Genomic DNA, 102,066 nt, shown 5'->3' with positions numbered 1-102,066 from the left:
GCTAAAATGGCATTTTTCACACCGCAAAATCCATAATTTTAGACAAAACCGCAGATTTCCGCCATTTCTTGTTTGTCTAAAATTGCCCATTTCACTGGGTCAAAAACTTGCATTTTAGACAAGATCCAAAAATCTTCGATTATTCTTGTCCAGAATAGGGTTTTTCATGCCCCTGAAAATCCGTATTTTCGACAAAGCCTGATTTCCCGATCGGAAAATGGCGGCAAAATCGGGATTTCCGGGTCAGTGGCAGAAACGGATCGGGAGTGACACAGCTCGATGCTCCAAACCCCGCTCAAACCACCCTGCGTAGATCAGGCGCAATACCGTAAAGTTGGCCGCCCCCAACTTTACTGCTGCCTCGGGCGCGTCATTTCACTCCGCTGCCGAGGCCCCTGACGGGGATGCGGCGATTGGATATCGCCTTTTCGCCCCTGTAAGGGGCTCTGTGCGGCCTCCACGGCCTTGGGTGGTATGGAAGCACCCAACCTGCAAGTTTTAATTCTCAGCAATTCGCTGATCGCACTTCCAGCAGCGCGCATGGCGCACCTGATCGCCTGCGCATCAGCCCCTCTCGGACAGTGCGAGAAAGGGGGGCGGATGGCGCGCTCGTTGCGGCAACCTGCGCATTTCGTTCCTAGGTAGACGCCGATCAACACCAAGACCGAAGTTGCCCCATTAGGCAGTCAGTCGCTCACTCAAGCCGACGAAGCCTAGTCTCATTTTGGGACGACTACTAATCTGCCTCATTCCGGGACGGACACAAACTTGAGATCAAAGGCATGCCTCTAATCGGATGCGTCGATCCTAAACCAGCTTTGACATGGTATAAAGGAGACCAGAATGAGTTCTGTCGCAGACGAGGAAAGATACAAGTCGACCCGCAGTGCATTCGCGATGCACTGTGTCACAAGCGTTGGCTATAGTTGCACTCAGGTAGTATGCTCTTCCGCGCCGAAAGGTAGTCAAGAAAAGGGCGCCCACTCGCCTTCCGAAATTAACGCCATCGTTCAGCGTGGCTTCGGGGTTCGCCGGCGGCATGGCCGGCATGCCAGACATAGTATCATGAACCGGAGATTGGTAGGCCGTGAGGCGACCGGATCGCTGGTCGTGCCTCCGGCTTGGAAATCGAGCTCGACATTCTCCTGCGTTTCGACTGCACGCTGGCAGCTGCGTCGAAACATCATCGTCTCGCGCCCATCTTCACCCAGCTTGCCGACCGCCCGTTTGGTGCCCTGCGCGCGTTATGGCGTGCACACCCGGCGCAGGGTTAAGTCGACCAGTGCTGCCGACAGCGCGCCACCAGCAGTGTTGTATGACCAGTATTACACGCAGGATAATGTGGCGGCTGCGCTCTTCGACGAGGTGGTGAAACGATACGATCCCCGCCTATACCAAATGCTCGAGCCCAGCGCGGGCACAGGGGCTTTCTTCCGGCTGATGCCGCCCGGCAGTCTTGGAGTCGATATCGACCCCAAGGGCCCTGGCATCGTCGAGGCGGATTTCCTCGAACGTCGCGTGGAAAGTGGACGGCCTGTCGCAACGATCGGCAATCCACCATTCGGAACCACCTCCAGCATGGCGGTCAATTTCTTCGCGCACGCGGCTACCATGTCTGACGTTATCGCGTTCGTACTGCCTCGAACATTCCGCAAGCGGTCGCTGCAAAATCGGCTGAACGAGAACTTCCACCTCGTTCACGAGCAGATCGTGCCGGCAGACGCGTTTCTTTTCATGGGCAAGCCCTACAACGTGCCAGCCGTGTTCCAGATCTGGGAGCGGCGCGATGTCGCTCGTGCACCTCACGTCATCGAAACAAGTCATCCTGACTTTGCGTTCACCACGCGGGACGAAGCGGACTTTGCCATCCAGCGGGTCGGTGCCAGAGCGGGGCGTATCCATCACGACTTCGAGCGGAGCGCAAACGCGCATTACTTCGTTCGGGTCGCGGACAGATCCACCAGGGCTATCGACCGCATCCAGCGGATCATGCGAAAGCTCGACTTCGCGGCCGCAGCTCAAAATGTGGCTGGTAACCCGAGCCTGGCAAAATCGGAGATCGTAGCGTTGTACACAGCGTTCGTAACAAGGCAACTTTACCGGAAGACACGGTGGCGCATCTTGCTCCGGTAGAGTGACTGCTAAATGCGTGAAAAGCACGAGTGAATGCGGCTATGATAGCTTGAGCTCAACCATAGTGGCTGGGTATGGGACATTCCTGCTGTTCGTTGCGGCGGTCGCAAACGACCGCTGTTGTCGACTGCTGACATCCATTCGGTCATCAATTGCGCCCCCCGGCGGCGGCGTTCGAATCGGCCCTCACTTCGTGGGCTTCCAGCGACGCCGAAATCCTGCTCAACATCCTGCGATCGCGCGACTGGATAGGCGACGTCAATTTCGGCGGGGTTGTCGGCGACCCGGTCATTCCGGCCTTCAACCTCATGAGCGTCGTCGCCGGCGGTCTGTTCGCGGTTCCTTCGGTCGCCGATCCCTTCTCCGGGACAAGCCTGTTCGATCCGGTGGTCTGACGCCGCTCCGACGGGTCCGACGCATCTGCCGCGATCGAGCCCGTTATCGGCCGGCTTTGCAATGTGGTCCTTCCACGCGCGATCCGCACCGGCAACGATCACGATTATCAAAGGGCCGAAGTGTTTCTCGTCGGCTCGCCAAATTGCAGTAGTGCCGTGGTTGAAGTCGCCGCTGGAGGTTTCGGTGCTGGACCCGATCTCGAATTTGCCGCAGTGTGCCAAGTATTGGAGCAATTCAGGCACGGGGGGGTGGTGTCTTGGCCACGACTAGACGTTCGTCCGCTTCGCGCGTCGGAATGGGGCAGCTCATCCGCTATGGCGCGCCCGCCGCTGCGCTCGTCCTGATCGTCGTACTTTTCGTTTTCTACAAGGTTAGTTCGCACGACAGCTGCTCCTCAGAGCTGCTAGTGGCGGGCGAGAAGCTCGACTTCCAGGCAGCATTCGACAAGTTGAAATTGGACGGCGCCGCCTCGCCCGCCGCTCAGCAGAAAATCACTGAACAGCTCCAGTTCTATATCGAGAGTTCGGCGCGCCTGTGCCGGCAACTCAAGGCCGGTGAAATCACCAGCGCCGAATACCTCAAGCGCAACGACGTCGCGAGCGCCTGGTACATGAACATTCTCCAGCTCGCCGCTAGCGGCAAGCTGCGCACGGTGACCGCCGATGCATCGACCGCGCTGACCGCCGCGCCTACCGTCGCGTCGAATGCCGCGCCCGAAGCGCTCGCCACAGTGACCCTGACGACCAGCAACGGCGCGATCCTGCCCGATGGCGCGACCGTTCATACGGGCGACCGCATCGCCCTCTCGATTTCCCTGCCCAAGCCGAGTTATGTCTATGTGCTCGACTTCGGCACTAGCGGCAGCCTCGGCCGGGCGTTTCCCGCGTCGGGCGCTTCGGACAATCCCGCCTCCGGCACCATCCGCATCCCGTCCGATCCCGCCAAATTCCTTAAGGTCGGCGGTCCGCCCGGCGTCGAACGCATCATGGTTTTCGTGTCCGACAAGCCGGATCCGCAGCTCGAAAGCGTGTCCGCCCTCACCAGCGGCGCCAAGCCCGAAGCCGCGCGCGCCGCACAGCAGGTTGCGGTCGTTCGCGACCTGTTTGCCGAGCCGCAACCACCCCGCCCGCCGGCCGCCAAACCGATCCCCGTCGAACTTCGCAGCCGTTTCGGGAAAGCGGCCGTCACCATTGCGCTGCGCAATGCTAGCTGACGTCCTGTCGCTCCTCCTCGCGGCAGCGCCGGCGGCGGCGACGCCAGACCGGGCCGCGCCGGCCCCCGTGGATACGGAGTTGTCCGATTCGGGACCGAACGACATCCCCCATTGCGGCGAACCGGCCTCGAGCCTGACGGCAATGCAGGAGCGCATCGGGAACCGGCCCACCGAACCCGAGCTCAATCTGTTCGGCCGCGAATTGCAGCCCGAAGACGGCGCGCGGTGCAACGGGGTACAATACTTCGCGCTCGTGCAGGTCTACGCCCAATATGCCCTGTTCGGCCGCACGGCCGATGCCGCCCGAATCGGCGAGGTCATCCTACGCTTTCGCGAAAAGGCATTCGCCGACGACCCGAGCCCGGCGAATAGCCTCGAGGTCGCGCGCGCCAAGCTGCAGCTCGCTCAAACGCGGATGAAGCTCGGCGAGATAGAGGCCTATCGCGACGTCCTGACCGACACACTCGCCAAATCGCAAGTCAATCCGAACGACATGCAGTACCGGGTCAATCTCGCTAACCTTGCCCAAGTGGCGATGACCATGGGCGAATACGCAAGCGCGCGCGATCTGGCGATGCGCGGCCTCTCCCTCGCCGCATCCGACCTTGGACCCGGGGGTTACGCACCCGACGAAACACCTGCGCAAGTTCAGACGAGTGAGCGTTGCACCGCCACCTTTGTCGAGCAAGGCGCGGTGATTCAGCGCATCGTCGCCAAGCCCGCGGGAACGCCCGCCGGACCGACCGACGAGGCCGATCTGTCTGCGGCGCAGGCCAAACTTTCACCTTGTTACGCCGAGCAGATCGCCGAGACGAGCCGCGGGCTCATCCGTTCGAACCACAGTCAGAACCTGCGCACGCTGGCTGACAGCCTTCTTGCGCTGGGCGACGACGCTGCGGCCGAAAGGGTGCTGCGCCAGCTCGTCACGGCGCCAAGGGATTACGGAGAAAACTCGGGACAGGCCGAGCTCGATCTCGCCAAGCTTCTGAACCGAAAAGGCGCGGCGGACTGGAGGACCTACGCCGAAGCCGCACGTCGCAAGGCCAAGCGCGACGCCGGAATCCGCGATCCGATGGCGTCCTGGACAGGCCAAACGCTCCCCTTCGAGCAAGTCGTCGGCGATCGCAACAAGGCGGGGCTGACGAGCTACGTCCTTCAACGTGCCGGCGAGACCGAGTTGCTGCTCGGCCGCCCTGCGGTCGCTTTGACCTTTTTCGACGGGGCCGAGCCGGCGACCTCCAGTGCCCTGCTCAGGGACGGGCTCGTGTCGCCGCGCACGCGCCTGCTCAAGGGTCTGGCACTTCTCGCCGATGGCAGACCCGCACAAGCCGTGCCCTTTCTCGAAGACGCCAGCCGCGACTTTGACGCGTTCACGCCGACCTCGCGCGACGCGCGCAGCATGGCCATGAACCGCAACGAAGGCGCGCTCGACGCTCATCTCGCGCTGCTCGAAGCGGCTTTAGTGGCAGGCGACGCTGAGGCTGCCGATCGCGCGCTGTTGCGCGCCGGACGATCCCAGCTAAGCCGGTCGCTGGCCGGCGGCGCGCTGCGCGGCAGCGGCGACACCGCAGCCGTGGACGCGCTCGAGGCTGCGCGCCTGGCGACGCAGGAGGACCATGCCCTGGTAAGCGCGGTGGCGCGGGGCGCTCCGGAACGCGAACTGCAGAGACTGGCGCAGTCGGCCGCAACCCTCCACCGGATGGCAGCCGCGAAAACGGACCAGGCCGCAAGATCGCAGCCGAAGCTGCAACTGTTCGGCCTTGCGCCGATCACCACCACAGCCGCGATCCGCGCCCAGCTGCCGGCAAATGCCGCCATCCTCATCTACGCTGTCGGCAGCCAGCGGGGCTATGCCGCGCTGCTGACGCGCGACCATCTGCAGATCGAACGCCTCGCGCCCGGCCGTAATGCCCTGGCAGCTGCGGTCGGCCGTCTGCGCGCCAGCACGGAGTTTCGCGTGACTGCGCGGGGGGCTGTCACCCGGCCTTTCGCACAGAGCGACGCGGAAGCGCTCTACCGAGCGTTGGTCACACCGTTCGCTGCGCGGCTCGGCACGCTGAACCGGCTCTACATCAGCCGCACCGCACCGCTCGACGGCCTGCCGTTCGCCGCGCTTCGCGATCCGGTCAGCCGCAAGTGGCTGATCGACCAGGCCGCGCTGTCGTTGGTCCTCGATCCGTCGGCATTGACCCATGCGCCAGCCACGCCGCGCGGCGCCCGTCCTTCAGTGCTTGCCATCGGTGACCCGCGAGTGACCGTGCGCGGTCTGTTTCGTGACCTCACGATCGATGGGACGAAACCCTTCACACCAGCCCCGGTAAGGCCGGCCGCCGCCGCCGCAGGCCAGAGCCTGCCAGGCGCTGTGGCGGAGCTCACCGCCATCATCACCGCGGCGGGCGGCCGGTCGCTCGTCCTCGCCGGGCCGCAGGCCACCGAGGCCAGGTTTCGCGCGGAGGCGATCAAGTCTTACGATATCATTGCCATCGCCTCGCATGCGGTCACCGAAAGCGTGACCTACAAATCTCCGCGTCCAGCCATCGTGTTCACCCCAGATGCGGCCCGGGTCGCCGCGAACGACGGTCTGCTGCATCCCGACGAGATCGAGGGTCTCGCGATCAAGGCCGACACGATCATCCTTTCGGCCTGCGAAACCGCCAGCGGCAACGGGCAGCCCGGCGCAGAGGCGCTTTCCGGACTGGCGCAGGCCTTCCTCTACGCAGGCTCGCGCACCGTCTTTGCCACCCAATGGAAAGTCGAAAGCCTTTCAGCCGCGACGCTTATGGCGCTGACTGCGTCGACTATGACGTCGCTGCCTGACGCCAGCGAACGTCTGCGCCGTTCGATGCGGACCCTGCGCGGGCGCCAGGGATATACCCATCCCGCTTACTGGGCGCCCTTCGTGGTGGTCGAGCGCGCCTTGTCGTAAGAGACACCGTGCGAGGGCCTGTCCGCCGGGGCCGCAGTCGAAAGTTCGAACGGATCGATGGTAAGGATCGAAAAAATTGGCGGAATTCGAAGCCGACCGAAAGCCTCGCGTAACGATGCCGCGACCCGCACGGAGGCGCCGTAGATCTCAGGCACCTTCCACACCTGGACGCTGCTCGGAGGGATCAGGCTCGCTACTGTGCTCGGGGTCGGCACAAAGCTCTCGGTCATGAGGGAGAGCAAACCCACGCCTCCGAGCGTTCAATCAATGTCGCCCCGCGAGAGCGTGCACCGATGACCGCTTTCGGTACCTTTTAATTTAATGCCGAATGGCTACAGTTGAGGTGCATAGGAAACCGGCTGGTTTGCGCGACCCGAATGGCGGATTTCAGCAACAGCCGCCGTTCACATCAACGACGCTGAATGTCTTGAGCTGGTCGCGTGCTGCCGGTAGCGGAACGCCGCTTCGTGGGACTTTGCTGCCATTCGCGCGCGACGTGTTCAGCGGCAGGTGCTTCGCTAATACCCGACACCCAGCGGTCGCCGGACTGGCCACGCACAGCGAGGGCAACTGGGCCGGTTACGGTCAGGCGACTTTCGGATTGCCGATAGGTAAAGCGGGCATCAGCGCCACGTAAGTGGGACAAATCCGGCCTCTACCGTGCCCGATGAAAAATCACTGTGGCGAGGCCAATGTCTGCGCATTGCGCCAGGCTGCGAAGATATGAGGCGGTATCAAGGGATCACACTGCGATCGGCACTTGCGGCTGGAGCAGGATCTGGTTGCGGACTTGCGCATAGATCTGGGCCGCGCCGGGCATTTCGATCGTGACGGCGAGGCCGAAGGGCACCGGCTCGTCGATTGGTAATCCCTGATCCTTTTCCCGCTGAATTTGGAGCGGAATGGTGGGGCCACCGGCAAGATCGCCGATCTTCGCAGCGCACCAGCGGCGATGGACGATGGTGCCGCCCTCGGACTGGCTGTTCGATGGTTGCCCCGTAGTGGTGGCGACGCCGACACTGTCCAGCGCGTCCTGTCCCAACGCGGCGATTTTGAGCTTGACCGCACGATAAGCAAGATGCCCGGGCCGGACCGGCGCCATCCAAGCCAGCGTGACGCGCACTTCGCGATGATCCGCCTGCGCGCCTAGCAATGCAGGAACCGGCACGTCGAAGGCAACCGCGGCTTCGGGACCGAGGCTACCCGTCGCCCACAAAGTCGCGCGATCATCGGCACAGGCGACAGCATCGTCGGGGGCCATGAAACCATAGCCGAGATGGCGGCAGACCTCGCGGCGCCAATGCTCATGATGCATCGTGCCGTGGGGATCGACGATGGGCCGGATGAACTGTTCGGCATCACGCCAAGAGGCGCAATGCACAAGCATGGCCTTGATAAGCGCGGCGCGCTCGGCGAACGGCATCGGTCCGATCAGTTGCGGATAGGCGCGTTCCAGCCCGTCGAAGATGCGATGCGCGGTGTGGGTGGCGAGAGCATTCGCGCCGCTGGTGCCGATCGTGAAATGGGTGCCGGTGGCCGCGTCACTGTCAGGGGCGGCGACCTTCAGCCCCCAGAAGCGGCTGGGATTGGGATGGCTGTGCAGGGCTAGGGGCGCCGCCAGCGGATCGAAGCGCGCGGGCTGGCGACCGCCCGCGACCAATATGTCGGGTTTGGTGCTGCGACGATGGCCCAATCCCAGCCGCGAGGAAAGATTGGGCATCTCCTGACCGGAATAGGGCATGAAAGGACTGACTCCGGCGAACGGCACGGCGACGGCATCGCGATGCCAGGCCCCGATGGTCAGCGCGTTGAGGCTGTCGGCCGGGGCGAGCAGTCGCCGATCGGCTTTTAGGCCGTCGAGCCCGCGCAAGACCGCCTGATTGCGATCAAGCGGGGGCGCGGCGTGGAAGGCTGCTTCATTGGCATAGCCCGCCACCGCGATCGGTTCGCAGATATTGCCGGCGCTGACCAGGAAGAGGATGCCGTAGCCGTAGGACAGATGGTCGAGCGCGCGGCCCCAGGTAGAAATTTTGCCCGCGAACGGGCGGGTCCGGTCGCCCAGCGAGAGATTGACGATGAAGACCTGCGATCCGCCGCCCGCCCGCATCCGCATCACTGCCTCGACGACCACGTCGATCACGAGCCGGTCGTCGTCGAACAGTTCGTCGCCGAAGGCAGGCGCATACATGACGGGGCGGAAATAGATGCGTCGGCTGATCGGTGATGGCGGATCGTTGAGGTCACCATGCACCACAAGCGACGCCATGGCGGTGCCATGGATGCGCGCGCCGACCGCTCTGGCTTCGAGATCGGCGGGATCGTCAACCACGAGCCGTCCGGCAAGCAGCGGATGCGCCTGGAGCGGCACCGCATCGAAGACGGCGGCGATCGGCTCCGCCTCACCCGGTGCGGGCGGCACGGCGGTCAGGGCGTCGTTATCGCCGGTGTCGATTGGTGCGCCGACGCTTTGCGGCACGATCGCCGCGACAGGATCGGCACCGGCGAGCGAATGGGGATCGAGCGCCGCGATGCGCCGGATTTCGCGGGCGGGAATGTCAGCGAGCACAGCGTGATACGCGAAGGCGGGATGTGCGGCGCGGTGGATCACGGCACCGCCTGCCACCGCTATCGCTGCGGTGATCGTCCGTTCGATCGCGGCGCGGGCCGCCGCGGCTTGACGGAAGACCAGTTCTATTTCGACGCGGATGGGAAAATCGTCGGGCGCGCCGTCCACCACCGCCTCGAAATAGGCGCGGTTCTGAGGCGACACGCGGTCACCCGGACCCCAGGGACGGATCGCCTTGAGGTGGAAGAACAGGTCGCGCCACGGGCCGTAGCCATGAGGAACTGTGCCGGTCCTTTCCCATCCTTCCCAAAGCGACACGATCTCGCGCAGCGCGGCGAGTTGCGGCACGAGCATGTAGAATTCGGGATCCTTGTCGAACTCGTCGGCGGCAAGCTCTTCCTCGCCGGCAAATTCCAGGCCCGTTATGCGGGCGACCGCGCCCGCGAAATTCTGGATGGAGCCGGTGACTTCCAGCACCAGCAGGCGCTCGGGTGCGAGCGCATTGGGATCGGCATGGAGCGCGAGCGCAGGATTGTCGGCGTCGAGGACGTTGCGCAGGTTGCGAAACACCGGGCCATGGACGGCGATTTGGTCGGTCCGGCTGAAGGAGCGTTTCTGGCCGCCGCCCCCACCAGCGCGTCGACGGGGGGCGACTTTGGGATCGTTAAGACGAAGGAACGGTTTGTTCGGATCGTGCGGCATCTAATTCGTCTATCCTCACCCGTGTCGCCCAGAACTCTATCTGTTCCCGAAGGATATCGCGAATGCTGCGCGCGCCAAGTGAAAGAATATGCTGTCGCCGGATTGTCTGGCAGAACTCCAGTGCTTCAGCAAAGCTGATCGAACCGAGTTTCGTCGCCACGGTTTCAGGGCGTATCCTCGGATTGTCGGGCCAAAGGGCGAATTGCCGGTCGAGGAAGGTCGCCAGCGCATCGCGCGACGGCTGCGGCAGCGACAGGCGGAGCTGGAAACGGCGCCAGACGGCACGGTCGAGCAATTCGGCGTGATTAGTCGCCGCGACCGTCACGACATAGCTGGGCAACTGATCGATCTGCATGAGGAGGAAGGAGACGACGCGCTTGATCTCCCCCGTTTCATGGATATCGCCGCGCTCCTTGCCGATCGAATCAAATTCATCGAAGAACAGCACACAGGGCACGGTACGGGCATAGTCGAACAGTCGCGCGAGCCGCGTGTTGGTTTCACCAAGATAGGAGCCGACCAGCGCGTCATAGCGCACGGTGAAGAATTGAACGGCGAGTGCTTCCGCGATCGCCTCGGCGATCGATGTCTTGCCGTTGCCGGGGGGGCCGGACAGGAGCACTCGATGGCGAGGCTGCATGCCGTGGGCGCGCAGCAGGTCGGCACGGTGCTGCTCCTCGACCAATTGCCCGACCTGATGCGTCACCGGCAGCGGGAGGATCAGGTCTTCGAGCCGCTGGCGCGGCTCAGTTTCAAGGATGGTGTCCCGCCCGGCATGGCTGCTCGGGACCGTACGTACCGGCGACGTGACCGCCACCGTATTCAAGGCGCGCTGAAGCCGGTCGGCCAAGACATTGTGATTCTTGTTCCGTTCGTCGGCGACCACGGCCTCGACCGATGATCGCAACGCGGCCTGATCGCCGGCTGCCCCCGCCCGCACGATCGACAGGAGAAGATCGCTTCTCGCCAACGCCTTTTTCCGTCCTTTTCGCTTGTGCCGAGCGTGACGATATCACGATGCGGTAGGAACGTCACGGGATGTGGCTGTGCCCTCCCCATTTTTTACCTTGAGGGGTTTCCGGTGCGGGCGCCACGTTTCTTCCGGCCGCGCCGATCGGACAAGACCGCCGTCCCCCGCCAAGAGTGGTCGGACAGCTAACCACTCACAGTCAGACATCGCAGGTAATCTGAAGTGCTGGATAGGCGCCGGTCCGCTCGTGGACGTCCCATCTGCAGCTTATGTCAGGAGCAGACGTTCGCGGTGGATGATCTGAACGACCGACCGTGGTCGGCTGCAGCCGGAAGCGAATTCCGCTTCACCAATCATCGCAACCGCTGATGTTATCGAACCAGGTTCTACGACTGAATTGTGTTTTGCATTTGTCTGAAACACAATCACGAACAGACATGCTTGTTGGCGGGGGTGAGAATGTCGATTGCTACGAAGAGTTGCGTTTTCCTCGGGCTCACATTTGCCATCAGCTGGCTGGCACTGGTCCCCCGGTTGTGGGGCTATTCGATCACTCTGGCGCCACTGCTGTTCTTGTTAGGCCCTGTGTTATCGGCCGTCATCTGCGCGATGATCTTCGAACCGGGACGCCGTCTCGAAGCTCTGGGGCTGCAGTTTCGTCCCAACGTTTGGTGGTTGGTGGCTTTGCTTACGCCGCTAGCATTGGGCGTGATTGCCGCTGCGGCTAACCTCGCGATCGCCGGGCAAGACTTGCTAGTGGCCGATAACTGGCGGGCAGCCCTGGCCGCGCTCGGCGACATCCCGCAAGCTCGATATATCCCGGGTGCTTGGGCATTGCTGCCGTTCTGCATCTTGCTAGCCCTGTTTTCCGAAGAGCCGGCCTGGCGTGGATACCTTTACCACCTCTGGCGCGATCTTGGACTCTGGCGTTCCAGTGTCGCCGTGGGGATCGTCTGGAGCGTGTGGCATTGGCCCATGCTGCTGCTCGGGGTCACCGGCACGCACGTCGGCGTGCCCGAGCTCGCGGAGTTCACTGTCGCCACCCTCGTCCTGGCCGCTTACGCAACACTTCTTCGCGATCGCTCGGGTTCGGCCATTGCGGTCGCTATCGCCCACGGTGGTTGGAATTCGGTGTCCCACCTGGGTGCCAGCCTCAACATAGTAGCATCCATAGCCATCCTCGGCCTGCTGCCGATGGCCATCAAGCAACGCCAAGTTGCGGTCGACAAGGCAGACATCTGCGGCTGACCACAGGAAGCAATGCGCCCCATTTTTGGCTGACGGTCGAGCTGTTCGCCGTTATCGTTAGCGCGATGACGGATGATCTTTCGTTCAAATGCCAATGCGGTGGCGTGACGGGGCTTCTCCGGGACGTCGCCACGTTGACCGGAGACCATCTGGTTTGCCACTGTTCGGATTGCCTTGCCTTCCTGCGCTTCTGTAACCGTGCGCAAGCGCCTGCGGTCATCGACGGTGTGCAACTGTTCCTGACCCGGGTTTCACGCATGGTGATCACCACGGGGAAATCAGAGCTCGCCTGCGTTCATCTGACCCAAAAACCCATGCTGCGCTGGTACGCGCAATGCTGCCCGACGCCGCTATTTCACACAGTTCATTCCGGCTGGTACCCCTTCGTCACAACCCACGTCGCCACCTTGGACCCTGAGCGTCGGGGCGAAGCAATCGGCAAGCCGCGCGGGCACACCTTCGTCGACGATGTTGCGACGGTGCAAAGGAGCTTTCGGACCGTGTCCAGAAACAGCATAATGGCGCGCTTCATCGTCGGGATGTGGAAGGACCTGTTATCCGGTGACTTTCGACGCGCCGAGTTGTTCGAGCCGCGATCACTCAGGCCGATCGTCAGTCCCAAGCGCCTATCGCCATCTGAACGCGCCGAAATTGAAGCATGAATGGCAGACGCCTGGAAATCCTAACGCCAGACTTGTCCGTCCGTCCTCATGAAGATGGCTGCAACGTCGGCCTTACGGCAGCTTTGTTGTCGATTCCGGAACGGCAGCTTCTGGCCGAATCTGCCTTTGATGGCCCCGTCGGCAAACGGCCGGCTGTGGTCGGATGCTGCCGCCAGCCCATGGGACAAAACCGTCATTCCCGTCGCATGGCCAAATGTCGGCTTCTGGAAAGACCTGTCGTTTGCGCGGTCGGTTACTGCGAGGCGCTGATCCTCTGCTCGCCAGACCGGCGGGGCCAGATGCAGCGCCCTAGACCGAAGCACTGTCGCGAGAAGCCAGCGGGGCACTGTTCGAAACCTCTCTCCCGGACGTTGAGTCGGTCCAATAATAGGGGCAAGGACAATTTGGGTCATCCTGCGTTTATCGAGCCTTGCGCCGCACACGATTTTGCCCGCATTTGACGATGATGAAGCGAACTAAAGCTGAACAGTCGGGAAGAAGCGGGAAGACAAGGTTGCCAGACAAAAAGACCTCACTTACGGGCGCTGCCGCAGCGCAGGCAGGCTATGACTACCAGGTCGACGTGTCGATCCTGGCGGCATTGCGACTTCTTCTGATCACGAAGGCGGCCAGTCGGCTCATCCTCGAACCCGCGAATGAGGAAGACCTCGAAGCGGACCTCGCACCGAACGTGCCGGGGCGTGTCGAGCCGAGCGCGGTCGTGGCGGGTGGCTATAAGCTCGTCATCCAGGTCAAGCGGCGAAGCGGGGAACCTTGGTCGATCGAAGATTTTCGTGCGCTGCTCCAGCATGGCAAGGCGCGACGGCCCGCGCTTCACCATCTCGACGATCCGGAGACGCGCTATCTTCTTGTCACCAGCGCAGATGCGAAAGGCGTCGCCCGCGACCTTCTGGTCAATGACTTTGAAGAGCCTTCCGACAAGAGCGCCTTTCCATCGACCCTCAAGTCGACACTGAAGAGCAGACCCGAAGGCAGGGTCGCGATCTGGGGCAGTCTGACCGAAAAGCAACTCGCGGCCGATCTGCGCGATCTAATGTCTGACTTGCTGCACGTCCCCAAGGCAAGACAAAACGACTTGCTGCTCGATCTCCGCGGAGAAGCGAAGCGGCGCATACGCGCCTCGACCCCCGGCATCTGGACCCGTCAGGACTTGCTGGGCACGGTAAGAAAGCATGGTGGTTTTCTTGCGAGTTCCGCCAGCCTTGAACTCTTCGTGCCGCCGTCGAACTTCGATCAGATGATCAAGCTGCTCGAACAGCGCAGCGCGATCGTCATCCGGGGCCCATCGGGTACGGGCAAGACGCAGGCAGCCCTCAAGCTGTGCGAGCTTGCCCGAGACCGTGACGGAACACTGGAGATCGTGACGGTAGGGCCCGACGACAACCCGGCCAGCACACGCAAGTTGGTCGATACCGGACCCACCTTATACTATATCGAAGACCCCTGGGGTCAGTATAGCCTGCGCGGCGGGTCCGAAGCCTGGACCACGCAGCTGCCGCGCCTTCTGGAAAAGGCAAGGCCGGATCACCTGTATGTGATCACTTCACGCGACGACATGATGCGAACCGCCGATGTGGGAGCCGGGCTTGATCATTGGTCCATCGAGCTCGACGGCGATCAATACAGCGACGGTCCGCTTATCGCGATCCACGACAATCGCATGGACCAGTTGCCGGCCCACCTCCAGGCGAAGGCTTTCGCCTTTCGCACAGATGCGCTGCAGGCGTTCGAGACCCCACTCGAGATCGATCTCTATTTCAAGGAGTTGCAAAAAGGCCCAGCGGAAGGCGAAGCGGACCACGCTTTCTTTCGGCGGCTTCGGGAGGCGGCGCACCGGGAAGCGGTGCAGAATGAAGTTGGAAAATATCTGTCGAAGATCGACAGCGCGGGGTTGTCCGCCATTGTCTGGGCACTGCTGGCGGCCCGATCGCAATTCGACCGAGCACACCTGACAGCGCTTCAACGCACGCTCCGCAGGATCGCGCCAGCGCTCGGCGACGAACTCAACAAGGTGGTCGATCGTCTGGTGGCAACCCGTCATCTACGCCAACCTGCGCGAACCGTGGCATTCGCCCATCCAAGCGTCAAAGAGGGCTTTGAGGCTTTCCTGCAGGCGACTTGGCCGCGCAGCGAGGCGGCGCTCGAAGTGCTCATCGCGGCGCTCACAAAGCTTGGCGGCAGCTACAGCGAGTGGGGGCTGGAAACCGCGGCGAGAGCGTTTCAGGTGACTAGGGCGTTCAGCAAGCAGATCGAAGGACTCGACCCGCCTTTCTACATCGATCCGGACGCGCAGGCAGCGATCGATGCATGGCTGGACGACGGCCTAATTGACGAGAAGTCCGATTTCTCACCTCTGCTCGAATTGTCGATCGATGTGGGATCCAGCAGATCGGTGCCGAGCGAAGTGGCGCGCTGGCTTCTCTTGGGCGTGCAGCGGGGGGCGTCGGTCTTCCTCAAGAATTGGAAGCCACCGACCTATTCCGACGCTTGGTACGACCGTATCGCGGCGGATCCGCTGGCAGCCCAGGTTGCGGCGCGCTTCGTGCGTGACGCTCTGCCATGGGAGCAAGGCTGTTTTGGTCGCGGCTTTCCCCAGAAGTTGGATCGCATTGCACCCGGACTCGCTCATGCCTATTGCGAGGCCGCCCAGAAAATGGTTGGCAGTGGATTCGAATCCAACGCCGACACCGTGGCAGTCGGGGCCGTCCGCGACCTCGCGGCCTTTGCGCCAATTGTAGAAGCTGCTCTCGATGATCTCACAAGCATCCGACGCTATTTCGTGCAGGAAGGCGCCGAGGAATGGCGCGCGATTCAGGATGGTGAGCGCGATCATGCTGTCGAGGAAGGCCACCAGTCCAATCATGAGGGTGACGGTTACACCTCGGGCGTCTTCGTCGACGCTTATATCGCCCAACTGCGCCGTGAGGGCCTTTGGAGGAACATCGCCGCCCACTGCCGCGTTGACGAGCTGCTCCATGCCTGGGCGCGCGATATTGCGACATCTACCGAGCGCGCCGAGATCCTCGAACTTCGCGAGCTGATGAGGCTCAGTCAGGGCAAACTGTCCGAGCATCAGACATGGTGGGCCGCGCGAGAGAACTGGTACCCTGAACTTGCAGCCGATTTGCGTGCACGCCTGATGGCCGACACAGCTGAAAGTCAGCTGCGCTCGGAACTGGTCAGAACCGCCGTCCTGTGCGCGCCCGACATGCTAATCGAAGCGATCAACGCGCTCAGCCAAATGCCAGCAGCGCAGCTGCGACTGGTCGTCGACGTGTGGGAAGCTCGAGGCGGGCTTGGCGCGAAGGGGCGGTCCGCCAAGCTCAAGCAGATTTCCGATAGGATCTCGCCGGGCCTTGGTGAGATCGCTGACGCGCTCGGGTTCAGGAAGCGCCCCGCGAAGGGCGTAGGCGGCACCGCGCTCGCCCATATTCTCAGCACGGTCGGGAGCCTGTCCGCCCCCGCGCTGAAATCGCTCGTCCCGGTCATCGTTGCGAGCGGCGGCGATGCCGCAGAGGCTGTAACGCGGTGGCTGATTGTCGCCGACGACAATGATGATGCGCGCGCCGCGGCTGAGGCAGCCGTAGTGATTGGAAATGAGCATCTTATGGACCTCGCTTTGCATCACGAGCGCGCCGATGCCCGCCGCGTCGCGCTCATAGCGCTCGCAAAGGAACACGCCACGCCATTGCCAGACGCGCTCCTCAGACTTGCAAACGATCCTGGCAGCCGAGTCCGCCGTGCTTTGGTCGCGATCCTCAAGACCCGGCCACATCCCGATCACCTCGTCGCGTTGCGCTCGCTCATTCACGACACCTGGTCGGACAACGACGCCTATCATCATGAGCCCGAATCGCATCCGATTGCCCGCGAAGCGATAGAGGCGCTTGCTAATTATGATGATCTCCCGGTCGATCTGGGACGGGAGCTTCTGGATGTTGCGGACCGCTCACCCGATCGGCTCGTAAGCCAAGACGCCCTCATCGTGGCTGCCCATGCGTTCGGTTCGGATATTCGCGCGAAGATATGGGAAATGGTGTTGATGCCGGTATCCCGCTGGATCCGGCTCGACGCGCTCGATGCGTTGGTGGACGCCGAATTTGTCGAGCCGGAGATCGTGGCGCAGGTGACGGCGCCCTTACTGCTCAAGCTACCGGCTGTCCTCGCCGTGCCGGCCGCTGTCCTGCTCTGCAATCATGCCGCGCCGGGGCAGGCGGTGAGCGTCTTCGAGCGCGTGGCCAGCTCGAACAACCGCCGCGCCCTGCTCCTGGTCGGTGCTGCAACGCTTGCGCCGAACCACCCTCTGGAAGCCGATCAGATCCTCGATCTGCTGGAACCCGGTCATCCAGCGCGAGGGTTGCTGTCGGCCCCAGCTCCCCTACCAACGTCCGTGCTGGACGATCTCGGCAAGATTCGCCTCCGCCGGGCAGTGCGCGAACGGCTGGGCGATCGATTGATCGATCCGCCGTTACCTGAGACAGGCAGCAGTTAGTGATGTCGTCGTCTGGCGGACGCCATCGTTCGCGTCACCGGGGCTAAAAGTGAACAACATCGCCCCCGCGTCAACAGGAATTGGACAAACGGCAACTTTCGTTAGAGCCAGACGTTCGCCGCGGTAGGGTCAACGGGTGCCTTCAGCGCTCCTTCTCTGGAGAACTCCCACGTCATGTCCTTCGTCCCCTTCACCACGACCGAGCGGGACTCAATCGAAGAAGTCCTAGCGCACCAGCGCGCCTTCAAGAACGGGTCGGGGGCCGTGAACAGCGAACTTCACATCGCGCTGGATGGTGTGGGGCAGACTGAGGTCTCGCGACAGATCCAGCCCCCCGCAGGCGGTGAGATGGATGCTCCAATGGTGGCAGCAGCCAACTCGATCGCAGGTTGCCGCATCATCCACAATCACCCGAGCGAAGGCTCGCTGAGCGCTTCGGACTGGAACGTCCTCGCCCATCACTCCGGAATGGAGATGGTCGCGGTGAACACTCAGGGCACCACGTTCCGTGGGAAAGTGATCGAACCTGACGCATTCCCTAACTGGTTCACCAAGATTTCCGAAGTCGAGGAGGTGGTCGGCACGCGATGGGAAGCTCAGGTCACCGAGTGGTACAACCAAGGCTGCTTCGACTTGGGAGACTTTGCCAACGGTTGCGGGTGGCGCGTCACGCTGGCGATTGCCGAGCGGCTGCGGGCAAAAGGCCACGTAGCTTTCGAGGCCACGCTGGCCGGGGCGGACGCACAGGATGCCCTCGACCCCAGGACCAAGGCCATAGATCAGTTCTTGGCAGTCGAATGCGCCCAGCAACTGCCCTGATCGGCTGTTCAAGCTGAGCAACCGCTCCAGCCGGGCGCGGAACGAGATCTGGCCTTGCGCGAGGTGGTGAACACGGAATCTCCCGTGTATCGCCGGGCAGCGACGCTAAGTATCGCTCGGTCTCGATACAACTTGGCACCGACCCGCGTGCGGAGCAAACGCAGCCTTAAGGTCGAACGAGACGATACCGCCGAGCTTTCTATTGTGGGGCCCATCTGCGGGAGGTCGCTTAAGGACCGCAATGGGGGGGCATTGTCCACCCGCCGCTACGCGCGGCACGAACGGCAGCTTGCGGCGTGAGCAGACATACCGAACTAAGGATTGGAACGGCTTATTATGGTCGCAAGCTTCCGCTGCGGGTCAACGTTCCTTGTCGGCGCAAATGTTTGCAAGCCCAATCTACCCCGTGCCGGTTCGTGCTCGCCACGTCGGACCACCTGTCGCTGTCCGTCGGGAAAACCGCCCGGCGGATTGGCGAGCCCGCATAGGCCGACCCAACCGCAGCGGCCCCGGTGGCTCGACCGGCGGCCCGCGCGCAGCACGCCCACCTATGTCTTCGTGTTCAGAAAAGCCGCGGGAAGCGGGGTGAATTAGTGACCGAGTGGGATGAGAGGAAAAGAGAATTCCTCGCTCTGCTCGGTTGCAATGAACACATAGAGGACAACAAGACATGACAATACCTGAGACCGGCAGCGCCATGCTGCCGCCCTTTCTGCCTGCGCGCGAGACATGCATCGACAGCTGGGACATCCGCCTCCTTCGCAAGGTTGCACCACTTGCAGAAACGCCGCTGGCAGGCCCGGCCCGTGAGAGGCATCTGAGCTACATCGGCGTGGTCGATTGCGAGGCCACATCGACAGATCCGCAGACGGCCGAAGTCATCGATCTTGCGGTTTGCGTACTGGAGATCGATGGCGACGGCGTGATCACCGGCGTTGCTGAACTCAAGCAAAGCTACCGCGATCCCGGCATGCCGATCCCGCCGGACGTAGCGCGGCTGACCGGCATCAGCGATGCCGATGTGGCGGGCGCGCTGTTCGAAGCGGACGATTGGACCGACCTGTTTAATCGCTGCGATCTACTGGTAGCACACAACGCCGCCTACGATGCGGTGGTGCTGGAGCGGCTGCTTCCCGGCATTCGTGGTCGGCGCTGGGGCTGCTCGATGGCTGAGATCGACTGGGCAGACCTGGGTTTCGACGGCCGGTCGCTCGGCTATCTCCTGACGCAGATCGGGTTCTTCAATCGGGGCCACCGCGCCATGGCTGATGTCGCATCGCTGGTGCACTTGTTGTCATGGCAAGCGCCTGATGGACGCTGCTTGCTGGCGCACCTGCAGGACCGGGCCGATCGGTTCACGACCCGGGTTGAAGCCCGGGGCGCGCCCTTTTCCAGCAAGGACCTGCTTAAAACACGCGGATACCGGTGGAGCGCAAACCGGCGGGTGTGGTGGACCGAGATCGAGGACGAGGCGCTGGAAGCAGAAAAGCGCTGGCTGTCAGAGGAAGTGCGCTGCACGCCGTCCCTCGAAGTGCTCACCGCCCGCAATCGCCACCGCTGAGCGCGCATCGGCACAACCTCACATCAACACATCGCCAGCACGCCACCAGAGGGCCGGAGCCGCAAGGGTTCCGGCCCTCTGGCGTATCTGGCTCATGGACAAGGAATACATTGATGGACGGAAAGACCTTCCTGACAACCTTCGCCACCCTCGAGAACGACGATGGTTACCCGATAGAATTTGCCGCCTTTGCCATCACCGGCGATGGCGATCACGACTACCGCTTCAGCCTCAGCATGGGCGGGCTGCGGAAGTTTTCCGGCTACGATCTGCCCTGGCGCTATCTGGATCATGTCGCGGAAGGCGGCGACATCCTGTGCGTAATGCCGCTGCAAGGGCAGAGCCCGCTGGCGGCCACGATCGACATCGGCGCCTTGGCCAGCGCGTTCCGGATGCTGGGCCTGCCGATCGAAGGCTACGGCAGGATGCACGTGTTGCGCACCAGCGACTGGCAGATCGTTCAGACCGCCCTGGATTGCGGCCTGCCCTATCGCGGGCACAACCGGAAGCTCGATATCGAGAGCCAGATCGCGCTCTTGCCGTTGCGGGCCCAGGCGATCTGGCTGACCTGGCTTTCCGAAACACGCGATGTCCTCCCTGTCGATAAGCGCGCCGTTCTGGCCGCGTGGCAGGCGTGGTGGGCGCTCGAACGGTTGAGGAGCGGCACGACGACCATCTGAGCAGGGGCCGTCCTCCCCACCATGCAGGGCCGGTGCCCCAGAGGCAATCAGCCATCCACTACGACACACAACGATCATCAATCCCGCAAGCAGCCGCCCATCGAGGCGGCCGTTTGCGTTTCAGCAACAGGAAACAAAACCATGAAGACGTTCAATACCCCGGCCAACGCAGGCAACGCAGCCCCGGCCACCCAGCACTTCACCTTCTTCGACATCGAGACCCATTGGGACGAGGCGCTTCACGCCAACTATTGCTTCATCCAGCACGCCGCGAGCTGGCCACCGCGGATCGGTGCCCGGCGTGTTCATGCCGCCGCCGCCTTCGATCTGGCGCTGGCCGCGGACGGCGCGATCACCTGCGAGCGGATCGCCAGCTGGACCTTGCCGCGTGACGGTGACGAGCGGGGCGTGGTCGAAGGTCTGTTCACCCATATGCGCGCGCGGCCGGCGGGCACCTGTATGGTCGGCTACGGCTCCATCGCCATGGACGTACCAGTCCTGAAACTGGCGGCGATGGAATACGGCCTTGTCCTGCCGGATCAGCTCATCGCCTCGGCGGGCGACTGGAAGGAGGCATGGCGGCCCCATCTCGATCTGGGGCTTGCAATCAAGGGGCAGGGCAAGACCTGGCACCATCTGACAGAAATCCTCGTCCGGCTTGGTATCCAGGCGGACCTGCTGCGCGACAAGGCCAGGGTTGGCTATCCGCAGGACCTTGCTGGCTGGGCTGAACTGCGCAGTCATGTTGAACTCGACACCGTGCTTACGGCGGCAGCGACGATGGCGTGGGCGCGCTCGCAGGGTCATGCCGGGATCGATCCGGCTACGGCCAGCCACGCCTTGCTGCAGTGGTGGTCGCGCCACGGCGCCCTGAGTCCGCGCTTCGTCGAGCGGGTCGGCCTTGCCTCCAGCGCGCTGTGGCGGCGGATTGGCAGTAAGGCGCCAGAGCTGGCGGACGCGGCATGATACCGGGCGGAAGCACAGCCTGCTTCGGCGGCATCAAACTGCTCGTCTCCAACCCCATCGAATCACAGCCCATCACAAGGAGAACGCGCATGACCTGATCCGCTCGGGCCACCGGCCCAACTGCGGGAACATCTCCCCGCTATCCAACCCCAACACCAACCCCACGGCCATCGACGCAATCACGCGTCGGCGGCCTTTTTTGCATAGAAGGAAGTACACCATGGCAAAGAAGCCAACCGATCCCCTGGCCCGCCTGATTGCGGCACAGGGCAGAGGCCGCAAAAATGCGGCAGCACTGGAAAGCCGTAACGCGCTGGCAGCAAGGCAGGAGCCGGCGCCGATTGCAGGCACCAGCATCGTGCCCGAGGCCCGTTACAGCGAGCGATCCCTCACGCTCCACAATGACGGCCCGTGGAAAACCGAATCCACCAAGGTTGCCTGGACCGATCCGGCAACCGGCTATCCCTGCATCATTCTGCGCCAGCGCAATGGCGAGCTCGGTGGTTACGTCGGCGTCGATCCAGACCATGCCCTGGCCGGATGGTCAGCCGATGCACTGCCCGGGAGCATCAACGACGGACTGCACCAGCCCGTCAGTTACGGCGCGGCCTGCCAGGAAGCCGTCCCGGAGCGGGTCAGCATCTGCCATGTGCCCGCCCAGCCAACTGGACCATCGCAGGCCCAGCATCGGGACAAGACGCAGGGAGGTTCCGGGCAGGGCGATGGCGAGGACCTCGCCTGGTGGTTCGGCATGACAATGGATGGACCGCAGGATTTGATTCCGCGGCGAGCCAGCAGCAAAATCAAAAGAGACCGAGGGCAGATCTACCGCGACGAGGCCTTTGTCTGTCAGCAAGTCACAGCCCTTGCAGCCAGGCTCAAGGCCATCGACGATTCAGCAAAGGTAAGCGCCGCCAAGACCACCAGCCCGGAGCCCAGCGGCCTGCCTGCGCCCAGGCGGGAGGACCGTCCATGAGCAGGCACCGTAACGAACTGCCCTACCACAAGCGGCGCAACCCGAGGCTGCCCTGGGGCTACTGGATGGTCATCGATGCCTACGGCGATCCGGATTTGCCGCTGGTCGACGAGGACGGCACCCGCTGGGATTCGCTGCGCTCTGCGCTTTGGTGTGGCCGTCTCGGCATGGGGGGCGGCGTCTTTCGCTATGCGGAGGAGCAGCAGGAATTTCTGCTCGCTGTGCTTGTGGCAATCGACCGCACGGTCGACAGCGACAGCGAAGCGGCCAAGGATCTGTTTGGTGGCGACTGGCACAAGGCTGCACACTACGGGATGTGGCTGGAAGGGCATGGCCTGATCGAGGAAGGGCATCGGCTCAGCAACGCCGCGCTCACGCCAGAAGGCCGGGCGATCATGGCGATGCTGATGGCGACGCGCGATCCAGCGCTCATGGCCAAGCCGATCGGGCTTGCCAGTCTTGCGACGTATGCCGCGATGCGTCCCGAGCCTGATCGAGAAGCGATGGAAGCAGCGATCGCCAAGGCCGAGGCGTCATTGCCTCCAATGCCCATCGCCTTTGCGCGGCACTCGGTGGCTGGCACGCCGGCCGTCGTGCTCATCGGACCTGCTCGCTCACGCATTGCCGTCAGCGAGACGATCTGGGCGCTGCACTTCGATCACGAGCACGAGCGGGACCTGTTCTACCGCTGGCTGCTAATCCGCGCGGACCGGTGGGAGCGCTGGGCCAGGATGGTCGAGCGGCAAGGGGCAGCGTCGCTGACGCGGCACTTCCTGATGCTCACGATCGCAGAGGAGGCGGAGAGGGCAGGAAACTGAGGCCGCAGTTGCAAACAGGGGCGGCGAACACAGAATGCTGCCCCTGTAATGTTGCAATTGCCCCAACGCACCTTCTATCCCGCACACCACTGCGGTGGCTGATTGATGATGTGTCAGCTTGCGCATGCCGTGAGTTTTTAAATCACGTCACAAATAACGCTTCCTCAACCCAGCTGCGTTATCGCTCACCTATGACAATGCCAATCCTGCCATGGTCACCGTATCTTGGCCAAACCGATGTTCCGTCTTTGCGGCGCATCACGCTGACCACGGCGTTCGCTCGGTTGATCCAGGTTACACCCGGCTTTCAACCGCATGAACTGATTGAAATCTTTGAAGCCCCAGAAGACCAGGGCGAAAACGATCTTGCCCGCGAAATGGTTAGGTTGACCGGCACACAACTTGCCCGAGAATTCTTGCGCGGTGGCATTGCTACATTTGCACGGCCATTGGGCGGAGGTGAGATCATCGAAATCCCTGCCGCCCATTGGGAAATTGATGACGCGTTGCCCCGTTTCGCAACCGGCGCTTACGCTACAAATGATTGGGCGAACGCAGGCGCTGTACCTACGCACAGGATTTTTGTTGATGAACACCAGTATGATCGTTGGTTGGTGGCAACGCCCCCCGACGGTCACTTGAGCAAACGCGAGTGCGAGGTTGCCTTCGACCCATATCTGCGAACTGCCAGAGCGATCGTAGCGCGTGCGGCCAATCAAGACGTAACGGCCAGTGTCAGTATAGAGCCTGCCCAACCAGCGGCGCCCGCTGGTACTGGCCCGGAATTGCTGTTGATCGCCGAGGTCAGCAGTCTTGTCGCTTTACGCCCGTCGACAATTTACAAAAAACTGCAAGAAGGCGATTTTCCCCAACAGATCAAACTTGGATCGCGCGCAGTCTGGAGCAAACCCGAGGTTCTGGCCTGGGTCCGGGGGAAAGCGGCCTTGCGCGCAAGCTAACGACGCTTCCGACGTGGGCTGTCCAGAATCTCAGCGACGGGCAAAGCGCCTTCCATGATTATAGCCGCCCATAGCTCGGCCAATTCACGGCGCCTTGGCATGAACTTGGCGCGGTTGTAGCGCCACTCGCTCGGGCTCACCCCTGCTGGCGTATGCGCAAGCATCAGATCGATGATCATGCGGTCGCCCAAGAGGCGCACGTCTTGGCCAAGTTCACGCCCTGCCAATTCGTTCATGATCGTTGAAAAACTTGAGCGCCAACCGTGCGGCACATGGCGCCCCTGATATCCTTCGCGGTTGTATAAATACCCAATTGCGTTTTCGCTGAGGGGCACGAGCCCCGAGATGGAGCCGGGAAATACTAACGGCGAGCGGCCCGTCAGCCAGCGGACGGCGCGAAGTGTTTCAACAGCGGTTGGCGCCAAAGGCACACGATGCTCGAAGCTTTGATCTTCCCGCAGCTTCAGCTCTTGTTTCATTTTGTCAGCGGGCACCACCCACATGGCTTCGGGCGACGGGCTGTCCTTCGCACCCCAGTCGATGCCTTCAATTTCATCCCACCGCATGTTGCGAACCATACCTGGGCGCTGGGCAGTCAATGCAAGAAACCGTGCGGCAAGCCTTGTAACCGGCGATGCGCCTGCACGATCAATGTCTGCCATCATCGCCTTGATTGCAGGCACTTCGACGAGAGCCGGATAGCGTTTGGCCGGTGGCAAAGGCTTGAGCGCTGCCCCCACTGCGGGACACGGATTATCAGCTTTGATGCCGAGGCCCCTTGCATACATGAAGACAGAATTGACGCGCTGCTTCAGCCTGCGTGCTGTCTCGATCGCGCCTCTGTTTTCCACCTTGCGCAGAACAGCCAACAATACGGGTTCGTCGATTTCCGTTAATGGCATTTGACCGAGGTGTGGGAAGATATCGCGTTCGAGGCTGGTGATGACATCATCGGCATGAACCCGTTTCCAGCGTGGGCGCTCTTTTTCGTACCATTCACGCGCCAGTTCCTCAAACGCCTTGCCAGCCACAGCACCGACCAACCGAGCGCGCTTGGCCGCGTGAGTCGGATTGCGTCCTTCGCGCAGGATTTTGCGCGCATCGTCACGCTGTTCACGCGCAGCAGCCAGCGACACATCAGGATAGCTGCCAATGGTCAGCAGCTGCTCCTTGCCCTCAAACCGGTACTTGAATCGCCATGTCTTGTGGCCGGTGGTGGCAACATGTAGATAAAGCCCGCGCTGATCTGTGACCTTGTAGGCCTTGTCCCCAGGTGCTGCTGCTTTCACGGCCTTGTCTGTCAGCATCTATCATACCCCCAAATGCCAAAATCCATACCCCCGATATACCCCGATCTGCTCATAGCTAGGGGTGGAAGTGCGTGGAGATGAGTGGACATCAAAACCCCGGAAACGCAAGGTTTTGAGGCCCGAATGGGCGGGGATAGATCTGTGGAAATGAAGTGATGGCGGAGACGGAGGGATTCGAACCCTCGGTACCGGTAATCCCAGTACGACGGTTTAGCAAACCGTTGGTTTCAGCCACTCACCCACGTCTCCGGATCGCAGCGGCGAGGGCGCGCTATAGCGAGGGAGTTGGGGGGCGGCAAGGGGCTTCCTGCGGGTCTTTGCAGTCGGGCACCAAGGCTCCTTGCGGATTCGCCTCGGCGTGAAATGGACTCGGCTCATCGCCGGTTCATTGTGCCGGGCGGAGAGATGAGGGCCTGATAAGGTGACGAGAGTTCTGGTCGAAGGACCGGGGCAATAAAACTGGTAACGGGCCGCAGGATAGGAATTGGGTGATGAAGCTGAGCCGGAACATCGCGATCGGGCTTGCCGCATTGGGCATGATGCTGGGAGCAGTCGCGCAGGCGCAGGTCCAGCAGATCGATCCCAACTCCGCGATCGACGGAGACCTGCCGGCGAAATCCGGCGCACAGGCGCTCCCGCCCGCTCCCGCACAGCCCACTCCGCCGCCGAGCATGCCGGCAGCGTCTGCGCCGGTGGCAGGTGCCGGTGATCCGGGATTTTCATCCCCTGCGGCCACCAGCGATCCAGCCGGGCCGGGCATGGCTTCGATTCCGCCAGCGGCTGGCCCTGCGCAAGGTGCCGCCGCCGATGGCACGACCTACCGCGAGGACGACCTGATCGGCGCGGCTGAAGGCGTGTTCGGGAGGGGCGCCAAGGGACTGGCGTTGCTGATCCAGGATATTCTTCACAAGCAGGGCCGGCCCAATGCTTATATTACCGGGCGCGAGGCGGGCGGCGCGGTCGTGGTCGGGTTGCGCTACGGCTCCGGCGTGCTCCACCACAAGGTTGAAGGCGAGCGCCCGGTTTACTGGACCGGCCCATCGGTGGGCTTCGATCTTGGTGCCAATGCGGCAAACACGTTCGTGCTCGTCTACAACCTGCATGACAGCGAAGAGCTGTTCCGCCGTTATGGCGCGGGCGAGGGGCAGGCTTACTTCGTCGGCGGTTTCAACGTGAGCTATCTGCGCCGCGGCGACGTGGTGCTGATTCCGGTGCGCTTCGGCGCGGGCCTGCGGCTCGGCGTCAACGGCGGCTACATGAAGTTCCGCAAGACGCAGAACTGGGTGCCGTTCTAAGCATACGCCAGGTATGGCCGCACCCTCTTGTGCGCAGGGCAGTTTGGGGGCAAAGGCGCGGCCATGCTCGAGACCCTGAACGCCCAGCCCGCCGACGCGCTGCTTGCGCTGATCAAGCTCCACAATGCCGATCCGCGGCCGACCAAGATCGACCTCGGCGTTGGCGTCTATCGCACGGGTGACGGCGATACGCCGGTGTTCGGCGCGATCAAGGCAGCGGAGCAGATCCTGCTCGATACGCAGAATTCCAAGGCCTATCTCGGGCCCGAGGGTGACATGGGCTTTGTCCATGCGCTGATCCCCTATGTGTTCGGCAGCGATTTCGACCGTAGCCGTGTTGAGGGCATGCAGGCGCCCGGCGGCACCGGTGCGGTGCGCCTCGCCGTCGAGGTGGCCGCGCGCGCGGGTGCCAAGCGCATCCTGATGGGTACGCCCTCGTGGCCCAACCACGCACAGATCGTCTCGGCCGTGGGCCTTGAACTCAAGACCTTCAAGCACATGACCGCAGAGGGCACGGCCGACCTTGAGGCGCTGCGCGCGGCACTGGCCGACGCTGCGCCCGGCGATGTCGTGCTGCTGCACGGCTGCTGCCACAACCCGACGGGTGTCGACTACACCAACGCCCAGTGGGACGAGATCGCGCAGATGGTGGCTGCCTCGGGCGTGCTGCCGCTGATCGATCTGGCGTACCAGGGACTGGGCGATGGCATGGAAGCCGATGCCTATGGCCTTCGCAAGGTGCTCGCCGCAGTGCCGGAAGCGCTTGTCGCCTACAGCTGCGACAAGAACTTCGGGCTCTATCGCGACCGGGTCGGTGCGTTTTACGCGGTGACCAGTGATGCGGATGCGCTGGCCAAGGCCATGGCGAACGGCGCAACGATTGCCCGCGCGAGCTGGTCGATGCCGCCCGATCATGGCGCTGCAGCGGTTCGCCTCATCCTTGGAGATTCGGCACTGACGGCGCAGTGGATCAACGAGCTGACCGCGATGCGCGCGCGCATGGCCGAAGTGCGCGAGCGTCTGGCTGCCGCGCAGCAGATTGGGCCGATCAACATGGCACCGCTGGGTTCGCAGAAGGGCCTGTTCTCGATGCTGCCGCTTTCGGGCGAGCAAATCATGGCATTGCGTGAACGCCACGGCGTCTACATGGCAGGCTCGGGCCGCGTGAACATCGCAGGGCTGACCACCGGCAATATCGAAGCCTTTGTGGCTGCGCTTAAGGACGTCGCCGGGTAACTGGTTCGACTGCCGGTCTGCTGTAGATCGATCCCAAGCGCTGCGTAGGTGTGGAACGCAGCGCTGCGCTCACCATCGGTGAACCTCAGCCCGCCTGAGGCGAGCAGCGGAAACGGCTCCGTAAATGCAATGACCGCGCCAAGGCCAAAGCTGGTCTGGGCGCAGCCGCTCAGTCATGTGCTATCGGCGGGGGAATGGGCGCCGGGGCGCTGCGGCAGAACCAGGATGAGCAGCGCGATGGCGCCGGCCAGCGCCAGGGTTGCCAGCGTACGGCTGACTTCGAGGCCGCCCGAACCGAATGGCTTGTCGAGAAAATCGCCCACGGTCGCGCCGAGTGGACGGGTCAGGATGAAAGCCGCCCAGAACAGCGCGACGCGATTGGCGCGGGTGAGGAAAGCCAGCAGCGCGATCACCGCCAGCGCACTTCCGAACAGCAACGCGCCGCCGCCATAACCAGCCCCGGCATCGGCGACCCAGTCACCCAGCGCGGTGCCGAGTGTTTGCGAAAAGGTGATGGTAATCCAGTAGAACAGCTCTGCAGCAGGTGTGGTGACACTATCCGCCGCCACGGTGCCAAGACTGCGCTGCCAGGTGAACAGCGAGGCCAGCACGAGAGCAAGCAGCAGCAGCGAACCGCCGGGATAGCCGATGCCGAGCGAACGCGTGGCAAAGTCTGCCAGTGTGGTTCCTGCGGTGGTCGAGGCAATGATCGTCGCCCAATAGAGCCAGGGCGCGAAGCGGCGCGCGCGGATCTGCAACCAGACCAGCAACGTGAGCGCCGCGCCGAAAATCAGCGTGCCGACGAGATAGCCATTGATACCGTTCGCCCCGGCCTCGGGCGTGGTCTCGCCCAGCCAGCTCATCGAGACGGCATCCCCGCCGGTTTCGCCCAGCGTGGTGGCGAGGATCTTGATCAGCCAGAAGCCGAGCGTGATCGCGGGGACCTTGGCCTCGCCGCTGATAGCTCTGCGCATCGGTCAGCCCGCTGCAGCGAGGCTCTGCATCCGCTTGAGATAGCGGGCTAGCACGTCGATCTCGAGGTTCACCTCGCGGCCTGGTGCCAAGGCGCCGAGCGTCGTCACTTCGGCGGTGTGCGGGATGATGTTGAGCATGAAGTGGCAGCTGCCGTCCGGCTGGTCGGCAAGGTCGTTGACGGTGAGCGAGACGCCGTCGACCGTGATCGAACCCTTGGCGGCGATATAAGGAGCAAGCTCCTGGGGTGCGGAGACGACGACATGCCACGAGCCGCCGGTGCGGTCGACCGAGACGACATGGCCCACGGCATCGACATGGCCCGTCACGATGTGGCCGCCGAGTTCGTCACCCAACTTCAGCGCGGGTTCGAGATTGAGCGCGGCATGTTCGTGCCACTGGGCGGGCGCGGTGCGGCGGATCGTTTCGCCGGAGACATCGACGGCGAACCAGCTGTCGCCCGCCGTGCCGCCACGATCGACCACGGTGAGGCATACGCCCGAACATGCTATCGAAGCGCCGATGGCGATCTTGGCCGGGTCCATCGCGCAGGCGATCGTCACGCGGGTGTCGCCCTTGCTGGCAATGGCGCGGATGCGGCCTACTTCGGTGACAATGCCTGTAAACATGGGAACGCGGTCTCCTTCAGCGAATGCGGTCGTAGACGTCGAGCGTGTCGCTGCCAAGCTGCCGCCGGTCGGTCAGGCGCCAGCGGCCGTGGGCATTGCCCAAGGAGGTAAGCCCGATATCGCCGAGGCCGTGCCGCCCCGCACCAATCAGGATGGGCGCGCGGTAGAGCAGTAGGCGGTCGACCCGGTCGGCGCCGAGGAAGGCTGCTGCCGCACCGGCACCGCCTTCGATCAGGAGATATTGTGCGTCGCCGAAGTCGCCTGACGCGGGATCGGCGATGGTCTGCCAACCGTCCGGCGCACTGCCGCGCGTCAGCACCCAGCGCGCGGGGCTGCGGTCTTCCAATCCGGGCAGACGAACATCGAGCCTTGGCGAATCGGCGCGAAGCGTTTCGCCGCCGACGAGGATCGCGTCAGAGCGGGCACGTATCGCATGGCCGTGGGCACGCGCTTCCGGGCCTGTGATCCACTGGCTGGTGCCATCGGCCATGGCAATGCAGCCATCAAGCGAGGTGGCCAGCTTTAGCGTGGTGTGCGGGCGGCCAAACCGGGCGCGGACAAGGTAACCTTCAAGCGAGTGCAGCGCCGCGGGGGAGGGGAGCAACTCTGCGGCAACCCCTGCCTCCCGCAGCATGGCAATTCCGGCCCCGGCAGTGCGCGGATCGGGATCTTCGCAGCCGATCACGACGCGGGCGAGACCGGCCTCGCGCAAGCTGTGGGCACAGGCTGGGCCGCGCTGGCTCTCATGCGCGCAGGGTTCGAGCGTGACGTAGGCCGTGGCGCCAAATGCCGCCTCGCCGGCCTGCGCCAGCGCCTCTGCTTCAGCGTGCGGGCGGCCTCCGGCTCGGGTCCAGCCGCGGCCGATGACGCGGCCTTGCTTGACGATCAGCGCACCGACGGCGGGGTTCGGACGGCTGAGCGGGCGGCCCCGCCCGGCTAGCGCAGCAGCGGCATCCAGCCAGTCAACATCGCTGAAGGCCACCGCGCTCAGGGTGCCTTGGGGGAGGGCGTCGCCGCCGGCTTGATCAACGAACGATCCAGAATCGCCTGATTGCGCGCCGCTGCAGCGCGCGCTTCGGCTTCGCGTTCGGCCTTGGCCTGCCGGTCCATCGCTTCGGTATCGAGCCCGGTGGCCGCGCCGACTGCCTTGTACATCTTGCGCACGTCTTCGGCGCGGGCCTCTTCCTCGGCAGCCTCGGCGCGCGCCTTCTTCGTCGCTGCGATATTGCCGGCAATGATCTCGGCGTCGCTGCGATCCGCGCGCCAGCTTTCGAAGTAGATCACTTCAGGCGGGCGGGGCAGACCGCGTCCACCCTGCTGCCACATCACGGAAAAGATCCCTCCCGTCACGAGGATCGCCAGCGCCAGCGAGCGGAAGCGGAACTCACTCGGCGCGCCGAGGATATTCCATAGGTCCTTGGCGGCACGCACCGGGGAGACGTTGCGGAAAAACTCTTTCATGTCGGCCTAGATAGAGCGTGCGCGCCGCGCGCGCCAGTGGTGGTGCGGTAATTGGGACTAAGGGGTGCTTACCCGAACGGATGGTAGAGCAGCCGCCCTTCCGCTTTCAGCCAGCGATTGGCATGCTCGATAGGCTCTTCGAAGAGCTCTGCGAGGTGGGCGTGAAAGGCCGGGCTGTGATCGAAGTGCGTCATGTGCGCCACTTCGTGCGCGACGACCGAACGGCGAACGAAATCGGGCGCCATCACCAGCCGCCAGTTGATGCGGATTACACCGCGGCTGCTGCAGCTGCCCCAGCGCCGCCGCGCGCGGGAAAGGGCCAGCTTGGGTACAGGCTGCCCCGCGCGGGCGCAGTAATGGGTGAGGTCAGCGGCTGCCAGCCGCAGGGCTTCGGCTTCGAGCCAGCGGCGCAGGCGGCCTTCCATGCCGTCGGCAGGCCCCCCCAGTATCAGCTGCCCATCCGCAACCTTCGGGCGGCGCGGTGCGCCTTGCTGCCATTCGACCCGCAGCGGTTCTCCCCTGAAGGTCAGACTGAAGCCCGGCTCAATCCGCGCGGGCGGCGGGATGCGCTCCAGTTGTGCGGCAAGCCAATCGCGGCGCTGTTCGGCAAAGTGCAGCGCATCGGCGGCACGGCCCCACTCGGGCATCGAGATGCGCGCTTCGCTTCCATCAGGCGCCAGACGCAAGGTTATGCGGCGCGCGGTGCGCAGGCGGCGTATCACGACAGGAAGGTCTCTGCCCGCTACCGTCAGCGTGCGCGGCTGTGGCGCCGGGCGTGAAACACGGCCGCGCTGCAACAGGCGCGGCAGCGAGATCATGCGCCGTCAGCTCCGAAACCGATGTCACCCGGTACGATATGCTCCTCGAGCGGCCCGGCCAGCACTTCGCTCACCGCCTTGCCGATCACCGAATGGCCCGCGCGGCGCACTGCCTCGCGGTCTCCGCATTCGAGATAGTGCCACGCGGGGAGCGGCTTGCCATCGGCGCGCAGGCGGTAGGCGCAGGTCGCGGGCAACCAGGGCACTTCGCGAACCAGCCGGGGCGTGAGGCGAAGGCAATCGGGCACCATCGCCTTGCGGTGGCGATAGTCAGAGCACCGCCCTGTCGAAAGATCGAGCAGTCGGCAGGCGACGTTGGTGTGGTGGACCTCGCCGGTGTCCTCGTCTTCCAGCTTGTGCAGGCAGCATTTGCCGCAGCCGTCACAAAGCGCTTCCCACTCGTCGCGAGTCAGCGCCTCGACAGGCTTGTCCCAGAAGCGTCCGGCAGAAGGCAGGGCAGTTGGCATCAGTGGATCAATGCACCCATTTCGCGAATTCGTCAGCCACCGCGTTCGCATCCTTGTCAACCGGGAGCAGCGCGATTGGCTGGCCCTGCGGCCCCATCAGATAGGCCGCGCGGCTGTGGTCCATGAGATAGGCGTTGGGGGCGGTGCCTTCGCCTTTCTTGTAGTAGACCGCATAGGACTTGGCGACAGCAGCGATCTGCGCGTCGGTCCCGGTCAGGCCGATCAGTTCCTTGCCGAAATGCGCGGCGAACTGACCGACGACTTCAGGCTTGTCACGCGCCGGGTCGATGGTGATGAACAGCGGAACTACCTTGGCCGCCTGCTCCGGGTGCGCCTTGGCGAACTTGTGGTAGCCCTGCATCAGCATCTGCACATCGAGCGGGCAGACGTCCGGGCAGAACGAATAGCCGAAATAGAGCGCGGTGTAGCGGCCCTTGAAATCGGCCGCATGCACGGTCTTGCCGGTCTTGTCGACGAGCGTGAAATCACCGCCGATGGCGGCACCTTCAAGTGGTGGCGGTTCGCTGGAAGCGCCGCTGCAGGCAGCAAGGAGGAGCAGTGCACCGGCAGCAAGCGCGGCGCACACACGTGTACGAATGGGTCTGATGGGGTCCATGGCGCGGCGGTTCATGCTCTGCTAACCAGCGGCTTGCAAGGGGCGACTCTGTCACAGGACGGGCAGAATGCGCGCTTTATCGAGAAGGACGGTGCCAAGGTGATGAGGGACAGAACAGTGATCGCACGGCTTGGGGCGGGACGGTGGCTTCGCGCCGGATTTGCCGCCGTCGCGCTGCTCGGTGTGCTGGGCGGATCGCTCCCGGCGCACGCGCAATTCTCGGAAAGCTACAAGTTCCTTGAAGCCGTGCGCAAGAAGGACGGCCAGAAGGTGACCGACGCGCTCAACGAGCCCGGCACGCAGATCGTCAACACGCGCGATGTCAGTACCGGCGAAAGCGGCCTGCATATCGTGACCGCGCGCCGTGATCTCACATGGATGCAGTTCCTCGTCTCGCACGGTGCCAACGTGAACGCGCGCGACGCCCGGGGAACGACGCCGCTCGTCCTTGCCTGCAACCTCGGCTTCATCGAGGGTGTGGACTATCTTATCACGTCGGGTGCCAAGGTCGACGAACCCAACAACACTGGCGAAACCCCGCTGATCACCGCCGTGCACCGCCGCGATCTCGCGATGGTGCGTGCGCTGCTGAAGGCCGGTGCCAATCCGGATCGTCCGGACAATTCGGGCCGCTCGGCGCGCGATTATGCGCTGCTTGATGGCAAGGACAGCCCGGTTGCGAACGAACTCGCCAATTCGGCCAAGGGCGGCGCCGGGGGTCAGAAGAAGACCTACGGCCCCTCGTTCTGATCGGACCCGAAGATGATCGATTCTGAAACCGCCGACCTCTCGCTCGAGGATCTGCGCTGCCTGCTCGCCCCGCATATCGCCGAAGCCGCGGCGTTTGAGGGCTGGAGCGAAGCCGCGGTGAACGAGGCTGCCGAGATCACCGGGATCGATCCAGCTGCCGCGCGTTTCGCGTTTCAGGCAGAGGGTGGCCAATCGGCGGCGATGGCGATGATCGCTGCGTGGGCAGGCAGCATCGACCGCGCGATGGCCGAGGCCTTTCCGGCCGAGCGTATTGCCGCCATGAAAGTGCGCGAGCGGATCACCGCGCTCGTCACCTTCCGGCTCGATCAGATCGCCGGCCGCGAGGAAGCGCTGCGCGGTGCCCTGATCGAGATGGCGAAGCCGTGGAACGTGCCTGCCGCAACAAAGCTCGGCTGGCACAGCGCCGATGCAATGTGGCGCCTCGCAGGCGATACCGCGACCGATTACAACCACTACACCAAGCGCGCGATCCTCGGTTCGATCTATGCCGCGACCCTTGCCGTGATGGCCGACGACAAGAGCGAGGACCGCGAGGAAACCCGCGCTTTCCTCGCCCGCCGGATCGACGGCATCATGCGCTTCGAGAAAGCCAAGGCGCGCTTTACCAAGCCGGCTGAAGAGACCTTCAGCGTGACGCGGCTGCTGGGCCGGTTGCGCTATCCGGCGCGGTAAGCTTCAACAGTTATTGCGAATGACTTGCAATGACTGCAGCGCTGTGGCAGCGCTTTCGGGGTGACCCTCGACGAACTCCCCCTTGGCACACCCGCGCGGATCGTTTCCGCCGATTGGAATGTGCTCGTGCCCGAAGAAGCGCAGCGCCTGCGAGCGCTTGGCATCGAGGAGGGCGCCGAAGTGCGACTCGCCTATCGCGGCGTGTTCCTTGCCCGCGATCCGATTGCCATCGAGATCGGGCGGATGACCGTGGCAGTGCGCCGCGTCCACGCCCGCGCGATGCAGGTCGAGCCGGTGGCGGCGACCACAGCATGAGCCGCCAGACCATGATCGCTGCGCTGGTCGGCAACCCCAATGCGGGCAAAAGCGCGCTGTTCAACGCGCTCACCGGTGCGCGGCAGAAAATCGCCAACTATCCCGGCGTTACTGTCGAGCGCAAATCGGGCCGGATGCTGCTGCCCAGCGGTGAGCCTGTCGAACTGGTCGATCTGCCCGGTTCCTACAGCCTCAACCCGTCGAGCCCGGACGAGGCAGTGACGCGCGACGTGATCCTCGGCCGCATGGCAGGTCAGGCACAGCCCGACGTACTGGTGATCGTGCTCGATGCGTCGAACCTCGAGCAGCACCTCGTCTTCGCGCAGGAAATCATCGAACTCGGCCGGCCAGTGGTCGTTGCGCTCAACATGGTCGATCTGGCCGAGCGCGACGGGCTGGTGATCGATCCTGCCGCGCTGTCCTCGGCGCTCGGTGTGCCGGTGTTCCCGACCGTGGCCGTGCGCCGGCGCGGCATTGCCGAGCTGACGGCAGCGGTGGCCGCTTTGCGCGACGCGCAGGCGGATGACGCTCCCGCGCATCGCCCGCATGTCACCGCGCCCGAGCGGCGCATGCTGGCCCGGCAGATGGCGCGCGGGGCGATCCTTTCGGAAACCGCGCAGCACCGCATTCACGCGCAGCTCGACCGGGTGTTCCTCCACCCCTGGTTCGGTCCGCCCGTGTTGCTGGCACTGCTGTTCGTGGTGTTCCAGGCCGTGTTCAGCTGGGCCAAGCCCTTGCAGGACGCGCTCGACGCCGGGGCCAGCAGTCTGGGCGACGTGGTGCGCGGCGCGCTGCCTGCCTCGCTGCTGCGTGATTTTCTTACTGACGGCGTGATTGCGGGCGTCGGCTCGGTGGTGGTGTTTCTGCCGCAGATCCTGATCCTGTTCTTCTTCATCCTGACGATGGAAGCGACCGGCTACATGGCCCGCGCCGCCTTCCTGATGGACCGCGCCATGGCAGGCGTCGGCCTTTCCGGCCGCAGTTTCATTCCGCTGCTCTCCAGCTTTGCCTGCGCCGTGCCGGGCATCATGGCGACACGCAGCATCACCGATCCCAAGGACCGGCTGACGACCATCCTGATCGCGCCGCTGATGACCTGCTCGGCGCGCCTTCCGGTTTACACCGTTATCATCGCCGCCTTTGTGCCCAACACGCAGGTGCTACCCGGCGTCGGTCAGCAAGGCCTCGTGCTGTTCGGGCTCTACGTGCTCGGCGTACTCGGCGCGATGGGTGCGGCGTTGCTGCTGCGGCGAACTGTCACCAAGGGCGAGGCTTCGGGCTTCATCATGGAAATGCCCAAGTATCAGCTGCCAACCGTGAAGGATCTTGCGCTCGGTCTGTGGCAGCGTGCCTATGTGTTCCTGCGCCGTGCGGGCACGATGATCCTTGGCGTCACGGTGGTGCTGTGGCTGCTGCTCAACCTGCCGCGCGCTGAAAACCCACAGGATCAGGTCAACGCCTCGATCGCTGGCCATATCGCCAATGGCCTCGCGGTGGTGATCGAACCCATCGGGTTCAACCGCGATATCGCGCTGGCGCTGATCCCTGCCATGGCAGCGCGCGAAGTGGCGGTGAGCGCGCTCGCCACGACCTATGCCGTGGGCCAGAGCGACGATGCCGCGCAGGGGCAGGCACTGGGGGAACAACTCAAGGCTCACTGGAGCCTTGCCACCGCGCTGGCCTTCCTCGCGTGGTTCGTCTTCGCACCGCAATGCATGTCGACCATCGCGGTCACCCGGCGTGAGACCAACGGGTGGACGTGGCCTGCCTTCATGCTCGCCTACCTCTTCGGCCTTGCCTACGTAGCGGCGGGCGTCACGTACTGGACGGCGGTCGCCTTCGGGCTGGGTTAGGTGTGGGAAAGGGCGCGCGCAGACTCGCCCTGATCCGATGCGCGGGCTAGTCGTTGGCCTCACACGGTACAGGATCGCGAATCAATGGCAGGCAGCGTCAACAAGGTCATTCTGATCGGCAATCTCGGGCAGGATCCCGAGGTGAAGAGCTTCCAGAACGGCGGGCGCATCGCCAACCTGCGCATCGCCACCAGCGAACAGTGGAAGGACAAGGCCACCGGCGAACGCAAAGAGCGTACCGAGTGGCACTCCGTCGTACTCCAGTCGGACGGTCTGGTCGGGGTGGCTGAGCGCTATCTGAAGAAGGGCAGCAAGGTCTACATCGAAGGCCAGCTGCGCACCCGCAAGTGGCAGGATCAATCGGGCAATGATCGCTACACGACCGAGATTTCGGTCGGTGTCGGCGGTTCGCTCACCATGCTTGATGGTCCGCAGGGCGGATCGGGCGGCGGCATGGGCGGTGGCGGCGGCCAGCGTTCGGGCGGCTGGAACGAAGGTGGCTCCAGCGGCGGTGGCCGTTCGGGTGGCAGCTCGTCCGGTGGTGGCTGGAATCAGGGTGGCGGTGGCTCGTCGGGCGGCTCAGGCGGCGGCTTCGGCGACGATCTCGACGACGATATCCCGTTCTGAGCCTAGGTCAGGGCGGATAACTCCAAACCCGCTCACCCTGAGCTTGTCGAAAGGTGTTCGCGCGCCCGCTGCGTATGATGCTTCGACAAGCTCAGCATGTGCGGGGCGAGGTGATCAATCATGTCCCGCGCGTATCGCCGTAGAGGTGGATATGCAGGCGGTCGGTAAAGCGCCAGCCATGCGTCAACGCGGCGCCTGCCAGCCACTTTGACCGCTCGCGCAGCGTCTCGCTGGACGTTCCCTCCGGCATCACGAACAGCCGCTCCGAAGGGATGCGGTACATCGCCTGCAGTTCGGCAACCTCGTTCACGTCGTCCATATCCGCGACCACGAACTTGAACCACGCCTTCGGGCTGGCCGCCCAATCGCGCAGCAGTTCCGGAACGAGCGCAAGGTGCTCGGCATTGCCGGAATGCGAGAGCTTGGGACTGACGTTGAACTGATCGACCAGCTGCATGATCGCATGGGGCGGCGGCACGCTGCCGTTGGTCTCGATCTCGACCTCGAGCGCGGGGACAGCTTCCCTCAGCATCGGGATCAGCTTGGCGAGCGAAGGTGCTTGGAGCAGCGGCTCACCGCCGGTGATGACGAGCCGCGTTGGCCGCAGCGCAAGGATGCGCATGGCCGCTTCGCGCACATCGAGCGTGATCTGGTTCTCGCTGCGCTCGAAGGTCAGGTCATCGCGGTGCGGGCGAATGTCGCCAGTAAAGCGCCACGTATACGCGGTGTCGCACCAGCGGCACGCAAGGTTACAGCGCGAGAGCCGCACGAACACGCAAGGCCGCCCCGCCGAGGGGCCTTCGCCCTGCAGCGAGGGGAAGATCTCCGGCTCGCCGGGTGTGGTCGTGGCGAGCGTGAGGCTCATCCCAGCCGCGCCAATGCTGCCGCAAGGCGCGTGGCCTCGGCGCGGTGGTGGGCGTGGTCGGCGCGGGCCTTCTCGACCGCCTCGGGCTTGGCTTTCTCGGCGAACGCCGGGTTCGAAAGGCGGCCTTCGAGCGACTTGGCTTCCTTCTCGGAGGCGGCAAGCGCCTTTTCGAGACGGGCCTTCTCGGCGGCGATGTCGATCACGCCCTCGAGCGGCACGATGAGGTTCGCATCCCCCGCGCCGATCTGCATCGCTGCGCCTGCCGGGGCCGGGGCGAAATGGATCGCGCTGAGGCGGGCGAGGCGCTCGATCGCGGCAGTGTTGCCCTCGATCACCGCGCGGGTGGCGGCGCTCGGTTCGGGCAGATAGGCCTCAAGCCGCGCGCCGGGTGCGATGCCCAGTTCGTTCTTCGCGCCGCGCAGGCCCGAGACGAGCGCGATCAGCCATTCGACTTCGGCCTTCGCCGCAGGATCGACCTCGGCGGCGGGTGCCGGCCATTCCGCCACGATCAGCTCCGCCTTGCGCTCGCCGAGCGCGTGCCACAGCTCTTCGGTCACGAAGGGCATGAACGGGTGGAGCATCACGAGGATCTGATCGAGCACCCAACCCGCAACGGCGCGGGTCTCGTCGTCGAACGAACCCTTGATGAGTTCGATGTACCAGTCGCAGAACTGGTCCCAAACGAAGTGGTAGACCGTGTTGGCGGCGGCATCGAAGCGCAGGTCGGCCATTGCCTGATCGAGCGCGGCGACGGTTTCCACGACTTCGCCGATGATCCAGCGGTTGACAGCGCTGGCTGCCGCAGGCGCACTGGCCGAAGTGCTTCCGGAAATCCCGTTCGCCATGCAGAAACGCGCGGCGTTCCACAGCTTGGTCGCGAAGTTGCGATAGCCCTCGACGCGGCGCTCATCCATCTTCACGTCGCGGCCCTGGCTTTCCATGGCGCACATGAAGAAGCGCAGCGCATCCGCGCCGTACTTGTCGATCAGGCCCAGCGGATCGACCACGTTGCCCTTGGACTTCGACATCTTCTGCCCATCGGCCGCGCGCACCAGCCCATGCAGATAGAGCCGCTTCCACGGCACTTCCTTCATGAAGTGGATGCCCTGCATCGCCATGCGCGCATCCCAGAAGAACAGGATGTCGAACCCGGAAATCAGCAGGTCGTTGGGGTAGTGCTTCTTGACCAGTGGCGCATCCGCCTCCGGCCAGCCGAGCGTAGCAAACGGCCACAGCGCGGAGGAGAACCAGGTGTCGAGGACGTCCTCGTCGCGGGACAGCGTGACGCCCGCACCGGCCTTGGCCTGCGCTTCTTCCTCGGTTTCCGCGACGTAGCACTGGCCGTCCGAGCCATACCACGCCGGAATCCGGTGGCCCCACCACAGCTGACGGCTCACGCACCACGGCTGGATGTTCTCCATCCAGTTGAAGAAGGTCTTCTCCCACGTCTTCGGCACGATCTCGATCGCGCCAGAGCGCACGGCTTCCATCGGCGCGACGGCGAGCTTTTCGGCATCGACGTACCACTGGTCGGTCAGCCAGGGTTCGATCACCACGCCGCCGCGATCACCGAACGGGGTCTGGATCGTGCGCGGTTCGGCGTCGAGTTCGCTTTCTTCGCCGTCCTTGGACTTGACCACATGCGGGATCAGCATCCCCGCCGCCTTCATGTCTGCAACGATGGCGGCGCGCGCGTCGAAGCGGTCCATTCCGACGTACTTCTCGGGCACCAGCCCGTCCGCCGTCTGCACCACGCGGGCTTCGGCATCGAACATGTTGAGCATCTCGCCCGCCTTGATCCCGGCGCGCCTGCCCACTTCGAAGTCGTTGAAATCATGCCCCGGCGTGATCTTCACCGCGCCCGAACCGAGCTCCGGATCAGCATGCTCGTCCGCCACGATGCGCAGGCGGCGGCCTGTAAGCGGCTGCACCACTTCGCGGCCGATCACGGCCTTATAGCGTTCGTCGTCCGCGTTCACGGCCACCAGCATGTCCGCCAGCATCGTCTCGGGCCGGGTGGTGGCGACTTCGATGTAGTCGAGCCCGTCTGCGCGCACCGCGCCATCGGCCAGCGGATAACGGAAGCGCCAGAACGAACCCTTCACCTCGCGCGTCTCGACCTCAAGGTCCGAGATCGCGGTCTTGAGCTTGGGGTCCCAGTTCACCAGCCGCTTGTCGCGGTAGATCAGGTCCTGATTGTAGAGATCGACGAAGACCTTCACGACCGCCTTGGTGAAGTGCGGGTCCATCGTGAACTGCTCGCGGCTCCAGTCCATCGAGCAGCCGAGGCGGCGGAGCTGGCCGGTGATGCTGCCACCGCTTTCAGCCTTCCACTCCCACACCTTCTCCACGAACTGCTCGCGCGTGTAGTTGGTGCGCTTGTCCTGCCGCGCTTCCATCTGCCGCTCGACCACCATCTGCGTGGCGATGCCGGCGTGGTCCATACCCACCACCCACAGCGCATCCTTGCCGCGCAGGCGTTCGTAGCGGACCACCACGTCTTGCAGCGTGTTATCCAGCGCGTGGCCGATGTGGAGCGAACCGGTCACGTTCGGCGGCGGGTTAACGATGGTGAAGGGCGCGGCATCGGGGCGCTCGGGCCGGAACAGGCCGTTCGCTTCCCAGTGGGCATACCACTTTGCCTCGAGCCCGGCAGGCTCAAACGTCTTGGCGAGGGCGGCGGCCCCCTCCTGCTCTGCAATCGTCGCTTCGGTCATGATGCCATGGGCCTTGCCATCCCGCGCCTATCGCCGCAAGTGCGCGAACGGATCCGAGCGCGCTTGCGGCCACTGTCGATTTCCAGCATGTAACGGCTACCATGCGGGCAGCAGCCGATTTTATCACCGAAACGGATGCCGATGGGCGCGCTGCGCTTGTGCTCACCGGCCCGTTGACCGTTTCGGCGCTCGGCTCGATCGATCGCCGGTTGCGCGCGCTCGATGGGCCATTTGCGGCCATCGACCTCGCCCGCGCCAGTCGCATCGATACAGTGGGCGCATGGACCGCCTGGAGCCTTTCGCAGCGCTTCGCCGCGCCGATCACCGGCGCCTCGCCCGAGGCGGAGCGGCTGATCGGCGCGATCCGTGCCGTCGACGACAACACTGCCCCGGTCGAGCCGCTGCGCCTACCGGTCTACCTGCGCGTGCCCGAACATGTTGGCTTGGTGGTCTCCGGGCTGGGGCAGGGGATGCTGTTCGTGCTCGGCTTCCTCGGCCAGATCGTGCTGGCGAGCGGGGTGCTGCTCCGCCATCCGGGGCGCTTCCGGCTGCGCGCGCTGGTGCATCAGATGGAGTTGATGGGCGTCAACGCGCTCGCCATCATCGGGCTGATGAGCTTCCTCGTCGGCATCGTCATCGCGCAGCAGGGCGCGGTGCAATTGAGGCAGTTCGGTGCCGAGATCTACACCGTGAACCTCGTCGGTCGGCTCAGCTTGCGCGAGCTTGGCATCCTGATGACGGCGATCATGGTCGCGGGGCGTTCTGGTTCGGCGTTTGCCGCGCAGCTCGGCACGATGAAGCTGACTGAGGAAATCGACGCGATGCGCACCATCGGCGTCTCCCCGATCGAGGCGCTGGTGATCCCGCGGCTGCTGGCGACGATGCTGATGATGCCGCTGCTGGGCATCTATTCCGCTGCCATCGGCATCATCGGCGGTGCCGCGCTTTCGGCGCTCACGCTCGGGATTCCCTTCTTCACCTTCCTCGCGCGCATTCAGGAAGTCGTGCCGCTGCACGATGTTTGGGTGGGCCTTATCAAGGGGCCGGTGTTCGGCCTGATCGTCGCCACATCGGGCTGCTATCAGGGCTTGCAGGTGCGCAGCAACGCGGAGGAAGTTGGCACGCGCACGACTGCGGCGGTGGTCATGGCCATCTTCATGGTGATCGTGCTCGATGCGTTCTTCGCGGTGTTCTTCTCGGAGATCGGCTGGGGATGAGCCGCCAATGACCGAAAGCGACGGACTGCTGACCGCCTGCGCCGTGCCGCCCCCGCCGGGGAGCGAGGCGGACTTGTTCCCGATTCGCGTGCGCGGGCTGAAAAACGCATTTGGCCCGCATGTCGTGCATGAGAACCTCGATCTTGATGTTCGGCGGGGTGAGATCCTCGGCGTTGTCGGTGGTTCGGGCACTGGCAAATCAGTGTTGATGCGCGCGATCATCGGGCTCCAGATTCCCGAAGAGGGGACGATTGAGGTGCTCGGCAGCCCGATCACCGATGCGCGCGACGATGACGATATCGACATCCGCTGCCGCTGGGGCATCCTGTTTCAGGGCGGCGCCCTGTTCTCCACGCTGACGGTGGCGGAGAACGTCGAGGTCCCCTTGCGCGAATTCTATCCCGAGATCACCGACGAACTGCGCCACGAGATTGCGCGCTACAAGGTGCTGCTCTCGGGCCTGCCGGCCGAGGCGACCAGCAAGTACCCCAGCGAGCTTTCGGGCGGCATGAGGAAGCGCGCCGGCCTTGCCCGCGCACTGGCGCTCGATCCAGAACTGCTGTTTCTTGATGAACCGACTGCGGGCCTCGATCCCATCGGCGCCGCGGGTTTCGACCAGCTTATCCGCAGCCTGCAGCAGACGCTCGGCCTCACCGTGTTCCTCATCACCCACGATCTCGATACGCTCTATGAAATCTGCGATCGGGTGGCGGTGCTGGCCGATAAGAGGGTGATCGCGGTTGGCACGATCCCCGAATTGATCGCCACCGATCATCCGTGGATCAAATCATACTTCAACGGCCCGCGTGGCCGCGCCGCCATGGCGGCGGCCGAGCGAAACGGTGCCCTTGGCACTTCCGGTGATCAGGCATAGGGATAGCCGATGGAAACGCGCGCCAATCATGTCTGGGTGGGGATCGTTACCCTCCTGCTTCTGGCGGGGCTCGCGGCGCTGCTGATCTGGATCGCGCGGCTCAGCCAGCACGAGCAGAAAGACTACGATATCTTCTTCAAGCAGTCGGTTGATGGCGTCGCCAAGGGATCGGAAGTTTCCTATTCGGGCGTGCCGGTGGGGCAGGTGAAGGACATCACGCTTTGGGAAAAGGACCCGAGCTTCGTCCGCGTTCGCATCAAGGTCGATAGAAACGTCAAGCTGCTGCAGGGCACGACCGCCAGCCTGCAGGGCAGCTTCACCGGCGTGTCGACGATCCAGCTGACCGGCGCGATCAAGGATGCACCCGAGATCAATGAGCCTGGGCCAGCCGGTGCGCCGGTGATCCCGACCAAGCGCAGCGGTCTGGGCGAAATCCTCTCGACCACACCGCTCCTGCTCGAACGCTTGGCGACACTCACCGAGCGACTGACGATGGTCCTCTCCGATCAGAACCAGAAATCGTTTGCCAATATCCTCGCGCATACCGACCAACTGACCGGCAACCTCGCCAATGCTTCGCCCGAGGTGAAGAAGTCGCTGGCCGAACTTCAGCTGACGCTCCAGCAGGCGACCACCACGCTCGCCACGGTCGACAAGCTGGCGGCATCGACCGACGCTTCGATCAACGATCCGTCGAATGGCCTCGCCAAGCAGCTGCGCGCTACGCTGAAATCGGCGCAGGCAGCGGCGGATTCGCTGCAGGCGACGATGAATGAGGCAAAGCCTGCCACCAAGCAGTTCAACGAGCGCACGCTGCCGGCGTTCGAGGCCACACTGCGCGAGATCGAGGCGACCTCACGCTCGATCCGCGCGATGACCGACCAGATCGGCGACCGCGGCATCAGCAGCGTCGTGGGAAGCCCCAAACTGCCGGACTACAAGCCATGAGCGCCCGCATGACCCGTACCTTCACTCTATCGCTTGTGATGCTGGCAGCCCTTGGCGGCTGCGTGCGGATCGGCACAAAGCCGCCCGGCACCTACCTCACCCTGACGCCGGACGCGGCGCCGACCGCTGGCGCGGCCAGCAGCGGCACGCTGGGCGAGGCGACTGTTGTGCTGGAACCGGCGGCAGCGGCGTCGATTTCGGTTCTGCGCGTGCCAGTGCAGATCGATGCGTCGAATGTCGCCTATATTCGAGGCGCCCAGTGGGTCGAACGGCCCAGCCGCGCTTTCCAGCACCTCCTCGCCGATACCCTGCGTGCGCGGGGGAAGGGGCTGGTGGTCGAAACCGACCGCGCCACCACTGGCACCCGCATCGGCGGCCAGCTTCTCGCGATGGGCTTCGATGCGCCAACCCGTTCTGCCGTCGTGCGCTTCGACGCGATGAAGTGGCAGCCCGATGGCCGGATCGAGACGCGCCGCTTCGAAAGCACCGTGCGCGGGATCGATCCCGAGCCGGGCGAAATCGGGCCGGCGCTCAATCAGGCGGCCAACAAGGTGGCAGGCGAAATCGCCGACTGGGTAGCGCCTCAATAATTCCACTGCACCTGGGCGCGGACGAGATCGCCCTTGGCCCGGCCGGTGCGGCGTTCATCGGCTTCGTTGCGGTTCACTTTGGCATAGCTGACGGTGACCTCGAGTTCCTTGAGCGGCAGCCATTCGACGCCGAATTCGGTCTCGTCGGTTTCCAGACGAGGTGCGTTGATCGCTGCCTTCCAGCCACCACGATAGTGCTGCCAGCGCACGAACGGGATGACCTGACCCACGGGCGTATGCGCGGCGCGGAACGTACCCATGACATAGCCGCCAGTGGCGCGCTTGCTGGTGATCGTGCTCGTGGCCGGATCCCACTGCGGGCCCTTGCCCCAGGTCCACTCGGCCTGGATGCCGAAGGGCTTGGGATAGATCATGGCATGCACCGCCACGTGATCGTCGCGGTAGGCATCCGTTGAAACACCGCCGCTACGAACTTCGGGGCGGAACTGGTTGCGCATGGCCGCGCCTCCGAATTCGGCGACCTGCCCTTCGAACATCCCGCCAAGTCCATCGAGCCTGACCGGGATCGACACCATCGCGACTGTCATCAGCCCGCCCGTCCGCTCGGTGCGATTGGTGCCTTGGCCGTTGAACACCCCGGCGCCGAACGCACCGTAGTTGCCGAACAGCTTCTGCCCATCTGCGGTCAGTGCGTCCCAGATCTTCTGCATCTTCACCGGGGTGTAGTAGGCCACGATGCCAAGGTCGCGCTCACCGGGAACCGGCGCGTTGATGGCGTCCGTGCGGTCGAGCGGAATGCGATTGCTTGAAGACTGCATGTTCTCCCAGCCGAACGGCACCTTCGACTGTCCGAACCGCAGTTTCACGGTCTTGGCCTTGTCAAGGAAGACATCCGCATAGGCATCGCGCATCTGGAAGAAGTTCTCGCGCCTTTCGGTGCCCGACTGGTTGCTCACCGCGCTGGCCAGATCGCCCTGTAGATAGATCGAGACACGGTCTGACAGATCGCCCTGGACGACAAGACGTGCGCGGCGGATGGAGAAGTTGCCGTTCTCGTTGATCCCGGCATCCTGCACGGAGCGCAGGCGGGACATGCCGCTCGGCGCTGACTTGGGGCCGGAAACGATCTCGTTATAGCGCAGCTGGGTGTAACCGCGCAGCATGAGCTTCTCGTACCAGGCCTTCTTTTTCTTGTCCCCGCTATGGGCGATTGCAGGGGCGGGGGCAGGCGCAGCGGCGAGTTGAGCCGGTGCAGCCGCCGGCGGCGTGGCGGTCGCGGCAGCCAGCGCAGGGGCGATCTGTGCAGGCTGCGTCTTGTTGGCGGCCTGCAGCGCCTCGACCATGGCGGTCAGCCGATCGACCTGTGCTTGCAGCGCGGCGATCTTTGCGTCCTGGTTGGCTGAATCGGTTTGGGCATGAGCGGAACCCGTCGCGCCGATCAGGCTGGTGGCGAGCAATGCTGCGCGAAACGCCCTGATATTCATGCCGTATGCTGCCTTCCGATCCCTGTTTGACCGGATGGCGGCTAGGTATGTGGCATGACACTTTTATGACATTTTTGCTGCGAACATGACTGCATTTTGACCGATCCTTTGGATCAAGCCATTGTTTTTCAATAATCTATTTGCGCTAAACCCGACAGGCCGCAACAATTTGTCACAATTCAGTCATGCTTGTCAGCCGCGCGCCAGCACCGCAAACCTTGCGGCAGCCGCGAACGCTGCATGGCGGCGGGCGCGGCGGTCCAGCGCTTCGGCGTCCTTGCCCCAGAGTTCGGCCTGCCAGTCCTCTTCCAGATTGGCCGCGTCCCACAGCGCATCGATTTCAGCGCCGGGTTCCACGGCCATCAGCCCCAGCACCAGCGAAGCTGCGAGCGAGGCGGTGTTCTTCACCGCCGCCAGCGTAAACCCGTCACGCGCGGCAAGATCCCCGCGCAGGCGGGCCAGCGTCTCGTCCGGCTGCGGGCGGTGCATGATGCCGGCGACGCGCACAAAGCGAACGTTCCAGTGTGCTTCGGCCGCGCTCAGGAGCGGATCCCACACCGCGCGCTGGCGGATGCCGAGCGCTTCGTCGGGCTCGGCGCGATAGCACAGCGTATCGGTCTCGGCGTAGGGGATGAGTTCGTCGACCACTGCGGCCTTGCCGGGCGTCACGACATCGATCGCGTAGTCCGCCAGATCGCGGAACATGAAGCGGGCGGGATCGATTTCCTCGCCCTGTCCGGACCATTCGGCCGCCAATGCTTCAGCCAGCGGCGCTGTCGGCACGATCTGCGGCGCACCGCCGACGGTGCGCAGACCCCGGCCATCGAGCATGACGCGGAAGCCGCCGCCTTCCACCGCAACGGTCACAGCCTTGTAGAATCGCTTCATGGGCGGCTCTTCCACCGCCTTGCAAGCAGCAGCGGCGCCGCGAAGAAATCGGCCAGCCCCGCCGCGATCAGCACATAGCCCGCCGCTTCCGGTAGCTTGGGCAGCCATGCCGCCTTGCCCGATACGATCAGCACGCCGCCGAGAGCCAGCAGCGCGCCGGACAGGCGCACCATCTGCATGACGGCAAAGCGCGCGGCGGCAGGATCGCGGTCAGGCGCGGTGGTCATTCCATGCCCTTCAGCAGCAGGCGCAGTTCGGCGATCGAACCGGCGACTGCTTCGGCCCCGGCTTCGACGAGTTCGCGCGGATGGTGATAGCCCCAGTCGACCCCGATGGCGCGAACACCGGCATTGATTGCCATCGCCATGTCGAATGCCGTATCGCCAATCATGGCGGTCTCGCTGGCCGCTGCGCCGCTTTCGGCAAGGCAGGCCTCGATCATGCTCGGATGGGGCTTGGAGGGGTGGCGGTCTGCCGTCTGCAAGGTGATGAAATGTCCGGTCAGCCCATGCGTTTCGAGGCAATGGACCAGACCGCGGTCGCTCTTGCCCGTGGCGACGCCTAGCAGCCAGCCCGCGCCCGCCAGTTCCTCGATCAGTCCGGCGATGCCTTCGTAGAGCGGCTCTGCAACCTGACCCGCCATGCGGCGTTCGCGGAAGGCATCCCGGTAAAGCTGGGCGAGCATCGCATGATCGTCGGCCGAGCCTTCCGGGCGCAGCCGGCGCATCGCCTCCGGCAGCGAAAGTCCGACGACCCGGCGCGTGGAATTGCGGTCTGGCGGAATAAACCCGGCCGCTTCGAAGGCCGCGTCCATCGCCGCGCAGATATCGGCCTGGCTGTCGACCAGCGTGCCGTCGCAATCGAAGATGGCGAGGCGCAGCGTCATTTCGCGAACTGCTCCATCAGCGTAGCAAGCGCGAGCTTGCCTTCGCCCTTCAGCCCCTCGATCACGCGATTGCGCTCCTCGGCGGGCTTGTTCTGGGAAAGCTTGATCGTGGGCCGCCACGCCTCGACCGTGAGTTCGAAGCCGACGATCATGTCCATCATCCGGTCGCGCTTGATGCGGGCCATCTTGTCCATGGTCCACGGCGCACCTTCGGCCACGCGCGCTTCGTGGTGGTTTGAAACATCCTCGAGCAGGCCGTGCAGCCCGTCGCGGTCCATGCGGCGGACGGGGCCTTCCATTTCCAGCGCGAGGTAGTTCCACGTCGGCACCTGATCGGGATCGGAATACCAGCGCGCCGAGATATAGCCGTCCGGCCCGTTGACCACCGCCAGCGCCTGCGCGCCATCGAGATGGCGGGTAAGTGCATTGCCGAGCGCAAGGTGGAAGCGCAGCGTTCCCGCATCCGTCAGCAGCAGCGGCACATGCGCCACCCGCGGGCCGTCCGGCGTCGTCAGGAAGACCATACCAATGCCGGTTTCCTCGATCAGCGCCGCATAAAGCGCGCGGTCATCGCTGCGGAAGGCGGGATTGGGATGCATCAGGCCTTGGGCCCCCGCTTGGGCTGCGCACCCTTGCGCGGAGCGGGCTTGGCACCCGCCGGCTTCGCAACTGTCGGCTTGCTGCCAACGCCCTTCTTCACGCCCCCGCGCGGCTTCGGCGTAGAGCGGCCACTCGGCGGCGCATCAGCGCGCTTGCGGCGTTCGCCCCGGCGTTCCTTGCGGTATTCCTTGGCGTGGGCCTTGGCCGCGCGCTTTTCGATCACCTTTTCGGACACCAGCTTGACCGGATCCAGCGGCAGGTCGCCATCGGCTTCCTCGAAGCCCAATTGCGCCATGGTCGCCGCGAAGTGATCGGGCAGCGGCGCCGTCACGTCCAGGAGGTCGCCCTCGGGATGCTCGATCCGCAGGCGCCGTGCGTGGAGGTGCATCTTGCGGCTGATCGAACCCGTAAGGAACGCGGCTTGCCCGCCATACTTGCCGTCGCCGACGATGGGATGCCCGATCGCCGCCATGTGCACGCGAAGCTGGTGGGTGCGCCCCGTGAGCGGCTGCAATTCGACCCAGCACGCGGAATTCCCCGCCCGTCCGATCACGCGGTAACGGGTGCGGGCAGACTGGCCGTGCTCGCTTTCGTCGACCATCATCTTCTCGCCGCCCGTGCCCGGCTGCTTGGCGAGCGGCAGTTCGATCAGGCCGTCCTTCACGTCCGGCACGCCGGTAATCAGCGCCCAGTAGATCTTGCGCGCGCTGCGCCCGGAAAAGCGCTTCGAGAAGAAGGCCGCGCTGCCGGGAGTGCGGGCGATCAGAAGCACGCCCGAGGTATCCTTGTCGAGCCGGTGGACGAGGCGCGGGCGGGGGCCCTTCTCATCGGCATAAGCATCGAGCAGGCCATCGACGTGCTCGTACGTGCCGCTGCCGCCCTGCGTGGCAAGACCGGGCGGCTTGTTGAGCACAATCGCGGCGCGGTCTTGCGTGAGAACCATGCTTTCGGCGAGCGCGATCTGCTCTTCGGTCAGCGGCTTCTTGGGACGCGTGCTCTTGATCCCCGGAGGCGCACTGCCACCCGGCGGCACCCGCAGAACCTGGCCCTTTTCGAGCCGCGTATCGACATCGGCGCGCTTGCCATCGACACGCAGCTGCCCGGTGCGCGCCCAGCGCGAAACCGTGGCGAAGCCAACCGTGGGCAGGTTGCGCTTGAACCAGCGGTCCAGCCGTACGCCGTCATCGTCCTTTGTGACGGTGAACTGGCGGACGTCATCCGCATTGCCATCCGCGACGCTCATGCCGCCACCCGCATCAGCCAGAGGCCTGCAAACAGCGCGGTAAAGCCCGCCACCAGCGATAGCGCGACATAGGTCGCCGCGAGGCCGAGCTGGCCACGCTCAACGAACAGCGCGAACTCGAGCGCGAAGGAGGAAAACGTGGTGTAGCCGCCCAGCACGCCCACGCCGAGCAGCAGGCGCCATTGCTCACCGCCCGTCCCATGCCGGGCGAGCCAGCCAACGAGGATGCCCATCGCGGCGCTGCCGAGTACGTTGACGGTGAGCGTGGCCCAAGGGAAAGCGCTCGCGGCAACGGGGCCGATGGTGCTCAGAAACAGTCGGCCGGTCTGGTAGCGCAGCCATGCGCCGAGCGCGCCGCCGGCAGCGACGGCAAGGCCGGGTGGGACACTGGAAAGCAGAGGTGAAGGTGATGTCATTCGCCAAGCCCCTAACGCAGGCAGGCACCAAATGCACGAGATTGCTTGCCTTGGTGGGCCTCTTTTGGTAGCGGGCGCCCGGTCAGAGCCGATCCGATCGGATTCGGCGCGCTTTCTATTTCAGAAATTCAAGGTGACTCCCGCGTGTGCGGGCTCTCGCCATCAGCATTGAGGTGTAGCGGTTTATGCAGATTCTCGTTCGCGACAACAATGTCGATCAGGCCCTTCGCGCGCTCAAGAAGAAGCTGCAGCGTGAGGGCGTGTACCGCGAGATGAAGCTGCGCCGTCACTTTGAGAAGCCGTCGGAAAAGCGCGCCCGTGAAAAGGCTGCTGCTGTCCGTCGCGCCCGCAAGATGGAGCGCAAGCGGCTTGAGCGCGACGGCGGCAAGTAAGCTGCCGCAAGGGCTGGTTGATCCCGGCCCTTAGCCTCTTGCGATAAGGGTCCGGCTGGGCCAAGAGGGCGCCGTATTCGCGGCGCCCTTTCGCTTGTCCGGCTTATCGCCGTCTTGTGCCGGGGCCTCAGATTGGAGCCACTCCGCGGGCTCTGCAAAAGGGGAAGACATGTCGGAAATCACCCGCGTTCCGCTCCAGCCGATCGGCAAGGGATCGCTCACCCGTATCTGGATCGGCGTGATTCTCGCGCTGCTGATTGGTGCGACCGCCGCTTGGTCCACGCGCTATCAGGGCCTTGTCGTCGAGACGCTTACGGCCGGTAGCGGCCCTTCGCCGACGCTGGGCGATGTCGTGCTGGTGAACTATGTCGGCCACCTCGCTGGCGGCAAGGAATTCGACAAGGGTTCGCAGGTCGCGATGCCGGTCGAAGGCGTGATTCCCGGCTTCAGCAAGGGCCTGCAGAAGATGCAGCGCAAGGGCAAGTACAGGCTGATTATCCCGGCGGCGATGGCCTATGGCGCGCAGGACCAGAAGAATCCGTCGACGGGTGAAGTGGTGATCCCGGCGAACAGCGATCTTACGTTCGATGTCGAACTGCTCGATTTCAAGAGCGCGGCCGAGATCGAACAGCGCCGCCAGATGCTCCAGCAGATGCAGCAGCAGATGGGCGGCGCACCGAAGGGCGGCGCAGCGCCTGAAAGCATGCCGCAGCCCTGATGACCCGTTAATGGCCGGCGGCAATCCCGCCGGCCCTAGCTTCAAGCGAAAGAACGCCATGTCCGTAGACACCGCCACGGTGGCCAGGATCGCCTCGCTGGCCCGCATCAAGGTGACCGAAGAAGAGATCGCGGCGATGGTGCCCGAACTCAACGGCATCCTCGCGTGGGTCGAGCAGCTCGGCGAAGTGAATGTGGAAGGCATCGCGCCGATGACGGCGGTGATCCCCAACAAGCAGCGCCTGCGCGAAGACATCGTCAATGCCGATCCGCTGACCGGCGGTGATGTGCAGGACAAGGTGCTTTCCAATGCGCCCGCCGGTGAACACGGTTTCTTCGGCGTGCCCAAGGTGATTGAATAATGCCTGCGGCCAACCTTGCGCCAGCGTGCTTCGACAAGCTCAGCACGAGCGGATTTTGTGTTTCAGCCCAGTTCCCGCTCATGCTGAGCTTGTCGAAGCATGGTCGCGCGGCCTTCGGGAAAAAATGGCATGACTGACCTTACCGACCTTGGCGTCGCCGCGATCCGTGAAGGCGTGGCGAAGGGCGAATTTACTGCCGTTGAAGTGGCAGGCGCGTTCAACGCCGCCGTTGCCGCCGCGCAGCCTGCGCTCAATGCCTTCATCACGCTGACGCCCGAGAAGGCGCTCGAAGCCGCCGCTGCCGTCGATGCGGACCGCGCTGGCGGCAAGGCGCTCGGCAAGATGGCCGGCGTGCCGATCGGCATGAAGGACCTTTTCGCGACGACGGGCACCACAACCACCGCCGCCTCGAACATCCTCGGCAACTTCGTGCCGCCCTACGAATCGACCGTCTCGCAGAAGCTGTGGGATGCGGGCGCGGGCATGCTCGGCAAGCTCAACCTCGATCAGTTCGCGATGGGCTCCTCGAACGAGACGAGCGCGTTCGGCAACGTGATCTCACCGTGGCGCCGTGAAGGCAGTGACGCGCAGCTGGCTCCGGGCGGCTCCTCGGGCGGTTCGTCCGCAGCGGTTTCCGCGCGCATCGCGCCTGCTGCTACCGGCACCGACACCGGCGGCTCGATCCGCCAGCCCGCCGCCTTCACCGGCATCTCGGGCATCAAGCCGACCTATGGCCGCTGCTCGCGCTGGGGCATTGTCGCCTTCGCTTCCAGCCTCGATCAGGCCGGCCCGATGGCGCGCGACGTGCGCGACTGCGCGATCATGCTGGAGGCCATGGCCGGCTTCGATCCCAAGGATTCGACCAGCCTCGATATGCCCGTGCCGGAGTGGGAAGCGAACCTCAACGCCGACCTGCGCGGCAAGAAGGTTGGTATCCCGCGCGAATACCGCATGGACGGGATGGACGCCGACGTCGCCCGCGTGTGGGACGAAGGCATCGCCTGGCTCAAGGACGCGGGTGCCGAGATCGTCGACATCAATCTCGCGCACACCAAGTACGCGCTGCCTGCGTACTACATCATCGCTCCCGCCGAAGCCTCGTCGAACCTCGCGCGCTATGACGGCGTGCGCTACGGCCTGCGCGACCTGCCGCAGGGCGCCGGCCTGCAGGACATGTATGCCGCCACCCGCGCCGCTGGTTTCGGCGCCGAAGTGAAGCGCCGCATCATGATCGGCACCTACGTGCTCTCGGCAGGCTTCTACGACGCCTATTACACACAGGCGCAGAAGGTCCGCACGCTGATAAGCCGCGATTTCATGGACGCGTTCCAGACCGTTGACGTCATCCTCGCGCCCACCGCGCCGACCGCCGCTTTCGGCCTTGGCGAGATGGTGAGCGATCCGCTGGCGATGTACCTCAACGACGTGTTCGCCGTGCCCGCCTCGCTGGCCGGCCTCCCCGCCATGTCCGTGCCTGCGGGTCTCGACCGGCAGGGCCTGCCGCTGGGGCTCCAGCTGATCGGCCGCCCGTTCGATGAGCAGGGCGTACTCGATGCGGGTCTGGCAATCGAAAGCCGCGCCGGGTTCACCGCGCGTCCGGCCAAGTGGTGGTAAGCATGAGCGACTATCGTATTCAGGGCGCAACCGGCGAATGGGAGGTCGTGATCGGCCTTGAAGTCCACGCGCAGATCAGCACGCAGGCGAAGCTCTTCTCGGGCGCGGCGACCGCGTTCGGCGCGGAGCCCAACACGCAGGTCAGCCTCGTCGATGCGGCGATGCCCGGCATGCTGCCCGTGCCCAACATGGAATGTATCCGTCAGGCGGTGCGCACCGGCCTTGCGATCAATGCGCAGATCAACAAGTGGTCGCGCTTCGATCGGAAGAACTACTTCTACGCGGACTTGCCGCAGGGCTACCAGATCAGCCAGCTCTACCACCCCATCGTGGGCGAGGGCGCGATCGAGGTGCAGCTCGACGACAAGAACCCCGAGAGCACTAAGACCATCGGGATCGAGCGCATCCACGTCGAGCAGGACGCGGGCAAGCTGATGCACGATCAGCACCCGACAATGTCTTACGTCGACCTGAACCGCTCGGGCGTGGCGCTCATGGAAATCGTCAGCCGTCCGGACATGCGCTCGCCCGCCGAAGCCGGGGCATACCTGTCGAAGCTGCGCACGATTCTGCGCTATGTCGGCAGCTGCGATGGCAACATGGATCAGGGCTCGATGCGCGCGGACGTCAACGTCTCTGTGCGCAAGCCCGGAGAGCCGTTCGGCACGCGGACCGAGACAAAGAACGTGAACTCGGTGCGCTTCGTGATGGCCGTGGTGGAGCAGGAAGCGAAGCGGCAGGTCGCTGTCCTCGAAGATGGCGGCAAGATCGTGCAGGAAACCCGGCTCTACGATCCGGACCGCAACGAGACCCGCTCGATGCGCAGCAAGGAAGACGCGCACGACTACCGCTACTTCCCCGATCCGGACTTGCTGCCGGTGGAACTGGACGACGCGTTCCTCGAGGAATGCCGCGCCAGCCTGCCCGAACTGCCCGACGCGAAGCGCCACCGCTACGAGAGCGTGCTGGGCCTCTCAGCCTATAACGCGGGCGTGCTGACCGCCGAAGTCGAAACCTCGCGCTGGTTCGAGGCGCTGCTCGCTGAAAGCGCGGCGAAGCAGGGCAAGCCGGAAAGCGAAGTCGCCAAGCAGGCGGCGAACTGGCTGACCTCGGAATTGTTCGGCGCACTCAACAAGCTGGGCAAGGGCCTCGCCGAGAGCCCCGTCAGCCCCGAAGCGGGCGGCGAATTGCTGGCGCTCGTCGGCAAGGGCACGATTTCGGGCAGCGCGGCCAAGCAGGTGCTCGAAAAGATGCTGGAGACGGGCGACGCCCCCGGCGTGATCGTCGAGCGCGAGGGCCTGACGCAGACCTCCGACACCGGCGCGATCGAAGCTGCGGTTGATGCCGTGCTCGCTGCGAATGCCGACAAGGTCGAGCAGTACAAGGGCGGCAAGGAAGCCCTGTTCGGCTTCTTCGTCGGCCAGACGATGAAGGCCATGCAGGGCAAGGGCAACCCTGGGCTCGTCAACGAAGTGCTGAAGGCGAAGCTGGGGTAACCTGCATCGCCGAACCGCATGAGTGCCGGTTCGGGTTTATTCCTGCTTGCCAATCAGGCCTGATCCTCTACCAAATCGGTTGGGGGGAGGGCCGCGATGTTGGCTAATCTGGTTCGCGTGATTGTAGGCGGCGTGTTTGCTGCTGCGATGTTTCTGTCTGCGGGTACGGCTCATGCAGGGTCGCTGCTGAAAGAAGGGTTCTCGTTTCCCGAAGCCCAATCGACGCGGATTGTCGTGTTCCGACCCGATGTGCAGGTGGGTACGCTTCGCAGCACCGGGCAGGATGAGCCCAACGTCGAATGGACCGAAGCTGCGCGCACCAATATCGCCAACGAGATGAAATCGCAGGCCTCCGCGCTCGGCCTCAAGCTTGAGTTCCTGAACGATTTTCAGGGCACCGATGCCGAACTCTTCGATTCTTACCGGGCGCTCTTCGTTGCGGTGTCCAGTTCGGTCAGGCTTCACGGCCTGTTCGGTGATCGCCTTCCCACCAAGCTGGAACCGAGAACACCGGAGAATCCGTCGAAGCGCTGGCGGATGGATTGGACACTGGGTCCGGGCATGAGCCGGTTCGCGGATCTCACCGGGGCCGATTACGGCTTGTTCTTCTATACGCACGACGCTTACGGAAGCGCTGGCCGCAAGACAGCGATGATTTTCGCCGCAATGTGGGGCGTCGCGGTCGCGTCTGGTGTCCACGAAGGTTATGCCGCGCTGGTCAACCTGCGGACCGGCGATGTCGTCTGGTTCAACTCTGACATTGCGATGGGCGGCGATCCGCGTGAGGCCGTTGGCGCGACCAAGCGGGTCGGTCAGCTGCTTGCCGGTTTCCCGGGCAGCAAACCAGCGCTTCCCGCGCCGGCATTGGCTCCCGCACGCTGAGGCGATTCAACTCGTGCGCGCATTCCGCCATCGCCTGATATGCCTTGCCTGCGCCACGGCTGCTGTGGTGCAGCCGGTGTATGCCACGACTGCACCGCTCGCTCCGCCTGCGCCGGCCACCACGCCGACAGTCGCGATTCCCTACTCGCCGGAGGGCACCGAAGAGCAGGGCTTGTGGATGGAGATGGATGAGGTCGAGCGGCGGATCAGGAATTCCCCGCAGTTGATTACTGACCCCGCATTGCAGGCCTATATCCGGTCGGTGCTGTGCAGGACGGTCGGGGAAACACGCTGCGGGGCGGCTCGGATATACATCGCGCGGACGACAGAGCCCAATGCATCAATGGCGCCCAACGGCATGATGCTGATCAACAGCGGTATGCTTCTGCATATCACCAGCGAGGCTCAGCTTGCCGCAGTACTCGGTCATGAATTTGCCCACTACGAGCATCGCCACGCGCTGCTGTGGTTCCGCGAGGTCAAGAAGAAGGGGAGTGCCGCGCTGTGGCTCGCGATGACCGGCATTGGCCTTCTGGCCGTCGGAAGCGTTACCAGCGGGCTTTCGAACTACTCACGCGACATGGAGCGTGAGGCGGATATGGACGGCCTCACGCGGCTCGCCTCTGCCGGATATGCTCTCAGCGAGGTTTCAGCACCGTGGAAGCTGTTCCGCGCCGAATGGGATGCGACCGCGGTGGAACGCAAACGCAAGTCGCGCACGCTGAAGGATGACAAGGCTGACGGTAGCCATCCCGCGCTTTCGGAGCGCATCGCCTACAGCGAAGCGGAAGCCGCCAAGCAGGCCCCGGGGGCCGAGACCGGAAAGGACCGCTATCAGGCTGCGCTTGCAAGCTGGATGCCGGGCTTTCTCGAAGATCAGATAAAGCTCAATGATTTCGGCGCGAGCGATGTGCTGATTGCGGCGCTTGCGGAGCGTACCGGCTCGCCCGCGCTGCTTGTCGCGCGCGGTGATCTCTATCGCAGCCATGCGCAGCCGGGCGATTTCGAGAAGGCGGACGCGTTCTATTCCGCCGCGGCCACATCACCCGATGCGCCGCCGCAAGCATGGCGCGGACGCGGGCTGGTCCGGCTCAAGCTGGGGCAGGTCGAGCAGGGCAAGGCCGATCTGCGAGATTATCTCAAACGCACTCCGGACGCACCGGACCGGGCCATGATGGCCATGATGATTGGAGAGACCCCATGAAGGCACACATCCGGCTGGCGCTCGTTGCCGCAATGGCTTTTGCCGTGGTTACTCCGGCGGCGGCGTGGAAGTTGGTCAAGCCTGGCGAGCAGATCATCGTGGGCAAGACCTCGATGGTGATCACGGCGCCTGCGGAATGGAATCGGGTCACCTGGGGCCCTATCAAGGGGTCCGAGCAATGGACCCTCGACGGGATTGCCCTCAACGAACTCTATGCGGCTGGCGATATTCAATCGGGCAAGCCGCTGCTGACCGAGTTCAACAAGAAGGACAATCCGCTCCCCAAGTTCGCATCCACGATGCAGCTTGCCGATCTGCCTGATCTGTTCGAGCGAACCTGGCGCGTGGGCCGCAATGCCGTGGTGTTCACGACGTCAAAGATCGAACCCGTCAAGATGGGCGGCAGCGATGCGGTGCGAATCCACTACGACTATGTTCGCGACGGCAGCAACCTGAAGTACAAGGGCGTAGCGACGGCGGCGATCGTCCACGACCAGCTGCAACTGATCGTGTTTGAAGCGCCTGCGCTGTTCTACTTCGAGCGCGACAATGCCAAGGCAGCCGCGCTGATGGACAACGTCTCGTTCCGCGTCATGCCCATCGCGAAGCCGTCATAGGACCGGAAAACGAGCTCCGTTACTCCCCCTTCACCACCTCCACCGGCAGGCCGAGGCCATCGAGTTGCGCCCGTACCTTCGCGGCATCGCCGACCACCACCCACACCATGTTTTTCGGCTCGATGATCTTGCGTGCAGCCGCATCGAGATCGGCGGGCGTCATGGTGCGGTATCGGGCGGGTAGCGACTGGTAGTAGGTGTCGGGCCGCTTGTAGGTCTCGATCTTGGCGATCCCTTCGAGCACCGCGCCCGAGGTTTCGAACGCGCCGGGGAGTTCGCGCGCGCTGCCCTGGGTGGCGAGCGCGGTTTCCTCCGGCGTGGTGCCTTTGGTGCCGAGATAGCGCGTCATCTCACCCTGCAGTTCGCGGATCGAGGGGCCGGTCTGGTCGGTCTGGACGGGCGCGTAGACGGCAAACAGCAGGCGGTCGGCACGGTCGTTGATGAGGCTGGAAACCCCGTAGGACCAGCCCTTGGTTTCGCGCAGGTTGGTGTTCATGCGGCTGAGGAAATCGCCGCCGAGCACGTCGTTGGCGGTGCGCAGGGTAACGGTATCGTCGGTGCCCTTCGCCGCGATCACCTCTCCGCCGAGAATCATCGACTGCGGTGAGCCGGGGCGGTCGATCAGCACGATGCGTGGCCGCGGTGTCGGGATGGGCGCCGAGAAGTCCTTCACCGGCGGGGCCATGCGATTGGATGGCCAGTTGCCAAAGCTCTTCTCGAGCAAGGGAACGACATCGGCGAGCGTGGTATCGCCCACGACGTAGACCGTCGCGCGGTCCGGCCGGAGCCAGCGGGCGTGGAATGCGGCGAGATCGGCGCGCGTCAGCTTCCTCACGACCTCTGCTTCGCCCGTGCCGCTGGGGGCATAGCCGTAGGGATGCGTCGGGCCGTAGATCGCCGGGTAGAGCGTGCGGCTGGCAAGCGAATAGGGATCGGTCCGCTCGGCCCGGATCGTCGTGAGCTGCTGGGCGCGCACGCGCTCAAGCTCTGCCGCATCGAGCGCGGGATGGCGCACATAGTCCGCAAGGAGATCGAGCGAAGGGGCGAGGTTGGGGACGAGGGCGTTGAGTTCGAACGCGGTCGAATCGGGCAGGCCGACGCCGCTGATCGAAGCGCCGAGCGTTTCCTTGGCACGGGCGAGCGCGGAGGAATTGAGGCTGGTGGTGCCCTCGTTCATCAGGCGCAGCAGCAGCGCCGTGGTGCCGCGCGCGCCGAGCGGATCGGCAGCGTAGCCGGCATCGAACGAGACGCGCACCGACACGATCGGTACCGCGCTGCGGCGCGCGAACACGACCTTGATACCGTTCTTGAGGCTGGTCCGCTCGATGGCGGGGAAATCGAGGGTGGGAACGTCGCCCGCTGGTGGAATCTTGCTGCGATCCGCATCCGGAGTGGTGGCCGCGGCGGCCATGACGGCGGGTGCGGCGACGGCAGGAGGCAGCGCCGCATCGCCGCCGCGCGCCTCGCCGCTGCCGGTGCGTTCGCCGGGGACGACGGTAAGCGCAAAGACCGGACGCTTCAGCCACTTGGCGAGCGCATCGCGCACCGCGGCGGGGGTGAGCTTTGCGGCGGCTTCGAGTTCCTTGCGGTAGTTCGCGGGATCGCCCGAGTAGAGCAGGCCTTCGGCGAGCGTGGAGGCCTTGCCCCCGCCGCCCACCGATTCGAGCGAGCGGATTTCGCTGGCGGCGAATGTGGTCGCGGCGCGGGCGAGTTCGTCCGCCGTCGGGCCGTCGGTCATCAGGCGCGTGAGCTCGGAATCGAGCGCGGCGCCGACCTTGGCGGGATCAGCACCGGGCTTCACATCGGCTTCCATCACGAACTGCCCGCCCTGCGCGAAGACGTCGGCGTGGGCGGAGGCGGCCACGGCAGTTTGCGCGCCGCGCACAAGCGCGTCGTCGAGGCGCGAACTGGCAAGGCCGCCGAGGATCAGGCCTCCGACCTGCAGCGGCAGGTAATCCGGGTTGTCGAGGCCGGGGATCGCCCACATCCGGTAGACGCGGGTGGTGGCGACGCGGTCCTGCACGGTACGGGTGATGGGCGCGGGGAGCGTGGGCACGGGAACGTTGACCGGCTGGACGGCCGGGCCAGCGGGGATGGCGCCGAACCACTTTTCCACCTTCGCCTTGGCGGTGGCCGTATCGATGTCGCCAGCCAGCACGAGGATCGCGTTGTTGGGGCCGTAGTGATCGCGGAACCAGCCCTTCACATCGGCGAGGCTGGCGCTGTCGAGGTCTGCCATCGAGCCGATGGTGGTGTGGTGATAAGGATTTCCGGCGGGGTAGAGCGTCTCGTACTCTTCGTATTCGATCAGACCGAAGGGCGCATTGTCGCCCTGCCGCTTCTCGTTCTGGACGACGCCGCGCTGGTTATCGAGCTTCTCCTGCGTCACCGCGCCGAGCAGGTGGCCCATGCGATCGCTTTCGAGCATCAGCGCGCGGTCGAGCGCGCCGGTCGGCACGGTCTCGTAGTAGTTGGTGCGGTCGAACCAGGTCGTGCCGTTGGCGTCGGTCGCGCCGACTTCCTTGAGCGGACCGAAGTAATCATCCGGCGCGTTTTCCGAGCCATTGAACATCAGGTGCTCGAACAAGTGGGCAAAGCCGGTCTTGCCGCGCGGCTCGTTCTTGGAACCGACCTTGTACCATACCGACAGCGCGACGACCGGCGCCTTGCGATCCGTGTGAACGAGGACAGTGAGGCCGTTGGGGAGCGTGAAGCGCTCGTAGGGAATGTCCACCGCCTTGACGAGATCGGCGACCGGCGCGGCCTTGATCTGGGGGGCGGCGGGATCGGCCGCGAGCGCCGGGACAGCGGCGAGCAGGACGGGAAGCGCAAGGAGGGAGGCCATCAAAGAGCGGTTCATGGTGATCCTGCGGCTGGGGCGGCCTGCCGGACGGCGGCCACGCTGGGAGGGATGGGCGCTCTGTTTCAGAGCACGGGCTGGCTGAACAGAAGCAAAATCGGTTTTGGCGCCGCTTGCCCTCAGGGGCGGGGCTGATGGCCGGGGGCCGGAGGCGCAAGTTGACACAGTTGACACTGTCCTGGGGAGTAACTGCATTCGATCAATGGTGTGATTTTGATCGACCTTATCGATCACGAGGTCGGGCAGGTGATTGCGGCCAGAGGTCATCTTCTCATCCATAGCGGCTTCATCCGGCGTAGGACAGCCAGCGCCCGACGAACGGCGCAGTGACGCCGACGGGTCGCCCGCTCGGTTTCCGGCTGGTCAAGGACAATTGGCAGTCCGGCGCGCCTCGGAAGTGCAGAACGGATGCATTAAGGCTTCGACGAACTGCAGGGGAATTTTGATCCAGCTCCTTGTGTGGCCGAAATGACACACTACTTCTGGGGCCATAGGAGGACGTTCACGCCATGAACCTCGAAAAATTCACCGACCGCGCCAAGGGCTTCCTGCAGGCGGCGCAAACCGTTGCCATCCGCAACAGCCACCAGCGGATCGGCCCCGAACACGTGCTCAAGGCCCTGCTGGAAGACAGCGAGGGCATGGCATCGGGCCTGATCCAGCGCGCTGGCGGCACCGCTTCGATCGCGCTTGCTGAAGTGGACAAGGCGCTCGCGAAGATTCCGGCGGTTTCCGGCGGCGGGGCGCAGCAGACGCCTGGTCTCGATAATGATGCCGTGCGCGTGCTCGATTCCGCCGAGCAGATCGCGGCGAAGAGCGGCGACGCTTATGTGACTGTCGAGCGGATGCTCGTCGCGCTGACGCTGGCGACCACGACGGCGGCGGGGCAGGCGCTCAAGACCGCGAACGTGACGGCGCAGGCGCTGGAGGCGGCGATTGCGGCCCTTCGTGGTGGCCGCACGGCGGACAGCGCGGGGGCGGAGAACGCCTATGACGCGATGAAGAAGTATGCCCGCGACCTGACCGAAGCGGCGCGCGAGGGCAAGCTTGACCCCGTGATCGGGCGCGACGAGGAAATCCGCCGCACCATCCAGATTCTTGCGCGGCGCACCAAGAACAACCCGGCGCTGATCGGCGAGCCCGGCGTGGGCAAGACCGCAATTGCGGAAGGCCTTGCGCTGCGCATCGCCAATGGCGACGTGCCCGACAGCCTCAAGGACCGCCGCCTGATGGCGCTCGATATGGGCAGCCTGATCGCGGGCGCGAAGTATCGCGGCGAGTTCGAGGAGCGGCTGAAGGCCGTGCTCGACGAAGTGAAGGGCGCGGAAGGCGAGATCATCCTGTTCATCGACGAGATGCACACGCTGATCGGCGCGGGCAAATCCGAAGGCGCGATGGATGCGGGCAACCTGCTGAAACCTGCCTTGGCGCGCGGCGAACTGCATTGCATCGGCGCGACGACGCTCGACGAGTACCAGAAGTACGTCGAGAAGGACCCGGCGCTGCAGCGGCGGTTCCAGCCGGTGTTCGTGGGCGAGCCGACGGTGGAGGACACCATCTCGATCCTGCGCGGGCTCAAGGAGAAGTACGAGCTGCACCACGGCGTGCGGATCACCGACGGCGCGATCGTGGCGGCGGCGACGCTGTCCAACCGCTACATCGCGGACCGCTTTCTGCCGGACAAGGCCATCGACCTGATGGACGAAGCCGCCAGCCGCCTGCGCATGGAAGTGGAGAGCAAGCCCGAGGAGATCGAAAACCTCGACCGGCGGATCATCCAGCTGAAGATCGAGGAAATGGCGCTCGCCAAGGAAAGCGACACGGCCTCGAAGGACCGGCTGGCCGCGCTGCGCGAGGAACTCGCCAATCTGGAGCAGCAGTCTGCCGAGCTCACCACGCGCTGGCAGAACGAGCGCGACAAGATCGCGGCGGAAGGCAAGATCAAGGAAGCGCTCGATGCGGCGCGGATCGAGCTGGATCAGGCGCAGCGGCAGGGCGATCTCGGCAAGGCGGGTGAGCTCGCCTATGGCCGGATTCCCGAGCTCGAGAAGCAGCTGGCCGAAGCGCAGGGCATGGCGGAGAACGCCCTGCTGCGCGAGGAAGTGACGGCGGACGACATCGCGGGGGTGGTCAGCCGCTGGACCGGGGTGCCGGTCGAGCGGATGCTGCAGGGCGAGCGCGAGAAGCTGCTCAAGATGGAAGAGATCATTGGCAAGCGGGTGATCGGCCAGCGCGATGCGGTGGTCGCGGTTTCCAAGGCGGTGCGCCGCGCGCGGGCCGGGCTGCAGGATCCGAACCGGCCGCTGGGCTCGTTCCTGTTCCTTGGCCCCACGGGCGTGGGCAAGACCGAACTGACAAAGGCGCTCGCGGGCTTCCTGTTCGACGACGACAACGCGATGGTGCGCATCGACATGTCGGAGTTCATGGAGAAGCACTCCGTGAGCCGGCTGATCGGCGCGCCTCCGGGCTATGTCGGCTATGATGAAGGCGGCGTGCTGACCGAGGCGGTGCGGCGGCGGCCCTATCAGGTCGTGCTGTTCGACGAGGTGGAGAAGGCGCATCAGGACGTGTTCAACGTGCTGCTGCAAGTGCTCGACGATGGCCGCCTGACCGATGGTCAGGGACGCGTGGTGGACTTTACCAACACGCTGATCGTGCTGACGTCGAACCTGGGTAGCCAGTATCTGGCGAACCTTGAGGAAGGGCAGGACGTCTCGGTTGTCGAGCCGCAGGTGATGGACGTGGTGCGCGCGCACTTCCGGCCGGAGTTCCTGAACCGGCTGGACGAGATCATCCTGTTCCACCGGCTTGGGCACGAGCACATGGCGCCGATCGTCGATCTGCAGGTGGCGCGGGTGCAGGCGCTGCTGAAGGAGCGCAAGATCGTGATCGACCTGACCGAGGCGGCGAAGCGCTGGCTGGGCCGGGTGGGCTATGATCCGATCTATGGCGCAAGGCCGCTCAAGCGCGCGGTGCAGCGCTATGTGCAGGATCCGCTGGCCGAGCGGTTGCTGGGCGGGGAAATCCCCGATGGCAGCACGGTGCGGATTGATGAGGGTGACGGGGCGCTGACGTTTGTGACCGAGTAACTTGTTATGCTCCCCTCCCCGGCGGGGAGGGGGTACGGCGTTTGCCCTTCCAGCGCTGCGCACCCCCACCCAGCCTCCCCCGAGCGGGGGAGGGGCAGGTCAGTCGTTGGCGCAAGGGCAGCATTCGCCTACCGCCACCGCGCGGCCGCAGCTTTTGCAGAGCGAATGCTCGCCCTCGGTCAGTCCATGGCCGAGGGCGACGCGTTCGTCGAACACGAAGCATTCGCCTTGCCAGAGACTTTGTGCAGCAGGCACGTCCTCAAGATAGCGCAGGATGCCGCCCTTGAGGTGGTAGACATCCTCGACGCCCTCGGCCTTGAGGAAGGCGGTGGACTTTTCGCAGCGGATGCCGCCGGTGCAGAACATGGCGACCTTGGGGGCCTTGCCGCTTCCGAGCAGGCGTTCGCGTTCGGCGCGGAACCATGTGGGGAATTCGCGGAAGGAGCGCGTTTGCGGGTTGATCGCATTCGCAAACGTGCCGACGGCGACCTCGTAATCGTTGCGCGTGTCGATCACGATGGTTTCCGGATCGCTGATGAGCGCGTTCCAATCGTGCGGGGCAACGTAGGTGCCGACGCTCGCCAGCGGGTCGATGTCCGGTTCGCCCATCGTGACGATCTCGCGCTTCAGGCGGACCTTGAGGCGGCCGAAGGGCATGGTGGCGGCTTCCGAAAACTTCACGTCGAGATCGGCGCAGCCGGGCAGCGCGCGGAGGTGATCGAGCACGCTTGCGATGCCCTCTGTGCTGCCGGCGATGGTGCCGTTGATGCCCTCGCGCGCGAGGATGAGGGTGCCCTTGATCCCGGCGTCTTCGCACAAGCTCAGCAGCGGCGCGCGCAGGGTTGCGGGCTCGGCAAAGCGGGCGAAGCGATAGAGCGCGGCGACGGTGATGGCCATGGCGGCTGCCCTAATGCGGATTGCCGCGCGGGGGCAAGCGTGGGGGACGACTGACGCATTTTCGACACACCTTTCGCGCGGAAATGCTGCCAACGCATCCACTTGGCGCAGGCACACACAGCTCATCGCGCCGTTCATTTTCCGTACAGGCAGCAGGACTATCGACAAAACACCACGATCACAGCCAGTTATGACTCGAAGAAATTTCGAAATATTGCTGGCATGACCGTGTTAAAATCAAGAAAGGGTTGCGAAATGAGGAAAAAGTATCTGCCGCTTGCTGCGGCATGCTTTGCTGTGGCTATGGCAAATAATGCAAATGCGCAGACATATGTCGGCGTATCTGCAGGTATTTCGGCTCCGCATAATTCGAATAATACCGGTACATTCACTTCGGATGTTCCTGCGACGACTGCTGCGCCGGCCTATCCCGCGATTCCCGCAGGTACGCCGCTCGGCTGGAAGACGAGCTTCGACGTGGGCTACAACTTCGCGGCGCAGATCGGCCACCGCTTCGACAACGGCTTCCGAATCGAAGGTGAATTCGCCTTCACGCGCGCCAATGTGCGGCGCCACAGCGGCGTGACCGTGGGCGGCACCAACATCGATGCCGTGGACGCATCGGTCCTGACGCGCGGGCCGACGGTGGGTTCGACCGTGGGCCAGGTGGTCGACAGCGGCATTGGCAGCCAGCGCGGCATCGCGGGCTTCGTGAACGCCTACTATGACTTCAACCACGGCGGGAGCTTCCAGCCCTACGTTGGCGGCGGCATCGGCGTGCAGGAAACGAAGTTCGACTACCGCCCCTCCAACATCGACGTCGGGCAGGCCAAGGACACCAACTTCGCGTGGCAGCTGATGGCCGGCGCGACCTACAAGCTGGGTCCGAAGTTCGAGCTGTTCGGCCAGTACAACTACCGCGACGGCGGCAAGACGCGCATGGCGCTCGATCTGGTTCCGGCGAATCTTGATGCGAAGAGCCGCCAGTCACTGGTCTCGCTGGGCTTCCGCATCCCGCTGGGCAAGTGATGGTGTGACGGAAGGGGCCGTGGGCGCGGCGTGCGCTTACGGCCCTTTCTTGTCGAGTTCCTCGTTGAGGCGCAGCGATGCGCGCCAGAAGAACCAGGCCGGGACGAAACCGATTACGGCGGCGCCGTAGAGCACCCAGCGCACGCTTTCGTCGCCGGCCACTGGCTTGATCCAGTCTGACAGCATTCCGAAGAACAAGGGGCCGAGGCCCAGCCCGATCAGGTTCTGGCTGAACAGCAGGACGGCGCTCGCCATCGCGCGGGCTTCGGGCTTCACGAGGCCCTGTGCGCTCGAAAAGCAGGGGCCGTAATAGAGCGAATTGAGCAGCGTGGGGATCATCAGCAGCGCGAGGGCCCAGCGCCAATCGGTCATGAAATAGGACGCGATGGCGAGCGGCACCGCTAGGGCAAAGCCGATGGCGGGGGCTGTCAGCACATGCTGGCGATTGACCTTGCCGAAGCGGTCGGCCAGCCAGCCGCCCGCAAAAGTGCCGATGATCGCGGCAATGCCGCCCCAGATGCCGAACCAGAAGCCGGTTTCCCCCGCGCTGAGGCCGTGGGTGCGCTGGAAGAAGATCGTCGTCCAGGTGGCCTTGCCATAGCTGAGGAACGCCGCTGCGGAGCCTGCCGCGACGAGCAGGACATAGGCGCGTGAGCCGAGGATTTCGGCCAGGGCCTCGCGATTGGACAGAGTCCGCGGCTGGGCCGTGGATGCGGCGCGCACGGCGGCGGCGCTGCGCGGATCGCGCAGCAGCAGCATGACCGCACCGGCCAGCAGGATGCCGGGGAGGCCGACCACAACGAATGCCGCGCGCCAGCCATAGGTATCAGCAAGGAAGCCGCCGATCAGCATGCCGAGCAAGGTGCCGACTGGAATCCCCAACGCATATATCGCCATCGCCGAGGCGCGCTTCTCCGGCGGGGCGAGATCGGCAATCAGCGAATGGGCGGCAGGCGAACATCCTGCCTCACCCACGCCGACCCCGATACGGGCGAGCAGCAATTGCAGGAAACTTTGCGCCTGCCCGCACAGCGCCGTCATTCCGGACCACACGATGAGCGCCCCGGCAATTAGCCCGACGCGGTTGGTCGAAGGCTTGTCGGCAAAGCGGGCGATGGGAATGCCGAGGAACGTATAGAACGCGGCGAAGGCGATCCCCGTCATCAGGCCGATCTGCGTATCGGAGAGGCCCAGGTCGCGGCGGATCGGTTCGGCGAGGATGTTGACGATCTGGCGATCGAGGAAATTGAAGACGTAGACGACGAGCAGGACGGCGAGCACGAGGCCCAAGGGCTGGGTATTGGGGGCACGCGCGGTCGCTTCGTTCATCCTCGTCCTTTCGCGGGTCTGGTGCCCGATCCTACCCGTCACCCTCCACCTCCCCATTCCTGCGGAACGGGGAGGATATGGCTTATGCGCCGGCCTTCAGCGCGTATTCCCATGCCGTGTCTGCGAGAGGGCCGACGCGGTCGGACATTGCCTTGGCGTGCGCGCTGCTGGCGGTGCCGTCGAGGTAGCGCTTCTTGATACCCTGGATAATTCCGGCGAGGCGGAAGTAGTTGTAGGCGAGGTACCAGTCCATGCCGGGCAGGCCGTCGCGGTCGGTCTTCTCGCAGTAGCGCGCGACGACTTCATCGAGTTCGGGAATGCCGAGCGCCTTGCGATCAAGGTCCATCACGCCAGAGCGGCCACCGTTTTCGGTTGACCATGCCATGCACAGGTAGGTGAAATCGGCGAGCGGATCGCCCAGCGTCGAAAGCTCCCAGTCGAGCACGGCCAGCGGCTTAGGCTCGCCGTGGGCGAAGATCATGTTGTCGATGCGGTAGTCACCGTGGACGACGCTGGTGCGGGTCTGTTCGGGCAGGGTGCGCGGGAGCCATTCGATCAGGCGCTCCATCGGCTCCATGCGTTCGGTCTCGGAAAGGCGGTACTGCTTGGTCCAGCGGTCGACCTGCCGGCCGAAGTAGTTGCCGGGCTTGCCGAAATCGGAGAGGCCGACCGAGTCCACGTCGACGTTGTGGAGCGCCGCGAGGGTATCGACCATCGCGAAGTAGGTCGCGCGGCGTTCCTCGGGAGTGGCGCCGGGCATGGCGCCGTCCCAGATCGTGCGGCCATCGACGCAGCCCATCACGTAGAACCACGAGCCGACGACAACATCATCGGTGCACAGGCCATATTGCGTGGCGACCGGGAACCCGGTGCCGGCAAGCGCGGCCTGCACCTTGTATTCGCGGTCTACCGCGTGGGCCGAGGGGAGCAGCTTGCCGAAAGGCTTGCGGCGCAGGACGTAGGGGCCGGAAGGCGCGTCGATCTTGTAGGTCGGGTTCGATTGGCCGCCCTTGAATTTCGAGACGGAGAGCGGGCCCTGGAAGCCGGCGACATTCGCCTCGAACCATGCGGTGAGCTTCGTTTCGTCAAGCTTGTCAGCCCCTTCGGGGATGACGGTGCCGGTGAAGGCGGCCTGTGCGTCGATGGCTTCTGTCATTGGTCTTTCCCGTTGGTGAGGAATGTGCGGCAGCACTTCCCCATCCGTCTATCCTGAGCGTGACCCGGTGTGGCCTGTTGATTGGATTAGTCGAAGACGATGACCGAGCGCGCGGAGTGGCCGGCCTTCATCTTCTCGAAGCCTTCATTGATGCCTTCGAGGGGGATGCGCTCGGCAATGATGCTGTCGAGATCGAGCAGGCCGCGCATGTAGAAATCGACGAGGCGCGGGAGATCGACCGGGAAGTGGTTGCCGCCCATGATCGCGCCCTGCAGCTTCTTGCCCGAGAGCATATCGATCGCCGAGAGGCCGACCTTGTGACCCAGCGGCATCATGCCGAGGATCGTTGCAGTGCCACCGCGGCGCAGCGAGGCGACGGCGAGATCGCCCGAGGCCGGCCGGCCGACGGCTTCGATGGCGTGGTGGACGCCGCCCTTGGTCATTTCCTGGATCTGCTTGGCGGCATCGGGATCGAGCGCATCGATCACATCGGTGGCGCCGAGCTTGATCGCGAGTTCGCGCTTTTCGGGCATGGGATCGGCGGCGATGATGCGGCCTGCACCGGCGATCTTGGCGGCGTTGATCGTGGCAAGGCCGACGCCGCCACAGCCGATCACGGCGACGGTTTCACCCGGCGTGACCTTGCAGGCGTTGAAGATCGTGCCCGCGCCGGTGGTGACGGCGCAGCCGATGACGGCGGCGCGATCGAGCGGCATTTCGGGATTGATCGCGACGCAGGCGTGTTCGTGGATCAGCATCATTTCGGCGAAGGCCGAGAGATTGAGCATCTGGTTGACGACGCTGCCGTCGCTCGAGCGCGTGAGGCGCGGCGCCTCACCGGGGCGGCGGCGCGTATCGCCGCCGAGGCAGAGCGACATACGGCCCGTGACGCAGAATTCGCAGTGGCCGCAGAAGGCGGAAAGGCAGGTGACGACGGCATCGCCCTTCTTCACCGTGCGCACTTCGCTGCCGACTTCCTCGACAATGCCAGCCGCCTCATGCCCGCCGACGCATGGCATCGGATGCGGATAGGTGCCTTCGATGAAGTGCAGGTCCGAATGGCACAGGCCGCAGGCGGCGGTGCGGATCAGCACTTCGTGCGGGCCGGGCTTCGACACCGTGAGCTGGTCGATGACGAGCGGCTGGCCGGCGGCTTCGAGGATGGCGGCTTTCATTGTCGTATTCTCCGACTGTGCGGCTCCTCCCCCGTGAGGGGGAGGCTGGGTGGGGGCGTACTGCCTTTCCGAGACGCCGAACGCCCCTCCCCGGCCCTCCCCTCACGGGGAGGGGGAAGACCGGAACGGGTCTGATCGTCCTAGCGCGAGATTGCCATATCGCCCGAGCTGAAGCCCGGATCGCTCGGCAGATCGGTGTGGCGCGCATATTCGATGCGGGCGACGGCGCGGGCGTGGACTTCATCCGGGCCATCGGCAAGACGCAGCGTACGCTGGTGGGCATAGGCTTCGGCGAGGCCGAAGTCTTCCGAAACGCCGCCGCCGCCGTGGGCCTGAATCGCGTCATCGATGATGCGCAGCGCCATGTTGGGCGCCTGCACCTTGATCATTGCGATTTCGAGCGCGGCGGCCTTGTTGCCGACCTTGTCCATCATGTCTGCCGCCTTGAGGCAGAGCAGACGGGTCATCTCGATATCGATACGGGCGCGGGCGATGCGCTCTTCCCACACCGAGTGCTCGGAAATCCGCTTGCCGAACGCGATGCGCGACTGGAGGCGCTTGGCCATCTTGGCGAGCGCTTCTTCGGCGACGCCGATGGTGCGCATGCAGTGGTGGATGCGGCCCGGCCCGAGGCGGCCTTGCGCGATCTCGAACCCGCGACCTTCGCCGAGGACGACGTTGGAGACGGGGACGCGGACGTTTTCGAGCTGCACTTCCATGTGGCCGTGCGGCGCATCATCGTAGCCGAAGACAGGCAGGTGGCGCAGGATGTTGACGCCCGGCGCGTCCATCGGGACGAGCACCTGCGACTGCTGCTGGTGACGCTTGGCCGAAGTGTCGGTCTTGCCCATGACGATGGCGATCTTGCAGCGCGGATCGCCGAGGCCCGAGGACCACCACTTGCGGCCGTTGATGACGTATTCATCGCCCTCGCGGACCATGCGCGTTTCGATGTTGGTCGCGTCCGAGGAGGCGACGAGCGGCTCGGTCATCAGGAAGGCTGAGCGAATCTCGCCGTTCATCAGCGGGCGCAGCCACTTTTCCTTCTGTTCCAGCGTGCCGTAGCGGTGGAACACTTCCATGTTGCCGGTATCGGGCGCGGAGCAGTTGAACACTTCGCTGGCCCAGCCGATGCGGCCCATTTCCTCGGCGCAGAGGGCGTATTCGAGGTTGGTCAGGCCGGGGCCCTCGAACTCGAACGTATCTTCCACGTGGTGGTGGCCTGAGTTCTTCGGCGGCATGAACAGGTTCCAGATGCCGGCGGCCTTGGCCTTGGCCTTTTCCTCCTCGACCACCTGCAGCACCTTCCAGCGGCCGCCGCTGGCCTGCTCGGCCTTGTAGTCCTTGTGGCGCGGGCGGACGTTCGTCTCGATGAAATCGCGCACGCGGTTGCGCCAGTAGACCTGCCGTTCGGTGGGTTCGAAATCCATATCGTCTCTCCTGCGGTGCGGTTTGGTGGCACCGCTTCTGTCTGTTGATTTAATCTGTCGGTTAAACCTTGCGCCAGATCAAGCGCCGAGTTCAGGACGCCTGCGCTTCAGCGGCAGCTTTCATCTGGCGGAGCGCCTCGAACAGATCGGGCACTTCCGGATCCCACGAGTGGCGCGGGCCGATGGTGAGGCCGCCGTCGACGATGATCGAGGTGCCGTTCACGAAGCTGGCCGCCTCGCTGCAGAGATAGAGCACCGCCTCGCCGATATCGTTCGGCTGGCCGGCGCGGGCGACGGGCTGGGCTGCCGTGCTCATCATCAGGATCGCGCCCTTGGCCTGCTCTTCGAGTTCCTTCGGCACATCGAGCGAAGTGGTGAAGATGTTGGTGTTGATGAAGCCGGGCTGCACCGCGTTCACGCGGATCTGGTGGCGGGCGAGATCGGCGGCGCTCGTCTTGGTGAGGTGGAGCACGCCGGCCTTGGCGACGGCATAGGCATTGGGGGAGTAGCCCGGGCCAACCGCCGCGACCGAGGACGTGTTGACGATGGCGGCGCCCTTGCGGCCGATCATGTGCGGCACGGCATAGCGGATGCCGAACGCCACCGAGCGGAGCAGGAGGTGCATCGTGCGGTCCCAGCCCTCGGGCTCGATCTCGTCGATCTTGGCCATGTCGCCGCCCGCGCCGGCATTGTTGAACACGGCATCGATCCCGCCGGTTTCGGCAGCGGCGCGGTCCATCAGCGCCTTGATGTCCTCGCACTTGCAGACGTCGCAGCGGACGGTGTGGACTTCGCCATTCGATTCGGCGGCGGTCTGCGCGAGGCCAGCCTCGTCGATATCGGCGGCGTAGACCTTGGCTCCTTCAGCTGCGAACAGCAGCGCGGTGGCGCGGCCGATGCCCGATGCAGCGCCAGTGACGACGACGGTCTTGTTGTGGAATCGCATGTAGCCCTCTCCGTTGATCTGATTTTGGCGCGAGCTTAGGCCCAAGCCGCCCTTCGTCAATGCCGATCGGCTTTACGCTACGGCATGCAAGGGGCGCGGGATTGGCAGAAAACCTTGGCTAAATCGGTGCTTGCATGCGCGCGGCGAGTCGCCTTAACCTCTCGATTAAGAGAGGAGCAAAAGCCATGTCAGAGCTTGAGGCTTTCCGCGCGGAAATCCGCGCGTGGATTGAGGCGAACTGCCCGGAAGAGATGAGGAAGCCCGTGCAGGGCGAGGACGACATCTGCTGGGGCGGCCGCAATTTCGTGTTCAAGAGCGCGGCGCAGAAGCAGTGGATGGAGGTCTGCGCGGCCAAAGGCTTCACCGTCCCCGATTGGCCCAAGCCCTATGGCGGCGCGGGGATGAGCCCGGCGGAAGCGAAGGTGTGGCGCGAGGAACTGGCGCGGGCCGGGGCGCGGCCGCCGCTTTCGAGCTTCGGCATCTGGATGCTCGGGCCGGCGCTGCTCAAGTTCGGCACCGAAGAGCAGAAGGTACTCTACCTCAACCAGATCGCACGCGGCGAGATCCGCTGGTGTCAGGGCTATTCCGAGCCGGGTTCAGGCTCTGACCTCGTTTCGCTTCAGACCTTTGGCGAGGACAAGGGCGACCACTGGGTGGTCAACGGCCAGAAGATCTGGACCAGCTATGCCGACAAGGCCGACTGGATCTTCTGTCTGGTGCGCACGGACAAGGCGAACACCTATCAGGGCATCTCGTTCCTGCTGTTCGACATGACGACGCCGGGCGTGACGACCAAGCCGATCAAGCTGATCAGCGGCTCCTCGCCGTTCTGCGAGACGTTCTTCGACAACGTGGTGGTGCCCAAGCACCAGATCGTCGGCCAGCTCAATCGCGGCTGGGACGTGGCAAAGTACCTTCTTGGCCACGAGCGCGAGATGATCTCGGGCGCTGGCGGCGGCGAGCAGACCAGCACGATCGGCAAGGTGCTGGCGCGGGGCGGGCTCGACGATCCGATGCTGCGCGCTGAACTGGCGCAGTTCGATATCGATGCGCTGGCGTTTGCGGCTTGCGGGGAAAAGTTCCTCGACGAAATCAAGGTGGGCAAGGCGCATCCGGCCAAGCCCAACATGATGAAGTACGCCGGGACCGAGCTCAACAAGCGGCGGCACGAACTGCTGATGGCGGCGGGCGGCAGCACGGCGCTGGAGTGGGAGAGCGAGGAAACGCGCGGCGGGGCACCGGCACGCAGCTGGCTACGGACCAAGGCCAACTCGATCGAGGGCGGCACGAGCGAAGTCATGCTCAACGTCGTCGCCAAGCGCATTCTCGAACTGCCGGGGGCTTAGCACACGGTCCACCCCCCAACCGCTCATGCTGAGCTCATCCTGAGCTTGTCGAAGGGCGAAGCATCTGGCCCGAGCGCGGTGCCAGCACTCTTCGACAAGCTCAGGGTGAGCGGGGTGGGGAGGTTTCCCCGGGGGTGAGTCGGGTTTCGGGTTTCCTGATGTTTTTCAAGGCTTAGGAGTATATCCATGCCGCTGTATCATACCGAAGATCAGGCCATGCTGGCCGAAAGCGTCACCGGCTTCATGGCCGATGAAGGCGGGATCAAGAAGCAGCTGCGCCATTGGCGCGACTTCAATTGCAAGGACGGCTTCGGCCACGGGCTGTGGAAGCAGTTCGCCGAAATGGGCCTGACGGGCATGCTCGCCGCCGAAGCGGATGGCGGGCTTGCGATGGGCCATGTCGAAGCAGGGATCGTGCTTGCCGAGATCGGGCGCAACCTGACGCCTTCGCCGTTCCTGACGACATCAGTGATGGGCGTGACGGCGCTGAGCGAAGCCTCGGACGACCTGCGCGGGCGCTGGCTGCCGGGCATTATCGCGGGCGAGACGGTGCTGGCCGTCGCCATCGATGAAGGCGCAAAGCACAAGCCCGAAAAGATCGCCTGCCGCGCCGAGCGCGCTGGCAACGGCTTTCGCCTGACCGGCGCTAAGGACTTCGTGATCCACGGCACTTCTGCCGATGCGATCATCGTCGCGGCGCGGACTTCGGGCAGCGACAGCGATGCCGATGGCGTTACGCTGTTTGCGGTGCCCAAGGATGCCGCGGGCATCGGGCACAATGCGGTGCGGCTGGTCGATAGTTCGATGGCCAGCCACGTGCGGTTTGACGGTGTGGAGCTCGATGGTTCGACCGTGATCGGCGAAGTCGATGGCGGGCGGGCGCTGCTGAACAAGGTGCTGAGCGCGGGCCGCATCGGCGCGGCGGCGGAGCAGACCGGCGTCGGCAGCGGGGCGTTCGCGATGACAACCGGCTACCTCAAGACGCGCAAGCAGTTCGGCAAGCTGATCGGCGAATTCCAGGCGCTGCAGCACCGCGCGGCGCACCTCTACTCGGAGTTGGAGATCGCCGAAGCAGTGGTCATCAAGGCGCAGCAGCTGCTTGATGGCGGATCGGAACGGGCGGAGCTGATGGTTTCGGTCGCCAAGGCCAAGGCCGCGCGGGTGTGCAATCTGGCTGTGCGCGAAGGCGTGCAGATGCACGGCGGCGTGGGCATGACCGACGAATTTGACATCGGGCTCTACATGAAGCGCGAGCGCGCGCTGACCGAGTTCATGGGCGATGCCAACTACCATGCCGAGCGCGTTGCGCAGCTCAGCGGCTATTGAGGATCAGACAGATGGATTTTGCCAAGCTTTTCAGCCTTGAAGGCCGCGTTGCGGTGGTGACGGGCGGTTCGCGCGGGATCGGGCGGATGATTGCCGAAGGCTTCATCGCGGCGGGCTGCGAGCGGGTCTACATCACGGCGCGCAAGGCGGCGGTGGTTGAGGAAACTGCTGCCGAACTCGGGCCAAAGTGCATCGCGCTGCCGGGGGATATCTCCTCGCTCGCCGGGATCGAGGCGCTGGCCGAAGATCTCGCGCAGCGCGAAAGCCGGATCGACATCCTCGTGAACAACGCGGGCGTCGCATGGGGGGCCGAGTTCGAGGATTTCCCGGAGATGGGCTGGGACAAGGTGATGAACCTCAACGTCAAGACGCCCTTCTTCCTGACCCAGAAGCTGCACGGGCTGCTCAAGGCCGCTGCCGGCGAGCACCCGGCCAAGGTCATCAACATTGCTTCGGTCGATGGCCTGCGCGTCAACCCGTGGGAGACCTACAGCTATCAGGCCTCGAAATCGGCACTGGTGCACCTGACGCGGCGCATGGCAGCGCGGCTGGTGAGCGACAACATCATCGTCAACGCGATCTGCCCGGGCGCCTTCGCTTCGGAAATGAACAAGGCGGCGGCCAAGAATCCAGAAGCGTCTTCGCGGGGCATTCCGCTGAAGCGCATCGGCAATCTGGAAGACATGGCGGGCGGCGCGATCTTCCTCGCCAGCCGCGCGGGCGACTATGTGATCGGCACGCCGCTGCCGATCGATGGCGGCATCGTGAACGCCTATATTCCGGCTGACCATATCAGCCCGCTCGGGGAGTAAACCGCCATGTCTCGCAGCGTGCGCCAACTTGCTGATGGTTTCCACTTCGGCGAGGGGCCGCGCTGGCGTGAAGGCCGGCTGTGGTTCAGCGATTTCTACAGCCAGACGATCCGCTCGGTGGACTTGGCGGGGGACCACCGGATCGAACTGGAACTGGATGACCAGCCTTCGGGGCTGGGGTGGATGCCGGATGGCTCGCTGCTGTTCGTCTCGATGCGCAAGCGGCAGGTCTGGCGGCGCTGGCCTGACGGGCGGCTGGCGGTCCATGCCGATCTGGCGGAGCTGACGGCGCATCTGTGCAACGATATGGTCGTCGATGCCGAGGGGCGGGCTTACGTCGGCAACTTCGGGTTCGATCTTGACCATGAACTGCGCGCGCGGGGCGTGCCATCGGTGCTGGCGGATCATCCCAAGGCCAATCTGGTGATGGTGCAGCCGGATGGCAGCGTTTCGGTTGCCGCGCCGGACCTCAGCTTTCCCAATGGCACTGTCATCACGCCCGACGGCAAGACGCTCATCATCGGCGAGACGCTGGGCGCGCGGTTGACGGCATTCGATATCGGTGCGGACGGAGCGCTTTCGGGGCGGCGGGTGTGGGCGGATACGTCCCCGCGCATTCCCGATGGCATCGCGCTCGATGCGGACGGCGCGATCTGGATTGCCAACCCGGTAGCGCCAGAATGTGCGCGGATCGGCGAGGGCGGGGCGGTGCTGGAGGTCGTCTCGACCGGCGAGATGCCCTGCTATGCCTGTATGCTGGGCGGGCCCGAAGGGCGGCACCTGTTCATGCTCTGCGCGCCGAGCAGCGATGCCGAGGTGGCGAAGAGCGCGGCCAAGGGCGTGGTGCTGGTGGCCGAGGTAGACGCGGCGCGGGCCGGGTGGCCGTGAGCGGCGGAGCCGAAATCGGCGGACAGCCTATCGGGGAGACCGAACTGGCCATCACCCGCACATTGGCTGCGGCGCGCGGGCGGGTGTTCGAGGCGTGGTCAGATGCCGCGCTGTTTCGCCAGTGGTGGATGCCTGAGGGCGCGGGGATCACCATGCTGGAATGCGATCTCGATGTCCGCACCGGAGGTTCGTACCGGCTGGTCTATGCCTTCGGCGACGCGGGCAAGATGGCGTTTCACGGGACTTATCCCGAGGTCGTGCCGGATGCGCGGATCGTCTGGACCAACGCCGAAGACCCCGATGGGGCGATCACAACGGTGACCCTTGCGGAAGCGGATGGCGGGACGTTGCTGACCTACCACGAGCGCTATCCTTCGCAGGCGGCGCGCGACGAGGCGCTGGCCGGCTCAGCCCTGGCCTTGCCGCAGCAACTGAACCAGTTGGCGGCATTGCTCGAGGGTTAGGCGCGCCTCACGGCCGCATCAGTTCGCGGACGAAGCCGATCAGCCCCGTTTGCCGGGCGCGCTTCATGCGTTCGGCATGGAGGATTTCGCAGACCTTGGCGAAGCATTCGTCGATATCATCGTTGACGACAACGTAGTCGTAGCCGTCCCAGTGGCTGATTTCGGCGCGGGCGCGTTCCATGCGGGCAGCGATGACTTCTGCGCTGTCCGTGCCGCGACCGGTGAGACGGCGGCGCAATTCGTCGATGCTGGGGGGCAGCAGGAACACGCGCACCACGTCGGTCTCAAGCTTCTGGTAGAGCTGCTGGGTGCCCTGCCAGTCGATGTCGAACAGGAAGTCCTGTCCTTCGCGCAGGCCGGCCTTCACCTGGGCCTTGGGCGTGCCGTAGCTGTGGCTGAAGACGTGCGCCCATTCGAGGAACTGCTCCGCCTCGACCATGCGGTCGAACTGCTCCTGCGTCACGAAGTGGTAGTCCTTCCCGTCGACTTCGCCGGGGCGCATCGGGCGCGTGGTGGCGGAGACGGAAAGGCGAAGCGCGGGATCGCCATCGAGCAACATGCGCGAGATCGTCGTCTTGCCCGCGCCGGAGGGCGAAGACAGGATGAACATCAGGCCGCGGCGGTGGAGTGCGTCGGACATCTGGGGAGTCGGCTGGACCATGCGCGCTGTTGGCGCATGCGGGGCGTCCGGGTCAACCCTTGCGGTTCTTCCGATGATTGTGGAGCGTCTTGGCGAGCAGCGCACCGCCCACGACGATGGCACCGGGGACCGAACGTGTGGCGATGCGCGTGGCGGCGGCGGTGAGGAGGCGGGTGCCGATGCCGCGTTTCACCTTGGGAGCCTTCGCGGCCGTTTCGGCGGCCTTGGCGCCGGCTGCCTTCGCCGCCGACTTCAGCACTTCGGGCGCTGCACCGAGGATGCCGCGGTCAACCCCGCGCTTCAGCAGCGTGGAGCCTGCGCGCATCGCGATACCTGCGAGGATGGTGCGGGTTAGCGGGCCAACCGGATCGGGCGATTCGGCAGGTACCTCAGGCGCAGGGGCTTCCGGAGCCGGCTTGCCCGACGCGGTCACTTCTTGCGGCCGAAATCCACGGTGACGACGTTGGAGCCATCATCGGAACCCGTCGGTTCGTCCCCGCCGGGCGAATCGTTTTCCGCATCATGCGGTGCTTCGTCTTCCTCGATATCGCCGGCCGTCTGGAACTGCAGGCCGAAATCGACTGCCGGATCGACAAAGGCGGTGATCGCGCTGAACGGGATGACCAAGGTGGAGGGAATCTGGTTGAACGAAAGGCCGACGCTGAAGCCTTCGGGCGTGACCTTGAGGTCCCAGAACTTGTTCTGGAGAACGATGGTCATCTCGTCCGGAAAGCGTTCCTTGAGGCGCGGCGGGATCGCCACACCGGGGGCGCCGGTCTTGAAGGTGATGTAGAAATGATGCGCGCCGGGGAGCGTGCCGCCGGAGCTTTCGACCTGGCCAAGCACGCGGCCAACCACTGCGCGCAGGGCTTCCTGCACGATTTCATCATAGGGGATCAGGCTGTCGGGCGCGTCACTCATCCTGCTTAGGGTGGCTTGGAGCGCCGCGCGGGTCAAGGGGGTGCGATGTGCAGGCAATTGATTCTGCCCGGAAGACGCCTATAGGCGGCCTTCATGCGCACCGGATCGATCGCCCGCACCACGCACGAAACCGACATCAAGGTCTCGGTGAACCTCGACGGCACCGGCACTTTCGATGTGAACACCGGTATCGGCTTTCTCGATCACATGATCGAGCAGTTCAGCCGTCATTCGCTGATCGACGTGACGTGCCATGTGAAGGGCGACCTCCACGTCGACCAGCACCACACCACCGAGGATAGCGCGATTGCGCTGGGGCAGGCGATTTCGCAGGCGCTCGGCGACAAGAAGGGCATCGCCCGCTACGGCACCGCCTATTCGCCGATGGACGAGGCGCTGGCCCGCGTCGCGCTCGACATTTCCGGCCGTCCGGTGCTGATCTGGAGGGCGAGCTTCACCCAGCCGCGCCTGGGCGAGATGGATACCGAGCTGTTCGAGCACTGGTTCCAGTCGATTTCGCAGGCCGCCGGGATCACGCTGCACATCGAATGCCTCTATGGCAGCAACAACCACCACATCATCGAAGGCATCTACAAGGGCTTCGCCCGGGCGATGCGCAGCGCGGTCGAGATCGATCCGCGCAAGGGCGATGCCGTGCCCAGCACCAAGGGCATCCTCGGTGGCTGAGGTTCTGGCATTGGTGGACTACGGCGCGGGGAACCTGCGTTCGGTCGCCAATGCGCTGAAGGCTGCGGGCGCAGAGGGCGTCGCGGTAACGGCGGACCCCAATGTTGTGCGCGCGGCGGACCGGATCGTGCTGCCAGGTGTGGGCGCGTTCAAGGCTTGCATCGAAGCGCTGCACAGCGTGCCGGGGCTGGTCGAGGCGATGAGCGAGCGCGTGCTGGTGGGCGGTGCGCCGTTCCTCGGCATTTGCGTGGGCATGCAACTGCTGGCGGACCGTGGCATCGAATTCGGCGTGACCGAGGGGCTGGGCTGGATCGGCGGCGAAGTGCGGGCGATCGAGCCTAGCGACGCCAGCATCAAGGTGCCGCACATGGGCTGGAACGATGTGGCCCCCATGCACCACAACGAACTCATCGTGCCCGGCGAGGCCTATTTCCTGCACTCCTACCACTTCGTGCCCGAAGAAGGCGCGAGCATTGCCGCGATGACCGACCATGGCGGCGGGCTGGTCGCGGCGGTGGGGCAGGACAACGTGCTTGGCGTGCAGTTCCATCCCGAGAAGAGCCAGGACTATGGGCTGGCGCTCCTCGCGCGTTTTCTGGAGTGGAAGCCGTGATCGTTTTTCCCGCGATTGATCTGAAGGGCGGCCAGGTCGTGCGGCTGGCCGAGGGCGATATGGCCCGCGCGACGGTCTATGGCGACGATCCGGCGGCGCAGGCGATGCTGTTTGCCGAGGCTGGTTCGCAGTACCTCCATGTCGTCGATCTCGATGGCGCGTTTGCTGGCGAGGCGGTGAACCGGGCGGCGGTCGAGGGCATCCTCAAGGTGTTTCCCGGCCACGTTCAGCTGGGCGGGGGCATTCGGAACCCGATTGCCGTCGATGGATGGTTCGATCTGGGCGTCAGCCGGGTGGTGATCGGCACGGCGGCGCTGAAGGACCCGCAGTTCGTGAAGGACATGGCCAAGGCCTATCCGGGCGGGATCGTGGTCGCGGTTGATGCGCGCGATGGGATGGTGGCGACCGAAGGCTGGGCCGAGGTTTCCGACGTTTCCATCGTCGACATGGCGAAGCGGTTCGAGGATGCGGGCGTGGCCTCGATCCTGTTTACCGACGTGGGCCGCGATGGGCTGCTCAAGGGCTGCAATATCGATGCGACGCTCGACCTTGCGCGCACCACGCGGCTGCCGGTGATCGCCAGCGGCGGCGTGAAGGGCATCGACGATATCCGGATGCTGAAGATCCACGAGGCCGATGGCATCGAGGGCGTGATTACCGGGCGGGCGCTGTTTGAGGGGCGGCTTGATCTGGCCGCCGCGATTGCGATGGCTGAGGCATGACCGTCCGCGTCCGCGTCATTCCCTGCCTTGATGTGCGCGATGGGCGCGTGGTCAAGGGCGTGAACTTCGTCGATCTGCGCGATGCGGGCGATCCGGTCGAGCAGGCGCGGGCTTATGACAAGGCGGGCGCGGACGAGCTGTGCTTTCTCGACATTTCGGCGAGCCATGAGGGACGCGGGACGCTGCTCGATGTCGTCGCGCGGACGGCCGAGGTTTGCTTCATGCCGCTGACGGTCGGCGGCGGGGTGCGCAGCGCCGAGGACGCGCGCGCGCTGCTGCTGGCGGGGGCGGACAAGGTGGCGGTCAATTCCGCAGCGGTCGCGCGGCCCGAACTGGTGCGCGACATTGCCGAGCGGTTTGGCGCGCAGTGCGTGGTTGGCTCGGTCGATGCGAGGCGAGTGGCGCCGGGCAAGTGGGAGATCTTCACCCACGGCGGGCGCAAGGCGACCGGGATCGACGCGCTGGCCCATGCCGAAAACCTCGCGAAACTGGGTGCGGGCGAACTGCTCGTCACCTCGATGGACGGGGACGGGACGCAGGCGGGTTACGACCTCGAACTGACGCGGCGGATTGCCGATGCGGTGCCGGTGCCGGTGATCGCGAGCGGGGGTGTCGGCAATCTCGATCACCTCGTCGCGGGTGTGCGCGAGGGGCATGCGAGCGCGGTGCTGGCGGCTTCGATCTTCCATTTCGGCACGCACTCGATTGCCGAGGCCCATGCAGCGCTGCGGTCAGCGGGGATTCCGGCGCGGGGCTAGGGTGCAGAACTGTCGGGATACTTAACAAATCCTGTTTCGGGCCTGCAGACGTTAACTAGCAAAACCTGCTTATATCCTTGATTCCTCGCATCTTGGCACAGGCATTGCATTAACTTTTCAGTCATCTCTGCTTCCCTAGGAACCTTCGCGTGTCGCGAATGCTCTCTGCCCTTTTTGTTCTTGTCCTCACCACCGGCCCTGCCTTTGCGCAGGCGAGCGGGGGTACGGCAATTCCTGAGCCTACGGATGGCGCCTTGTTCGCCATCGGGCTTGCCGGCCTGATCATCGGGCGCCGGGTGGCGAAGCGCAAGGAAGACTGAGCGCTCTGCGCTTGACCTGATCCGGGCGCCGCGCCATGCCCGCCGGTATGTCAAATCCGGACGATCCAACCACTCTCCTGTCCCGCCTCGAAGCCACGATCGCCGCGCGCCGCGTCGGTGATCCGGATGCCAGCTACGTTGCGCGCCTGAACGCCAAGGGGCGCGGCAAGATGGCGCAGAAGGTGGGCGAGGAAGCGACCGAAGTGGTGATCGCCGCGCTGACCGGCAGCCCGGAAGCGCTGGTCGGCGAAGCGGCGGACCTGCTGTTCCATCTGCTGGTGCTGATGGGTGATTGCGGGGTTTCGCTTGCGCAGGTGACCGCGGAACTGGAGCGGCGCGAGGGCACGTCCGGGATTGCCGAGAAAGCCAGCAGGAGCTCTTGATATGGCGGTCGATGCCACCCAGCCCTATGACGACCAGAACGTCTTTGCGAAGATCCTGCGCGGGGAAATCCCATGCCGGAAGGTCTATGAGGATGAGTGGAGCCTCGCCTTCCACGATATCAACCCGCAATCGCCGACGCACATTCTGGTGATCCCCAAGGGCGCCTATGTGAGCTGGGACGACTTTTCGGCCAAGGCTTCGGATGGCGAGATCACCGGGTTCGTCCGCGCGGTGGGCTTTGTCGCGCGTGAGGCGGGGCTGGTCGCACCGGGCTACCGTTTGCTCGCCAACACCGGCACCAACAGCCATCAGGAAGTGCCGCATCTGCACGTGCACGTGTTTGCTGGCCGTCAGCTTGGCCCGCTGCTGGCGCGGGTTGACTGAAGAAGAAGGGCCCACCCCCAGCCCCTCCCGCAAGCGGGAGGGGAGTAATACATGCTACTAACCTCCCCTCCCGCCTGCGGGAGGGGTCGGGGGTGGGCCTTCCACCGCAATCGGTTAACAAATTGCCGCCTTTGATCTTGCCTCGCGAGTCGCGGCAAGGCTAGGACAGGCCGCGCATGCCTGCACCGCTCCCCCCCTCCGGCTGTTTCGACGGCGCGCGTCACCTCTATGCGGTACGCGTTTATTTTGAGGACACCGATCTTTCGGGGGTGGTCTATCACGCGAATTACCTACGCTGGTTCGAGCGCGCGCGTTCGGACATGCTCCGCCTGCTGGGGATTGACCAGCGCGGGGCGCAGGAAGCGGGTGAGGGCGCGTTTGCCGTGACCGATCTGGCGCTCAAGTATGCCCGCCCGGCGCGGCTAGATGACGACGTGGTGATCGAGAGCACCGTCGCGGACGTTTCACGCGTGACGTGCAGCCTGATCCAGAAGGCGTGGCGCGCGGACGAGCTTCTGGCCGACGGGCAGGTGCGCGTCGCGTTCGTTTCGCCGCAGGGCCGCGCGCGGCGGCTGCCGGCCCATTTTCATTCCGCATTCACGGCGCTTGTTGCGTCTCCCCCTGAAGGGTCCGTCCATCCATGATGCTTTCCGTTCTTGCCGTTGCCGCTGCCGAGGTCACCGCAGGTGTCACGGCTGGCATGCCCACCCGGCTCAACCCGGTGGCGCTGTTCCTCCACGCCGATATCGTGGTGCAGGTGGTGATGGGCGCGCTGGTGCTTGCCTCGATCTGGGTGTGGATGATCGTGGTCTCGTTCTCGCTGCGCATGGCCGGGGCGGAGCGCAAGTGCGACAAGTATGAGGCCGCGTTCTGGGAAGCGCGCGATGTCGATGCCTTCCACAAGGAGAACGGCGCGAAGGACGTGCCCAGCGCGCGCGTGGTGACGGCCGCGCTGGCGGAATGGCGGCGCTCCACTTCGGGCAAGTCGATCGACCGTGAAGGCACGCGCCAGCGGCTCAACAGCGCGATGGAGAGTGTGGTGACGGCGGAGGCCGACCGGATGGCGGGGCGGCTCAACTTCCTTGCCACGGTGGGTTCTGTCGCGCCGTTCGTCGGCCTGTTCGGCACGGTGTGGGGCATCATGGACAGCTTCTTCAACATCGGTGCACAGCAGAATTCCTCGCTCGCGGTGGTGGCGCCGGGCATTTCGGAGGCGCTGTTTGCCACGGCCATCGGCCTGTTTGCGGCGATCCCTGCGGTGATTGCCTACAACCGCTTTTCGCACCGAGTGAACCGCTTCGAAACGCGGCTGTTCCGCTTTGCCGACCGCTTCCACGCGACGCTCAGCCGCGAACTGGAGCAGTAGGGCCGTGGCGATGAACATGGCCTCTGGCGGTGGCGGCAGGCGCGGGCGGCGGGGCCGCGGGCGCGGTGCTGCGATGAGCGAGATCAACGTGACGCCGCTGGTCGACGTGATGCTGGTGCTCCTCATTATCTTCATGGTGACCGCGCCGATGCTGACCGCGGGCGTGCCGATCGATCTGCCGGACAGCCGCGCCGAAGCGCTCAAGACCGACCAGAAGGCGATCACCGTGAGTATGGACGGCGAGGGGCGCATCTTCCTCGACGACCAGGAACTTGCGCCGGGTGAGCTTTCCGACCGGCTGACCGGGCTGGCGGTGCCAGGGCCGGGCGGCAAGCTGCCGCTGGTGACGCTGCGCGCGGACCGCAGCCTTGATTATGGCCGGGTGGTGGCGGTGATGGGTGCACTCAATGCCGCCGGGTTCAAGTCGATCTCGCTGGTCACCAACGGTTCAGTCACGGCTCCTTAAGCATATGGGGATGAGCGCCTCTTCCCCCTCATCGGGCCTCTCGCGTGAGGAAATGCTGGCGCTTGTCATCGCGCTGGCGGCGCACGTGGGCCTGATCGCGGCGCTCACGCTCTCGCCGCCGGGCAAGTCGATCATGTCGCCGCCCGAGCGGATGACGGTGACTTTTTCGGACGAGATCGCCGATCAATCGACCTCGCCGCAGCCCGATGCCGAGACTGCGCCGGACGTCGCGCCGGTGCTGGGCGAGCCTGCGCCGGAGCCGGCACCGCCGCAGCCCGCGCCCGAAGTCGCCAAGCCGCAGCCCAAGCCCGCGCCACCACCGCCTCCGCCGCAGGCCAAACCTGCGCCGCAGCCGAAGCCCGTGCTCGCCCCGCAGCCGCGCGCGGTGCCTGCGCCGCCGCAAAAGCCGGTCGCCAAGCCAGTTCCCGCCAAGCCCGCAGCGGCGGCGGCCGCACCGGCCGACGAGCGCCTGCGTCGCCGTCCGGATACGCCGACCGGGGCGAGCCGGATCGGCAATGATTTCCTGAGCGGCATTCCGGGATCGAGCAAGCCGGGCACGGCAACCACGCCGCCCGCTGCCGCGTTCGGTCCGGAAGTTGCGGCTTCGCTCGTCAGCGGGATCTCGCGCCAGATCAAGCCGCACTGGACTGCGCCGCAGGGCGTCGATGCGGACAAGCTGGTGACGGTGCTTTCGTGGAACCTCAATCCCGACGGCAGCCTCGCCGGCCGGCCTGTCGTGGTCTCGCAATCGGGGATCACCGATAGCAACCGCGCGCAGGCGCAGCGCCATGCCGAACAAGCGATCCGCGCAGTGCAACTGGCCGCGCCGTTCAACCTGCCTTCGCCCTACTACGCCAAGTGGAAACGCATCGCGAGTTTCCGGTTTGACAGGAAGTTGTCGCAATGAAGCCTGCTATTCCTGCCCTTATCGCTGCCGCCGTGATGGCGGCGCTTGCTGTTCCCGCATCTGCCCAACAGGCCGCGCCCGCCAAAGCCGCCCCGGCGAAGCCCGCACCCGCCGCATCGGCCACGGCGGCGCCTGCTGATGATGGCCTGACGGGTTCGGTGACGGACGATAGCGACTGGCAGGACCTTGGCATCGCCATCCCCACGTTCCCGACCAACGAAATGGTGCCCACTCCGGCGGAAGGCGGGAATACCGAAGCGCTGGGGCGCAATCTGGCGCGCGTGATCTACGGCGATCTCAAGAATAACGGGCTGTTCAAGCCGGTTGGGCCCGATGCGCTGCCAGGGATCGGCTATGGCGACGTGACGGCCCCTGCCTTTCCCGGCTGGCGCGCGCGTTCGGCGGAAATGCTGGTGCAGGGCTTCGTCAAGGCGGGTGCGGACGGACGGCTGACAGTGGGCTGCTACCTCTATGACGTCGCGCTCGGCAGCGAACTGGCGCGGCAGGGCTATGTGGTGAAGCCCGAGGAATGGCGGCGCGCGGCGCACAAGTGTGCAGACATGGTCTATTCGCGGCTTTCTGGCGAAAGTCCGTTCTTCGACAGCAAGATCGCCTACATCGCCGAGACCGGGCCGAAGGGTAATCGCCGCAAGCAGTTGGCGATCATGGATTCGGACGGGGCGAACCACCGCTTCATCACCAACGGGCAGGCAACCGCGCTGACCCCGCGCTATTCGCCTGACTATTCGAAGATCGCCTACCTCAGCTTCCTCAACGGCACACCGCGCATCTATGTCTACGATATCGGCAGCGGACAGCAGCGGCTGGTGACCGAGGGCAAGGGGCCGACCTTCGCGCCGCGCTGGTCGCCAGATGGCAAGTACATCCTCTATTCGATGGCGATTGCCGGGAACACGGACATCTACCGCGTGCCTTCGACCGGCGGGGAATCGGTGAAGCTGACGGATTCGCCGGGGATCGACGTGGGCGGCAGCTATTCGCCCGATGGCACCAAGATCGTGTTCGAGAGCGATCGTTCGGGCAGCCAGCAGGTCTATGTGATGAACGCCGACGGGACGAACCAGAAGCGCATCAGCTTCTTCGGCGGGCGCTCCGCCACGCCAGAGTGGAGCCCGCGCGGGGACCAGATCGCCTTCACGCACATTGCGGGCAACTTGCGCATCGCGGTGATGAACCCGCAGGGCGGCGAGATGCGCTACCTGACGGACAGCTGGCAGGACGAGGCACCGACGTGGTCGCCCAATGGCCGCATCGTGCAGTTTTTCCGCACTGCGAAAACCACCGGCAAGACCTCGATCTGGCAAGTTGACCTGACCGGGCGTAACGAGCGGCGACTGAATACGCCGGTAGACGCGTCAGACCCCGCGTGGGGCCCTGTACTGCCATAAATCGATGGCAAAACAGTTTGCCGATTCGCCTTGTGCAATGCACTCTGGCGCTGATTGACCAAAGGAGACCCGTCCGTGAACCGCCAGATCCTCACAGCCCTGCTGCTCACTTCCGGCCTCGCGCTTGCGGGCTGCGCCACCAAGCCCAAGGAACTGCCGCCGCAGCCGAGCGGCGCGACGACGACCACCACGACCCCGCCGCCGCCGGTCAGCACGCCGACAGGCCCGACCCCGGGCAGCCGCGCCGATTTCATGGCCTCGGTGCTGGCGGATACGATCCTGTTCGATACCGACCGCTATAACATCGATAGCGAGGATCAGGGCATCCTGCAGAGCCAGGCGCAGTGGCTGGCGCGCTATCCGGGCAAGCGCGTGACCGTGGAAGGCCATGCCGACGAACGCGGCACGCGTGACTACAACCTCGCGCTGGGTGAGCGCCGCGCCAATTCGGCAAAGAACTACCTCGTGAGCCTTGGCATCGATGCCTCGCGGATCACCACGGTGAGCTATGGCAAGGAACGCCCGGTCGCGCTGGGTTCGGATGAAGCCAGCTGGGCCAAGAACCGCCGCGCGGTGACCGTGACGGTCGAGTAAGCGGCAGGTACGGGACAAAACAGTGGCACGGCAGGGCAGATCGGCAGACTGGGGCTTTCCCCGGTGGCGCGGCTATGAAAGCGCGCGCGAGGCTGCCCCCGTGCGCCTGTGCGACCGCGCCGGATGCAACAACAAGGGCGAGTGCCCCGCCCCCAAATCGCCCAACAGCCCGGAGCGCTGGTACTTCTGCGTGGCCCATGCCGCCGAGTACAATCAGGGCTGGAACTACTTCGAGGGGCTCGACAAGGAAGAGGCCGAACTGCGCGAGAAGGCGGAGCGCGGCGAGGCTTCGGGCTATGCGCAATCGGCCTACCAATCGTGGGCTGGCCCCGGAGACGGCAGCCGCAGCCGCGACGAAATGCGCGCGCTGGAAGCGCTGGGGCTCGATGTGGACGCGGACTTCGAGGCGGTGCGCAAGGCGTGGCGTTCTAAGGCGAAGGAAGTTCACCCCGACGTGCGGCCCGGCGATGCTGCGGCGGCAGCGGAATTCCTGAAGCTGCAGACAGCCTATGAAGTGCTGCGCGCTGCCGAAGAACGGCGCGAGTGGAAGGGTTCAGACGAGGTCTGAACGCCGCGCGATTTCCGCTTCGAGCAGCGCCATCACGCGCGCCTCATCCGGAAAGCTTTCGGCAACCCACTGCGCTTCCACCGCGCGCAGGATACGTGCAACGTCCGGTCCTGCGCTGACCCCGCGCGCAACGATCATGCCGCCTTTGAGGGGGAAGCGCGGAGTATCCCAGCCTTCGAGTGGCGCGATGCTGTCGCCGCCGATCAACAGGCGATCGAGCGCGGCTTCGCGGCCCACCTTGTAGGCAAGCGGGCGAGCGGCTTCTTCAGGTACAGAGCGGGCAGCAACCAGCGCGAGGTGCTTGCGCTGGGCGATGGAGAGCCGCAGCCGCGCGCCAACCAGCTCGGCGAGCGAGGGGTCGGCGGGAAGCATCGCAGCGAAACGGCGGAGCGGCTCGGGGGCGATGGCGTGTGCGTGTTCGGCAGCGATCAGGGGTGGCAGCGCCGAACTATCCGCCTCGGGCAGGATGACCGCAAGCACCCCGAGTTCGGCCATGCGGGCGACAGTTGCCGAGGGATCGGGCAGAGCAAGCAGCATCAGCAGTTCGCTGGCGATGCGTTCGCGCGAGAGGCCCTTGAGCCCGGGGGCGAGCGCGCTGCAGGCCGCTTCGGCATCCGGATCGGCCGGCAGCGAGCCAAAGCGCGCCTGGAAGCGGAAGTAGCGCAGGATGCGCAGGTAGTCCTCGCGGATGCGGTCCTGCGGTTCCCCGATGAAGCGGAGGCGGCGGGCGGCAAGATCATCGAGGCCGCCGAAGTAATCGTGGACGGTGAGATCGCGCGGATCGGCGTAGAGCGCGTTGATCGTGAAATCGCGGCGGGCGGCGTCCTCCTGCCAGTCCTGCGAGAACGCCACGGTGGCGTGGCGGCCGTCGGTCGACACATCGCGGCGCAGGGTGGTGATTTCGACCGGGCCGCCTTCCAGCACGGCGGTCACCGTCCCGTGGGCTAGGCCGGTGGGCACGCTGCGGATGCCGGCCGCCTTGAGGCGCTCGATCACCGCAGGCGGCTCGAGCGGGGTCGCCATGTCGATGTCTTTCACCGCGATGTCCAGCAGCGTATCGCGCACCGCGCCGCCGACATAGCGGACAAGGCCTTCGCCCGCAGGATCGAGCGCGGCGACGAGTGCGGCGAGATCAGCGCGCTGCGTCCATGGGGAGGCGGGCAGGTGTTGCTCATCCATGCCAGCGGATCCGCTGCGCGAGATTGGCGATGATCCCGGCGGTGACACCCCAGATGCGGTGCTCGTTCCACAGGATCTCGATGTAGCTGCCGCGCCGCCCGGACCATTCGCCGGTGTGCTTCACATGATTGGCGGTATCGAGAACGAAGCCCAGCGGCGGTTCGAACCAGCCGGCGACTTCTGCGGGGTTGGGCTGGATCGGCAGGTCGGGCGGCACCATCGCGAGGACGGGCGTGATGTCGTAGCCGGTGCCGGTGCGGTACTGGTCGGACGCACCGATGACGTCGACGAGGGCAGGGTCGATGCCGAGCTCCTCGTTCGCCTCGCGCAGGGCAGCCTCGATGGGCGTTTCACCGGGATCGAGCTTGCCCCCGGGGAAGGCCGCCTGCCCGGGATGCGCGCGCATGTGCGAGGGGCGGTGGATGAAGAGCACGCCCGGGCCTTCGGGGTGATCGGGCCGGTCGGTGACAGCGATCAGCACGGCAGCGGGGCGCAGGGGGGTATCGGGGAGCGGGCGCCAGTCCTCGTAGGCCGGGGGCAAGGGCGCGGCGTGGCCGATATCGAAGAGATCGGCGAGGCGTTCGCGCAGGCTCATGCGGGCAGCAGGCGGAAACGTGCGCCCCGGCTCTCGACCGCGAGGGCTTCGGGATCGGAAACCTCCAGCGCGTGATCGATCAGCTGGCCGTACGTGCTGCGGTTGAGCCTTGCCTCGGTGCCGTGGCGCACGGCGAGGTAGTAGGCGGGAACTTCGGCGGTGCCGCGCACGCGCAGCGGATGGTCGGGGCCGGCGAGCACCACGTCGTCGGTATTGAGGCGGAAGGCGATGACGGGTGCGCCGGCCTCGTCGTGCCTGACTTCCATGTCGGTCGCGATGAAGGCGGCGTCCTCGACCTCGATGGAAAGGCGCTCGTGCGGGGTCATCAGCCAGTGGCGGCCGGCTGCATCGCGGGTGAGGAGGCCGGAGAAGGCGCGGACCATGGCCGGGCGATTGATGCGCCCGCCCTCGTGAAACCACGAGCCATCCGCCGCGATGCGCATGTGGCTTTCGCCCTCGCGCGCCGGTGCCCATGCATCGACCGGCGGCAGGCGGCGCGCGGCGACCGCCTCAGCCAGATCGGCGAGGGAGAGGGCGGCAAGGTCTGCGGGCGGTTCGTGTGGCACCGATTGCCGATGCCAGATCAGATCAGCCGCGCCAAGGGCCGAGCATGCCCTCTGTGGGCAGGACGGCGGGATTGGCCGTGCGGCAAAGCAGGCGCGCCGGGTCCCACGGTCCGGGCAGCTTCCACCCGCTAGTGTGCGCGGCGGAGAAGCCGAAGAAGCGGCCGTAGTAATCGAGATCGCCGATCATCACTTGCGGCAGCGGCGCGCGCGGATCGATGGCGGTGAGGCTGGCGGTGACGAGCGCCTTGCCATAGCCAGCGCCCTGCAGGCCGGGGAGCACTGCGACCGGGCCGACCATGATCATCGGGTGCGCGCGGCCATTCGGATCGGTGAGCGCCACTGGCCAGCACTGGATCGTGCCCGCGATGTGCTCGCTTTCATCGAGCGCGGCGAAGCTGAGGCCGGGCAGCCACTCGGTCCCTTCGCGCACCCTGTAGGCCGTGCGCGCGAAGCGGTCCGGCCCGAAGGCGGCGTCGAGCACGTCCTCGATCAGCGCGGGATCGATATCGGCAAGCGGGATCAGCGTGGCCAAGGCTTGAGTGGCTTTCGGGCAGCGGCAGGGAAGCGCGCCGATAGCGGGCGAGGGGGCCGGGGGCAAGCGTCTGTCAGGTCGTCAGCACGGCGACCGTGTTGTAGGTCATGTGCAGCACAACCGATGGGGCGAGCCTGCCGGTGCGCTTGAACAGCAGGCAGCTCAGCGCGCCAAGCAGCCCGACCGGAAGCCAAGCCATCGGCGGATGATAGATCGCGAAGAAGGCGGCGGCGGCGAACACCGCCTTCCAGCCGCCCCACTGCCGATCGAGCGCGCGGTAGAGCAGGCCGCGGAACAGATACTCTTCCGCGAAGGGTGCGCAGAGGATCGCGATGAAGCCATAGCTCAAGCGCAGTGCCGGGTTGGCAGCAAATTGGGCATGGGTGGCGGCGATGCCGGGCGCGAACGCCGGATACATTGCGAGCACGTGGATATAGACCCACAGAAAGCCGCCAAGCAGCAGGCCTAGTGCCAGCCCTTCGGCCATGGCGCGGCCATAATCCCTGAAGAGGCGCCAGAGCGTTTCCCACGGCGCGACGAACATGTGCACCGTGTGCTGGGACGGGGGCGACCACAGCCATGCGGCAGCGGGGTGCATGCCGCGGTCCTCAAGGATCCGCGCTGTCACGATCGAGACTAGAACAGCGCTTGCCGAGTAGCCGATCGCCATCGCCACCGGCACGCTTGCCTGCCCGCCAAAGCCCGCGGCGAGGGCCGCGATGATGGAGGATACTTCGATCATCGCGCTGATCGCAATCATCGCGTGCATCAGGGTGGGCGGAGGCGGCAGTTTTTCCGACCACGGATCATAGAGATAAGGGAGGCGCGCGCGGAAGTTTTCCCACATCGCCGCGGCCGTTACCCACGAATAGACGATGCCGACGATCGCAAGGCTCCAGACTTGCGTGCAGATGCCGACGGCGAAGGTGAACATGCCGAGTTGCGCGGCCCAGCGCCGACCGGCGGGGACCGGCTGCGCCTCACCCGATTCCGAAACAACCGTGACGAGCGTGACCGCCTTTTCGGCCATGGATCGGGCGAAGACATACCAGCCCATACCCACCAGCGCGATCTTCCACGTGTCCTGCGGGAACAGCGCGCAGCCCAGCAGCAGCAGCACTGCGACCAGCAGCGTCGCGATCAGGGACCACAGCCAGGCCTTGGCCTTGAGCATGCTTTCCATCCCCTGCGGCCAGGTCAGCGCGATCCACAGCGCCGCGCCTTCCGAGACGAGGGACTTTGGACCCAGCACCCAGAGCATGTAGGTGCCGAGCACGATCGCGGCGCCGGCAAGGAAGTTCCAGGATTCCGCCGCGTAGCCCAGCACGCCGCGCATCTGGAACATGTCGTAGGCTGCGATGGTGAGCGGGATGAGGATCGTCTGCACGATCGCGCTGCGATCACGCAGGAACCAAAGCACTTCCTTGCGGTAGAGCGGCTGGCGACCGAAGCGCACTTGCTGCGCCGGGGAGGTGGCGACCGTTTCGGCAGCGAAGGCGCCCGCGAGGCCATTGCGCAGCGAGCGCACGCTGAACCAGACGGCGAAGCCCAGCATGCCCCCCGCAAGCAACCAGCCGAAGGCCAGCGCGCGCACGAATGACTGGCCGCCCGCGCCGTCAAAGCCGAGGAACAGGCCGAGCAGTGGGGCCGGCAGGCGGGCGGCAAAGGCGAACTGGCTGGCAAAATGCGCGACAAGCCAGTTGATCATGACCAGGCCGACGATGGGGCCGAACGTGCCGACAAAGCCGAGCCAGCTGAGAATGCCGATCACGCCCCCGCGCGTGCGCGGGGGCAGGCGCAGCATGGCGCCGATTTCGAGCGACTTGCCAAGGCAGCCCGCCGCCACGCTGATCGGCACGCCGATGAGTGCGGCGGCAGCGAGTCCGTAAAGCGGATCGTAGGCGACAAGGAACAGCCCGCCGACCATGAGCGGCACCGCCCAATAGGCGGGATTGGTCGCTAGCGGCGCGATCATTTCGGCGAGGAACACCGCGCGGGGCCGAACGGGGTGGCTGAACAACCATTCCCACATCGGATGGCGCCGGCGTGTCAGATCCAGTTCCAGCCCTTCACCCTGACAGACCAGCGCGATGAGCCACAGCAGCAGCAGGGCCGAGCCGAGGAAGGCCGGGATCGGCGCGGCAAGCCCTGCCGGCTTGAGGCCGTGCTGCGCATCGTCTTTCGTGACGAGATTGCGGCTGCCCGAACTGGCCACGATCGCGCGCAGCCGGGCGGCGACCTCCTTCCTGTCGAGGTCGCTCCGCGCCGGAGCGATCTCGTATGCTTCATTCTCGATGGCTTCCGAAAGCGCTTCTATGCGCAGTTGCGGCGCAGCGTAATTGATCTGCTCCGCGGCTCGGACCTGTTCGATGAAGTCGGTGCTGACGATCATCCGGCCTTGCAATTCGGCCTCGGCACGCTGGCCGGCATAGACCGCCATGACAATGCTGCCCGCGGCGCAGCCCTGAATGATCAGGCTGACGATCACGAGGATGAACGTGCCGATGCTCGACCAGTCGAAACCCTTGCCGTCGCTGCGCTGGTTGAGCAGTTGCTGCTGGCGCTGGCGGCGACCCTCCGTGCGGCGGCGGGCGGAAGCGAGGAGAAGGCGAACGGTGCCCCAGGTGCCGGGGGGAGAGGCTGCGCTCATTCCTTCGCCGGCCGGGAGGTCAGCTTCAGGAACAGCGCTTCGAGATCGGGTTCGCCGTGGCGTTCGGCGAGATCGGCGAGGGCACCCTGCTCGACAACCCGGCCGGAGTTCACGATCACGGCATGGGAACAGAGCCGCGCGACGTGATCCATCAGGTGCGTGGAAAACAGCACGGTGGTGCCGGCCGCGGCTTCCTCGTTCACAAGATCGTAGAACAGCCGGGTCGATTCGACATCGAGTCCGTTGGTCGGTTCATCGAGCACGAGCAGGCGCGGTTGGTGCAGCATGGCCAGCAGCAGGCCAAGCTTCTTCTTCATGCCGCGCGAGTATTCCTCGGCATATTTGTCGAGATCGTCGGCAAGCCGCATGCGCTGTGCGAGGGTTTCCACCCGCGCCATGGCTTCCTGCACGTCCAGCCCGTGCATCCCGGCGCTGAGCGCAAGAACCTCTCGTCCGGAGAGGTATGAATAGAATACCGGCTCGTCGGGCAGGAAGCCGATCACCCGCTTGACCTCGACCCGTTCCTCGAAGGCATCGAGTCCGGCGACCTGCAAGGTGCCGGATGTCGCCTTGAGGATACCCATGAGCAGGCGGAACAGCGTAGTCTTGCCGGCGCCGTTGGGGCCCAGCAATCCGCAGATCTGGCCGGGCGGGACGCGGAAGGAAATGTCCGACAGCGCGGTCTTGGGGCCGAAAGACTTGGAAGCGCGGTCCACAACGACGATGTCATCAATCATCGGCAGCGCTTTCGACTGCATGAAGGGCGCGGATTCGCGATGAAATTCTACACCGATATGGCTGCATTACTCCAAGTCTAACAGGCAATTACGCAGTGGCAACAGGGGCTTTCACAGCACCACTTCGGCCGGAACCGGAGCAGGCAAGGTGTGCATATCCCAGAAGCGTTCGGCAATTATCTCAGGCGCGAGCGGCGTACCGGGGAGGATCTGACCCGTCACAGTCACCGTGCCGACGCGGATCGGGCTGCCTTCCATTTCCTTGTGCAGCGAGCGAGCAAGGCTGCGGATGCCTGCCTTGCCCACGGCAAGCGAGGCTGCGGGGAGCCACGGTGTGGGATCGAGCGCGAGGCCGCCGCCCGTGAGCAGCACGGAACCTTTCCCGCGCGCCTGCATCGCGGGGAGCACCGCCTGCACGGCCGCCAGCGCACCGCCGACGTTGACGCGGAAATCGGTGATGAGGGCATCGAGCGGGATCTGCGAGGGCGGTGCGGAAGTGGCGCTGTAGGCGTTGTAGATCAGCACCTCGATCGGGCCGAGTTGGGCTTCGACCGCACTCACCGCCGAAGCAAGTGCCGTGAAATCGCCCGCATCGACCGCGCGCAGATCGAGCTTGTGGCCTTCATCGGCCATGGCGGCTGCCAGCGCGCCAGACTTTTCCGGGCTGCGCGCAAAGCCGGCGATGGTGTAGCCGCCTGCGGCAAAGCGCTGCGCAAGAGCCGCGGAGAGGCCGGGGCCCATGCCGATAATCAGCGCGACGGGTCGGGTGGAGGACATGGACGCTTCTCCCCTGCACAATGTGCTGCGACGACGATATCGACTTCAGCTTATGCGCGAAACGCCCTGGCTGCGACGCCAAATTGCGCCGAGCCATCGCACTACCCTTCTGGCACGATCAGTGCGTCTTGTTTGCCAGCAGCCGCAGCCGCGAGTTGAATTCGCCGCGATCGACGTAGCAGCCGTGAAGATGGCGGAAGCCGGTCGAAGGATCGAACGCCTCGCGCCCGTGCAGCACGCGCCGGTTGTCGAACACGATCATTTCGCCCGCCTTGAGCTTGAAAGTGATCTGGTAGGCCGGATCGCGCGTCATCGCCATGAAGGTGCGGTAGGCGCGGTAATAGGCGGGCATCAGGTCGGCCGACATGTCGAAAGTGGCCGCGATATGCGCATTCCAGCGGATTTCGCAGACCTTGCCGTGGCGGTCGAGCGTGATGACCGGCGCATGGGTGCGGATATCCGCGTCGCGGTCATGAAAGCGGAAGGGAATGGCGACCTCGCTCAGCAGGCGAAAGGCGTCCGGGTCTTTCGCACGCAGGTCGTCGGCAAGGGCAAAACCATCGGCAAACAGCGAGCCGCCGCCCTCGGCCTCGTTGGCGATGCAGTGGAGGAACTGGAAGCCCGGCGGTACTTCCTGGTTCGGCAAGTCCGTATGCAGCGGCAGGGTGACGGCGGTATAGGCGAGGTTGTTGGGATCGGGCTTGCTGACGACTTCAAACGTCATCCCGAAGTTGGTTTCGCGCAGGAAGCCGATCTTGCAGGCAATCTCGACGCCCGCGTCGACCCTGTCGTCGAGGCCATCGACGATGGACAGGCCGACTTCTGCCGTATCCTGCATCCACGCCCGGAGCGCGCAGTCGTTGTCGAGGATCCGCGCGGCGCCATAACGCGGCAGGCTGGCCGGGGTCATTTCCGAGCGCCAGATGCGCGGTGCGATCGCAGCAGGATCCTGCGCGGCGCGGCCGGGGCGGTGCGCGGAGAGCAGAGCGGTCGGTACGCGGCTGACGTGGCCATCGGCGAAGTGCAGGATCACCTCGTCTCCCGCCCGCTCCGCATCGACGAGGACCGGCTCGTCATCAAGCGAGAGCAGATCGAGCACGCGCTCTTCGGTTTGCGGATGGAACGCGCTGGGGCAATTATCGCGCAGCCACAGCGTAGGGTAGGTCACGCGGCCTGATTTCGACCACGTGGCGAGGAGGGCATTCGGCCGCACCTCAAGGGCTGATATTTTCATGGGAAGTTCCCGTCACCGAGCAAGGGGGTTAGCTGACGAAGTCGATCAGCCCTTGCGTGGCGGCGGCCGCCAGTCCTGCACCTTGCCATAGCGGAACGACGACGGGCGCCGGCCATGGATCAGGTCTGAGCAGGAGGTTGTCATGGCTTTGAAACGTATTCCTCGGCGGTTGGTTGGACAAGTGTAAAACAAGCATTGCCCTCATTGCCACTTGGGGCACGCCGTGCCACCCCTGCAATCGATGGAAGAAACGCACGGTAGCACCGGCAGCACGGCAAGGGATTCACCCCCTTTCGTCCCCACCCTCATCGGCATCGGTGCGGCGACCGCCGCCGCGCATATCGGCAACAACTTCACCACGTATCTCGTAGGCGGGCTGATGGACCGGTTCGGCTTCACGCCGTTCGCGATGGGCGCGTGGAACATGGCCGAGACGCTCAGCTATGCCGCCGCGATGTTTCTCGTCGCGCCGCGCGCGCGGCACCTTGATGCGCGGGTGCTGGCAATGCTGGCGAGTGTGGTGGTGATCGCGGCGCAGGCAGGATCAGCGCTGACTGGGGCCTATTCGCTGCTGTTTGCGGGGCGGATCGGGACCGGGCTGGGGTTTGGGCTGATGAACAGCGCGCTGAACCTTGCAGCAGGACGCACCGGCAATCCGGCGCGGTGGATCTCGCTGGGGATCGCGGTGCAGACGCTGCTGTATAGCGGCATCGCCATTGTGGTGCCGCAGATCGGGCGCGATCACGGTGCTTTCGGCATGTTTCTCGGGCTTGCCGGGATTTCGGTGCTGTTCGGCTTGTGTGCGCTGCTGCTGCCGGGGGGCAAGGGCGATCTCGAAAGCAGCGCGCAGGCCTCCGCTCCGATCGGTGTGGACGGCGCCCGGGTGCTGGCGGCGATGGCCCTGTTCGCGTTTGGATCGCTGGCGATCTGGCCCTTCATCGAGCGGACAGCGCATGCCATCGGCATCCCCGCGACCGAGTTCGGGCTCTACCAGAGCGTTGCCGTCCTCCTGAGCGCGGTGGGCAATGCGGGGCTCGCCATGGTGATCGGCCGCTTGCCGCGCGCCTGGCCGCTGGCTGCGGCGCTGGGCGTTTGCGCGCTGATGTGCGGCTTGCTGACGACGGTGGGCAGCGCGACTGCTTTTGGCGCCGCGTTCATCGTGTTCATGGTCAGCTGGTTCCTGACCTATCCGCTGCTGATCCGCCTTGCCTATGCGCAGCCGGGCGGTGAGCGACTGGCGGTGATGACTTCGGGCACATGGTTGCTCTCGCAGAGCCTCGGCTCGCTGGCGGCGGGCGCGATGGCGCAGGGCTTTGGCGCCTATACGCTGATCGGGCCGGTCGGCGGGGTGGTCTGCGCGCTGGCCATCGTTGCGGCGATGCCGGTGGCGCGCAGGCTCGACCGGGGCGCGGCCTAGCTTTCGGCGAAGACGAAGGGCTCCGGCGTCTTGCGGTAGTCGTCCGGCAGGATCTCACGCCCGAGCGGGGGCTCGGCGCGGGCGGTGCAGGTGGAGCGGTTGCACAGGCGGCAGGTGACGCCGATGGGTGTGGCGGGCGTCTGGTCGCCGCGCGCATAGACCAGCTTGGGCGCATGTTCGGCAGCACAGCCCAGCGCGATGGCGCGCAGGATGGCGGGCCTGCCATGCGCGCCGCCGCCCGAGGTGACGCTGCGCGCCACGCTGAAGAAGCGCTCGCCGCCGGGGAGTTCGAGCCACTGGGTGAGCACTTCGCCGGGGCGGCGGAAGCAATCGTGCAAGGTCCACAGCGGGCAGCCGCCGCCGTGCGCGGCAAAGGGGAAGCCCGCGCCGTCGAGCCGCTTCGAGACATTGCCTGCCGCATCGACGCGGATGAAGAAGAACGGCACGCGCTCCTGCCCCGGGCGGTTGAGCGTGGTGAGGCGGTGGGCGACTTGTTCAAAGCTGGCGCCGAACTGGCCGGAGAGCGCCTCGATATCGTAGGCGCGGGCCTCCACCGCGCGGGCGAAGCGGTCGTAGGGCATGATGAGGGCAGCCGCGCCATAGGCCGCGAGTGCACGGCGGACGAGCTGGGCGGCGGTCTCGCTCGAGAAACTGGCTCCGCGCACCATGGCGGCAATCTCGCTGCGCAGCGCGGTGTAGGCGATGTGCAGCGCCATCTGCCAGCGGCGCGCCTGCGGGCTGAGCGTTTCGTCGATCAGCAACTGCTCGGCATGGCGATCATAGCGGCGCAGCGCGTCCATCATGATCTCCGCCGGCATCAGGCGGACGCGCAGGCCTTGCTGGCGCAGATATTCGGCAAGGCCGCCTTCCTGCAGCCCGCCAAGCTTCTCGATCTCCTCCGAAAGCGCCTCGGCCTTGCTGTCGAGACCGGGGAAATAGTTGCGCCGCTGGGCCACGAAACGGCGCGCTTCGGCGAGCGGATCAGTATCACCCGGGCCATCGCCGCGCAGACCGGCCAACGCCTGCTGCTCGCGCATATAAGCGGTGTGGAGGCGCAGCATGGCCTCGGTGATTCCCGGATAGCTGGTGGCGACATCGGCCACTTCGAGCGCGGGCAAGTCGATCTCGGCGAAGATCGGGTCCTTCAGTACATCGGACAGGCGGCGGGCGTAATCATCTCGCTCATCCGCCGCGAGATCGCTGACATCGAGCTTGTAGGCCTTTGCGAGTCGCAACAGCAGATCGGCGGTGAGCGGGCGCTGGTTGCGTTCGAGGAGCGCGATGTAGCTGGGCGAGATCGCCAGATCGTCGGCCATCACGGCTTGGGTCAGTCCGAGTTCACGGCGCAGGCGCTTCAGGCGAGGGCCGAGGTAGAGCGGGCGTGATTCCATGGTTTGTCTCGGTCCAGTAAGGGCTGCACAACTTTACAAGCATATTCTGTAAAGTTTGACAACATGACCGCGCCGCGGGTTTCGCGAGGTCCGATCCGGGTCTAGCCGGAGGTCATCAAGCATACTCCCCAACAGGAAGCGAGACTCACATGACCTATTCGCAGACCATCAACGAAGCCGCCAAGGCGATCGCGCCCTATGGCCAGCCCTGGGATGGTATCGACGCCGCCTCGGTGGCGCGCATGCGTCTGCAGAACCGCTTCCAGACCGGGCTCGACATCGCGAAGTACACCGCCAAGATCATGCGCGCCGACATGGCTGCCTATGACGCTGATCCGGCCAAGTACACGCAGTCGCTCGGTTGCTGGCACGGGTTCATCGGCCAGCAGAAGATGATCTCCATCAAGAAGCACTTCGGCACGACCAAGGGCCGCTACCTCTACCTCTCGGGCTGGATGGTTGCCGCGCTGCGCAGCGAGTTCGGCCCGCTGCCCGATCAGTCGATGCACGAGAAGACCAGCGTTCCGGCGCTGATCGAAGAGCTCTACACGTTCCTGCGTCAGGCCGATGCCCGCGAACTGGGCATGCTGTTCCGTGAGCTCGACGCGGCGAAGGCTGCGGGTGACGCGGTCAACACGCACCGCCTGCTGCACAAGATCGACGAGTACCAGACCCACGTCGTGCCGATCATCGCTGACATCGACGCTGGCTTCGGCAATGCAGAGGCGACCTATCTCCTCGCCAAGAAGTTCATCGAAGCGGGCGCCTGCTGCATCCAGATCGAGAACCAGGTCTCGGACGAAAAGCAGTGCGGCCACCAGGACGGCAAGGTGACCGTGCCGCACGAGGACTTCCTCGCAAAGATCCGCGCTGTCCGCTACGCCTTCATGGAACTCGGCGTTGATGACGGCGTGATCGTTGCCCGCACCGACAGCCTCGGCGCCGGCCTCACCAAGCAGATCGCTTTCGTGAAGGAACCGGGCGATCTGGCCGACCAGTACAACGCGTTCCTCGATTGCGAGGAAGTCGATGCCACCACGCTCGGCCACGGCGACGTGCTGATCAGCCGCGATGGCAAGCTGCTTCGCCCGAAGCGCCTGCCGTCCAACCTCTTCCAGTTCCGCCCCGGCACGGGTGAGGACCGCTGCGTGCTCGATTGCATCGCCAGCCTTCAGAACGGCGCGGACCTGCTGTGGATCGAGACCGAGAAGCCCCACATCGGCCAGATCGGCGGCATGGTGAACCGCATCCGCGAAGTGATCCCCAACGCCAAGCTGGTCTACAACAACAGCCCCAGCTTCAACTGGACGCTGAACTTCCGCCAGCAGGTGTTCGATGCCTGGACCGCCGAAGGCCGCGACATGAGCGCCTTTGACCGGGCGCGCCTGATGAGCGTGGACTACGACGGCACCGATCTGGCTGACGAGGCCGACGAGCGCATCCGCACCTTCCAGCGCGATGCGGCGCGTGAGGCGGGCATCTTCCACCACCTCATCACGCTGCCGACGTATCACACCGCGGCGCTCAGCACCGACAACCTCGCCAAGGAATACTTCGGTGACGCCGGGATGCTGGGCTACGTCAAGAACGTCCAGCGCGCCGAAATCCGCCAGGGCATCGCCTGTGTGAAGCACCAGAACATGGCCGGGTCCGACCTTGGGGACGACCACAAGGAATACTTCGCCGGTGAAGCCGCTCTGAAGGCGGGCGGCGCGCACAACACCATGAACCAGTTCGCTGCCTGAGAGCAGACCCACCCCCGACCCCTCCCGCAAACGGGAGGGGGGATTAAAGGAGCAGTACAATGGCTGAACCGACCCGGGCCCGTGCGGTCCTTTCCACCGAAGACTTCAAGCTCATCCGCGAGGCAGTGCTGCACTACCTCAAGGTGATTGAGGACCAGCCGGAATCGGTGAAGTTCTCGCACCTCTATCACCGGCTCGGGAGCGCGATGGGTCGGTAATCCGCCCGAACGCCCCACACGATACTTTCCTGGGGAGGAAAGCTGGCCCGCCGTGCGACCGATCGCGCGGCGGGCCTTTTTGTTGACCGGCAATCAGGCCGCTGCGGCCTGCGTTTCCGAGAGGAACTCACGCAGCAGGGCGACAGTGCGATCCTTGTGGGTGAGCATGAAGAGGTGGCCGCCATCCGGAAAGGTTTCAAGCCGGCTGCCCGGGATCAGCGTCTTGAGGATCTTGCCGTTGATGAGCGGGACGATGGCGTCCTCCTCGCCCATCATGATGAGCGTTTCGGCCTTCAGGAAGGGCAGCACCGGCGCGCTTGTCCAGCCGATCATGCAGAGGAGCTGATAGAGATAGCCGCGCGGGCTGGGGGGCTTGAGCCGCGAGATGTGCTCGTCCTTGCCGCCGGTGAGCCCGCCGTAGAGCGTGCGGAAATGCTGCTCCATGAACGCCGGATCGACGTAGCGGCGCGGGTCGGCCATCTTGCTCAGCGCGGCGAGCTTACCCGGCACCATCAGCATGCCCGCCGTGGTTGCGGCGAGCACCAGCTTGCGCACCTGCCCGGAATGCTGGAGCGCGAAGTGCTGCGCCATCGCGCCGCCCCACGAGACGCCCATGACATCGACCAGCGGCGCGCCGAAGCGCTCCAGCAGATCACTGGCGTGCCAGCTCATCAGGAAGGGATTGTAGGGTACGAGCGGATCGGGGCTGCCGCCCACGCCGGGCATGTCGAAGGTGATGAAGGCCCGGTCCGGCAGCGCATCGGCCAGCGGGGCGACCGCTTCGATATTGGCACCGATCCCGTTGAAGAACAGCAGCGGCGGATGCTCGCTCGGCTGGTCCCAGCGCCAGCGCGCGACACGCAAGTCGCGCCCGCCAACTTGCTCGACCGTGAATTCGGGGCTTTCGCTTATGGCCACGCGGGCTCCTTTCAGGCGGGTTCGAGCACGTAGAGGCCCGGCGCCGCTTCCATCGGCGGGTAGGCCTTGCTGCCCAGCTTTTTGGGTGCCGACACCTTATTGCCCGAGCGCTGCTGGATCCACGCCATCCAGTAGGGCCACCAGCTGCCCGCCATTTCTTCCGCCCCGCCAAGCCACGTATCGACGTCGGCCGGGGGATGCCCTTCTGCCTTGGAGATATAATACTTGGCCTTGGGATTGCCCGGCGGATTGAGGATGGCCTGCATGTGGCCCGATTGGCTGAGCACGAAGGTCACATCCTTCGATCCGAACAGCTGGGTTGAGCGGTAGCAGGCGCGCCACGGGGTGATGTGATCGGTCACCCCGCCGAGCAGGAACACGTCGCTGGTTACCTTCGAGAGATCGATCTTGTGATCGACCATCTCGACTTCGCCCTGCTTCGTGAAGGCGAGCGTTTCGAAGATCGTGAGGAAATCGCCCATCAGCGCGGCGGAAAGGTTGGTCGCGTCGGCATTCCAGAACAGCACGTCGAACGCGGGCGGATCCTCGCCCATCAGGTAGTTGTTGATGACGTAGTTCCAGATAAGATCGTTGGGCCTCAGCCACGCGAACCCGCGCGAGAGATCGGCGCCCTTGATGATGCCCTTCTTCGCCGCGCGCGTCTTGGCGAGCTTGAGGCCGTTCTCGGTCATCAGCGAGCCGGCTTCGATATCGTTCTGCTGCGGATGGAGCACGCAGACCATGAGCGTGACGGTGCCGAGCCGGTCGTCGCCATCGGCGGCCATCTTGCTGGCGAGCATCGCGGTGGTCTGCCCGCCAGAGCAGCCGCCCGAGACATTGACCTTCTTCGCGCCGGTGATCTTGCAGATCACGTCGATCGCCTCGCGGCAGGCGCCGACATAATCGGCCATGTCCCAGTGGCCTTCGTCTTTGCTTGGGTTCTTCCAGCTGATGACGAAAGTCTGGATGCCGTTATCGACCTGCCACTTCACGATCGATTTTTCAGGGCTCAGATCGTTGATGTACATCTTGTTGATCTGCGGCGGTATCGTCAGCTGCGGGATCTCGTGCACTTCGTCCGTCGTCGGCGCGTACTGGATCAGCTCCATCATCGGCGTGCGGTGGACGACATGGCCCTTCGAGGTCGCCACGTTCTCGCCCAGCTTGAAGGGCCGTTTGTCCACCTGGCTGACCATGCCCTTGTTGTAGACAATGTCGTTGTAGGCGTTCTTCAGGCCCTTGATGAGGCTGAGGCCGCCACTATCGATCAGGCGCTTCTGCGCGGTGGGATTGCCGATCAGCGTGTTGGTCGGCGCGATGCTGTCGATGATGATCTGGGTGATGAAGTTGGCGCGGTCGCGCTCGATCGCATCGAGTTCAAGCTCCTCGAGCCAGTTCTTCATGCCCTTCTGCACCGCGAGATAATACTGCGCGCCAGCGCGGAGGAAGGGGTTGTACTGCCAGGCCGGATCCTTGAAGCGCTTGTCCTTGGGATCGG

The 102,066-nt window shown here is 64.9% G+C and carries 97 protein-coding genes and 1 tRNA gene (1 of these 98 only partly in view); 57 read left to right on the top strand and 41 right to left on the bottom strand.

What is annotated here, in order from left to right:
• The first annotated feature begins 1,065 nt into the window (after positions 1-1,065).
• The 4 genes from NSE01_RS12175 (at position 1,066) to NSE01_RS12160 (ending at position 6,668) form a co-directional block, all read left to right on the top strand.
• Complete coding sequence (locus NSE01_RS12175) at positions 1,066-2,133, top strand: SAM-dependent methyltransferase (protein WP_246135187.1); 1,068 nt, start codon at positions 1,066-1,068, stop codon at positions 2,131-2,133.
• 152 nt (positions 2,134-2,285) lie between these two features.
• The gene (locus NSE01_RS12170; protein ID WP_147159903.1) at positions 2,286-2,528 is read left to right on the top strand and encodes a hypothetical protein; all 243 of its coding nucleotides are present in this window, start codon (positions 2,286-2,288) and stop codon (positions 2,526-2,528) included.
• Positions 2,529-2,785: 257 nt separating this feature from the next.
• Positions 2,786-3,742: a DUF4384 domain-containing protein gene (locus tag NSE01_RS12165; protein ID WP_147159902.1), complete on the top strand. Its 957-nt coding sequence runs from the start codon at positions 2,786-2,788 to the stop codon at positions 3,740-3,742.
• Positions 3,732-6,668 carry a CHAT domain-containing protein gene (locus NSE01_RS12160; protein ID WP_147159901.1) on the top strand — a complete coding sequence of 979 codons (2,937 nt, stop codon included), beginning with the start codon at positions 3,732-3,734 and terminating at the stop codon, positions 6,666-6,668. The genes NSE01_RS12165 and NSE01_RS12160 overlap by 11 nt, the downstream gene beginning before the upstream one ends.
• A gap of 742 nt (positions 6,669-7,410) precedes the next feature.
• Here NSE01_RS12160 and NSE01_RS12155 read toward each other — a convergent pair.
• The gene (locus NSE01_RS12155) at positions 7,411-9,936 is read right to left on the bottom strand and encodes a S8 family peptidase (protein ID WP_147159900.1); all 2,526 of its coding nucleotides are present in this window, start codon (positions 9,934-9,936) and stop codon (positions 7,411-7,413) included.
• A complete protein-coding gene (locus tag NSE01_RS12150) occupies positions 9,899-10,906 on the bottom strand; it encodes an AAA family ATPase (protein WP_147159899.1) in 1,008 nt (335 codons plus the stop codon). Before NSE01_RS12150 ends, NSE01_RS12155 begins: the two co-directional genes overlap by 38 nt.
• A 459-nt stretch (positions 10,907-11,365) precedes the next feature.
• Here NSE01_RS12150 and NSE01_RS12145 point away from each other — a divergent pair, with 459 nt between their 5' ends.
• The 10 genes from NSE01_RS12145 (at position 11,366) to NSE01_RS12100 (ending at position 24,108) form a co-directional block, all read left to right on the top strand.
• Positions 11,366-12,154, top strand: coding sequence for a CPBP family intramembrane glutamic endopeptidase (locus NSE01_RS12145; RefSeq protein WP_147159898.1), 789 nt, complete (start codon positions 11,366-11,368; stop codon positions 12,152-12,154).
• Positions 12,155-12,219: 65 nt separating this feature from the next.
• A complete protein-coding gene (locus NSE01_RS12140) occupies positions 12,220-12,816 on the top strand; it encodes a DUF6151 family protein (RefSeq protein WP_147159897.1) in 597 nt (198 codons plus the stop codon).
• A gap of 463 nt (positions 12,817-13,279) precedes the next feature.
• Entirely contained in the window at positions 13,280-17,329 is a 4,050-nt protein-coding gene (locus NSE01_RS12135; RefSeq protein ID WP_218033272.1) for an ATP-binding protein, read from the top strand.
• 174 nt (positions 17,330-17,503) lie between these two features.
• Positions 17,504-18,148 (top strand): hypothetical protein, encoded by a 645-nt coding sequence (locus tag NSE01_RS12130; RefSeq protein WP_147159896.1) that lies wholly within the window; start codon positions 17,504-17,506, stop codon positions 18,146-18,148.
• A 670-nt stretch (positions 18,149-18,818) separates the two neighbouring features.
• Positions 18,819-19,709: a 3'-5' exonuclease gene (locus tag NSE01_RS12125; RefSeq protein ID WP_147159895.1), complete on the top strand. Its 891-nt coding sequence runs from the start codon at positions 18,819-18,821 to the stop codon at positions 19,707-19,709.
• Positions 19,710-19,822: 113 nt separating this feature from the next.
• Positions 19,823-20,389, top strand: a complete 567-nt coding sequence (locus NSE01_RS12120) for a hypothetical protein (RefSeq protein ID WP_147159894.1) — start codon at positions 19,823-19,825, stop codon at positions 20,387-20,389.
• Between the two features lie 141 nt (positions 20,390-20,530).
• On the top strand, positions 20,531-21,355 hold the full coding sequence (locus NSE01_RS12115) for a hypothetical protein (RefSeq protein ID WP_147159893.1): 825 nt from the start codon (positions 20,531-20,533) through the stop codon (positions 21,353-21,355).
• A gap of 220 nt (positions 21,356-21,575) precedes the next feature.
• The gene (locus NSE01_RS12110) at positions 21,576-22,331 is read left to right on the top strand and encodes a hypothetical protein (protein WP_147159892.1); all 756 of its coding nucleotides are present in this window, start codon (positions 21,576-21,578) and stop codon (positions 22,329-22,331) included.
• The gene (locus NSE01_RS12105; protein ID WP_147159891.1) at positions 22,328-23,149 is read left to right on the top strand and encodes a hypothetical protein; all 822 of its coding nucleotides are present in this window, start codon (positions 22,328-22,330) and stop codon (positions 23,147-23,149) included. Before NSE01_RS12110 ends, NSE01_RS12105 begins: the two co-directional genes overlap by 4 nt.
• A 191-nt stretch (positions 23,150-23,340) precedes the next feature.
• A complete protein-coding gene (locus NSE01_RS12100; protein ID WP_218033271.1) occupies positions 23,341-24,108 on the top strand; it encodes a helix-turn-helix transcriptional regulator in 768 nt (255 codons plus the stop codon).
• Here the strand turns inward: NSE01_RS12100 and NSE01_RS12095 are convergent.
• Both NSE01_RS12095 and NSE01_RS12090 read right to left on the bottom strand, forming a co-directional pair.
• Entirely contained in the window at positions 24,105-25,415 is a 1,311-nt protein-coding gene (locus NSE01_RS12095) for a tyrosine-type recombinase/integrase (RefSeq protein ID WP_147159890.1), read from the bottom strand. The genes NSE01_RS12100 and NSE01_RS12095 overlap by 4 nt on opposite strands.
• 159 nt (positions 25,416-25,574) lie before the next feature.
• A tRNA-Ser gene (locus tag NSE01_RS12090) sits at positions 25,575-25,667 on the bottom strand.
• Positions 25,668-25,909: 242 nt separating this feature from the next.
• Between NSE01_RS12090 and NSE01_RS12085 the strand changes: the two genes are divergently transcribed.
• Together NSE01_RS12085 and NSE01_RS12080 are read left to right on the top strand one after the other, a co-directional pair.
• Positions 25,910-26,713, top strand: a complete 804-nt coding sequence (locus NSE01_RS12085) for a DUF1134 domain-containing protein (protein WP_147159889.1) — start codon at positions 25,910-25,912, stop codon at positions 26,711-26,713.
• Between the two features lie 63 nt (positions 26,714-26,776).
• Positions 26,777-27,949: an amino acid aminotransferase gene (locus NSE01_RS12080; RefSeq protein ID WP_147159888.1), complete on the top strand. Its 1,173-nt coding sequence runs from the start codon at positions 26,777-26,779 to the stop codon at positions 27,947-27,949.
• Between the two features lie 173 nt (positions 27,950-28,122).
• On the opposite strand, the gene NSE01_RS12075 is transcribed toward NSE01_RS12080, so the two are convergent.
• The 7 genes from NSE01_RS12075 to NSE01_RS12045 all read right to left on the bottom strand — a co-directional run bounded on the left by NSE01_RS12075 (position 28,123) and on the right by NSE01_RS12045 (position 32,912).
• Positions 28,123-28,923, bottom strand: a complete 801-nt coding sequence (locus NSE01_RS12075) for a COG4705 family protein (RefSeq protein WP_147159887.1) — start codon at positions 28,921-28,923, stop codon at positions 28,123-28,125.
• A 3-nt stretch (positions 28,924-28,926) separates the two neighbouring features.
• Positions 28,927-29,550: a riboflavin synthase gene (locus NSE01_RS12070; RefSeq protein ID WP_147159886.1), complete on the bottom strand. Its 624-nt coding sequence runs from the start codon at positions 29,548-29,550 to the stop codon at positions 28,927-28,929.
• Positions 29,551-29,566: 16 nt separating this feature from the next.
• On the bottom strand, positions 29,567-30,532 hold the full coding sequence (ribD, locus tag NSE01_RS12065) for a bifunctional diaminohydroxyphosphoribosylaminopyrimidine deaminase/5-amino-6-(5-phosphoribosylamino)uracil reductase RibD (protein WP_371863217.1): 966 nt from the start codon (positions 30,530-30,532) through the stop codon (positions 29,567-29,569).
• A 5-nt stretch (positions 30,533-30,537) separates the two neighbouring features.
• Positions 30,538-31,011: a hypothetical protein gene (locus NSE01_RS12060; RefSeq protein WP_147159884.1), complete on the bottom strand. Its 474-nt coding sequence runs from the start codon at positions 31,009-31,011 to the stop codon at positions 30,538-30,540.
• A 68-nt stretch (positions 31,012-31,079) separates the two neighbouring features.
• Entirely contained in the window at positions 31,080-31,829 is a 750-nt protein-coding gene (locus NSE01_RS12055; RefSeq protein WP_147159883.1) for a M48 family metallopeptidase, read from the bottom strand.
• Positions 31,826-32,296 carry a YcgN family cysteine cluster protein gene (locus tag NSE01_RS12050; RefSeq protein WP_147159882.1) on the bottom strand — a complete coding sequence of 157 codons (471 nt, stop codon included), beginning with the start codon at positions 32,294-32,296 and terminating at the stop codon, positions 31,826-31,828. The genes NSE01_RS12055 and NSE01_RS12050 overlap by 4 nt, the downstream gene beginning before the upstream one ends.
• 7 nt (positions 32,297-32,303) lie before the next feature.
• Positions 32,304-32,912, bottom strand: coding sequence for an SCO family protein (locus NSE01_RS12045; protein ID WP_246135186.1), 609 nt, complete (start codon positions 32,910-32,912; stop codon positions 32,304-32,306).
• Between the two features lie 102 nt (positions 32,913-33,014).
• On the opposite strand from NSE01_RS12045, the gene NSE01_RS12040 reads away from it, so the two are divergent.
• From NSE01_RS12040 to ssb, 5 genes are all read left to right on the top strand, one after another.
• Positions 33,015-33,662: an ankyrin repeat domain-containing protein gene (locus NSE01_RS12040; protein ID WP_147159880.1), complete on the top strand. Its 648-nt coding sequence runs from the start codon at positions 33,015-33,017 to the stop codon at positions 33,660-33,662.
• 12 nt (positions 33,663-33,674) lie between these two features.
• Positions 33,675-34,355 (top strand): COQ9 family protein, encoded by a 681-nt coding sequence (locus tag NSE01_RS12035; RefSeq protein WP_147159879.1) that lies wholly within the window; start codon positions 33,675-33,677, stop codon positions 34,353-34,355.
• 60 nt (positions 34,356-34,415) lie between these two features.
• Entirely contained in the window at positions 34,416-34,670 is a 255-nt protein-coding gene (locus NSE01_RS12030) for a FeoA family protein (protein WP_147159878.1), read from the top strand.
• Positions 34,667-36,523 carry a ferrous iron transporter B gene (gene feoB, locus NSE01_RS12025; RefSeq protein WP_147159877.1) on the top strand — a complete coding sequence of 619 codons (1,857 nt, stop codon included), beginning with the start codon at positions 34,667-34,669 and terminating at the stop codon, positions 36,521-36,523. The genes NSE01_RS12030 and feoB overlap by 4 nt, the downstream gene beginning before the upstream one ends.
• Before the next feature lie 84 nt (positions 36,524-36,607).
• On the top strand, positions 36,608-37,150 hold the full coding sequence (ssb, locus tag NSE01_RS12020; protein WP_147159876.1) for a single-stranded DNA-binding protein: 543 nt from the start codon (positions 36,608-36,610) through the stop codon (positions 37,148-37,150).
• A gap of 118 nt (positions 37,151-37,268) precedes the next feature.
• On the opposite strand, the gene NSE01_RS12015 is transcribed toward ssb, so the two are convergent.
• Both NSE01_RS12015 and NSE01_RS12010 read right to left on the bottom strand, forming a co-directional pair.
• Positions 37,269-38,015: a 7-carboxy-7-deazaguanine synthase QueE gene (locus tag NSE01_RS12015; RefSeq protein ID WP_147159875.1), complete on the bottom strand. Its 747-nt coding sequence runs from the start codon at positions 38,013-38,015 to the stop codon at positions 37,269-37,271.
• On the bottom strand, positions 38,012-40,732 hold the full coding sequence (locus NSE01_RS12010; protein ID WP_174812041.1) for a valine--tRNA ligase: 2,721 nt from the start codon (positions 40,730-40,732) through the stop codon (positions 38,012-38,014). Before NSE01_RS12010 ends, NSE01_RS12015 begins: the two co-directional genes overlap by 4 nt.
• A gap of 101 nt (positions 40,733-40,833) precedes the next feature.
• Here NSE01_RS12010 and NSE01_RS12005 point away from each other — a divergent pair, with 101 nt between their 5' ends.
• Genes NSE01_RS12005 through NSE01_RS11990 form a run of 4 tightly spaced genes read left to right on the top strand, consistent with a single transcriptional unit; the run spans position 40,834 to position 44,361 of the window.
• On the top strand, positions 40,834-41,949 hold the full coding sequence (locus tag NSE01_RS12005) for an MlaE family ABC transporter permease (RefSeq protein WP_147159874.1): 1,116 nt from the start codon (positions 40,834-40,836) through the stop codon (positions 41,947-41,949).
• A gap of 7 nt (positions 41,950-41,956) precedes the next feature.
• Positions 41,957-42,823, top strand: coding sequence for an ABC transporter ATP-binding protein (locus tag NSE01_RS12000; RefSeq protein ID WP_246135184.1), 867 nt, complete (start codon positions 41,957-41,959; stop codon positions 42,821-42,823).
• Positions 42,824-42,832: 9 nt separating this feature from the next.
• Positions 42,833-43,771, top strand: a complete 939-nt coding sequence (locus NSE01_RS11995; RefSeq protein ID WP_147159873.1) for an MlaD family protein — start codon at positions 42,833-42,835, stop codon at positions 43,769-43,771.
• 8 nt (positions 43,772-43,779) lie between these two features.
• Positions 43,780-44,361 (top strand): ABC-type transport auxiliary lipoprotein family protein, encoded by a 582-nt coding sequence (locus tag NSE01_RS11990; RefSeq protein ID WP_147159872.1) that lies wholly within the window; start codon positions 43,780-43,782, stop codon positions 44,359-44,361.
• Here the strand turns inward: NSE01_RS11990 and NSE01_RS11985 are convergent.
• The 7 genes from NSE01_RS11985 to crcB all read right to left on the bottom strand — a co-directional run bounded on the left by NSE01_RS11985 (position 44,355) and on the right by crcB (position 49,839).
• Positions 44,355-45,806, bottom strand: a complete 1,452-nt coding sequence (locus NSE01_RS11985) for a porin (RefSeq protein WP_147159871.1) — start codon at positions 45,804-45,806, stop codon at positions 44,355-44,357. The two genes, NSE01_RS11990 and NSE01_RS11985, sit on opposite strands and share 7 nt — an antisense overlap.
• Positions 45,807-45,998: 192 nt before the next feature.
• On the bottom strand, positions 45,999-46,694 hold the full coding sequence (locus tag NSE01_RS11980; RefSeq protein WP_147159870.1) for an ATP12 family chaperone protein: 696 nt from the start codon (positions 46,692-46,694) through the stop codon (positions 45,999-46,001).
• Positions 46,691-46,921 (bottom strand): hypothetical protein, encoded by a 231-nt coding sequence (locus NSE01_RS11975; protein WP_147159869.1) that lies wholly within the window; start codon positions 46,919-46,921, stop codon positions 46,691-46,693. The genes NSE01_RS11980 and NSE01_RS11975 overlap by 4 nt, the downstream gene beginning before the upstream one ends.
• Positions 46,918-47,580, bottom strand: a complete 663-nt coding sequence (locus NSE01_RS11970; protein WP_147159868.1) for an HAD-IA family hydrolase — start codon at positions 47,578-47,580, stop codon at positions 46,918-46,920. The genes NSE01_RS11975 and NSE01_RS11970 overlap by 4 nt, the downstream gene beginning before the upstream one ends.
• Entirely contained in the window at positions 47,577-48,179 is a 603-nt protein-coding gene (locus tag NSE01_RS11965) for an FMN-binding negative transcriptional regulator (RefSeq protein ID WP_147159867.1), read from the bottom strand. Before NSE01_RS11965 ends, NSE01_RS11970 begins: the two co-directional genes overlap by 4 nt.
• A complete protein-coding gene (locus tag NSE01_RS11960) occupies positions 48,179-49,423 on the bottom strand; it encodes an RluA family pseudouridine synthase (protein WP_147159866.1) in 1,245 nt (414 codons plus the stop codon). The genes NSE01_RS11965 and NSE01_RS11960 overlap by 1 nt, the downstream gene beginning before the upstream one ends.
• Positions 49,420-49,839 carry a fluoride efflux transporter CrcB gene (gene crcB / locus NSE01_RS11955; protein WP_147159865.1) on the bottom strand — a complete coding sequence of 140 codons (420 nt, stop codon included), beginning with the start codon at positions 49,837-49,839 and terminating at the stop codon, positions 49,420-49,422. The genes NSE01_RS11960 and crcB overlap by 4 nt, the downstream gene beginning before the upstream one ends.
• 185 nt (positions 49,840-50,024) lie before the next feature.
• On the opposite strand from crcB, the gene rpsU reads away from it, so the two are divergent.
• The 8 genes from rpsU (at position 50,025) to NSE01_RS11920 (ending at position 57,123) form a co-directional block, all read left to right on the top strand.
• Positions 50,025-50,231 (top strand): 30S ribosomal protein S21, encoded by a 207-nt coding sequence (gene rpsU / locus NSE01_RS11950; RefSeq protein ID WP_054121618.1) that lies wholly within the window; start codon positions 50,025-50,027, stop codon positions 50,229-50,231.
• A gap of 169 nt (positions 50,232-50,400) precedes the next feature.
• Positions 50,401-50,949, top strand: a complete 549-nt coding sequence (locus NSE01_RS11945; protein WP_147159864.1) for an FKBP-type peptidyl-prolyl cis-trans isomerase — start codon at positions 50,401-50,403, stop codon at positions 50,947-50,949.
• A 58-nt stretch (positions 50,950-51,007) separates the two neighbouring features.
• Complete coding sequence (gene gatC, locus NSE01_RS11940; RefSeq protein WP_147159910.1) at positions 51,008-51,310, top strand: Asp-tRNA(Asn)/Glu-tRNA(Gln) amidotransferase subunit GatC; 303 nt, start codon at positions 51,008-51,010, stop codon at positions 51,308-51,310.
• A 129-nt stretch (positions 51,311-51,439) separates the two neighbouring features.
• On the top strand, positions 51,440-52,924 hold the full coding sequence (gatA, locus tag NSE01_RS11935) for an Asp-tRNA(Asn)/Glu-tRNA(Gln) amidotransferase subunit GatA (RefSeq protein WP_147159863.1): 1,485 nt from the start codon (positions 51,440-51,442) through the stop codon (positions 52,922-52,924).
• 2 nt (positions 52,925-52,926) lie between these two features.
• Positions 52,927-54,420: an Asp-tRNA(Asn)/Glu-tRNA(Gln) amidotransferase subunit GatB gene (gene gatB / locus NSE01_RS11930; protein WP_147159862.1), complete on the top strand. Its 1,494-nt coding sequence runs from the start codon at positions 52,927-52,929 to the stop codon at positions 54,418-54,420.
• A gap of 96 nt (positions 54,421-54,516) precedes the next feature.
• Complete coding sequence (locus NSE01_RS21320; RefSeq protein ID WP_170233828.1) at positions 54,517-55,302, top strand: hypothetical protein; 786 nt, start codon at positions 54,517-54,519, stop codon at positions 55,300-55,302.
• Between the two features lie 13 nt (positions 55,303-55,315).
• Complete coding sequence (locus NSE01_RS11925) at positions 55,316-56,506, top strand: M48 family metallopeptidase (protein ID WP_170233827.1); 1,191 nt, start codon at positions 55,316-55,318, stop codon at positions 56,504-56,506.
• Positions 56,503-57,123 (top strand): hypothetical protein, encoded by a 621-nt coding sequence (locus tag NSE01_RS11920; RefSeq protein ID WP_147159860.1) that lies wholly within the window; start codon positions 56,503-56,505, stop codon positions 57,121-57,123. The genes NSE01_RS11925 and NSE01_RS11920 overlap by 4 nt, the downstream gene beginning before the upstream one ends.
• Before the next feature lie 19 nt (positions 57,124-57,142).
• Here the strand turns inward: NSE01_RS11920 and NSE01_RS11915 are convergent, their stop codons facing one another.
• Entirely contained in the window at positions 57,143-59,968 is a 2,826-nt protein-coding gene (locus NSE01_RS11915; protein WP_246135183.1) for a M16 family metallopeptidase, read from the bottom strand.
• Positions 59,969-60,492: 524 nt separating this feature from the next.
• Here NSE01_RS11915 and clpB point away from each other — a divergent pair.
• The gene (gene clpB / locus NSE01_RS11910; RefSeq protein ID WP_147159858.1) at positions 60,493-63,072 is read left to right on the top strand and encodes an ATP-dependent chaperone ClpB; all 2,580 of its coding nucleotides are present in this window, start codon (positions 60,493-60,495) and stop codon (positions 63,070-63,072) included.
• 99 nt (positions 63,073-63,171) lie between these two features.
• Here the strand turns inward: clpB and trhO are convergent, their stop codons facing one another.
• The gene (gene trhO / locus NSE01_RS11905; RefSeq protein WP_174812040.1) at positions 63,172-63,969 is read right to left on the bottom strand and encodes an oxygen-dependent tRNA uridine(34) hydroxylase TrhO; all 798 of its coding nucleotides are present in this window, start codon (positions 63,967-63,969) and stop codon (positions 63,172-63,174) included.
• A gap of 222 nt (positions 63,970-64,191) precedes the next feature.
• Between trhO and NSE01_RS11900 the strand changes: the two genes are divergently transcribed.
• Entirely contained in the window at positions 64,192-64,998 is an 807-nt protein-coding gene (locus NSE01_RS11900) for an outer membrane protein (protein ID WP_307725986.1), read from the top strand.
• A gap of 36 nt (positions 64,999-65,034) precedes the next feature.
• Here NSE01_RS11900 and NSE01_RS11895 read toward each other — a convergent pair whose 3' ends face one another.
• The 5 genes from NSE01_RS11895 to NSE01_RS11875 all read right to left on the bottom strand — a co-directional run bounded on the left by NSE01_RS11895 (position 65,035) and on the right by NSE01_RS11875 (position 71,034).
• Positions 65,035-66,327, bottom strand: a complete 1,293-nt coding sequence (locus NSE01_RS11895; protein WP_147159855.1) for a spinster family MFS transporter — start codon at positions 66,325-66,327, stop codon at positions 65,035-65,037.
• Between the two features lie 82 nt (positions 66,328-66,409).
• Positions 66,410-67,483: a phosphotransferase family protein gene (locus NSE01_RS11890; protein WP_147159854.1), complete on the bottom strand. Its 1,074-nt coding sequence runs from the start codon at positions 67,481-67,483 to the stop codon at positions 66,410-66,412.
• An 86-nt stretch (positions 67,484-67,569) separates the two neighbouring features.
• Positions 67,570-68,658, bottom strand: a complete 1,089-nt coding sequence (locus NSE01_RS11885; RefSeq protein ID WP_147159853.1) for a Zn-dependent alcohol dehydrogenase — start codon at positions 68,656-68,658, stop codon at positions 67,570-67,572.
• 140 nt (positions 68,659-68,798) lie between these two features.
• A complete protein-coding gene (locus NSE01_RS11880) occupies positions 68,799-70,088 on the bottom strand; it encodes an acyl-CoA dehydrogenase family protein (RefSeq protein WP_147159852.1) in 1,290 nt (429 codons plus the stop codon).
• Positions 70,089-70,179: 91 nt separating this feature from the next.
• Entirely contained in the window at positions 70,180-71,034 is an 855-nt protein-coding gene (locus NSE01_RS11875) for an SDR family NAD(P)-dependent oxidoreductase (RefSeq protein WP_147159851.1), read from the bottom strand.
• Positions 71,035-71,219: 185 nt separating this feature from the next.
• Here NSE01_RS11875 and NSE01_RS11870 point away from each other — a divergent pair, with 185 nt between their 5' ends.
• The 5 genes from NSE01_RS11870 to NSE01_RS11850 all read left to right on the top strand — a co-directional run bounded on the left by NSE01_RS11870 (position 71,220) and on the right by NSE01_RS11850 (position 75,870).
• Complete coding sequence (locus tag NSE01_RS11870; RefSeq protein ID WP_147159850.1) at positions 71,220-72,380, top strand: acyl-CoA dehydrogenase family protein; 1,161 nt, start codon at positions 71,220-71,222, stop codon at positions 72,378-72,380.
• A gap of 186 nt (positions 72,381-72,566) precedes the next feature.
• Positions 72,567-73,706 (top strand): acyl-CoA dehydrogenase family protein, encoded by a 1,140-nt coding sequence (locus NSE01_RS11865; RefSeq protein WP_147159849.1) that lies wholly within the window; start codon positions 72,567-72,569, stop codon positions 73,704-73,706.
• Positions 73,707-73,717: 11 nt separating this feature from the next.
• Positions 73,718-74,518 carry an SDR family oxidoreductase gene (locus NSE01_RS11860; RefSeq protein WP_147159848.1) on the top strand — a complete coding sequence of 267 codons (801 nt, stop codon included), beginning with the start codon at positions 73,718-73,720 and terminating at the stop codon, positions 74,516-74,518.
• 6 nt (positions 74,519-74,524) lie between these two features.
• On the top strand, positions 74,525-75,406 hold the full coding sequence (locus NSE01_RS11855; RefSeq protein ID WP_147159847.1) for an SMP-30/gluconolactonase/LRE family protein: 882 nt from the start codon (positions 74,525-74,527) through the stop codon (positions 75,404-75,406).
• A complete protein-coding gene (locus tag NSE01_RS11850; protein WP_246135182.1) occupies positions 75,403-75,870 on the top strand; it encodes an SRPBCC domain-containing protein in 468 nt (155 codons plus the stop codon). Before NSE01_RS11855 ends, NSE01_RS11850 begins: the two co-directional genes overlap by 4 nt.
• 7 nt (positions 75,871-75,877) lie before the next feature.
• Here NSE01_RS11850 and gmk read toward each other — a convergent pair whose 3' ends face one another.
• Genes gmk through NSE01_RS11835 form a run of 3 tightly spaced genes read right to left on the bottom strand, consistent with a single transcriptional unit; the run spans position 75,878 to position 77,431 of the window.
• Positions 75,878-76,510: a guanylate kinase gene (gene gmk, locus NSE01_RS11845; RefSeq protein ID WP_371863216.1), complete on the bottom strand. Its 633-nt coding sequence runs from the start codon at positions 76,508-76,510 to the stop codon at positions 75,878-75,880.
• Between the two features lie 52 nt (positions 76,511-76,562).
• On the bottom strand, positions 76,563-76,943 hold the full coding sequence (locus NSE01_RS11840) for a hypothetical protein (protein WP_147159844.1): 381 nt from the start codon (positions 76,941-76,943) through the stop codon (positions 76,563-76,565).
• A complete protein-coding gene (locus NSE01_RS11835) occupies positions 76,940-77,431 on the bottom strand; it encodes an SspB family protein (protein WP_147159843.1) in 492 nt (163 codons plus the stop codon). The genes NSE01_RS11840 and NSE01_RS11835 overlap by 4 nt, the downstream gene beginning before the upstream one ends.
• Positions 77,432-77,524: 93 nt before the next feature.
• Here NSE01_RS11835 and hisB point away from each other — a divergent pair, with 93 nt between their 5' ends.
• The 14 genes from hisB (at position 77,525) to NSE01_RS11765 (ending at position 86,609) form a co-directional block, all read left to right on the top strand.
• Positions 77,525-78,118 (top strand): imidazoleglycerol-phosphate dehydratase HisB, encoded by a 594-nt coding sequence (gene hisB, locus NSE01_RS11830; RefSeq protein WP_147159842.1) that lies wholly within the window; start codon positions 77,525-77,527, stop codon positions 78,116-78,118.
• On the top strand, positions 78,111-78,731 hold the full coding sequence (gene hisH, locus NSE01_RS11825) for an imidazole glycerol phosphate synthase subunit HisH (protein WP_147159841.1): 621 nt from the start codon (positions 78,111-78,113) through the stop codon (positions 78,729-78,731). Before hisB ends, hisH begins: the two co-directional genes overlap by 8 nt.
• Positions 78,728-79,453, top strand: coding sequence for a 1-(5-phosphoribosyl)-5-[(5-phosphoribosylamino)methylideneamino]imidazole-4-carboxamide isomerase (gene hisA / locus NSE01_RS11820; RefSeq protein WP_147159840.1), 726 nt, complete (start codon positions 78,728-78,730; stop codon positions 79,451-79,453). Before hisH ends, hisA begins: the two co-directional genes overlap by 4 nt.
• The gene (gene hisF / locus NSE01_RS11815) at positions 79,450-80,211 is read left to right on the top strand and encodes an imidazole glycerol phosphate synthase subunit HisF (RefSeq protein ID WP_147159839.1); all 762 of its coding nucleotides are present in this window, start codon (positions 79,450-79,452) and stop codon (positions 80,209-80,211) included. The genes hisA and hisF overlap by 4 nt, the downstream gene beginning before the upstream one ends.
• A gap of 158 nt (positions 80,212-80,369) precedes the next feature.
• On the top strand, positions 80,370-80,531 hold the full coding sequence (locus NSE01_RS11810; protein WP_307725985.1) for a PEP-CTERM sorting domain-containing protein: 162 nt from the start codon (positions 80,370-80,372) through the stop codon (positions 80,529-80,531).
• A 35-nt stretch (positions 80,532-80,566) separates the two neighbouring features.
• Positions 80,567-80,914, top strand: coding sequence for a phosphoribosyl-ATP diphosphatase (locus tag NSE01_RS11805; RefSeq protein WP_371863215.1), 348 nt, complete (start codon positions 80,567-80,569; stop codon positions 80,912-80,914).
• Position 80,915: 1 nt separating this feature from the next.
• Positions 80,916-81,299 (top strand): histidine triad nucleotide-binding protein, encoded by a 384-nt coding sequence (locus NSE01_RS11800; RefSeq protein WP_147159837.1) that lies wholly within the window; start codon positions 80,916-80,918, stop codon positions 81,297-81,299.
• A 176-nt stretch (positions 81,300-81,475) separates the two neighbouring features.
• On the top strand, positions 81,476-81,943 hold the full coding sequence (locus NSE01_RS11795; RefSeq protein WP_147159836.1) for a YbgC/FadM family acyl-CoA thioesterase: 468 nt from the start codon (positions 81,476-81,478) through the stop codon (positions 81,941-81,943).
• On the top strand, positions 81,940-82,665 hold the full coding sequence (tolQ, locus tag NSE01_RS11790; RefSeq protein ID WP_147159835.1) for a protein TolQ: 726 nt from the start codon (positions 81,940-81,942) through the stop codon (positions 82,663-82,665). The genes NSE01_RS11795 and tolQ overlap by 4 nt, the downstream gene beginning before the upstream one ends.
• Before the next feature lie 4 nt (positions 82,666-82,669).
• Entirely contained in the window at positions 82,670-83,131 is a 462-nt protein-coding gene (locus NSE01_RS11785; RefSeq protein ID WP_147159834.1) for an ExbD/TolR family protein, read from the top strand.
• A gap of 10 nt (positions 83,132-83,141) precedes the next feature.
• A complete protein-coding gene (gene tolA, locus NSE01_RS11780) occupies positions 83,142-84,038 on the top strand; it encodes a cell envelope integrity protein TolA (RefSeq protein WP_147159832.1) in 897 nt (298 codons plus the stop codon).
• Positions 84,035-85,447 (top strand): Tol-Pal system beta propeller repeat protein TolB, encoded by a 1,413-nt coding sequence (gene tolB, locus NSE01_RS11775; protein ID WP_147159831.1) that lies wholly within the window; start codon positions 84,035-84,037, stop codon positions 85,445-85,447. Before tolA ends, tolB begins: the two co-directional genes overlap by 4 nt.
• A 75-nt stretch (positions 85,448-85,522) precedes the next feature.
• Positions 85,523-86,041: a peptidoglycan-associated lipoprotein Pal gene (gene pal / locus NSE01_RS11770; protein ID WP_147159828.1), complete on the top strand. Its 519-nt coding sequence runs from the start codon at positions 85,523-85,525 to the stop codon at positions 86,039-86,041.
• Positions 86,042-86,063: 22 nt separating this feature from the next.
• Positions 86,064-86,609 carry a J domain-containing protein gene (locus NSE01_RS11765; protein ID WP_147159827.1) on the top strand — a complete coding sequence of 182 codons (546 nt, stop codon included), beginning with the start codon at positions 86,064-86,066 and terminating at the stop codon, positions 86,607-86,609.
• On the opposite strand, the gene NSE01_RS11760 is transcribed toward NSE01_RS11765, so the two are convergent.
• The 8 genes from NSE01_RS11760 to NSE01_RS11725 form a co-directional block, all read right to left on the bottom strand.
• Entirely contained in the window at positions 86,595-87,788 is a 1,194-nt protein-coding gene (locus NSE01_RS11760; RefSeq protein ID WP_147159826.1) for a CCA tRNA nucleotidyltransferase, read from the bottom strand. The two genes, NSE01_RS11765 and NSE01_RS11760, sit on opposite strands and share 15 nt — an antisense overlap.
• On the bottom strand, positions 87,781-88,383 hold the full coding sequence (locus tag NSE01_RS11755) for an NUDIX hydrolase (protein WP_147159824.1): 603 nt from the start codon (positions 88,381-88,383) through the stop codon (positions 87,781-87,783). The genes NSE01_RS11760 and NSE01_RS11755 overlap by 8 nt, the downstream gene beginning before the upstream one ends.
• Positions 88,380-88,949, bottom strand: coding sequence for a DUF1285 domain-containing protein (locus NSE01_RS11750; RefSeq protein WP_147159823.1), 570 nt, complete (start codon positions 88,947-88,949; stop codon positions 88,380-88,382). Before NSE01_RS11750 ends, NSE01_RS11755 begins: the two co-directional genes overlap by 4 nt.
• Before the next feature lie 22 nt (positions 88,950-88,971).
• Positions 88,972-89,481, bottom strand: coding sequence for a GNAT family N-acetyltransferase (locus tag NSE01_RS11745; RefSeq protein WP_147159821.1), 510 nt, complete (start codon positions 89,479-89,481; stop codon positions 88,972-88,974).
• A gap of 73 nt (positions 89,482-89,554) precedes the next feature.
• A complete protein-coding gene (locus NSE01_RS11740; protein WP_147159820.1) occupies positions 89,555-92,131 on the bottom strand; it encodes a CPBP family intramembrane glutamic endopeptidase in 2,577 nt (858 codons plus the stop codon).
• Positions 92,128-92,868: an ABC transporter ATP-binding protein gene (locus NSE01_RS11735; protein WP_170233824.1), complete on the bottom strand. Its 741-nt coding sequence runs from the start codon at positions 92,866-92,868 to the stop codon at positions 92,128-92,130. Before NSE01_RS11735 ends, NSE01_RS11740 begins: the two co-directional genes overlap by 4 nt.
• 111 nt (positions 92,869-92,979) lie before the next feature.
• On the bottom strand, positions 92,980-93,645 hold the full coding sequence (locus NSE01_RS11730) for an SDR family oxidoreductase (RefSeq protein WP_147159818.1): 666 nt from the start codon (positions 93,643-93,645) through the stop codon (positions 92,980-92,982).
• Between the two features lie 118 nt (positions 93,646-93,763).
• A complete protein-coding gene (locus NSE01_RS11725; protein ID WP_147159817.1) occupies positions 93,764-94,879 on the bottom strand; it encodes a TauD/TfdA family dioxygenase in 1,116 nt (371 codons plus the stop codon).
• 223 nt (positions 94,880-95,102) lie between these two features.
• Between NSE01_RS11725 and NSE01_RS11720 the strand changes: the two genes are divergently transcribed.
• Positions 95,103-96,296: an MFS transporter gene (locus NSE01_RS11720; protein ID WP_246135181.1), complete on the top strand. Its 1,194-nt coding sequence runs from the start codon at positions 95,103-95,105 to the stop codon at positions 96,294-96,296.
• Here NSE01_RS11720 and NSE01_RS11715 read toward each other — a convergent pair.
• The gene (locus NSE01_RS11715; RefSeq protein ID WP_147159816.1) at positions 96,293-97,687 is read right to left on the bottom strand and encodes a helix-turn-helix domain-containing protein; all 1,395 of its coding nucleotides are present in this window, start codon (positions 97,685-97,687) and stop codon (positions 96,293-96,295) included. The two genes, NSE01_RS11720 and NSE01_RS11715, sit on opposite strands and share 4 nt — an antisense overlap.
• A 149-nt stretch (positions 97,688-97,836) precedes the next feature.
• Between NSE01_RS11715 and NSE01_RS11710 the strand changes: the two genes are divergently transcribed.
• Together NSE01_RS11710 and NSE01_RS21315 are read left to right on the top strand one after the other, a co-directional pair.
• A complete protein-coding gene (locus tag NSE01_RS11710; protein ID WP_147159814.1) occupies positions 97,837-99,432 on the top strand; it encodes an isocitrate lyase in 1,596 nt (531 codons plus the stop codon).
• A gap of 59 nt (positions 99,433-99,491) precedes the next feature.
• Positions 99,492-99,650, top strand: a complete 159-nt coding sequence (locus tag NSE01_RS21315) for a hypothetical protein (protein ID WP_169793754.1) — start codon at positions 99,492-99,494, stop codon at positions 99,648-99,650.
• A gap of 93 nt (positions 99,651-99,743) precedes the next feature.
• Here the strand turns inward: NSE01_RS21315 and NSE01_RS11705 are convergent, their stop codons facing one another.
• Complete coding sequence (locus NSE01_RS11705) at positions 99,744-100,568, bottom strand: alpha/beta fold hydrolase (RefSeq protein WP_246135180.1); 825 nt, start codon at positions 100,566-100,568, stop codon at positions 99,744-99,746.
• Between the two features lie 11 nt (positions 100,569-100,579).
• A protein-coding gene (locus tag NSE01_RS11700; protein WP_147159811.1) for a PHA/PHB synthase family protein crosses the window boundary here: on the bottom strand, positions 100,580-102,066 show its 3' portion. Its footprint extends 211 nt past the window's final position; the window shows 1,487 of its 1,698 coding nt (coding positions 212-1,698); the start codon falls outside the window, past its right edge — the gene reads right to left on this strand; its stop codon occupies positions 100,580-100,582.

Origin of the sequence: Novosphingobium sediminis, from assembly GCF_007991615.1 — a bacterium.
Classification (GTDB): Bacteria; Pseudomonadota; Alphaproteobacteria; order Sphingomonadales; family Sphingomonadaceae; genus Novosphingobium; species Novosphingobium sediminis.
This window is presented reverse-complemented; position numbering and strand designations above follow the sequence as displayed.

Coding starts and splice junctions, on each gene's coding strand:
- NSE01_RS11920 (WP_147159860.1), top strand. CDS start 56,503: ATGAAGGCACACATCCGGCTGGCGCTCGTTGCCGCAATGGCTTTTGCC.
- gatB (WP_147159862.1), top strand. CDS start 52,927: ATGAGCGACTATCGTATTCAGGGCGCAACCGGCGAATGGGAGGTCGTG.
- NSE01_RS12130 (WP_147159896.1), top strand. CDS start 17,504: ATGTCCTTCGTCCCCTTCACCACGACCGAGCGGGACTCAATCGAAGAA.
- NSE01_RS11960 (WP_147159866.1), bottom strand. CDS start 49,423: ATGAGCGTCGCGGATGGCAATGCGGATGACGTCCGCCAGTTCACCGTC.
- NSE01_RS11710 (WP_147159814.1), top strand. CDS start 97,837: ATGACCTATTCGCAGACCATCAACGAAGCCGCCAAGGCGATCGCGCCC.
- NSE01_RS12035 (WP_147159879.1), top strand. CDS start 33,675: ATGATCGATTCTGAAACCGCCGACCTCTCGCTCGAGGATCTGCGCTGC.
- NSE01_RS11730 (WP_147159818.1), bottom strand. CDS start 93,645: ATGTCCTCCACCCGACCCGTCGCGCTGATTATCGGCATGGGCCCCGGC.
- NSE01_RS11995 (WP_147159873.1), top strand. CDS start 42,833: ATGGAAACGCGCGCCAATCATGTCTGGGTGGGGATCGTTACCCTCCTG.
- crcB (WP_147159865.1), bottom strand. CDS start 49,839: ATGACATCACCTTCACCTCTGCTTTCCAGTGTCCCACCCGGCCTTGCC.
- NSE01_RS11875 (WP_147159851.1), bottom strand. CDS start 71,034: ATGCGATTCCACAACAAGACCGTCGTCGTCACTGGCGCTGCATCGGGC.
- NSE01_RS21315 (WP_169793754.1), top strand. CDS start 99,492: ATGGCTGAACCGACCCGGGCCCGTGCGGTCCTTTCCACCGAAGACTTC.
- NSE01_RS11800 (WP_147159837.1), top strand. CDS start 80,916: ATGGCGGTCGATGCCACCCAGCCCTATGACGACCAGAACGTCTTTGCG.
- NSE01_RS11715 (WP_147159816.1), bottom strand. CDS start 97,687: ATGGAATCACGCCCGCTCTACCTCGGCCCTCGCCTGAAGCGCCTGCGC.
- NSE01_RS12135 (WP_218033272.1), top strand. CDS start 13,280: ATGATGAAGCGAACTAAAGCTGAACAGTCGGGAAGAAGCGGGAAGACA.
- NSE01_RS11890 (WP_147159854.1), bottom strand. CDS start 67,483: ATGACAGAAGCCATCGACGCACAGGCCGCCTTCACCGGCACCGTCATC.
- NSE01_RS12100 (WP_218033271.1), top strand. CDS start 23,341: ATGACAATGCCAATCCTGCCATGGTCACCGTATCTTGGCCAAACCGAT.
- NSE01_RS11805 (WP_371863215.1), top strand. CDS start 80,567: ATGCCCGCCGGTATGTCAAATCCGGACGATCCAACCACTCTCCTGTCC.
- NSE01_RS11725 (WP_147159817.1), bottom strand. CDS start 94,879: ATGAAAATATCAGCCCTTGAGGTGCGGCCGAATGCCCTCCTCGCCACG.
- NSE01_RS11880 (WP_147159852.1), bottom strand. CDS start 70,088: ATGGATTTCGAACCCACCGAACGGCAGGTCTACTGGCGCAACCGCGTG.
- gatA (WP_147159863.1), top strand. CDS start 51,440: ATGACTGACCTTACCGACCTTGGCGTCGCCGCGATCCGTGAAGGCGTG.
- NSE01_RS11835 (WP_147159843.1), bottom strand. CDS start 77,431: ATGAGTGACGCGCCCGACAGCCTGATCCCCTATGATGAAATCGTGCAG.
- hisF (WP_147159839.1), top strand. CDS start 79,450: ATGACCGTCCGCGTCCGCGTCATTCCCTGCCTTGATGTGCGCGATGGG.
- tolB (WP_147159831.1), top strand. CDS start 84,035: ATGAAGCCTGCTATTCCTGCCCTTATCGCTGCCGCCGTGATGGCGGCG.
- NSE01_RS11755 (WP_147159824.1), bottom strand. CDS start 88,383: ATGAGCCTGCGCGAACGCCTCGCCGATCTCTTCGATATCGGCCACGCC.
- NSE01_RS12155 (WP_147159900.1), bottom strand. CDS start 9,936: ATGCCGCACGATCCGAACAAACCGTTCCTTCGTCTTAACGATCCCAAA.
- hisB (WP_147159842.1), top strand. CDS start 77,525: ATGCGCACCGGATCGATCGCCCGCACCACGCACGAAACCGACATCAAG.
- NSE01_RS12085 (WP_147159889.1), top strand. CDS start 25,910: ATGAAGCTGAGCCGGAACATCGCGATCGGGCTTGCCGCATTGGGCATG.
- NSE01_RS11965 (WP_147159867.1), bottom strand. CDS start 48,179: ATGCATCCCAATCCCGCCTTCCGCAGCGATGACCGCGCGCTTTATGCG.
- NSE01_RS11795 (WP_147159836.1), top strand. CDS start 81,476: ATGCCTGCACCGCTCCCCCCCTCCGGCTGTTTCGACGGCGCGCGTCAC.
- NSE01_RS11865 (WP_147159849.1), top strand. CDS start 72,567: ATGCCGCTGTATCATACCGAAGATCAGGCCATGCTGGCCGAAAGCGTC.
- NSE01_RS12080 (WP_147159888.1), top strand. CDS start 26,777: ATGCTCGAGACCCTGAACGCCCAGCCCGCCGACGCGCTGCTTGCGCTG.
- NSE01_RS11855 (WP_147159847.1), top strand. CDS start 74,525: ATGTCTCGCAGCGTGCGCCAACTTGCTGATGGTTTCCACTTCGGCGAG.
- NSE01_RS12010 (WP_174812041.1), bottom strand. CDS start 40,732: ATGACCGAAGCGACGATTGCAGAGCAGGAGGGGGCCGCCGCCCTCGCC.
- ssb (WP_147159876.1), top strand. CDS start 36,608: ATGGCAGGCAGCGTCAACAAGGTCATTCTGATCGGCAATCTCGGGCAG.
- NSE01_RS11885 (WP_147159853.1), bottom strand. CDS start 68,658: ATGAAAGCCGCCATCCTCGAAGCCGCCGGCCAGCCGCTCGTCATCGAC.
- NSE01_RS11990 (WP_147159872.1), top strand. CDS start 43,780: ATGACCCGTACCTTCACTCTATCGCTTGTGATGCTGGCAGCCCTTGGC.
- NSE01_RS11895 (WP_147159855.1), bottom strand. CDS start 66,327: ATGAACGAAGCGACCGCGCGTGCCCCCAATACCCAGCCCTTGGGCCTC.
- NSE01_RS11735 (WP_170233824.1), bottom strand. CDS start 92,868: ATGATTGATGACATCGTCGTTGTGGACCGCGCTTCCAAGTCTTTCGGC.
- NSE01_RS11900 (WP_307725986.1), top strand. CDS start 64,192: ATGACCGTGTTAAAATCAAGAAAGGGTTGCGAAATGAGGAAAAAGTAT.
- NSE01_RS11970 (WP_147159868.1), bottom strand. CDS start 47,580: ATGACGCTGCGCCTCGCCATCTTCGATTGCGACGGCACGCTGGTCGAC.
- tolA (WP_147159832.1), top strand. CDS start 83,142: ATGAGCGCCTCTTCCCCCTCATCGGGCCTCTCGCGTGAGGAAATGCTG.
- NSE01_RS12000 (WP_246135184.1), top strand. CDS start 41,957: ATGACCGAAAGCGACGGACTGCTGACCGCCTGCGCCGTGCCGCCCCCG.
- NSE01_RS11860 (WP_147159848.1), top strand. CDS start 73,718: ATGGATTTTGCCAAGCTTTTCAGCCTTGAAGGCCGCGTTGCGGTGGTG.
- NSE01_RS12115 (WP_147159893.1), top strand. CDS start 20,531: ATGAAGACGTTCAATACCCCGGCCAACGCAGGCAACGCAGCCCCGGCC.
- NSE01_RS11740 (WP_147159820.1), bottom strand. CDS start 92,131: ATGAGCGCAGCCTCTCCCCCCGGCACCTGGGGCACCGTTCGCCTTCTC.
- clpB (WP_147159858.1), top strand. CDS start 60,493: ATGAACCTCGAAAAATTCACCGACCGCGCCAAGGGCTTCCTGCAGGCG.
- NSE01_RS12160 (WP_147159901.1), top strand. CDS start 3,732: ATGCTAGCTGACGTCCTGTCGCTCCTCCTCGCGGCAGCGCCGGCGGCG.
- NSE01_RS12045 (WP_246135186.1), bottom strand. CDS start 32,912: ATGGACCCCATCAGACCCATTCGTACACGTGTGTGCGCCGCGCTTGCT.
- NSE01_RS12125 (WP_147159895.1), top strand. CDS start 18,819: ATGACAATACCTGAGACCGGCAGCGCCATGCTGCCGCCCTTTCTGCCT.
- NSE01_RS11985 (WP_147159871.1), bottom strand. CDS start 45,806: ATGAATATCAGGGCGTTTCGCGCAGCATTGCTCGCCACCAGCCTGATC.
- NSE01_RS12105 (WP_147159891.1), top strand. CDS start 22,328: ATGAGCAGGCACCGTAACGAACTGCCCTACCACAAGCGGCGCAACCCG.
- NSE01_RS12060 (WP_147159884.1), bottom strand. CDS start 31,011: ATGAAAGAGTTTTTCCGCAACGTCTCCCCGGTGCGTGCCGCCAAGGAC.
- NSE01_RS12110 (WP_147159892.1), top strand. CDS start 21,576: ATGGCAAAGAAGCCAACCGATCCCCTGGCCCGCCTGATTGCGGCACAG.
- NSE01_RS12120 (WP_147159894.1), top strand. CDS start 19,823: ATGGACGGAAAGACCTTCCTGACAACCTTCGCCACCCTCGAGAACGAC.
- NSE01_RS12070 (WP_147159886.1), bottom strand. CDS start 29,550: ATGTTTACAGGCATTGTCACCGAAGTAGGCCGCATCCGCGCCATTGCC.
- gmk (WP_371863216.1), bottom strand. CDS start 76,510: ATGTCCGACGCACTCCACCGCCGCGGCCTGATGTTCATCCTGTCTTCG.
- NSE01_RS12175 (WP_246135187.1), top strand. CDS start 1,066: ATGAACCGGAGATTGGTAGGCCGTGAGGCGACCGGATCGCTGGTCGTG.
- NSE01_RS11945 (WP_147159864.1), top strand. CDS start 50,401: ATGTCGGAAATCACCCGCGTTCCGCTCCAGCCGATCGGCAAGGGATCG.
- NSE01_RS12055 (WP_147159883.1), bottom strand. CDS start 31,829: ATGATCTCGCTGCCGCGCCTGTTGCAGCGCGGCCGTGTTTCACGCCCG.
- trhO (WP_174812040.1), bottom strand. CDS start 63,969: ATGGCCATCACCGTCGCCGCGCTCTATCGCTTCGCCCGCTTTGCCGAG.
- feoB (WP_147159877.1), top strand. CDS start 34,667: ATGAGCCGCCAGACCATGATCGCTGCGCTGGTCGGCAACCCCAATGCG.
- NSE01_RS11810 (WP_307725985.1), top strand. CDS start 80,370: ATGCTCTCTGCCCTTTTTGTTCTTGTCCTCACCACCGGCCCTGCCTTT.
- NSE01_RS11980 (WP_147159870.1), bottom strand. CDS start 46,694: ATGAAGCGATTCTACAAGGCTGTGACCGTTGCGGTGGAAGGCGGCGGC.
- NSE01_RS11870 (WP_147159850.1), top strand. CDS start 71,220: ATGTCAGAGCTTGAGGCTTTCCGCGCGGAAATCCGCGCGTGGATTGAG.
- NSE01_RS12140 (WP_147159897.1), top strand. CDS start 12,220: ATGACGGATGATCTTTCGTTCAAATGCCAATGCGGTGGCGTGACGGGG.
- NSE01_RS12095 (WP_147159890.1), bottom strand. CDS start 25,415: ATGCTGACAGACAAGGCCGTGAAAGCAGCAGCACCTGGGGACAAGGCC.
- NSE01_RS21320 (WP_170233828.1), top strand. CDS start 54,517: ATGTTGGCTAATCTGGTTCGCGTGATTGTAGGCGGCGTGTTTGCTGCT.
- NSE01_RS11760 (WP_147159826.1), bottom strand. CDS start 87,788: ATGGATGAGCAACACCTGCCCGCCTCCCCATGGACGCAGCGCGCTGAT.
- NSE01_RS12145 (WP_147159898.1), top strand. CDS start 11,366: ATGTCGATTGCTACGAAGAGTTGCGTTTTCCTCGGGCTCACATTTGCC.
- tolQ (WP_147159835.1), top strand. CDS start 81,940: ATGATGCTTTCCGTTCTTGCCGTTGCCGCTGCCGAGGTCACCGCAGGT.
- NSE01_RS11915 (WP_246135183.1), bottom strand. CDS start 59,968: ATGGCCTCCCTCCTTGCGCTTCCCGTCCTGCTCGCCGCTGTCCCGGCG.
- NSE01_RS12075 (WP_147159887.1), bottom strand. CDS start 28,923: ATGCGCAGAGCTATCAGCGGCGAGGCCAAGGTCCCCGCGATCACGCTC.
- NSE01_RS12005 (WP_147159874.1), top strand. CDS start 40,834: ATGCGGGCAGCAGCCGATTTTATCACCGAAACGGATGCCGATGGGCGC.
- NSE01_RS12040 (WP_147159880.1), top strand. CDS start 33,015: ATGAGGGACAGAACAGTGATCGCACGGCTTGGGGCGGGACGGTGGCTT.
- rpsU (WP_054121618.1), top strand. CDS start 50,025: ATGCAGATTCTCGTTCGCGACAACAATGTCGATCAGGCCCTTCGCGCG.
- NSE01_RS11975 (WP_147159869.1), bottom strand. CDS start 46,921: ATGACCACCGCGCCTGACCGCGATCCTGCCGCCGCGCGCTTTGCCGTC.
- NSE01_RS12050 (WP_147159882.1), bottom strand. CDS start 32,296: ATGCCAACTGCCCTGCCTTCTGCCGGACGCTTCTGGGACAAGCCTGTC.
- gatC (WP_147159910.1), top strand. CDS start 51,008: ATGTCCGTAGACACCGCCACGGTGGCCAGGATCGCCTCGCTGGCCCGC.
- NSE01_RS12015 (WP_147159875.1), bottom strand. CDS start 38,015: ATGAGCCTCACGCTCGCCACGACCACACCCGGCGAGCCGGAGATCTTC.